The 90,805-nt window shown below is 73.8% G+C and carries 71 protein-coding genes, 1 pseudogene and 1 riboswitch; of the genes and pseudogenes, 25 read left to right on the top strand and 47 right to left on the bottom strand.

All coding sequences use genetic code 11. The features are described from left to right. The first annotated feature begins 420 nt into the window (after window positions 1-420). Complete coding sequence (locus AB0N63_RS31540; RefSeq protein ID WP_365534382.1) at window positions 421-870, top strand: PTS glucose transporter subunit IIA; 450 nt, start codon at window positions 421-423, stop codon at window positions 868-870. Between the two features lie 78 nt (window positions 871-948). Continuing rightward, window positions 949-2,619, top strand: a complete 1,671-nt coding sequence (ptsP, locus tag AB0N63_RS31535; RefSeq protein ID WP_365534380.1) for a phosphoenolpyruvate--protein phosphotransferase — start codon at window positions 949-951, stop codon at window positions 2,617-2,619. Window positions 2,620-2,720: 101 nt separating this feature from the next. Here the strand turns inward: ptsP and AB0N63_RS31530 are convergent, their stop codons facing one another. Then, window positions 2,721-3,614, bottom strand: coding sequence for a hypothetical protein (locus AB0N63_RS31530; RefSeq protein ID WP_365534378.1), 894 nt, complete (start codon window positions 3,612-3,614; stop codon window positions 2,721-2,723). A 216-nt stretch (window positions 3,615-3,830) separates the two neighbouring features. Next, on the bottom strand, window positions 3,831-5,798 hold the full coding sequence (locus tag AB0N63_RS31525) for an acetoacetate--CoA ligase (protein WP_365534376.1): 1,968 nt from the start codon (window positions 5,796-5,798) through the stop codon (window positions 3,831-3,833). A 213-nt stretch (window positions 5,799-6,011) separates the two neighbouring features. Here AB0N63_RS31525 and AB0N63_RS31520 point away from each other — a divergent pair, with 213 nt between their 5' ends. Further along, window positions 6,012-8,381 carry a glycoside hydrolase family 31 protein gene (locus AB0N63_RS31520; RefSeq protein WP_365534374.1) on the top strand — a complete coding sequence of 790 codons (2,370 nt, stop codon included), beginning with the start codon at window positions 6,012-6,014 and terminating at the stop codon, window positions 8,379-8,381. Here AB0N63_RS31520 and AB0N63_RS31515 read toward each other — a convergent pair. After that, window positions 8,372-8,908: an NUDIX domain-containing protein gene (locus AB0N63_RS31515; RefSeq protein ID WP_365534371.1), complete on the bottom strand. Its 537-nt coding sequence runs from the start codon at window positions 8,906-8,908 to the stop codon at window positions 8,372-8,374. The genes AB0N63_RS31520 and AB0N63_RS31515 overlap by 10 nt on opposite strands. 474 nt (window positions 8,909-9,382) lie before the next feature. Between AB0N63_RS31515 and glpK the strand changes: the two genes are divergently transcribed. Next, a complete protein-coding gene (gene glpK, locus AB0N63_RS31510) occupies window positions 9,383-10,903 on the top strand; it encodes a glycerol kinase GlpK (RefSeq protein WP_365534369.1) in 1,521 nt (506 codons plus the stop codon). Window positions 10,904-10,986: 83 nt separating this feature from the next. Here glpK and AB0N63_RS31505 read toward each other — a convergent pair whose 3' ends face one another. The 5 genes and pseudogenes from AB0N63_RS31505 to AB0N63_RS31485 all read right to left on the bottom strand — a co-directional run bounded on the left by AB0N63_RS31505 (window position 10,987) and on the right by AB0N63_RS31485 (window position 18,925). Further along, window positions 10,987-11,595: an ATP/GTP-binding protein gene (locus AB0N63_RS31505; RefSeq protein WP_365534368.1), complete on the bottom strand. Its 609-nt coding sequence runs from the start codon at window positions 11,593-11,595 to the stop codon at window positions 10,987-10,989. Next, window positions 11,576-15,212: pseudogene (locus tag AB0N63_RS31500) on the bottom strand (hydantoinase B/oxoprolinase family protein). The gene AB0N63_RS31505 and the pseudogene AB0N63_RS31500 overlap by 20 nt, the downstream one beginning before the upstream one ends. A gap of 24 nt (window positions 15,213-15,236) precedes the next feature. Further along, window positions 15,237-15,632, bottom strand: coding sequence for a DUF742 domain-containing protein (locus AB0N63_RS31495; protein WP_365534366.1), 396 nt, complete (start codon window positions 15,630-15,632; stop codon window positions 15,237-15,239). Between the two features lie 9 nt (window positions 15,633-15,641). Then, window positions 15,642-16,076 (bottom strand): roadblock/LC7 domain-containing protein, encoded by a 435-nt coding sequence (locus AB0N63_RS31490; RefSeq protein ID WP_365534364.1) that lies wholly within the window; start codon window positions 16,074-16,076, stop codon window positions 15,642-15,644. Then, window positions 16,073-18,925 carry a nitrate- and nitrite sensing domain-containing protein gene (locus tag AB0N63_RS31485; RefSeq protein WP_365534395.1) on the bottom strand — a complete coding sequence of 951 codons (2,853 nt, stop codon included), beginning with the start codon at window positions 18,923-18,925 and terminating at the stop codon, window positions 16,073-16,075. Before AB0N63_RS31485 ends, AB0N63_RS31490 begins: the two co-directional genes overlap by 4 nt. Window positions 18,926-19,346: 421 nt before the next feature. On the opposite strand from AB0N63_RS31485, the gene AB0N63_RS31480 reads away from it, so the two are divergent. Next, window positions 19,347-19,904, top strand: a complete 558-nt coding sequence (locus AB0N63_RS31480) for a hypothetical protein (protein ID WP_365534362.1) — start codon at window positions 19,347-19,349, stop codon at window positions 19,902-19,904. A gap of 272 nt (window positions 19,905-20,176) precedes the next feature. Here AB0N63_RS31480 and AB0N63_RS31475 read toward each other — a convergent pair whose 3' ends face one another. The 4 genes from AB0N63_RS31475 to AB0N63_RS31460 form a co-directional block, all read right to left on the bottom strand. After that, the gene (locus AB0N63_RS31475; RefSeq protein ID WP_365534360.1) at window positions 20,177-24,994 is read right to left on the bottom strand and encodes a hypothetical protein; all 4,818 of its coding nucleotides are present in this window, start codon (window positions 24,992-24,994) and stop codon (window positions 20,177-20,179) included. A gap of 38 nt (window positions 24,995-25,032) precedes the next feature. Further along, the gene (locus tag AB0N63_RS31470) at window positions 25,033-25,923 is read right to left on the bottom strand and encodes a hypothetical protein (RefSeq protein ID WP_365534358.1); all 891 of its coding nucleotides are present in this window, start codon (window positions 25,921-25,923) and stop codon (window positions 25,033-25,035) included. Between the two features lie 284 nt (window positions 25,924-26,207). Next, window positions 26,208-27,737 (bottom strand): hypothetical protein, encoded by a 1,530-nt coding sequence (locus AB0N63_RS31465; RefSeq protein WP_365534357.1) that lies wholly within the window; start codon window positions 27,735-27,737, stop codon window positions 26,208-26,210. 193 nt (window positions 27,738-27,930) lie between these two features. After that, window positions 27,931-28,626, bottom strand: coding sequence for a GntR family transcriptional regulator (locus tag AB0N63_RS31460; RefSeq protein WP_365534354.1), 696 nt, complete (start codon window positions 28,624-28,626; stop codon window positions 27,931-27,933). Window positions 28,627-28,757: 131 nt separating this feature from the next. Between AB0N63_RS31460 and AB0N63_RS31455 the strand changes: the two genes are divergently transcribed. Genes AB0N63_RS31455 through AB0N63_RS31435 form a run of 5 tightly spaced genes read left to right on the top strand, consistent with a single transcriptional unit; the run spans window position 28,758 to window position 33,282 of the window. Continuing rightward, window positions 28,758-30,077 carry an MFS transporter gene (locus AB0N63_RS31455; RefSeq protein WP_365534352.1) on the top strand — a complete coding sequence of 440 codons (1,320 nt, stop codon included), beginning with the start codon at window positions 28,758-28,760 and terminating at the stop codon, window positions 30,075-30,077. Further along, window positions 30,074-30,955 (top strand): putative hydro-lyase, encoded by an 882-nt coding sequence (locus AB0N63_RS31450; protein ID WP_365534349.1) that lies wholly within the window; start codon window positions 30,074-30,076, stop codon window positions 30,953-30,955. The genes AB0N63_RS31455 and AB0N63_RS31450 overlap by 4 nt, the downstream gene beginning before the upstream one ends. Window positions 30,956-30,977: 22 nt before the next feature. Continuing rightward, window positions 30,978-31,736 carry a 5-oxoprolinase subunit PxpA gene (locus AB0N63_RS31445; RefSeq protein WP_365534347.1) on the top strand — a complete coding sequence of 253 codons (759 nt, stop codon included), beginning with the start codon at window positions 30,978-30,980 and terminating at the stop codon, window positions 31,734-31,736. Further along, window positions 31,733-32,395 (top strand): 5-oxoprolinase subunit PxpB, encoded by a 663-nt coding sequence (gene pxpB / locus AB0N63_RS31440; protein ID WP_365534345.1) that lies wholly within the window; start codon window positions 31,733-31,735, stop codon window positions 32,393-32,395. Before AB0N63_RS31445 ends, pxpB begins: the two co-directional genes overlap by 4 nt. Beyond that, window positions 32,392-33,282 (top strand): biotin-dependent carboxyltransferase family protein, encoded by an 891-nt coding sequence (locus AB0N63_RS31435; RefSeq protein WP_365534343.1) that lies wholly within the window; start codon window positions 32,392-32,394, stop codon window positions 33,280-33,282. The genes pxpB and AB0N63_RS31435 overlap by 4 nt, the downstream gene beginning before the upstream one ends. 77 nt (window positions 33,283-33,359) lie before the next feature. Here AB0N63_RS31435 and AB0N63_RS31430 read toward each other — a convergent pair whose 3' ends face one another. Both AB0N63_RS31430 and AB0N63_RS31425 read right to left on the bottom strand, forming a co-directional pair. Next, window positions 33,360-34,778 (bottom strand): HEAT repeat domain-containing protein, encoded by a 1,419-nt coding sequence (locus AB0N63_RS31430; protein ID WP_365534340.1) that lies wholly within the window; start codon window positions 34,776-34,778, stop codon window positions 33,360-33,362. Between the two features lie 335 nt (window positions 34,779-35,113). Then, window positions 35,114-35,506 carry an ankyrin repeat domain-containing protein gene (locus tag AB0N63_RS31425; protein WP_009187542.1) on the bottom strand — a complete coding sequence of 131 codons (393 nt, stop codon included), beginning with the start codon at window positions 35,504-35,506 and terminating at the stop codon, window positions 35,114-35,116. A gap of 368 nt (window positions 35,507-35,874) precedes the next feature. Between AB0N63_RS31425 and AB0N63_RS31420 the strand changes: the two genes are divergently transcribed. Then, window positions 35,875-36,069 carry a hypothetical protein gene (locus AB0N63_RS31420; RefSeq protein ID WP_019983932.1) on the top strand — a complete coding sequence of 65 codons (195 nt, stop codon included), beginning with the start codon at window positions 35,875-35,877 and terminating at the stop codon, window positions 36,067-36,069. A gap of 79 nt (window positions 36,070-36,148) precedes the next feature. Continuing rightward, complete coding sequence (locus tag AB0N63_RS31415) at window positions 36,149-37,807, top strand: ABC transporter ATP-binding protein (protein ID WP_365534338.1); 1,659 nt, start codon at window positions 36,149-36,151, stop codon at window positions 37,805-37,807. A 247-nt stretch (window positions 37,808-38,054) separates the two neighbouring features. Here the strand turns inward: AB0N63_RS31415 and AB0N63_RS31410 are convergent, their stop codons facing one another. Continuing rightward, window positions 38,055-39,554, bottom strand: a complete 1,500-nt coding sequence (locus AB0N63_RS31410; RefSeq protein WP_365534335.1) for a PLP-dependent aminotransferase family protein — start codon at window positions 39,552-39,554, stop codon at window positions 38,055-38,057. A 99-nt stretch (window positions 39,555-39,653) separates the two neighbouring features. Here AB0N63_RS31410 and AB0N63_RS31405 point away from each other — a divergent pair, with 99 nt between their 5' ends. The 4 genes from AB0N63_RS31405 to AB0N63_RS31390 all read left to right on the top strand — a co-directional run bounded on the left by AB0N63_RS31405 (window position 39,654) and on the right by AB0N63_RS31390 (window position 43,137). Next, complete coding sequence (locus tag AB0N63_RS31405) at window positions 39,654-40,316, top strand: hypothetical protein (RefSeq protein WP_365534333.1); 663 nt, start codon at window positions 39,654-39,656, stop codon at window positions 40,314-40,316. Further along, window positions 40,313-41,080 carry a glycerophosphodiester phosphodiesterase gene (locus AB0N63_RS31400; RefSeq protein ID WP_365534331.1) on the top strand — a complete coding sequence of 256 codons (768 nt, stop codon included), beginning with the start codon at window positions 40,313-40,315 and terminating at the stop codon, window positions 41,078-41,080. Before AB0N63_RS31405 ends, AB0N63_RS31400 begins: the two co-directional genes overlap by 4 nt. Window positions 41,081-41,132: 52 nt before the next feature. Continuing rightward, complete coding sequence (locus AB0N63_RS31395; protein ID WP_365534330.1) at window positions 41,133-42,482, top strand: MFS transporter; 1,350 nt, start codon at window positions 41,133-41,135, stop codon at window positions 42,480-42,482. A gap of 280 nt (window positions 42,483-42,762) precedes the next feature. Further along, the gene (locus tag AB0N63_RS31390) at window positions 42,763-43,137 is read left to right on the top strand and encodes an RNA polymerase-binding protein RbpA (protein WP_009187548.1); all 375 of its coding nucleotides are present in this window, start codon (window positions 42,763-42,765) and stop codon (window positions 43,135-43,137) included. A gap of 125 nt (window positions 43,138-43,262) precedes the next feature. On the opposite strand, the gene fxsA is transcribed toward AB0N63_RS31390, so the two are convergent. From fxsA to AB0N63_RS31370, 4 genes are all read right to left on the bottom strand, one after another. Continuing rightward, window positions 43,263-43,826: an FxsA family membrane protein gene (gene fxsA, locus AB0N63_RS31385; protein ID WP_365534328.1), complete on the bottom strand. Its 564-nt coding sequence runs from the start codon at window positions 43,824-43,826 to the stop codon at window positions 43,263-43,265. A gap of 41 nt (window positions 43,827-43,867) precedes the next feature. After that, window positions 43,868-44,677 (bottom strand): polyprenol monophosphomannose synthase, encoded by an 810-nt coding sequence (locus AB0N63_RS31380; RefSeq protein ID WP_365534326.1) that lies wholly within the window; start codon window positions 44,675-44,677, stop codon window positions 43,868-43,870. Between the two features lie 545 nt (window positions 44,678-45,222). Then, the gene (locus AB0N63_RS31375) at window positions 45,223-46,827 is read right to left on the bottom strand and encodes an amidohydrolase (RefSeq protein ID WP_365534324.1); all 1,605 of its coding nucleotides are present in this window, start codon (window positions 46,825-46,827) and stop codon (window positions 45,223-45,225) included. Between the two features lie 113 nt (window positions 46,828-46,940). Then, entirely contained in the window at window positions 46,941-47,381 is a 441-nt protein-coding gene (locus AB0N63_RS31370) for an Lrp/AsnC family transcriptional regulator (protein ID WP_019983923.1), read from the bottom strand. A 269-nt stretch (window positions 47,382-47,650) separates the two neighbouring features. Between AB0N63_RS31370 and AB0N63_RS31365 the strand changes: the two genes are divergently transcribed. After that, entirely contained in the window at window positions 47,651-48,088 is a 438-nt protein-coding gene (locus tag AB0N63_RS31365) for a hypothetical protein (protein ID WP_365534321.1), read from the top strand. A 393-nt stretch (window positions 48,089-48,481) separates the two neighbouring features. Here the strand turns inward: AB0N63_RS31365 and AB0N63_RS31360 are convergent, their stop codons facing one another. From AB0N63_RS31360 to AB0N63_RS31335, 6 genes are all read right to left on the bottom strand, one after another. Beyond that, a complete protein-coding gene (locus AB0N63_RS31360; protein WP_365534318.1) occupies window positions 48,482-49,654 on the bottom strand; it encodes an acyl-CoA dehydrogenase family protein in 1,173 nt (390 codons plus the stop codon). A gap of 745 nt (window positions 49,655-50,399) precedes the next feature. Next, window positions 50,400-51,020, bottom strand: coding sequence for a TetR/AcrR family transcriptional regulator (locus tag AB0N63_RS31355; protein ID WP_365534392.1), 621 nt, complete (start codon window positions 51,018-51,020; stop codon window positions 50,400-50,402). A gap of 141 nt (window positions 51,021-51,161) precedes the next feature. After that, window positions 51,162-51,311 (bottom strand): SCO1431 family membrane protein, encoded by a 150-nt coding sequence (locus AB0N63_RS31350; protein ID WP_019983919.1) that lies wholly within the window; start codon window positions 51,309-51,311, stop codon window positions 51,162-51,164. A gap of 166 nt (window positions 51,312-51,477) precedes the next feature. Beyond that, entirely contained in the window at window positions 51,478-52,875 is a 1,398-nt protein-coding gene (locus tag AB0N63_RS31345) for a peptidase C39 family protein (RefSeq protein WP_365534315.1), read from the bottom strand. Window positions 52,876-53,184: 309 nt separating this feature from the next. Then, window positions 53,185-54,639: an amino acid permease gene (locus AB0N63_RS31340; RefSeq protein WP_365534390.1), complete on the bottom strand. Its 1,455-nt coding sequence runs from the start codon at window positions 54,637-54,639 to the stop codon at window positions 53,185-53,187. Window positions 54,640-54,851: 212 nt separating this feature from the next. After that, window positions 54,852-55,802, bottom strand: coding sequence for a hypothetical protein (locus AB0N63_RS31335; protein WP_365534313.1), 951 nt, complete (start codon window positions 55,800-55,802; stop codon window positions 54,852-54,854). Window positions 55,803-56,056: 254 nt separating this feature from the next. On the opposite strand from AB0N63_RS31335, the gene AB0N63_RS31330 reads away from it, so the two are divergent. Together AB0N63_RS31330 and AB0N63_RS31325 are read left to right on the top strand one after the other, a co-directional pair. After that, the gene (locus AB0N63_RS31330; protein ID WP_365534387.1) at window positions 56,057-56,629 is read left to right on the top strand and encodes a hypothetical protein; all 573 of its coding nucleotides are present in this window, start codon (window positions 56,057-56,059) and stop codon (window positions 56,627-56,629) included. 548 nt (window positions 56,630-57,177) lie between these two features. Beyond that, complete coding sequence (locus tag AB0N63_RS31325) at window positions 57,178-59,049, top strand: AAA family ATPase (protein ID WP_365534311.1); 1,872 nt, start codon at window positions 57,178-57,180, stop codon at window positions 59,047-59,049. A gap of 208 nt (window positions 59,050-59,257) precedes the next feature. Here AB0N63_RS31325 and AB0N63_RS31320 read toward each other — a convergent pair whose 3' ends face one another. From AB0N63_RS31320 to AB0N63_RS31280, 9 genes are all read right to left on the bottom strand, one after another. Continuing rightward, a complete protein-coding gene (locus AB0N63_RS31320; protein ID WP_365534309.1) occupies window positions 59,258-60,346 on the bottom strand; it encodes a hemolysin family protein in 1,089 nt (362 codons plus the stop codon). Then, window positions 60,343-61,689, bottom strand: a complete 1,347-nt coding sequence (locus tag AB0N63_RS31315) for a hemolysin family protein (protein ID WP_365534306.1) — start codon at window positions 61,687-61,689, stop codon at window positions 60,343-60,345. Before AB0N63_RS31315 ends, AB0N63_RS31320 begins: the two co-directional genes overlap by 4 nt. Before the next feature lie 232 nt (window positions 61,690-61,921). Further along, window positions 61,922-62,389, bottom strand: coding sequence for a PH domain-containing protein (locus tag AB0N63_RS31310; protein ID WP_365534304.1), 468 nt, complete (start codon window positions 62,387-62,389; stop codon window positions 61,922-61,924). Between the two features lie 13 nt (window positions 62,390-62,402). Beyond that, the gene (gene hisG, locus AB0N63_RS31305; protein WP_009187564.1) at window positions 62,403-63,251 is read right to left on the bottom strand and encodes an ATP phosphoribosyltransferase; all 849 of its coding nucleotides are present in this window, start codon (window positions 63,249-63,251) and stop codon (window positions 62,403-62,405) included. Between the two features lie 48 nt (window positions 63,252-63,299). Continuing rightward, window positions 63,300-63,572, bottom strand: coding sequence for a phosphoribosyl-ATP diphosphatase (locus AB0N63_RS31300; protein WP_019983911.1), 273 nt, complete (start codon window positions 63,570-63,572; stop codon window positions 63,300-63,302). A 34-nt stretch (window positions 63,573-63,606) separates the two neighbouring features. Beyond that, entirely contained in the window at window positions 63,607-64,092 is a 486-nt protein-coding gene (gene ribH, locus AB0N63_RS31295; protein ID WP_365534303.1) for a 6,7-dimethyl-8-ribityllumazine synthase, read from the bottom strand. A gap of 21 nt (window positions 64,093-64,113) precedes the next feature. Then, entirely contained in the window at window positions 64,114-65,403 is a 1,290-nt protein-coding gene (locus AB0N63_RS31290) for a bifunctional 3,4-dihydroxy-2-butanone-4-phosphate synthase/GTP cyclohydrolase II (RefSeq protein ID WP_365534300.1), read from the bottom strand. After that, complete coding sequence (gene pnuC, locus AB0N63_RS31285) at window positions 65,400-66,044, bottom strand: nicotinamide riboside transporter PnuC (RefSeq protein WP_365534298.1); 645 nt, start codon at window positions 66,042-66,044, stop codon at window positions 65,400-65,402. Before pnuC ends, AB0N63_RS31290 begins: the two co-directional genes overlap by 4 nt. After that, window positions 66,041-66,670, bottom strand: a complete 630-nt coding sequence (locus tag AB0N63_RS31280) for a riboflavin synthase (protein ID WP_365534296.1) — start codon at window positions 66,668-66,670, stop codon at window positions 66,041-66,043. Before AB0N63_RS31280 ends, pnuC begins: the two co-directional genes overlap by 4 nt. A 154-nt stretch (window positions 66,671-66,824) precedes the next feature. After that, a riboswitch (FMN riboswitch) is annotated at window positions 66,825-66,955 on the bottom strand. Window positions 66,956-67,324: 369 nt separating this feature from the next. Here AB0N63_RS31280 and AB0N63_RS31275 point away from each other — a divergent pair. Further along, a complete protein-coding gene (locus tag AB0N63_RS31275) occupies window positions 67,325-68,077 on the top strand; it encodes an NAD(P)H-binding protein (RefSeq protein ID WP_365534294.1) in 753 nt (250 codons plus the stop codon). Between the two features lie 447 nt (window positions 68,078-68,524). On the opposite strand, the gene AB0N63_RS31270 is transcribed toward AB0N63_RS31275, so the two are convergent. Then, entirely contained in the window at window positions 68,525-69,718 is a 1,194-nt protein-coding gene (locus AB0N63_RS31270) for an ROK family transcriptional regulator (RefSeq protein WP_365534292.1), read from the bottom strand. 143 nt (window positions 69,719-69,861) lie between these two features. Here AB0N63_RS31270 and AB0N63_RS31265 point away from each other — a divergent pair, with 143 nt between their 5' ends. Continuing rightward, the gene (locus AB0N63_RS31265) at window positions 69,862-71,073 is read left to right on the top strand and encodes an MFS transporter (protein ID WP_365534289.1); all 1,212 of its coding nucleotides are present in this window, start codon (window positions 69,862-69,864) and stop codon (window positions 71,071-71,073) included. On the opposite strand, the gene AB0N63_RS31260 is transcribed toward AB0N63_RS31265, so the two are convergent. Next, the gene (locus AB0N63_RS31260) at window positions 71,033-71,491 is read right to left on the bottom strand and encodes a thioesterase family protein (protein ID WP_365534287.1); all 459 of its coding nucleotides are present in this window, start codon (window positions 71,489-71,491) and stop codon (window positions 71,033-71,035) included. The genes AB0N63_RS31265 and AB0N63_RS31260 overlap by 41 nt on opposite strands. Window positions 71,492-71,634: 143 nt before the next feature. Here AB0N63_RS31260 and AB0N63_RS31255 point away from each other — a divergent pair, with 143 nt between their 5' ends. From AB0N63_RS31255 to AB0N63_RS31245, 3 genes are all read left to right on the top strand, one after another. Continuing rightward, entirely contained in the window at window positions 71,635-73,017 is a 1,383-nt protein-coding gene (locus tag AB0N63_RS31255; protein ID WP_365534285.1) for a solute carrier family 23 protein, read from the top strand. A gap of 150 nt (window positions 73,018-73,167) precedes the next feature. Next, window positions 73,168-73,863 carry a DUF5995 family protein gene (locus AB0N63_RS31250; RefSeq protein WP_365534282.1) on the top strand — a complete coding sequence of 232 codons (696 nt, stop codon included), beginning with the start codon at window positions 73,168-73,170 and terminating at the stop codon, window positions 73,861-73,863. A 102-nt stretch (window positions 73,864-73,965) separates the two neighbouring features. Next, on the top strand, window positions 73,966-74,895 hold the full coding sequence (locus tag AB0N63_RS31245; RefSeq protein WP_365534280.1) for an LLM class F420-dependent oxidoreductase: 930 nt from the start codon (window positions 73,966-73,968) through the stop codon (window positions 74,893-74,895). A gap of 16 nt (window positions 74,896-74,911) precedes the next feature. Here the strand turns inward: AB0N63_RS31245 and AB0N63_RS31240 are convergent, their stop codons facing one another. The 9 genes from AB0N63_RS31240 to fmt form a co-directional block, all read right to left on the bottom strand. Further along, window positions 74,912-76,609 carry an NAD(P)/FAD-dependent oxidoreductase gene (locus tag AB0N63_RS31240; protein ID WP_365534279.1) on the bottom strand — a complete coding sequence of 566 codons (1,698 nt, stop codon included), beginning with the start codon at window positions 76,607-76,609 and terminating at the stop codon, window positions 74,912-74,914. Between the two features lie 47 nt (window positions 76,610-76,656). Continuing rightward, window positions 76,657-77,445 carry a carbon-nitrogen hydrolase family protein gene (locus tag AB0N63_RS31235; RefSeq protein ID WP_365534278.1) on the bottom strand — a complete coding sequence of 263 codons (789 nt, stop codon included), beginning with the start codon at window positions 77,443-77,445 and terminating at the stop codon, window positions 76,657-76,659. 661 nt (window positions 77,446-78,106) lie between these two features. Further along, on the bottom strand, window positions 78,107-78,559 hold the full coding sequence (locus AB0N63_RS31230; RefSeq protein WP_019983898.1) for an Lrp/AsnC family transcriptional regulator: 453 nt from the start codon (window positions 78,557-78,559) through the stop codon (window positions 78,107-78,109). Between the two features lie 10 nt (window positions 78,560-78,569). Further along, a complete protein-coding gene (locus AB0N63_RS31225; protein ID WP_365534275.1) occupies window positions 78,570-80,042 on the bottom strand; it encodes an amino acid permease in 1,473 nt (490 codons plus the stop codon). A 433-nt stretch (window positions 80,043-80,475) separates the two neighbouring features. Next, the gene (locus tag AB0N63_RS31220) at window positions 80,476-81,927 is read right to left on the bottom strand and encodes a GuaB1 family IMP dehydrogenase-related protein (protein WP_365534273.1); all 1,452 of its coding nucleotides are present in this window, start codon (window positions 81,925-81,927) and stop codon (window positions 80,476-80,478) included. Window positions 81,928-82,225: 298 nt separating this feature from the next. Then, complete coding sequence (locus tag AB0N63_RS31215; RefSeq protein ID WP_365534271.1) at window positions 82,226-83,269, bottom strand: sugar-binding domain-containing protein; 1,044 nt, start codon at window positions 83,267-83,269, stop codon at window positions 82,226-82,228. 78 nt (window positions 83,270-83,347) lie between these two features. Further along, window positions 83,348-84,034, bottom strand: a complete 687-nt coding sequence (rpe, locus tag AB0N63_RS31210; protein WP_365534269.1) for a ribulose-phosphate 3-epimerase — start codon at window positions 84,032-84,034, stop codon at window positions 83,348-83,350. A gap of 479 nt (window positions 84,035-84,513) precedes the next feature. Next, window positions 84,514-85,932, bottom strand: coding sequence for a transcription antitermination factor NusB (locus AB0N63_RS31205; RefSeq protein ID WP_365534267.1), 1,419 nt, complete (start codon window positions 85,930-85,932; stop codon window positions 84,514-84,516). A gap of 222 nt (window positions 85,933-86,154) precedes the next feature. Next, window positions 86,155-87,087, bottom strand: a complete 933-nt coding sequence (gene fmt / locus AB0N63_RS31200) for a methionyl-tRNA formyltransferase (RefSeq protein WP_365534265.1) — start codon at window positions 87,085-87,087, stop codon at window positions 86,155-86,157. Between the two features lie 317 nt (window positions 87,088-87,404). Here fmt and AB0N63_RS31195 point away from each other — a divergent pair, with 317 nt between their 5' ends. Continuing rightward, window positions 87,405-87,944 carry a hypothetical protein gene (locus tag AB0N63_RS31195; RefSeq protein WP_365534262.1) on the top strand — a complete coding sequence of 180 codons (540 nt, stop codon included), beginning with the start codon at window positions 87,405-87,407 and terminating at the stop codon, window positions 87,942-87,944. Between the two features lie 403 nt (window positions 87,945-88,347). On the opposite strand, the gene AB0N63_RS31190 is transcribed toward AB0N63_RS31195, so the two are convergent. Both AB0N63_RS31190 and AB0N63_RS31185 read right to left on the bottom strand, forming a co-directional pair. Next, the gene (locus AB0N63_RS31190; protein ID WP_365534259.1) at window positions 88,348-90,486 is read right to left on the bottom strand and encodes a primosomal protein N'; all 2,139 of its coding nucleotides are present in this window, start codon (window positions 90,484-90,486) and stop codon (window positions 88,348-88,350) included. Between the two features lie 192 nt (window positions 90,487-90,678). After that, on the bottom strand, window positions 90,679-90,805 hold a 127-nt coding region (locus AB0N63_RS31185; RefSeq protein ID WP_365534384.1), incomplete at its 5' end, for a methionine adenosyltransferase domain-containing protein.

Raw genomic sequence — 90,805 nt, 5'->3', positions numbered from 1 at the left:
GGCGTTGACTTTTGGCACGCTGTTGAGTTCTCAAGGAACGGACGCTTCCTTCGTACTCACCCTCTCGGGCTTTCCTCCGGGCGCTTCCCTTCGGTGTTCCAAACTCTACCAGGGTTTTCCGGTCTCTCTGACCACCGTCCCGCGGACATGCGGAAGATGATCCCGAGATAGGATCTGACAAGTTGGATGCCGCCGGGCGGGCACGCTGGTGAGCGTCACTCGTCCCCGACAGGAGCACGACTCTACAGCGCTCCGCCGAGTGGGTGCAAATCCGTTGGAAGGGTGGTCTAGACCACCAACGGGAGCTGTCGTAAGCTCTCGCCCGGAACCGGTACTTACCGTGACATACCCTGCTGCACAGCGCGCCGTCCGGGACAAGCAGTGACGGCTCATCGACTCTCCACCCCTGGGAGGCTTCCCATGACCACCGTGACGTCACCGCTCGCCGGACGCGCCATCGGACTCGCTGCCGTGCCGGACCCGGTCTTCTCCGGTGCCATGGTCGGCCCCGGCACGGCGATCGATCCCGTGCGTGAACCGTCCGAGGTGGTCTCTCCCGTGGACGGGGTCATCGTCTCGCTGCACCCGCACGCCTTCGTCGTCGTCGACGAGCAGGGCCACGGCGTGCTCACCCACCTCGGCATCGACACGGTTCAGCTCAACGGCGAGGGCTTCGAGCTGCTCGTGAACAAGGGCGACACGGTGACGCGCGGCCAGGCCGTGGTGCGCTGGAACCCCGCCGCCGTCGAGGCGGCCGGCAAGTCCCCCGTCTGCCCGGTCGTGGCCCTGGAGGCCACCGCCGAATCGCTCACCGATCTGCGCGACAGCGGCGAGCTGAAGACCGGCGACAGTCTCTTCTCCTGGAAGTGACTCCCCCGCCGTTCCGGATACGGCGACCAGAACAACCACCACAGCGGCCCAGCCGCCGCACTAATGGAGACGGGTGAGATGGAGACAACACTGCGAGGCGTCGGTGTGAGTCACGGGGTGGCCATCGGCGAGGTGCGGCACATGGGCACGGCGGTACTGGAGCCGCCCGCCAAGCAGATACCGGCTGACGACGCGGAGCGCGAACAGGGGCGCGCCCGTCAGGCCGTGGAGGCTGTGGCGGCCGACCTGACCGCGCGCGGCAATCTCGCGGGCGGCGAAGCCCAGGCGGTGCTCGAGGCGCAGGCCCTGATGGCGCTGGACCCCGAACTGATCGCGGACGTGGACCGGCGTATCGCCGTGGGCAGCACCGCCGAGCGCGCGGTCTACGACGCCTTCGCCGCCTACCGGGACCTGCTCGCCGGCGCCGGCGAGTACCTCGCGGGCCGGGTGGCCGACCTGGACGACGTACGCAACCGCATCGTGGCGCGTCTGCTCGGCGTGCCCATGCCGGGTGTGCCGGACAGCGACGAGCCCTACGTCCTGGTCGCCCGGGATCTCGCTCCCGCCGACACGGCGCTGCTGGACCCGCGGCTCGTCCTCGGCTTCGTCACCGAGGAGGGCGGCCCGACGAGCCACAGCGCCATCCTGGCGCGGGCGCTCGGCGTGCCGGCCGTCGTGGCTCTGCCCGGCGCCGGTGAACTGGCCGAGGGCACGGTGATCGCGGTGGACGGCAGCAGCGGCGAGATCTTCGTGAACCCCAGCGCCGAGAAGAAGGCGCAGCTGGAGGCCGCGGCCGCCGAGCGCGAGGCCGCACTGGCCGCCTCGACGGGGCCGGGCGTCACCTCCGACGGGCACAAGGTGCCGCTGCTCGCCAACATCGGCGGCCCCGCCGACGTGGCGGCGGCGGTCGAGGCCGGTGCCGAGGGTGTGGGCCTGTTCCGGACCGAGTTCCTCTTCCTGGACGACGACAAGAAGGCACCCTCGGAGGAGAAGCAGGTCGAGGCGTACCGGCAGGTGCTGGAGGCCTTCCCCGAGGGCCGGGTGGTCGTGCGGGTGCTGGACGCGGGTGCGGACAAACCGCTCGAGTTCCTGACCCCGGCCGACGAGCCGAACCCAGCCCTCGGTGTGCGCGGTCTGCGGACGCTGCTGGACCACCCGGAGGTGCTGCGCACGCAGCTGACGGCGCTCGCGAAGGCTGCCGAGGGGCTGCCGGTGCACCTGGAGGTCATGGCTCCGATGGTGGCGGACCGGGCGGACGCCAAGGCGTTCGCGGACGCCTGCCGTGCGGCGGGGCTGCGGGCGAAGTTCGGCGCGATGGTCGAGATCCCGTCGGCGGCGCTGCGGGCGCGCTCGGTGCTTCAGGAGGCCGAGTTCCTGTCGCTGGGGACCAATGACCTGGCGCAGTACACCTTCGCGGCCGACCGTCAGGTGGGTGCGGTGTCCCGGCTGCAGGACCCGTGGCAGCCCGCGCTGCTCGACCTGGTCGCGATGGCCGCCGACGCGGCCCAGGCCGAGGGCAAGAGCTGTGGTGTCTGTGGCGAGGCCGCCTCCGACCCGCTGCTCGCGTGTGTGCTGACCGGGCTGGGTGTCACCTCCCTGTCCATGGGTGCGGCGTCGCTTCCCTATGTCCGGGCGACTTTGGCGAAGTACACGCTCGCGCAGTGCGAGCGTGCCGCTGCGGCGGCCCGCGCCGCGGACAGCGCCGAAGAGGCGCGGCAGGCGGCTCAGGCGGTGCTGTCGGGCGAGTGATCCGGCCGTCGGCCGTTCTCCGGCCGGCCCGGGAGGGGCGCTTCACCTGCGGGTGGGGCGCCCCTCCTTGTGTTCCGGACCGGTATGGCCCGCGATGGGTTTCAGTGGCGATGCGGGGCTGTCGGTCCTTCGTCGCCGAGGTCGGGCGGCACGCAGTAGTCGACGCCGGATTCCGGGGCGACGAGGTCGCCGGATTCGATGTCGGTGCAGTATGCGTCGAAGACCTCGCCGGCGGTGAGGGGTTGCAGGCCGTCGCCGCGCAGACGCCAGCCGTAGATCCGGTCCGGAAGGCCCGGGGCGATGGTGCGCATGACGAGTCCGCCGGGACTGCGGGTGGCGATGCCGAGGGCGAGGACCGTGGTGAATTCGAGGGCCTCGGCCTCGTCCAGGCTGACGGCTCCGTCGTCCTCGTCGTCCGCGTGGAGGACGGCGGTGAGGGTTTCCGGTGCGGTCGAGGCGCTGCAGACCAGGTGTCGGTCGCCGGGCGGCGCGGTGTCGAGGATGCGGGCGACCAGTTCCGCGGCCCGGGCGAAGGCGGCGCGGCCGATGTCCTCGCCGCAGGAGGTGCAGGGGCCGAGCCGGGACAGCAGGGTGGAGGCGTACTCCCAGGTGGCCTGGCGGACGGCTTCGCCCACGAGGTCGGGGACGATGTCGGCCAGGGGCCTGCCGTCGTAGGGCAGGTTCGGTCCGGTGGCCGCGAGTTCGGCGGTGTAGCGGGTACGGCTCGCCGGGGCGTCGGGGTCGAGGCCGACGTCCGTGCAGTACGCGGCGTATTCCTCGGGGTCGAAGAGGGCGACGGTGGTGTGGCTGCCCTGCGCGGCCCTGGTTTTGAGGAGTTCCTCGACCTGTTGCAGGTAGGTGGTGTGGTCGTCGAAAGTGAAGCTGCGGTAGCGCCGCATGGCGCGGAAGTCCCGTTCGTCGGCGAGCAGGCCGATGGTGCCGGCGATCTCCCGGCGCAGGACGTGCCGCAGGGTGTGGTGGTCGGTGTGCGCCATGTACTTCCCCCGTGTTCGTTCGTCCCCTGTACGCAGGGACCGATCAAAGCTCACTCAGAGTAATCGAGGGCACTGACAACGCGGGGTGAGAGCCGGACGGCGGCGGACGGCGCTGGTCACGGGTGGGGGTGGGGCTGTCCGACGTGGCTGCGGACGGCCCCGGTCCTCGCCGAGTGTGACGGCGGGGCCGGGGCCGCCGGGGCTGACCGGGATGCGTCAGGCGCGCTTGCGGGCCAGGTCCTCGTAGAAGCGCAACATGGCGAGGTCGTCGATGGAGCCGGGGTTGACCGCCTTCTCCAGGGGGGTGCCCTGCAGGAGGCGCTTGACCGGGACCTCGATGCGCTTGCCGGTCAGGGTGTGCGGGATGCCCGGCACCGCGATGATCTCGTCGGGGACGTGACGGGGCGAGAGCTGCTCACGGATGGTGCGCCTGACGCGGTCCAGGAGGGCGTCGTCGAGCACGGCGCCGGGGGCGAGGTGCACGAAGAGGGGCATCCAGTAGCCGCCGTCGGGCTGTTCGACTCCGATGACGAGGGATTCCTTGATCTCCGGCAGCCGTTCGACGGCCTCGTAGATGTCTGCGGATCCCATGCGGACGCCCTGACGGTTCAGGGTGGAGTCGGAACGGCCGTGGATGATCACGGAGCCGCGTGAGGTGAGGGTGATCCAGTCGCCGTGCCGCCAGACGCCGGGGTACATGGCGAAGTAGCTGTCGTGGTAGCGGCTGTCGTCGGGGTCGTTCCAGAAGTGGATCGGCATGGACGGCATGGGGTTGACGACGACCAGCTCGCCGACCTCGTCGGTGAGCGGTGCGCCGCTCGGGTCCCAGGACTGGAGGTCGGTGCCGAGGCAGGGGGCCTGGAGTTCGCCGATGTACACCGGGAGGGTCGGCACGGCGCCGGCGAAGCAGGAGCAGACGTCGGTGCCGCCGCTGACGGAGGCGATCCACACGTCGTCGCCGACCTCGTCGTGCAGCCAGCGGAAGCCGTCGGGCGGGAGCGGCGAGCCCGTGGTGGCGACGCAGCGGACCGAGGAGAGGTCGAAGTCGCGGGCGGGGTGCACCTCCGCCTTGCGGCAGGCCATGACGTACGCGGCGGAGGTGCCGAAGAGGGTGGCTCCGGTGCGTTCGGCGACCCGCCACTGGGCGCCGGTGTCGGGGTGACCCGGGCTGCCGTCGTAGAGGACGATCGTCGTGCCGGTCAGCAGGCCGGAGACGAGGAAGTTCCACATCATCCAGCCGGTCGACGTGTACCAGAAGAAGCGGTCCTGCGGGCCGAGGTCGCAGTGCAGGCCGAGCTGCTTGAGGTGCTCGACGAGGATGCCGCCCTGGGACTGCACGATCGCCTTGGGCAGGCCGGTGGTGCCGGAGGAGTACAGGACCCACAGCGGGTGGTCGAACGGCACCTGCTCGAAGACGGGCGCCACGTCGGCGGAGGTCAGGGCGGACCACTCCAGGGCGCCCTCGGGGGCCGGGGTGCCGAGCAGGGGGATGTGGACGACGCCCCGCAGGGTGGGCAGTTCGCGGCGCAGTTCGGTGACGACGTCGCGGCGGTCGTGCTCCCTGCCGCCGTAGCGGTAACCGTCGACGGTGAACAGGACGACGGGTTCCACCTGCTGGAACCGGTCCAGGACGCTGCGGGCGCCGAAGTCGGGGGCGCAGGAGGTCCACACGCCGCCCACCGCGGCCGTGGCGAGGAGGGCGACGACGGCCTGGGGGACGTTCGGCAGGTAGCCGCTGACGCGGTCGCCGGGGCGTACGCCGAGGGCGCGCAGTTCGGCGGCCAGGGAACCGACCTGGCGGCGCAGTTCGGCCCAGGTCACGGGGCGCGGCTCGTGGGTCTCGTCGAGGTGGAGGAGGGCGGGCTCGTCCGGGCGGGTGTCGGCGGCGCGCAGCGCGTGCTCGGCGTAGTTCAGCCGCGCGCCGGGGAACCACTCGGCGCCGGGCATGGAGCGATCGCCCAGTACGCGCGCGTAGGGGGTGGAGAACCGTACGTCGAACCACTCCGTGACGGCTTTCCAGAAGGTGTCCAGCTGTTCGACGGACCAGTGGTGGAGGGCCGGGTAGCCGCCCTCGGCGGGCGCTCCGTGGTGCTCGGCCGCCCAGGTCTGGAACTCGGTGATCTGTGCGTCGGCGGTCCGCTGCGGGTCGGGCTGCCAGAGCGGCTGGGGGTTCTCGGTCGACATGGGCGGCTCCCGGACTGTGCGCGTCGTGTGCGTCGGTCCGCGCACGTGCTGGGGTGTGCGCGTGACGCGGCTGACACGGACGATGCCATGTGATCGACTTGCGCACCAGGGCTCGCCTCACACGGTGCGTGCCGTGAAGATGTCGTCCGAGCCTGGGTGAACGGCAGTTGAACGACGCCCTCACGGCGATCGGTCGATGGCAGGGTGAGCGGCATGGGAGCTCGTGACCTGGTGCGTTCGGTGAAGGCGGTCGGTTCGGCGGGGGCGGTCCGCACCGTACGCGCCGCCTTGCGCAGACGGCGCGTGGACGCCAAGGGGCTGCCGCCGCGCGGGGCCGAGCGCGCGCGGGTGCCCGGTGCGGTGGTGGACGCGGAGGCGCGGCCCGGGGGCGGCGTTCTGCGTTTCGGCCGGTCGCGGCTGTGGGTCCGGGTCGCCGTGAACGGCGCCGTCTTCTGGGGCTGGGACGGGGCGGGCCCCGAGCCGTCGTACGCGCTCGCCGGGCGTTGTCCGGAGCCGGATCCGCGGGCGGTGCTGGAGCCGGACAAGGACGGCGGCTGGCGGGTGGTGGCGGAGCGGGTCACGGTCGCCGTCTCGCGGCACGGCGCGATCCAGGTGTGCACGCCCGGCGGTGTGCCGCTGCGGCGGGACCTGCCGCCGCGGTGGTGGGAGCCGGTGGGCGGCGGCGCGGCGCGCTGGACGCAGCGCTCGGAGGTGGCGGCCGACGCCCGGTTCTTCGGCCTGGGCGGGCGGGCGCCCGGGCCGCGGCTGCGCGACGGCGCGCACCGGCTGTGGAACACCGATCCCGGTCGCCCGTTCGGCCCCGGTGACGGTCCGCTGTACATCACGATGCCTGTGCAGTGGGTCGTCGCCGACGCGGGCACGCATCTGGTGTTCCACGACAACTCCTTCGACGGCACGGTCACGCTGCGGGAGGGTGTGGAGGGCGCCGGTTCGGGTCATGACCGGGCGGGGACGAGCGAGCTGAGGATGGACGGCGGTCCGCTGCGCTGCTGGGTGGTCGTCGGCACTCCCGCGCGCGTGGCGCAGGTCTGGGCCTCGCTCACCGGGGCGGCGGCGGTGCCGCCCGCGTGGGCGCTCGGCCACCAGCACGCCCGCCGGGGTCTCGGCGACGAGCAGGAGGTGCGGCGGATCGTCGCGGGCTACCACGAGCACGGGTTGCCCCTGGACGCGGTGCACCTGGACGTCGACCACCACGACGCGCACCAGGTGTTCACGGTTGACCAGGACCGTTTCCCGAAGCTGCCGGTGCTGGCCGAGGAGCTGCGCCGGGACGGGATCCGGCTGGTGTCGATCGTCGATCCCGCGGTGCGGGCCGTGCCCGGGAACGCCGTGTTCGAGGCGGGATCGGCCGAGGACGCCTTCGTGCGGGACGCGTCGGGGAGTGTGGTGCGGGGCGTGGCGCGGCCCGGGGAGGTGGTCTTCCCGGACTTCACGCACGCGCGCGTGCGGGAGTGGTGGGGCGGGCTCTACGAGGAGCGGATCGCACAGGGGTTCTCGGGCTTCTGGCACGACATGAACGAGCCGACCTCGTTCGCCGCCTTCGGTGAGACGACGCTCCCCCGCTCGGCACGGCACGCGCTGGAGGGCCGGGGCGGCGACCATCGCGAGGCGCACAACGTGTACGCGCTGTGCATGGCGCGCGCCGGGTACGAGGGGGTGCGCGAACGGGTGCCCGAGGAGCGGCCGTTCGTCTTCTCCCGCTCGGGCTGGGCCGGAATGCAGCGGTACGGCGGTACGTGGTCGGGGCACGTGGCCACCGGCTGGCCGGGGCTGCGGGCTTCGCTGTCACTGGTGCTGGGTCTCGGTCTGTGCGGGGTGCCGTACTCGGGGCCGGACGTCGGCGGGTTCGACGGCTCTCCTTCGCCGGAGCTGTATCTGCGCTGGTTCCAGCTGGCCTCGTACCTGCCGCTGTTCCGGACCCACGCGAGTCTGCGGGCGGGTCGCCGGGAGCCGTGGGAGTTCGGGGCGCACGTGCTGCGGCACGCGCGCGTGGCGCTCGTCGAGCGCCGCCGCCTGCAGCCGTACTTCGTGACGCTGGCGCAGCTGGCCCGGCGCACGGGGGCGCCCTATGTGCGTCCGGTGTGGTGGGGGGCTCCGGAGGACCGTGCGCTGCGCGACTGCGAGGACGCGTTCCTGCTCGGCGATGCCCTGCTGGTGGCTCCGGTGCTCGACGCCGGGGCGGACCGGCGCGGGGTGCGGCTGCCGCGGGGCCGCTGGTACGACACGGCGACGGGGCGGGCGTACGAAGGGCCGGGGCGGGCGGTCGTGGACGCTCCGCTCGCGCGGATACCGGTGTTCGCGCGCGCGGGGGCGGTGATCCCCGTGCGCGGCGATCAGGGCGGGCTGGAGCTGGAGGTGTGGGCGCCGGCCGCGGGGCGTACCGGGGGCGGGCTGGTGGTGCCGGACCCCGGTGACGGCTGGGCGGAGGCGGAGGTGGAGCGCTACACGGTGCGGCTCCAGGACGGGCGGGCGGTGGTGGAGGGTGAGCGGGAGGGCGGTGCCAAGGCGCCCTCCCGGCCGGTGCGCGTGCGGGGGCTTGACGGGGACCGGGGTCAGATGTAGCGGCCCTCGAACCAGGCGCGTGCGGCGATGGTGTGCAGCGGGAAGGCCAGCTCCTCGGGCCTGCGCAGCAGGTGCCAGCCCTCGGTCTCGTCCGTCGCGGCGGACTGCGGCAGGGTGTCGGCCGGGCGTTCGGGGAGCAGGCCGAAGAGCAGCAGGTGGCCGTCGGGCGCGCTCATGGCGTCGATGAGCCGTACGTCGCGGGCGGCCGCGTCGATCCCGGTCTCCTCCTTGAGTTCGCGGACCACGGCGTGCCGCCAGTCCTCCCGGTCGTCGATGTAGCCGCCGGGCAGTGCGGTGCCTCCGCGCGCGGGAGCGATGGTGCGGGTGATCACGACCAGGGCGGTGCCTTTGGTGTCGTACACGGGCTGGAGGGCCACGGCGACCGGCAGCGGGTTGCGGTAGGTCGCCGTCCCGCAGGACGGGCAGGTGCGGGGCCAGCCGGTGACGCCCTCTGCGTAGGGCGCTCCGCAGCTCGAACAGTGCGAGCCTGGTGCGGAGTTGGCGGTCAGGTGCTGATTCTCGGACACGCGCGGACTGTATCCGATGAGACGACAAGCGTCTTGTCGCGGCCGGCTCGGCGACCGTCACCGCCGGGAGCCGGGTCCCGGCGGTGGACGCGGGCGTTGCCGGGGTGACACGGGTTGACGCTGTCGGTGTCCGGCGGAACACTTGACGTGACGGCCGGCGGGTCGCGCGGACGCGGCGCACTCCCGGTGCCTGGCCGCCCGTGCTCGCCGTGCGCGGGCCCTGTTCGCGTCGGGGTGGTCGTGCTCCTGGCCCATCGCGCGCAGATTCATGCGGTTGCGGACAAAATGACATCAGTGAGGGCTTCGGGGGCTCATCGCTCCCGGCCCTCGGCCGTGTCCGCGCACCCAGGGGCACGGCCGTACGACCCGCCGGACCCGCAGCCCGGGCCCGCACACCGTTTCCGCTGATCGGAAGGGCGCTCCCGGGCACCGGCCACGGCGCGGCCCTCCGACCCTCGCCAGCTAGGGGTAGCCATGACGGACAACGCCGAGAAGTACGTGGCCGCAATCGACCAGGGCACCACTTCGAGCCGCTGCATCGTCTTCGACCACAGCGGCTCCATCGTCGCGGTCGACCAGCGCGAGCACCGCCAGATCTTCCCCAAGCCCGGCTGGGTCGAGCACGACGCCACGGAGATCTGGTCCAAGACCCAGGCCGTGGTGGCGGGCGCGACGGCCAAGGCGGGGCTGCGCGCCGACCAGGTCAGCGCCCTCGGCATCACCAATCAGCGCGAGACGACGGTCCTGTGGGACCGTGCGACGGGCAAGCCCGTGCACAACGCGATCGTCTGGCAGGACACCCGCACCGCGGCGCTGTGCGACGAACTGGGCGGCACGGAGGGGCAGGATCGTTTCCGCGAGCAGACCGGCCTACCGCTCGCCAGCTACTTCTCCGGACCGAAAGCGGCGTGGCTGCTGGACCACGTGCCGGGCCTGCGCGACCGCGCCGAGCGTGGGGAGATCGCCTTCGGCACCATCGACTCCTGGCTCATCTGGAACCTGACCGGCGGCACCAACGGCGGCAGGCACGTCACCGACGTCACCAACGCCGGTCGCACCATGCTGATGAACCTGGAGACCCTCCAGTGGGACGAGTCCATCCTCTCCGCGATGAACATCCCGGAGGCGATCCTCCCCGAGATCCGGTCCTCCTCGGAGGTGTACGGCACCGCTGTGGGGCCGCTGGCCGGTGTGCCGGTGGCGTCGGCCCTGGGCGACCAGCAGGCGGCCGTGTTCGGGCAGGCCTGCTACGACATGGGGGACGCCAAGAACACCTACGGCACCGGCAGCTTCCTGTTGCTGAACACCGGCAACCGGCCCGTGCCGTCCAAGAACGGCCTGCTCACCACCATGGGCTACAAGATCGGTGAGGAGGCCCCGGTCTACTGTCTGGAGGGCGCGATCGCGATCACGGGCGCGCTGGTGCAGTGGTTCCGCGACCAGCTCGGCATCATCCGCACCGCCGACGAGATCGAGCCGCTGGCGGCGAGCGTCGCGGACAACGGCGGCGCGTACATCGTGCCCGCCTTCTCCGGCCTGTTCGCACCGTACTGGCGTTCGGACGCCCGGGGCGTGGTCACCGGGCTGACCCGGTACGTCACCAAGGCGCACCTGGCGCGGGCGGTGCTGGAGGCGACCAGCTGGCAGACGCGCGAGGTGGTGGACGCGATGTACCAGGACTCCGGGGTGGAACTGACCACCCTGAAGGTGGACGGCGGCATGACGAAGAACAACCTGCTCATGCAGCACCAGGCGGACGTGCTCGGCGTCCCGGTGATCCGTCCCGAGGTCTCCGAGACCACCTGTCTGGGCGCCGCCTACGCGGCCGGGCTCGCCACCGGGGTGTGGAACGACCTCGACGAGCTGAAGTCGCACTGGAAGAAGGACGCCGAGTGGACGCCGTCCATGGAGCCGGCCGTCCGCGACCGCGAGCACCACAACTGGCGCAAGGCCGTGGAGAAGAGCTTCGGCTGGCTGGAGGACGGCGAGGACTAGGGCGTCCCGTTCGGATCACGCCGGGCTCGTGGGTGCGCCGACGTGCCGTACGCGCGCGTGCCCGCGTGCCGTACGCGCGCGTGTCAGGTGGTGACCGCGCGCCGGCGGCGGCCCGCGGTGTACTTCATCGCGTGCTGCACCAGGCCGACGAGGATCTCCTTGACCGACTCCCGGTCGCGGGCGTCGCACAGCAGCAACGGCACCCCGTCGTCCAGATCGAGGGCCCGGCGGACGTCCTCGGCCGGGTAGCGAGCCGCGTCCTCGAAGCAGTTGACGCCGACGAGGAAGGGGATGTCGCGCCGCTCGAAGTAGTCGATGGCGGCGAAGCAGTCCTCCAGTCGGCGGGTGTCGGCCAGGACGACCGCGCCGAGGGCGCCCTCGGACAGCTCGTCCCACATGAACCAGAACCGCTCCTGACCGGGGGTGCCGAAGAGGTACAGCACCAGGTCCTCGCGCAGGGTGATGCGGCCGAAGTCCATGGCCACGGTGGTGGTGTGCTTGCCCTCCACGCCGCTGACGTCGTCGACCGGACGGCCCGCCTCGGTGAGCACCTCCTCGGTGCGCAGCGGTCTGATCTCGCTGACCGCGCCGACCAGGGTGGTCTTGCCCACGCCGAATCCGCCGGCCACCAGGACCTTGAGCGTGACGGGCTCGACCGGGGGCTTGCCGCGCTCAGTACGCCCGAAGATCATCGTTCACTTCTCCTGCTCGATGGGTCGGGCGGCGGTGGGCCGTAGCCTCCGCCGCCGGGGGTGACGACGACGAGCACGTCGCCGGGGCCGACGTCGGCCGAGCCGCTGGAGCCGAGAGGGACGACCGTGCCGTCGGCGCGTTCCACCCGGGCGGAGCCGAGTGCTCCCGGCCCGCCGCCCGCCATGCCGTACGGCGGGACCCTGCGGTGCTGGGACAGCGTGGAGACGGTCATGGGTTCCAGGAACCGGATGCGGCGCACCGCGCCGTCCCCGCCGGGCCAGCGTCCGGCACCACCGCTGCCGTGCCGGACGGCGAACTCCTCCAGCCGCACGGGCAGCCGCCATTCGAGGACTTCCGGGTCGGTGAGCCGGGAGTTGGTCATGTGGGTCTGCACGACGCTCGCGCCGGGGAAGCCGTCGCCGGCCCCGGAGCCGGAGGCGACGGTCTCGTAGTACTGGTGCCGCTCGTTGCCGAAGGCGACGTTGTTCATCGTCCCGGAGCCTTCCGCCTGCACGCCGAGCGCCGCGTAGAGGGCGCCGGTGACGGCCTGGGAGGTCTCCACGTTGCCCGCGACGACGGCGGCCGGCGGCTCGGGGCTCAGCATCGTGCCGGCCGGGACGACGATCTCCAGGGGGCGCAGACAGCCGTCGTTGAGCGGGATGTCGTCGGCGACCAGGGTGCGGAAGACGTACAGGACGGCGGCGTGGACGACGGAGCGGGGGGCGTTGAAGTTGGTGGGCAGCTGCGGTGAGGTACCGGTGAAGTCGATGACGGCCGACCGTCGCGCGCGGTCGACGGTGATCCGTACGCGGATGACGGCGCCCGAGTCGGTCTCGTAGGCGTACTCCCCGTCGGCCAGGGCGTCGATGACGCGGCGGACGGCCTCTTCGGCGTTGTCCTGGACGTGCCGCATGTAGGCCTGGACGACGTCGAGGCCGAACTCCTCGATCATGTGGCCGACTTCGTCGACGCCCTTCTGGTTGGCGGCGATCTGGGCGCGCAGGTCGGCCAGGTTGGTGTCCGGGGTGCGCGAGGGGTACGGCCCCGAGGTCAGCAGGCGGCGGGTCTCCGCCTCGCGCAGCCGGCCGTCCTCGGCGAGCAGCCAGGTGTCGAAGAGGATGCCCTCCTCGTCGATGGTGCGGCTGCCGGCGGGCATGGAGCCGGGGGCGATGCCGCCGATCTCGGCGTGGTGGCCGCGGGAGGCGACGTAGAACAGAATCCGGTCACCGTGCGTGTCCGCGTGGCCGAAGACCGGGGTGATGACGGTGACGTCGGGCAGGTGCGTGCCGCCGTGGTAAGGGTCGTTGACCGCGTAGGCGTCGCCCGGCCGCATCCCGGCGCCGCGCCGTCGTACGACCTCCTTGACGCCGGCGCCCATGGAGCCCAGGTGGACGGGGATGTGCGGGGCGTTGGCCACGAGGTTTCCGTCCGGGTCGAACAGGGCGCAGGAGAAGTCGAGGCGCTCCTTGATGTTGACCGACTGGGCCGTGGACTGCAGCCGTGCGCCCATCTGCTCGGCGATGGACATGAAGAGGTTGTTGAACACCTCAAGCAGGACCGGGTCGACTTCCGTGTCGAGATCGGAACTCTCCGTAATCGCCGTGCGTTCCACCACCAGATGCCCGCCGTCGGTGGCGGTGGCCCGCCAGCCGTCGTCGACGACGGTCGTCGCGCCGGACTCGGTGATGACCGCCGGGCCGGTGACGGCGCCGCCCGGGGGCAGGTCCTCGCGGTGGTGGAGGGATACGTCGCGCCAGGCGCCACCGGTGTGGAGCCGGACGGTGCGCGGTGCGGCGGGCCGTCCCGCGCGGGCGGGCCGGTACGGGGCGAGGGCGGAGAGATCGGGGGGTTCGGTGAGGCCGGTGGCTTCCACGGAGAGGGCTTCGACGACCACGGGACGGTCGAGGGTGAAGGAGTACGTGTGGCGATGAAGTTCTTCGAAGGCGCGCTTCATGGCGTCGGGCTCGGTGAGTCCGACGGTGAGGGCGGTGTCCGTGCCGTCGTAGCGCAGATGGGCGCGGCGGCTGACGCGGACGCTTTCCCCGGGGACGTCCTCGCCGCGCAGTTCGGCGCGGGCCGCCTCCTCGAGACGGCGGGCCGTCTCGAGGACGCCCGGCATGGCGGCGGGGTGCAGCGGTGCTTCGACGGACTGTTCACGCATGGCCGTGGTGTCGGCGAGGCCGATGCCGAGCGCGGACAGCAGGCCCGCCACGGGCGGGACGAGGACGGTGCGGATGCCGAGCGAGTCGGCGACCATGCAGGCGTGCTGTCCGCCCGCGCCGCCGAAGGTGGTGAGGGCGTAGCGGGTGACGTCGTGGCCCTTCTGCACGGAGATGCGTTTGACGGCGCCCGCGATGCCCGCGACGGCGATCCGCAGGTAGCCCTCGGCGACCTGCTCCGGGGTGCGGTCGTCGCCGGTCTGCTCGCGGATGTCGGAGGCGAGCGCGGTGAACCGGTCGCGGACGAGTTCCCGGTCGAGCGGCTGGTCGCCGTCGGGGCCGAAGACCTCGGGGAAGTGGACCGGCTGGATGCGTCCGAGCATGACGTTGGCGTCGGTGACGGTGAGCGGGCCGCCGCCCCGATAGCAGGCCGGTCCGGGGTCGGCGCCGGCCGAGTCGGGGCCCACCCGGTAGCGGGCGCCGTCGAAGTGCAGGACGGAGCCGCCGCCGGCGGCGACGGTGTGGATGTCGAGCATGGGGGCGCGCAGCCGGACGCCCGCGATCCGGGTGGTGAGGACGCGTTCGTAGGCGCCCGCGTAGTGGGAGACGTCGGTGGAGGTGCCGCCCATGTCGAAGCCGATGACCCGGTCGTACCCGGCGAGGCGGGACATGCGGGCCATGCCGACGATGCCGCCGGCCGGTCCGGAGAGGACCGCGTCCTTGCCGCGGAACCGCCCCGCCTCGGTGAGGCCGCCGTTGGACTGCATGAACATCAGCCGGACGCCGTGCAGGTCGTCGGCGACGTGCCGCACGTAGCGGCGCAGCACGGGCGAGAGGTAGGCGTCCACGACGGCGGTGTCCCCGCGCGGGACGAGTTTCATCAGGGGGCTGACCTCGCTGGAGAGCGAGATCTGCGGGAAGCCGATGCGCGCGGCCAGTTCGCCGACGGCACGTTCGTGGGCGGGGTGCAGGTGGCTGTGCAGGCAGACCACGGCGACGGCGCGGATCCCGTCGTCGTACGCCTTCCGGAGGGGGCCGGCCAGGGCATCCAGATCGGGGGCGCGCAGGACGGTGCCGTCGGCGGCGACGCGCTCGTCCACCTCGATGACACGTTCGTGCAGCAGTTCGGGCAGCTCGATGCGGCGGGCGAAGAGGTGCGGGCGGTTCTGGTAGGCGATGCGCAGGGCGTCGCCGAATCCTCGGGTGATGACGAGGAGGGTGCGCTCTCCGTGGCGCTCCAGCAGCGCGTTGGTGGCCACCGTGGTGCCCATGCGGACGGACTCCACGGGACCCGGGGTTTCGGCGAGGAGTTCGCGGACGCCGGCGACGGCCGCGTCGGCGTAGCGGGCCGGGTTGTCGGACAGGAGCTTGCGGGTGACCAGGCGGCCGTCCGGGCGCCGCGCGACGATGTCGGTGAAGGTGCCGCCCCGATCGACCCAGAACTGCCAGCCCGTCACGTCGCTACTCCGCTTCCACGCCGCTCACAGCGCCCGCAGGCCGTTGATCACGTCGCGCAGAATACTCTCGTCCGGCAGTTCGGCCGGCGGAACCGGACGGCTGACATGGACGTACTCCTCGTCCACGAGGTCGCCGACGAGGACCCGGACCACGCCGACGGGCAGGTCCAGTTCCGCGGCGAGTTCGGCGACCGACTGCGGGGTGTCGCGGCACAGCTCGACGATGTCCACGTGTTCCGGGGACAGCGTGTCGTCCGCCTCGGGGTCGTCGACGTGGGGCTCGGTGACGACGACCGCGATCAGGTCCATGCGGTGCTGGGCCCCGTGGCTGGTACGGCCCCGCGTCATGGCGTACGGGCGGACCACCGGTCCGGCGTCGTCGTCGAACCAGTGGCTTCCTGCCTGACCGTCTGCGCTCATGTCATCCCACTACCCGCCGGAGGGCAGATCGGTGCGCGGAGCCGCCGCCAGATGCACACCGACCCGCTTGACGAGAAGCGTCATCTCGTAGGCGACCTGGCCGACGTCGGAGTCGGCGTCCGACAGGACGGCCAGACAGCTGCCGTCGCCGGCGGCGGTCACGAACAGGAAGGCGCCGTCCAGTTCGACGACCGTCTGCCGGACGTTGCCCGCCTCGAAGTGCCGGCCCACGCCCTTGGCGAGGCTGTGGAAGCCGGAGGCGACGGCGGCGAGGTGCTCGCTGTCCTCCCTGGTCAGGTCCTTGGACACCCCGGTCGGCAGGCCGTCCCCGGAGAGCACGAGGGCCTTGCGGATGCTTCCGACCCGCTCCACGAGGTCGTCGAGGAGCCAGTTGAGCTGCCTCTTGTCGGTCGCGCTGTGGCCGGTGGCCTTCGGTGCGGTCATCGACCGTCCCCCTCTGTCGTTCCTGGTGCTGTACTGCCGTCGCGGGCGTCGTCGCCCGCGGCGTTCTCCTCGCGGCCGCGCTGCCAGCCGCGCTGGAGCGAGGCCATCCGGCTGCGTACCTCGTCGGCGTCGCGCTCGACGGGGTCCGCCCGGTCCTCGGTGCGCCGCTGGGGCGCCCGCTTGAGCTGCGGGGCGATGCTCGCCTGTCGTACGCGGCGGGGCAGCCCTCCGGTATCAGGCTCCGGCGCCACGGAGCCCGCGGAGGGCGCGGCCGGGTCGGTGCCGGCGTCGTCCGTGCGGCCGGCGCCGAGGGCGGGCCGGCGGGTGCGCTGCGGCAGGGCGGGAGGCTGCTCCGTGCCGTCGCCCTGGGACGGGGCCGGGGCGCCGGTCGGCTCGGGGCGGTCCGCCGGGGCGGCGGGCTTCCCCAGGGGGCTCTCGCCGCGGCGGCGGGACGGCAGCGGGGTCAGCGGCTGTCCCTCGGCTCCGGAGCCGCCCTTGCCCTCGTTCCGGTCGCGGCGGGAGCGCTGGTCGGTGACCGGGCGCCCGTGGGAGCTGACCAGCTTGGGCGTCCGGCGCTGGGGCAGCGGCACCAGCCGGTCGCCGTCGCTCTCCTTGTCGCCGCCCGTGCGGGCGGAGGCGTCGCGCAGGCCGGGGTGCTGCCGGTGCCCGGCGAGATCGCGGGGCGTCGTCCCGTCCGACCGCGGCCGGGGCACGGAGCGGCGGGGGCGGAACAGACCGCCGTCGCCGTCCTCGTCGTCCAGGACGTCCGCGAACTCTTCGATGGCGTCCAGGCCGACCGGTGCCTCCAGTTCCACCGGCCCGTCCAGGACCGAGACCGGCAGACCCGGTAGCTGCACGGCCGCCTCCGGGAGGGCGCCGCCGCGGCCGTCGTCCCGCCCGGTGCGCTCCGGGGACCGCTGCCGGTCCAGCCGGAAACCGACGCCGTTGGTGTCGGGTACGTCGTCGGTGAGCAGCGCGTCGGGCAGGAAGACGACCGCGGTGGTGCCGCCGTAGGGGGACGGCTGGAGGCAGACGCGGACGTTCTGCCGCTGGGCGAGCCGGCTGATCACGAACAGTCCGAGCCGGTCGGTGTCGGAGAGTTCGAACTCGGGTGTCTCGGCGAGCCGCAGATTGGCGTCCAGCAGTGCTTCGGCGGACATGCCGAGGCCTCGGTCGTGAATCTCCAGGGTGAAGCCGTTGGCGACGCGTTCGCCGATGACCTGCACGGCGGTGTGCGGCGGGGAGAACACCGTGGCGTTCTCCAGGAGTTCGGCGACCAGGTGCGTGATGTCGGCGACGGCGGGACCGGTCAGGGCCACGCGCGGCAGCCGGCGTACCTCCACGCGCTCGTAGTCCTCGACCTCGGCGACGGCCGCGCGGACGACGTCCATCAGCTGCACGGGTTTGCGCCACTGCCGGGACGGGGCGGCGCCGGAGAGGATCACCAGGCCCTCGGCGTGCCGGCGCATACGGGTGGTCAGGTGGTCGAGGCGGAACAGGTCGGCGAGTTCCTCGGTGTCCTCGGTCCGGCGTTCCATGGTGTCGAGGAGGGTGAGTTGCTTGTGCAGCAGGACCTGGCTGCGGCGGGCGAGGTTGACGAACACCTCGGAGACGCCGGCCCGGAGTTCGGCCTGTTTCACGGCGGCCTCGACGGCGGCGCGTTGCAAGGTGTTGAGGGCCTGGCCGACCTCGCCGATCTCGTTCTTGTCGTATTCGAGGCGGGGCACCTCGGTCTCCACGTCGACCTGTTCGCCGGCTGAGAGGCGGCGCATCACGCTCGGCAGGCGGACGCCGGACGCCTCGTGCGCCTCGGTGCGCAGTTGGCGCAGGTCGCGGATGAGGCCGCGGCCGATGCGCACGGACAGGAAGAGGGAGACGACGACGGCGATCAGACCGAGGACGCCGGTGACGGCGGCCCGCAGGATGACGCTCATCGCGACCGGGCGGACGCGGTCCTGATAGCGGTCGTCGGCCTGGTCGTCGAGGGTGCGCAGACGATCGAGGGCGGCGCCGGCGGCGGCGTCCCAGCTCTGCGCGGTCACCCCCCGGGGCATGCCCGAGCCGGTCGCGGCAGCGGCCTGTTCGGCCGCCCGCAGCGGGGCCGAGGCGGCGTTGCTCCAGAACCGCTGGTAGGGGCCGCGTTCGCCGGCGGGCAGCAGCGGCAGGCTCATGTCGTACAACAGGGTTCGCTCGGCGGCCAGTTCCGAGATGGCGCGGGTCTCGTCACGGGTGAGGGTGCCGACGACCAGCGAGGAGCCGAGCAGCGCGTCCTCACGGGAGAGGAGTTCGCGGGCGCGGGCGAGGTTGACCAGGGCGCGGTACTGCTTGTCCAGGGTGACGTCGTCGACGACGTGGAGGTCGGCGAGCAGCGCGTAGCAGGGGTCGACCAGGCGGTTGTAGAGGTCGAGCGCCTGGGTGCGGTGGAGGGTCCGGTCCTCGACGCCGCGCCGCAGGGAGGACAGGCCGTCGAAAGCGTCCAGCGCCGCGGTCAGCCGTTCCGCGGAGCCGGGGCCCAGGGCGTCGCGGACGTCGGAGTTCCGGGCGTTGCCGCGCAGTTCGGCGACGGCCTCGTCGGTGGCGGTACGGCTGCGGCGCAGCGCGGCGAGGCCGTCGAAGGCGCGCGGGTCGGCGAGGTGGACGAGGGTCTGGCGGCGTTCCTGCTGGAGCGCCCGGACGGCGTCCTCGGCGGGATAGGCGATCTCCTCCACCACGGAGGAGGTGTCGAACATCCGGGTCGCCTGTCGTCCCGTGAGGACGGTGGCGAAAGCCCAGATCGCGGTCAGGGACAGCAGCGGCACGAGAAGCAGCGCCACGATCTTCCGGCGGATGGAATTCCCGCGAAAGCGCATGGCCTCCCCCAGCTCGACCCCCACCGGCCGGGGGTACACCTGTGCGTCAACAAACGGCGCGAGCCTACTACCGACGCACAGGTATCTCGAAGGCACGAACGGAAGCCGAACTTCCGCACCAGCGGCGACAGATGGCGAGTTGTCCGGGCATGGCGGGAGATGGCTGGCCGGAATGCGAAGGTGAGGGGCGCGCTGGTCCGGGCCGGCCGAGCTGTTCCGTTGGCCGATATTTTTCGTCTGCCGGGAATCTTCACCGCGTCCCGCTCGTCCTTACACATGGGGCATGGGGGCGGAACGAGTCACTGGAGCCGCGTCCCGCGCCCGGGCGGCGTAGAACAGCGCAAGCCGGGCAGCCCACTGGGGAGCCGGTTCTTCGGACACCGGGGCGAGCGGTCTGCTGGCGGTGGGGAGTGACACGTTGATGGACACGGTGGAGCGGCGCGAGAGGGCCGCCGGCAGGGGTGGGGCGTGGCCCGCGTCGGACCGGCGGGCGGTGGATCACGACATTCCGGCGGCCAGGACCGGCAGGGATCCCGTACGCGGCGGCGACCGGCCCGCGTACGCGGAGGACCCCGCCGCGCAGCCCGCCTACCGGCCGCTGTGGGTGGAGGAGCCGGCGCGGCGGCGCAGGCTGCCGGACCCCGTGCGCGAGGCGGCGGTGCGGGCGGTGCTGATCATCGCCGTCACGCTGATCCAGGCCGTGGTGGCGTTCCTGTGCACGATGGCCGGGTCCTGGCTGGCCTTCCCGATGGTCATCAGCAGTGTGGCCAGCACGGTGGTCGCCACCTGGGCGGCGCTCGACGTGTGGGTGACCCGCCAGGTGTGGAACCAGCGCAACGGCGTGGTCTCGGCGCCCAACAGCACGGCGCGCGCCCTCAGGCGCGAGCGGCGCCGGGCCCGGCGGGAGGCACGGGCGGCCGAGCGGACGCAGAAGCGAATACGCCGCCGGGGCGGCGCTGGGCAGCTCTCGCACCCCTAGAGCCTCTCGTCTGGGTCATGCCGGGTCGCGAGCCTGGCCGTGGCACCGTTCCCCCAAGCTCTTCGAGCAGGGGACCCCACGCCGCGTCGTCGACGGTCGCCATGGCTCCGCCATGCCGCCCTCCTCCGCCCTGCGACGCTCTTCCACTGCCTGAAACGGCGTGGCAGGCGCACCCCTCACCAGACCCCGCTCCCTGATCCGGCCTGATCCAGACGAAAGACCCGAGGGTCTGTCTGACACCCGTGGAGGCTGTCCCGCTCCCCCCTCCTCGGTCACGGAGCGCTCGGTGCGGGCTTCCTGAACATGCGGGTCGCGGTGATCTCGCTGTGCACGGCCTCGCCGGCCGGGTTCTCCTGCGGCAGACCCGGCCTCAGGTGCTCCTCCACGCTGATGTACTTCAGCCCGGCCCGCAGGTCGGCGTCGTTGCGCAGCCGGATGACCAGCGGGAACTCGGCCAGCGCCGTCGTGTCGAACAGGCCGGTGGTGTAGAGGAGCTGGACCCCGAGCGCGTCGGACACGGCCCGCTGGAGTTCCAGCAGATAGGTGGCGTTGGCGCGGCCGATGGGGTTGTCCAGGAACAGCGTGCCGGCGTGGCGGTGCTTGTCGTGGCCGCGGTCGTTGCTCCGCAGGGCGGCCATGGTGCAGTACAGGGCGATGGCCGCGGTGAGCAGCTGGCCACCGGAGAAGACGTCGCCCATCTGACCGACCGGGACGCGTTCGGCGCGCAGCACCGCGTCCGGCTTGAGGATCTCCACGGCGACGCCCTTCGGCTGGAGCGCGGCGGCCACACCGCGCAGCAGCAGGGACATGCCGTCGCGGCGCAGGTCGGAGTTCTTCTTCACGGCCGCCCGGGTCGCCTCGTCGATGACCTCGCCGAGGCGCTCGGTGAGAGTCGCCTGGTCGGGCTCCTCGAAGCGGATGCGCAGGAACTCCTGCCCGGACCACTCGCCGAGGCCTTCCGGCAGCCGGGACAGGCGCTGGGCGGACCTGAGCGTGGCGAGGGCGGACTCGACCAGGCCGCGCAGCCGGTCCACGATCGAGTCGCGGTTGCGTTCCAGCTGGGCCAGTTCGTCGGTGAGGACGCGCAGCCGGGGCGCGAAGGCCTCGGCCCACTTCTGCGCGTGCTCGGGCAGGGCCGAGGCGGGCAGTTCGCGGATCTGCTGCCGGGCTGGGGTGCGCACCTGCTCGTACCGGGTGGAGTTGGCGTGCCGGACGAGGACGTCGCTCGCCTCGCGTACGGCGGCCTCGGCGGCGGACAGGTCGGCGGCGCAGCCGCGCAGCGACCGGCGGGCCTCGGCGGCGGCCTGCCGGGCCGCCTCGGGGCTGCCCGGGTACGGCTCCGGCGCCTCCTGCTCGTCCTCCGCGGTGTGCTCGCGCAGCAGATCGCGCAGCATGGCGGCGATCTCGTCGAAGCCGCCCGCGGCGTCCTCGGCGGCGCGGTGGGCCTCCAGCAGCTCGGTGTGCGCGTCGCGGGCCTGGGCCAACGCCTCGGTGCGGGAGGCGAGTTCGGCGGTGGCCGTGCGCAGCAGCGCCTGGGCGTGCTCGGCGTCGCGCGGGAGCAGTTCCTCGGGCAGCTCGGTGTGCCTCTCGCCGTCCTCGGGGGCGAGGCGTTCGGCCTCGCCGCGCAGCCGGCCGAGCTGTTCGCTCGCGGAGGACATGCGGGTCTCCAGGAGCTGCACCAGTTCGTCGGCCCGGGCCGCGGCGGCCTGCCGGGAGGGCCCGTCGGAGCCGTCGGGCGACTGGAGGAGCTGTGCGGCGCGGGTGCGGACCTTGTTGCTGAGCCGGTCGAGTTCGGCGCGGGCCGCGCTCTCGTCGCTCTCCGCGCGCGCCTGCTCGGCGCGCAGATCGGCGCCGACGCCGACCTTCTCGTAGACCTGGGAGGCGGCACGGTAGGCCTCGCGCAGGGCGGGCAGGGACGCCTTCAGCTCGTCCCCGTCGGTCTCGGGCAGGTCGTCGGGGGCGCCGGCGATCTCGGAGCGCTCCGCGCGCAGCGCGCGGGCGGTGCGGCGCGCGTCGTCCGCGGCGCGCTGGGCGGCACGCCGGTCCTCGTCGGCGGCGCGGGCGCGGTCCAGGCAGGCCTGGGCGCGGGCCTCCGACTCGGCGGCCTCGTCGGCGAGTTCGCGGAGCCTGGCCTGCCAGCCGGCGCGCTCACGCAGCCGGAAGGCGAGTCCGGCGAGGGCGTCGGCGGCGCGGCGCGCCTTCTGTGCCGCCTCCTGGCGCTCGTCACGCAGTTGCGCCGCCTCGGCGGCGGCCTCCTCGGCCTCCGCGCGTGCGGTGCGGGCCTCGGCCAGTTCGGCCTCGGTCTCCTCGGCGAAGGCGCGGGCCTCGTGGGCGGCGCGGGCCAGTTCGCTCAGGCGTCCGGCGGGGCAGCCGGTGCGCCATGAGGCGAGCCGGGCGGCCAGTTCGCGGTCCTTGCCGAGCCGGGCGGCGAGGCGGCGGATCTCCTCGTCCCGCTCGGTCGCCCGCGCGCGCAGCGCCTGCCGTTCCTCGTCGGCGGCGTGCTCGTCGTGCATGGCCGGGTTCGGGGTGACGAGGAAGATCGCGCCCTCGGTGAGGTCCTCGGCCGGAGTGGGGGCGAGCAGGGCGGCGGCGGTGCCGACGGCCACGGCGGACCGCGGCAGCAGGGCGGCGTCGGCGAGGGCTTCGCGGGCCCGCGCGTGGGTGTCGGGGTCGGTGATGATGACGCCGTCGACGAGTTCGGGGCGGGCGGCCAGCACGCGCGCGTGGTCGGCGGGGTCGACTGCTTGGGCGAGGTAGCGCCAGCCGGGCAGTGCGGGAATGCCGTGCTCGCCGAGGAACTCGACGGTGGCCAGGACGTCCGGCCCGGGCGGGAGCAGTCCCCCGTCGCCCAGCGCGCCGAGGATGCGGGCGTCGTCGGCGGCGGCGGTCCGCAGTTCGAACAGGTGCCGTTCGGCGGAGGAGACGGCGGTGTCGAGGAGTTCGCGCAGTTCGTCGGCGAAGCGGTCCAGGTCCTCCACCGTGAGAGGGCCGTCGGCGAGGGGGCGCGGCGCGCGGCCGGCCGGTGCGGTGCTCGGCCGGCCCGCGGCCGTGGAGTCGTTCCCGGCGTTTTCGGCCGCGGGCACGGCCGCGGCGCCGTCCGCGCGGCCGTGCGGCGTGGCGTCCGCGCCCTCCGCCCGTGCACCCGTCCCCGTCGCCCCGGTGGCCGCTGCCCGCGCGGGGCCGCTCAGCGGGCCCTCGACCGCCGTGCGGGGGCCAGGGACTCCGGCCCGTCCGGCGGGGGCGGCGGCCGGCAGGCTCAGCAGTTCGGCGAGCCGCTCCTCGGCGGCCAGGGCCTTGGCGATGCGGTGCTCGGCCTCGTAGGCCCGCTGTGCCGCGGTCGCCGCGTCGGCCGCGCGGGCGGCGGTGAGTTCGGCGCGGGACTCGGCCGAGGCGGCTCCACGGGCGTTCTCGGTTGCTGTGCGGGACGTCTCGCGGGCTTGGTCCCAGGCGGCGACGGCGGTCTTCTCGGCGTCGCTGGCGGCGAGAGCCGCGCGCGCCGGGTCGGCGTCGGGGGTGCTGTCGTCCAGCCAGCCGGCCCGGACGGCCTCGGCGGTCTCCTGCTCGACCTCCGCCAGCCGCTGGCGCAGATGGCCCGCCTCGCTGCGGGCGCGCTGGGCCTCCGTGGCGGCGGCGGTGGCGTCCCGGTGGGCGGTCTCCCCGGCCTCCTGGAGCTGCGCGGAGCGCTCCTCTCCCTCGTTGGCGAGGGTCTCGGCGCTCTCCGCCGCCGCGTGCAGGGCCCGTACGAGGTCGACGGCGGCCTTGGCGCGGGCGGCGAGCGCGGGCGCGGCGTCCCGTTCGGCCTCCTGGATCGCGGCGGAGACGCGGGCCACGCGGTCCGCGGCGGCGCGGTGGCGCAGTACGGCCTCGGCGGCCTGCCAGGCGGAGTGCAGGGTGCGCGCGTCGGCCAGTTCCCGCTTCTGGGCCGCGGCGGACTTCTCGGCCGCGGCCAGCGCGAGGGAGGCGTGCCGGTAGGCGAGTTCGGCGGCGATCAGGGAGCTGCGCTCGCGGGCGCTCTCGCATTGGGTGACGGTGTGCGCGGCGGCGGTGACCTGCTGGGCGAGGTCGGCGGCCCGGACCCGCTCCCGCACGGCCCGGGCGGACAGCCGGCGTACCAGGGTGCGGGTACGGCGTTCGGCCGCGGCGTGGATGTCGCGCGCGCGGGTTCGGGCCTCGGCCGCCTCGACGATCCGGCCGAGCAGGTCGACCGAGCCGGCGGTGAAGTCGCGTTCGGCGATCAGTTCGGAGCGCCGGCCGAGCTTGTTGCCGAAGCCGCTGACGAGGTCGGCGAGGCCGTCGGTGTCGCGGGTGTCGGTGACGGCGCGCAGCAGCAGGTCGGTGAAGTCGGAGTCCTTCTTCACCGCGAACAGGCCGGCCGCCTCGCCCTCGTCGGCGTTCATCTCGCGCTGGTAGCGGAAGAGTTCGGGGTCGAGGCCGAGGTCGCCGAGGTGTTCGATCCAGCGGTCGTGGATCTCCTCCCAGTGCACCTCCAGGTGCGGGTAGGCCTTGCCGGCCTCGGTGAGGGCGTCACGGAAGCCCTTCATGGTGCGCCGCCGGCCGCGGGCGCCGGAGACTCCCTCGGCGGGCGGGCGTACGGAGGTGGCCTCGGCGACGGGCAGGTTGTCCAGGGCGAGGCCGGGGCCGGGCCGGAAGGAGTACCAGGCCTCGGCGAACTTGCGGGGGTCGTTGGAGACCTGGCGTCCGCGCCACTCGCTGACCTTGCCCACGACCACGCACTCGCCGGTCAGCACGTGCTGCCACTCCAGCGCGACGTGCCCGCAGTCGTCGGCGAGCAGGAACTTGCGCAGCACGCCGGAGCTGGCGCCACCGAGGGTGTTGCGGTGGCCGGGCAGCATCACGGAGAAGATCAGCTTGAGCAGGACCGACTTGCCGCCGCCGTTCTCCAGGAAGAGCACGCCGGCGGGTGCGGGGCGGCGCGGCGGGCCGACCGGCTCCTCCTCGAAGAACTCCGCCTGGGTGGGCGCGGGGTCGGGCACCGGCCGGCCCACGCCCCGCAGGTCAAGCACGGTGTCGGCGTAGCGTGCACCGGCGGGTCCGATGGAGTAGAGGCGGACCCGGGACAGCTCGTACATGGCGGACTCTCGTCAGTCTTCGTGCGGTTCGGCAGGGTTCAGGGCTGGGCGGGCGCGTGGAACGGCAGGCCGGCGTCGGCCACCAGTTCCAGGTCGTCGGTGTCCTCGGCGGGCAGCAGGCTCGGTGTGCCGTCCGTGACGGGGACGATGCCGAGGTCGAGGAGTTCGGCCATGGCGGCGCCGCCCGCCAGGTCGCGCACCTGGAGCTGGTAGCGGGCGGTGGTGCGGTAGGTGCCGCCGCTCTCGTCGCCGGTGCGCTGGAGGAACCCGGAGTCGGTGAGGAACGCCAGGGCCTTGGCGACGATGCCGGTGGTGGAGGCGGCGGGCCGGCGGGCGTCCTTGGTGGCGCCGGTGGCGCTGCGCCTGGCCCAGATCCGCCAGGCGGCCTCCAGGCCGGGCGCGTCGGTGGCCGGGTCGGTGTTCTCGCCCTGCTCCTCCGCGCGTTCCTCCAGGCGGCGGCAGGCCTGGCGGACGAAGGCGTCCACGCCGTTGACGGTGACGCGTCCGATGTAGCCGTCGTCGGCGAGGTCCTCGGGCCGGGGGAAGGCGAGGGCGGCCACCGCGAGGTGGGCGAGGCCGTGCAGGAACCGGTCGCCGGAGTCGGTGGCGGCACGGCGCGCGTAGTCGCCCATGCGGACGGCGAACACCGAGTCCTCGGCGGCGGTCACCGCCATGCCCGCGCGCGCGGACACCTCCAGGACGACCAGCCCGAGGCCGGCGGCCACGGCGTCGGCGAGCCGGGCGAACGCCGGGTCCTCGCGGTGGCGGCGCAGCAGCTCGGCGTACTCCTGGTCGCGGGCGGGCTGCAGTTTGGGCTGCAGCCCGAAGGCGACGAGCCGGGCCGCGTCGGCGGCGTCGGCGGGCGTGACGGCGGCCGACGTGGGCGCGCCGTCGAGGTCCGGCTCACTCCGGTCGACGTGCTCGGTCACGGACACACAACTCCTCGGTCTTGCGGGGGGGGTTCTGGGGGCGGGCGCCCGGGACGGGAGCCGGTGCCTCGGGGCGGGCGCCCCGGAGGCGGTACGGGGCCTGGGTGCGGGCGCCCCCCGGCCGTACGTGGCCTGGGGGCCGAGCCCCGACGGCGGTACGGAGCCCGGGTACAGGCGCCCGAGGCCGTACGGGGTCCGGCAGCGGGCGCCCCGAGAGGGATGCAGGAGCGTCCGATCGCGGGCCGGCGGCGCGCCGCGGCTCCCGGGCGCCGGCGGCGACGTGGTCACGCCGCCTCCGTCCGGTCCGCGGCCATCCCGGCCGCGTCCAGCAGCGCGGTGCCCACGATGAGGTCGGCGCCGCCGAACTCGGGGTCGTCCAGCTCGGTGCCGTCGTCCACGGCGAACAGCAGCTTCTGCTCGCCCTGCCGGTAGGCGGTGCCGACCGGAGGGCTGGCGGCGTGCACGGCCAGCAGGGCGACCAGGTAGGCCAGATCGGAGTCACCGGTCCGGCGCGCCTCGGCCAGCAGCCCGGACAGGCGCCTCGGCGCGTCCGCCGGCAGGTCCAGCAGTTCCATGGCGGTGGCCAGCTGCTCCTCGCTGAACCTGCTGTCGTCCGGTGTGGCGATGAGATCCGGCTCGGGCATCTCCGCGCCGAGGTGCTCGCGCTCCAGGGGCGGGGTCAGCAACAGGTCCACCAGGTCGGCGACCCGCACGGACACGGGCGTGCGCAGGCCGGTGCCGTGCGCGAAGAAGGCGTCCGTGACGCGTCGGGCCTGCTCCAGCGGCAGCGGGAGGGTGGGGGCGAGCAGGTGACCGTAGAGGTCGGTGCCCGAGCTGGTCAGCGGCGTGGCGAAGGCCTGGCGGTCCTGTTCGGCGCGGAACAGGGGGCCGGCCTCCAGCAGCCGGGACTGCAACTGGGTGTGGCGGCGGATGCAGTCCTTGACGATGTCGACGAGTTCGGCGGCGCGCCGTTTGTGCTCGGGCTCCTCGGTCTCGTCGCGGGCCCGGCGGATGTTGGTCAGGATCGCGTTCTCGTGCCGGTAGCGGTCGGCGACGTGGTCCAGGGCCTCCGCGATCATGTCGGGCACGGTGTTGAGCCAGTCCACCGCGCGGACGTTGCGCCGGGTGGCCTCCAGGGCCCGGCGCAGGGTCTCGGAGTACTGCACCGTGCGGTAGCGGGCCTGTTCGGCGGCGAGCTGGGCGTCGGCGAGGCGGCCGCGGTTGATGAGCACCTCGAGCTTGACCTCTGCGGCGATCTGCGCGCTGGTGACATCGGTGTCCAGGGCGCCCACGAGGACGTTGACCGCCTCGTCGGTGGTGCGCAGGTAGACGCTGCCGCCGGGGCCCGGCACCTCCTCGATGAGCTTGAAATCGTAGTCGCGGCGCACATAGGCGCCGTCCGGCCCGAACGTGCCGTACACCGCGCGGAAGCCGCGGTCGACGCTGCCGACGTTGATCAGGTTCTCCAGGACCCAGCGGGCCACCCGCTCGTGCTCGGCGGCCGGCCGGCCGGGGGCCTGGGCGGCGACGCGCGGGATCAGCCGGGCCACTATCTGGTCGTGGTCGGCGCCGGTGTCGAAGTCCATGTTGAGGGTGACCAGGTCGATGCCGGCGAGCGCGATCTCGGCCATGCCGTACACCGAGTACTCGCCCGCGAGGTTCGCCTTGCGGGCGTCTAGGTCGTGCAACGGCGCCGTGCAGGCGAGCGCGCGCAGCCGCCGCGCCAGTCCCTCGTCGGCGGCCGGGCCCGGGGCGGGGCGCGGCCCCGCGCTGAGCTGGGGCGGAACGCTGTCCGTCGATGCAGGCGAAGTCACGGTGCACAGACTAGGTCCTCGGTCTGACAACGACCCAAACGGCGCAGACCCGCCACCCCGCGACGGCCCCGGCCCGCCCGCGGCGGCGCGCCCGGCCGCCCCGGCGCGGGCCGTCGTCGTTCCCGTCCTCCGGGCCGCCCCGTCCCGCCTCGGCCGCCGCCCCGCGGGGCACAGGACGCCGCGGGGCCGCCTCCTACGCCTCCTCGCCCACCCGCCGCCGGTACACCTCGACGACCCGCTCCAGGGAGTCGTCCAGGTAGACCGCGAGCAGGCGCTCCGCCTCGCGCCGCTGCCCGGCCGAAAGCGCCCGCAGGATCTGCTCGTTGCGGTCGAGGTAGGGCTCGTGCAGCCGCCGCGGGTCGTCCACGACGTGGAAGGCGAGGCGGAGTTCGGCGAAGACGCTGCGCATCAGCTCGTCGGTGCGCTCGCTGCCCGCGAGGGCGACCAGTTCGCGGTGGAAGTGGATGTTGGCGGTGCCCAGCCCTTTCCAGTCACCTTCGCGCGCCGAGCACCGGCCCGCGGCGACGGCCTGGGACAGCCCGTCCAACGCGTACGGCGGTTCCCCCAGGCCGCTCACGACGGCGCACTCCACGAGCCGGCGGGTGCGGTAGATGTCCTCGACGTCCTCGACGGCCAGCACCCGCACGAACACCCCGCGGTTCAACTCGTGGACGAGCAGCCGCTCGTGCGTGAGCAGCCGGAACGCCTCGCGCAGCGTGTTGCGGGAGACGCCGAGCGCCCCGCCGATGCTGTCCTCCGACAGCCGGGTGCCGGGCGGGAAGTACCCCTCGGCGATGCGGCTCCTGAGGATGTCGGAGACCCGCTCCGCGGTACTCGTGCGGCCCAGCAGGGCCCGGTCGTCGGCCAGTGGCGTCAGCTGCTCAGCCATGCCCGGAATTCAACCGCAGACAAGAGGGCGAGACAACAGGGGTATTGAAGGATCGTTGAACGATCCTCTACGTTGCTGCCCATCGCACGGCTCGGTCCCAGCACCCTTCCCCTCTCGGTTGCGAGGTGCCCATGAGCACGACCCCTCCACAGAAGGCGCTGACGTCCGGTTCCCGTTCCGGGCCGGGCGGGCGCTCCGCCGACGGCGGCCCGGCCGGCTGGTGGCGGGCCCTGGACCCCCGTGGCCGCCGGGCCTTCGCGGGCGCGTTCGGCGGCTATGCGCTGGACTCCTACGACTACTTCACACTGCCGCTGAGCATGGTGGCCCTGGCCGCGTACTTCGGCCTGGACAGCGGGCAGACGGGACTGTTCACCACCGTCACCCTGGTCGTCTCGGCGGTCGGCGGCGCCGTGGCCGGGGTGGTCGCGGACCGGATCGGCCGGGTCCGCGCGCTGATGATCACGGTGGTCACCTACGCGGTGTTCACGGTCGCCTGCGGATTCGCGCCGACCTACGAGACGCTGCTGGTCTTCCGCGCCCTCCAGGGCCTCGGCTTCGGCGGCGAGTGGGCGGTCGGCGCGATCCTGGTCGCCGAGTACGCGAGCACGCGGCACCGGGGCCGGACGCTCGGCGCGGTGCAGAGTTCCTGGGCGGTCGGCTGGGCGCTGGCGGCGGTCGTCTACACGCTGGTGTTCTCGGTGGCCGGCGACGAGTGGGCCTGGCGCGTGATGTTCTGGACCGGTGCGCTGCCCGCGCTGCTGGTGGTGTGGCTGCGCAGCCGGGTGCACGATGCGCCGCAGGCGATGGCGGTGCGGGAACAGAGCCCGCGGCGCGGCTCGTTCACGGCGCTCTTCCGGCCGGGCACGGCGGCCGAGCCGGGTCTGCTGCGCACCACGGTCTTCGCCTGTCTGCTCTCCACCGGTGTGCAGGGCGGCTACTACACGCTGGCGACCTGGGTGCCCACGTATCTGAAGACGGAGCGCGGGCTGTCGGTCGTCGGGACCGGCGCGTATCTGACGTTTCTCATCTCGGGGGCCTTCGTCGGCTACCTGACCGGGGGTCACCTCACCGACCGGCTGGGCAGGCGGCGCAACATCTGGCTGTTCGCGCTGCTGTCGGCGATCTGCGTGCTGGCGTACGCGCACGTCCCGGGCGGCTCCGGGACCCTGCTGCTGGTACTGGGCTTCCCGCTCGGGTTCTGCATGTCGGCGATCTTCAGCGGCTTCGGCTCGTATCTGAGCGAGCTGTACCCGACGGCGGTGCGCGGCACCGGCCAGGGCTTCACGTACAACACCGGGCGTGCGGTGGGCGCCGTCTTCCCCACCCTGGTGGGCTTCCTGGCCGACAGCTGGGGGGTGGGCGGCGCGCTGGTCTTCGGCGCGATCGGCTACGGCGTCGCGGCCCTGGCGCTGCTGGGGCTGCCGGAGACGCGCGGGAAGGAGCTGGCATGAGTCACACGGACGTGACGGGCGGCCGCCTGCCCGCCGGGGCCGCGCGGGAGCGGTCCGCCTCCCCGGTGCACGACCGCCCCGTAGTGGTCGCCGACGAGCACGCGCGCGCGTGGAGCCCGCGCACGGCCCGGGAACGCTTCCGGGACGGGCTGACGGGGCCGACGGCGGGGGTGGCCGCCGGGCACACGCAGGTGAACCTGATCTCGGTTCCGGCCGACTGGGCGTACGACATGCTGCTGTTCTGCCAGCGCAACCCCAAGCCGTGCCCGGTCCTGGACGTCACGGACGCCGGTTCCGCCACGACGGTGCTCGCCGAGGGCGCGGACCTGCGCACCGATCTGCCGCGCTACCGGGTGTGGCGGCACGGCGAGCTGGTGGCCGAGCCGACCGATGTGCGCGAGCACTGGCGCGACGATCTGGTGACGTTCCTGATCGGGTGCAGCTTCACCTTCGAGTGGGCGCTGGCGTCGGCGGGTGTGCCGATCCGGCACGTGGAGCAGGGCCGCAACGTCCCGATGTACGTGACGGACCGTCAGTGCCGTCCGGCGGGGCGGCTGCACGGCCCCATGGTGGTCTCGATGCGCCCGGTGCCGCCCGCGTACCTGTCGGCGGCGATCCGGGAGAGCGGTCTGCTCCCGGCGGTGCACGGCGGTCCCGTGCACTGCGGCGTGCCCTCCGGGCTCGGCATCGAGGACCTCGGGCGGCCCGACTTCGGCGACCCGGTGGACGCCGAGCCCGGCGACGTTCCGGTGTTCTGGGCCTGCGGGGTGACCCCGCAGGCGGCGGTGATGGCGTCCCGGCCGCCGTTCGCCCTGACCCACGCCCCGGGGCAGATGTTCCTGACCGACGCCCGCGACGAGCAGTACCGCGTGGCCTGAGAGAGACGCGAGCGAGTGAGCCATGACCTCCATCGACCTGAACGCCGACCTCGGTGAGGGCTTCGGCCGCTGGCGGCTGACCGACGACGAGCAGTTGCTGTCCGTCGTGACCAGCGCCAACGTGGCCTGCGGCTTCCACGCCGGGGACGCGGTCACCATGCGGCGGGTGTGCGAACTGGCGGCCGAGCGCGGGGTGCGGATCGGCGCGCAGGTCTCCTACCGGGACCTGGCCGGGTTCGGGCGGCGCGCGATGGACGTGCCGCCCGCCGAACTGGCCGCCGAGGTCGCCTACCAGATCGGCGCCCTCGAGGTCTTCGCGCGGGCGGCGGGCGCGCGTGTGGCGTACGTCAAGCCGCACGGCGCCCTCTACAACCGGGTCGTGCGGGACGAGGAGCAGGCGGCCGCGGTGGTGGAGGGCGTGCTGCTCGCCGACGCCGCGCTGCCGGTGCTGGGGCTGCCGGGTTCCCGGCTGCTGGAGCTGGCGGGAAAGGCCGGACTCCCCTCGGTCACCGAGGCGTTCGCGGACCGCGCCTACACCGGGGAGGGCACGCTCGTGCCGCGCGGCCTGGAGGGCGCGGTGATCACCGATCCGGTGGCCGTGCTGGAGCGTTCGGTGCGTCTGGCCCGCTCCGGGACGGTCGTCTCGCACCGGGGGGAGGTCGTCGGCGTACAGGCGCGTTCGCTGTGCCTGCACGGCGACACGCCGGGCGCGGTGGAGCTGGCCCGGCAGGTGCGCGGGCGCCTGGAGGCGGTGGGCGTGCGGGTGGAGGCCTTCGCGTGAGGGTGCTGCAGGTGGGTCCGGACGCGCTGCTCGTGGAGGTCGCCTCCGGGGACGAGGCCGAGGCCCTGCACGAGGAGCTGCTGCGCCGCCGCTCGGAGGGCTTGCTGGAGGTGGCCGAGATCGTCCCGGCGGCCCGTACGGTCCTGCTCGACGGCCTCGCGGAACCGGACCGGGCGGCCCGCGAACTGGCCGCCGCGACGGTACCGCCGGCGGCCCCGCGCGGGGAGCGGGTCGTGGAGCTGCCGGTGCGCTACGACGGCCCCGATCTGGCCGACGTCGCCGCCCGTTGGGGGGTCGCCGAGGAGGAGGTCGCGCGCGTGCACGCGGCCACCGAGTTCCGGGTCGCCTTCTGCGGGTTCGCCCCCGGCTTCGGCTACCTCACCGGTCTGCCCGAGCGCTGCCACGTGCCGCGCCGGGCCACTCCGCGTACGGCGGTGCCGGCCGGGGCGGTGGCGCTGGCAGGGCCGTACACGGGGGTCTATCCGCGCTCGTCGCCGGGCGGCTGGCAGCTGATCGGCACCACCGACGCGGTGCTGTGGGACCACGCGCGCGTGCCGGCCGCCCTGCTGTCGCCGGGCACTCGGGTGCGCTTCGTTCCCGTGGGCCCGGTGGGGCGGGTGAGCCTGCCGCAACAGGCGGAGCGGGCGGGGGTGCGATGAACGACCGCGCGCTCGTCGTCGTGCGCGCCGGGGCGCTGACCACCGTCCAGGACGAAGGACGTCCCGGCCACGCCCATCTCGGGGTGCCCCGCTCGGGGGCGCTGGACGCGCCGGCCGCCGCCCTGGCCAACCGGCTGGCCGGCAACCCGCGCGGGGCGGCCGTCCTGGAGACCACGCTCGACGGCTGCGCCCTGCGGCCCCGTTCCCCGGTCACCGTGGCGGTCACGGGCGCGCCCTGTCCCGTCCGGCTGGACGGCCGGCCGGCCGCCTGGGGAGCGCCGGTACGGGTCCCGGCGGGGGCGGTGCTGGAGGTGGGCGCGGCGGTCCGCGGGGTACGCGCCTACGTCGCCGTGTCGGGCGGGGTCGCCGTGGCGCCGGTGCTCGGCAGCCGCTCCACCGATCTGCTGTCCGGGCTCGGGCCCGCGCCGCTCACGGACGGCGCGGTGCTCCCGCTGGGACCGCCGGCCGACGTCCACGCGCGCGTGGACGTCGCACCGCAGCCGGGGCCCGCGGCCGAGCTGGTGCTGCGGGTGACCCTCGGGCCGCGCGACGACTGGTTCACCCCGGCGGCGCTGCGGGTCCTCGCCACCCGCCCGTACCGCGTGTCGTCGGCGAGCAACCGCGTCGGGCTACGCACCGAGGGGCCCGCGCTGCAGCGGTCCCGGCCCGGCGAGCTGCCCAGTGAGGGAATGGTCCTGGGCGCGGTGCAGGTGCCGCCCGACGGCCGGCCGCTGGTCTTCCTCGCCGACCATCCGACCACCGGCGGCTACCCGGTGATCGCGGTCGTCCACGCCGCCGATCTCGCCGCCGCGGCCCAGGCGGTCCCGGGCACGCCCGTCCGCTTCGTGCCGGCGCGGCGGCGGGCGGTGGCGGTGCGACGGCGCTGAGGGCCACGTCCGCCGCCGTCGCCCCCGGGCGGCCGCAGCGGGCGCGAAGGCCTCCATGCCGTGGCCGGCCCGGCCGGTCAGACGGTGGGCATGTCCGGGCCGATCCGGCTGCGCACGGCGGTCTGTACCTCCGCCTCCTCGGCCGGGTCGGCGGCGAGCCGGCGCAGTTGGTCGACGACCCGGGTGTCGCCGGTCTCGGCGTGCCGGGCGGCGAGTTCGCGGGTGGTCTCCTCGCAGTCCCACAGGCATTCGACGGCGAACCCCGCGGGGAAGGACGGGTCGGTGGCGGCCAGCGCACGTGCGGCGCGATGGCGCAGATGGGAGGAGGCGGTCTCGCGGTAGATGTGGCGCAGCACGGGTGCCGCGCAGGCGATGCCGAGCCGTCCGGCGCCGTCGACCAGGGTCCACAGGGTGGCGGCGTCGGGGCCCTCGCCCCGGACGGCCTCGCGGAGGGCGGCGAGGACGAGTTCGCGGTCGCGCACCTCGCCGCGGCAGGCCAGCATGCGGCCGGCGGCGGCGCCCAGCGGGTCGGGGCGGCGGGCCCAGCCGCGGGCGCGGTCCACGGCCACCGCACCGCGCATGCGTTCGAAGGCGTCGAGGGCGGCGTCCGCCACGACGGCCGATCCGTCGGACACCGCGGCCTCGATCAGATCCAGGGCGCCGGGATCGTCGCCGTCGGCGAGGTAACGCAGGGCGGTGCAGCGGGCGCCGTCGGCGCCGTGCCGGGCGGCCCGCAGGATCTCGGGCCGGTCCTCGGGTCCGGCGACGGCGCTCAGGCAGCGGGCGGCCGGGACGTGGAGGGCGGCGCCGCGCTCCAGGCCCTGCTGCGCCCAGTCGAACACGGCCTGCACGCTCCAGCCCGGGCGGGGGCCGGTGGGCCTCATCTGCCGCTGCCAGCGGTCGAAGCAGCCGGTCTCGTGGGCGGCGCGCACGCGCCGGGCGATCGACTCGCGCGGGTCCTCGGCCCACAGCCGCCAGGGGCGGGGTTCGAAGGCGTCGCGCACGGCGGCGGCCAGCGAGGCCTCGCCCTCGGCGTCGGTGGCGAAGCGGGCGAGGACCGGGGCGGCCAGCGAGCGCAGTCCGGCGTCGTCGTCGCGCAGCGCCAGCTCGTCCAGCGCCCACGCCCAGTTGGCACCGCCGGCGGCGTATCTGCGCAGCAGGGCGAGGGCGTCGAGCCTGCCGTAGGAGGCAAGGTGGCCGAGGACCGCGAGGGCGAGTCCGGTGCGGGACTCGTCGGTGTCGAGGGCGTCCTCGGGGTCGAAGAGGTGCGCCTCGATCGCGTCCAGCTCGCCGTTCAGGTCGAGGTAGAGGCGGGCGTAGTACAGGGAGCGGTTCTCCACCTGCCAGTCGTGCCGGGGGTCGTGCAGCACACAGTGGTCGAGTGCCGCGAGCGCCTCGGCGCGCGGTGCGGTGAGCGCGTGCAGTGTGCCGTCGCCGCGGCCCCGCTGGAGCAGGCCGAGCAGCGTGCCGCTGGGCGCTATGACCGGATCGAACATGGGAAACAGCCTCACATCAAGCGTCGACGCAACCGGGGAACAGCTACTACCTGGCCACGTGACAACACGTCGGGGCGCCCGCCGTCTCTTGCTTGCTGTAGACCATCGTCCTCTGCCTCTCGTCGGTGGCCCGTACGGACCGCGTCACGGTCCGCGCGGTCCGGCAAGCTCTGCCCGTCCGTCGCGTCCGTGAATCACGACGTCATGATGACCCGGCGTCTGCGCTGCCGCGACCGAAATTTCCGGCGGCCTGGTACCGCCTCCCCCGTTTTGTGTGTCGTGCCTGGTCGGCGGGCCGTTTCAGCAGCTCACGGCGTGCTGGACGACCCTTGGGCTCACTGCTCGCCGAACAGCCGCAGCAGCTCGGTCCGGCCGAACATCCGAGCCGTGTCGAGGGCCGACGGGGTCCCCGCGGACGGGTCGGCGCCGGCCTCCAGCAGGGCCTCGATGACGTCCTGCTCGCCCTTGAAGACCGCTCCGGCGAGGGGTGTCTGGCCCCGGTCGTTGACGCGGTCGGCGTCGGCTCCGCGGGCCAGCAGGGCGCGGACGGCGTCGGCGTGGCCGTGATAGGCGGCGAGCATCAGGAGCGAGTCGCCGCGGTCGTTGGTGAGGTTGGCCGGGACGCCGGCGTCGACGTAGGCGACGAGCGCGTCGGCCGGGCCCTGTCGGGCCAGATCGAAGATCTTGGTCGCCAGCTCCACGACTTCGGGGTCGAGGGCATCACTCATCGGCCGGACCGCCTCTCACTGCGAGCGTTGGGGACTGCTGGGGCACTGCTGGTACCGCACGGGACCTGCGGTGTGCGGCCGGGGACCGCGGGGAGCAAGCGTACGGCCGCGCGAGCGGTGCTCGGCCGAACGGGTGAATCGCCAGGGTACTGGCTGGCGCGGCGCCGCACCCGCGTTGCCGGGAGGCAAAGATCACCGGTGAGCCGGGCGCGCGCAACAGGGCGGGGCGGCCACCACACCCGCCGGCTCGGCCGCGCGAGGGAAAACGGGCGGTTTTCACCCGCTTGCACCTTTTGTCATATGGATACATGCTGTGATCCTGGAAGGACTCAGGGTGACTGTCCCCCTTTCGACACCAGGAGATTCACATGATCCTCTCCATCTCAGGCGTCGTCCTGTTCGGCGTCATCGGTTTCATCTTCTTCCGCAAGGACGGGCTGAAGCCCTCCCACGCGTGCGTGTCGACCCTCTTCGGCTTCTACCTGGCCAGCACGGCCATCGCCCCGAGCATCAGAGCCGGCGGCGAGAGCCTGGCCAGCCTCCTCGGCGGCATGCGGTTCTGACGCCGACCGCCCCGAGGACCGAGGCAGACGCCGTCCAGGGGACACCCCCCACCGACCGTCCGCACCCCAGGAGGCAGCAGTGGCCCGGCGGCCCCTCCCCCGCATTCTGAGCACAGGCGGCGCGCAGCTGGCCCGGAGCCGGGAGCTGGCCCGGACGGCGGCCGACAGCGCCACGGACATCCTCCACCCGCTGATCACCGTCGCCCGGGGGCTGCGCCGGCTCGCCGCGGCCGGCCGGCGCAGATGGGCCGAGACGCCGAAGGACCGGCGCGGGCCGCTGCTGTTCGTGGTGGCCGCCCTGTGCCTGACCGTGGTCGTGGTGCCGTACGGTCCGCTGCTCGCCGCCGTCGCGGTGACGGCGGCGGCGGCGTGGCAGGGCCGGGACCGCGCGCCGGCCGAGCCCGCCGAGGACCCCGACGAGCCGCGCACCCGGCGCCTGACGTCGCTGTACGAGGCCCTGGTCCCGTACTTCTCGGCCGCCGACGACCCGGCCCCGCTGTACGCGCACGGCGGCGCCTGGGAGAAGGCCTTCCCCGGCTACGAGTTCGACGACTCCGGCCGCGTCTGCCATCTGCTGATCCGCTATCCGGCGTACTTCACCGACGGCGAGCCGGAGTCCCGCGCGCGGATCGAGCATCTGCTGACCGCGAAGGCCGGCCGCGGGCGCGAGTACCTGTTCACCTGGGACGAGGAGGCCAACGAGCTGACGGTCACCGCGCTGGCCCCGCTGCCCACCGGCGTCCCCGCCCAGCGGTTCGTCACCGCTCCGGGTGAGACCGTGCTCGGCTTCACCGACCCCAGCGAGGTGCAGCGCACCCTGCCCCTCGCCTACGGCGCCGAGCAGCGCGACGTGCCACCGGTCGTCTGGCGCACCGGGCCGCGCTCCACCGAACCGCATCTGCTGGCGCTGGGGCAGCCCGGCAGCGGCACCTCCACGCTGCTGCGTTCCATCGCGTTGCAGGCGCTCCAGTACGGCGACGTGGTGATCGTCGACGGCGGCGGGACCGGCGAGTACGCCTGTCTGGTGGGCCGGGACGGGGTCCTCGCGGTGGAGTGCGGGCTCTCCGGGGCGCTGGCCAGCCTGGAGTGGGCGGCGACCGAGACCGAGCGCCGGCTGATCGCCGTCAACCGCGCCCGGCAGGCGGGGCAGGCGCCGCCGGACGACACCCGGCGGCCGTTGTGGCTGCTGCTGGACCGGCCGACCTCCTTCACTCACCTGGCCTCCGCGGACGGGCGCAAGGACCCGCAGGCGCTGTTGCAGGTGCCCCTGCGGCACGGCCGCGCGGTGAACGTGACGGTCGTGGTGGCCGAGCAGTTCGACAGCGCGGACGCGCTCGGGGAGGCGCTGCGGCAGCACACGCGCGCGCGGGTGGTGCTCGGGCCGGCGACGGCGGAGCAGCTCAAGGCGGTGCTGGGGGCGCCGCCGCACACCACTCCGCTGCCGGCCGTTCCGCCCGGGCGGGGGTACGCGCGGCTGGGGAACGGGACGGTGCACCGGCTTCAGGTGCCGGCGACGCCCGATCCGTACGACGACTCGATCAGCGGGGCGCTGCGGCGGGCCGTGGAGGAACTGTTGCCGCCGAAGACGACGCCGGCGGACGGGGAGACGGTGCCGGAACCCGCTCCCGTGGGCAGCGCGGCCTCCCGGGCGGAGGTGGAGGCCGCGGGGGCGGAGGCTGTGGCCGAGGCGGAGGAAGCGGTGGCGGAGGCGGCGAAGGCGGTGGGGGAGGCTTCCTGAGGGAGGCGGGGCCGGGGGCGGGGTGAGGGGGCTGCGTCACTCGAGGGTGCGCGGAGGTGGGGTGCCGCGGAGGTGGGGTGCTGGGCGGGAAGCGCTCGCCTCGCTTCGAAGGTGCACCTGGGCACGGCGGGGCGGGTGGGTCGACTCGTCCCGCGTGACGGGGCGCCGCCGCGCTCACCCGTGCCGCCCGGGGGCGCCTCCCAGGCCCTTGAGGCACTGAGGCAGGCACGACTGGCCGCCGCTCGGCTCATGCCACGAAGGTTCTCGGGGAGTTGCCGTTCATGGGGGTGCCTGTGTGCACCAGATGGGCCGCCGCGGCCAGGCGGGTGGCCGCTTCTTCCGCCACCGCTCCGGCGACGGTGAACGGGAGCCGGACGTAGCCCTCGAAGGCGCCGTCGACGCCGAAGCGGGGGCCGGACGGCACCCGTACGCCCACCCGCTCGCCCGCCTCCGCGATGCGGGAGCCCGAGAGCCCGCCGGTGCGCACCCACAGCGTCAGGCCGCCCTGCGGCGCCTCGAACTCCCAGGTGGGCAGCTCTCGCCGGACGGCCGTGATCAGCGCGTCCCGGTTGTCGCGGGCCTGACGCCGGCGCAGCTCGACCGCCTGCTCCCAGCCGCCCGTGCTGAACAGCCAGTTCACGGCGAGCTGCTCCAGCACGGGGGTGCCCAGGTCGGCGTAGGCGCGGGCGGCGACCAGGCTGCGGATCACGTCGGGGGCGGCCCGGACCCAGCCGATGCGCATCCCGGCCCAGAAGGCCTTGCTGGCGGAGCCGACGGTGATCACCGTGGAGCCCGCCGGGTCGAAGCCGCAGACCCGCCGCGGCATCTCCAGGCCCGGTTCCAGGTACAGCTCGCTCATCGTCTCGTCCACGACGAGCACCGTCCCGGCCGACCGCGCCGCCTCCACCAGACGGCGGCGCTGGTCCTCGTCGGCGAGCGCGCCCGTGGGGTTGTGGAAGTCGGCCACGACGTAGGCGATCCGGGGTGCGGCCTCCCGCAGCACCTGGCGCCAGCGGTCCAGGTCCCAGCCGGTGAGCCCCTCGGCCATCGCCACCGGCACCAGCCGGGCGCCCGCCTCCCGCATCAGCTGGAGGATGTTGGCGTAGGACGGCGACTCGACGGCGATGCGCTCGCCCCTGCCGCCGAAGAGGTGGCAGATGGCGTCGATCGCGCCCATGGCTCCCGTCGTCACCATGATCTGCTCGGGCATGGTGGGGATCCCGCGCGCGGTGTACCGCTCGGCGATCATCGACCGCAGCGCGGGCAGCCCGGCCGGGTAGTCGCCGTGGGTGTGGGCGTAGGGCGGCAGTTCCTCCAGCGCGCCCTGCACGGCGCGGGTGAGCCACGGCTCGGGGGCGGGCAGCGCGGCGGTGCCGAGGTCGATCATCGAGCCCAGCGCTTCCGGCGGCAGGGGTTCGAGCCCCCGGGCGGGCAGCGGGTTGCCCGCCGGGACGGCGGTCCAGCTGCCCGCCCCACGCCGGGACTCCAGGAAGCCCTCGGTGCGCAGCGCCTCGTAGGCGGCGGCGACCGTGGTGCGGCTGACGGACAGGGACAGGGCGAGTTCGCGCTCGGCGGGCAGCCTGGCGGCCACCGGGACGCGGCCCTCCAGGACCAGCAGGCGGATGCCGTCGGCGAGCGCCCGGTAGGCGGGCGGGCGGCGGGCGCCGGGGCCGGCCGGGCGCTCCTGCTGGGAGTTGAGCAGCCGGGCGAGTTGCGCGGCACCCATCGCCGAAGTCCACTGCGCCATGCGTACCAGTCCACCTTTCCCGAATTGGCCATGGATGGCTTTCGTTCTCAAGCCACAGAGTGTCACGCACCGAGCCACTTCCACCACCAGGGGGACATCTTGTCCACACGGGACCGCCTCGACCGCCCAGGACGGCGGCTGATCCAGCTCTACGCCGGCCTCGTGCTGTACGGCGTCAGTTCGGGCCTCCTCGTCGAGGCGGGGCTCGGTCTGGAGCCGTGGAACGTGCTGCACCAGGGGCTGGCCGAGCTGACCGGTCTGACGATCGGGGTGGTGTCGATCGTCGTGGGCGCCGTGGTGCTGCTGCTGTGGATACCGCTGCGGCAGCGGCCCGGCCTCGGCACGGTCTCCAACGTCTTCCTGGTCGGCGTGGCGATGGACGGCACGCTCGCCGTGCTGCCGGGAGCGCACACGCTGACCGTCCGCGTCCCGCTGCTGCTGACGGGCGTCCTGCTGAACGGCGCGGCCACCGGTCTGTACATCGCCGCCCGGCTGGGTCCGGGGCCGCGGGACGGGCTGATGACCGGGCTGCACCGGCGCACCGGCCGCTCGGTGCGGCTGATGCGGACGGTCGTGGAGGTGACGGTGGTCGCCACCGGGTTCGCCCTCGGCGGCACGATCGGCGTGGGCACCCTTCTGTACGCGCTGGCGATCGGCCCGCTGGCGCAGTTCTTCCTGCGGCTGTTCGCCGTTCCGGCGGCGGGCGCGGGCCGCCCGACCGTTGCCGCGACGTCACCCGAAGGGGTGATACTGCGTCCGTGACCACGCTCGTGCGCCATCCGTATCTCGACCATCCGGGGCCCATCCCGTTCGCCCATCGCGGCGGTGCCGCCGACGGGCTGGAGAACACCGTGGTGCAGTTCCGGCGGGCGGTCGCGCTCGGCTACCGGTACATCGAGACCGATGTGCACGCCACGGCCGACGGGCGGCTGGTCGCCTTCCACGACGCGACCCTGGACCGGGTGACCGACGGCACGGGCCGGATCGCCGACCTGCCGTGGGCGGAGGTCGCGCACGCGCGCGTGGCGGGCCGCGAGCCGGTGCCGCTCTTCGAGGAGTTGCTGGAGACCTTCCCCGAGGTGCGCTGGAACGTCGACGTGAAGGCGGAGCCGGCGCTGCACCCGCTGTTGGAGACGATCGAGCGCATGGACGCCTGGTCGCGGGTGTGCGTGGGCTCCTTCTCCGAGGCGCGGGTGGTGCGGGCCCAGCGGCTGGCCGGCTCGCGTCTCGCGACGTCGTACGGCACGCGTGGGGTGCTGGGGCTGCGGCTGCGCTCCTGGGGGGTGCCTGCGGCGCTGCGGCGGTCGGCGGTCGCCGCGCAGGTGCCGGTGGCGCAGTCCGGCGTCCCGGTGGCCGACCGGCTGTTCGTCCGCGCGGCCCACGCGCTGGGTCTCCAGGTGCACGTGTGGACGATCAACGAACCGGAGCGGATGCACCGGCTCCTGGACCTCGGCGTCGATGGCATCATGACCGATCACATCGACACGCTGCGCGAGGTCATGCGGGAGCGGGGCGTCTGGTTCTGAGGCGCCCGCCCGAGGGGCGCGCGGCACCGGAAGCGGGGAAGCGAGGGCACGGGTGGGCATCGGCACCGTGCGGGCACAGGCCGGCGACGACGCCGCCGAGCGGCGGCGCGAGCAGCACGGCTGGTACTTCTACGACTGGGCGTGCTCCGTCTACTCGACCAGTGTGCTCACCGTCTTCCTCGGCCCCTATCTCACCTCGGTCGCGCGGGCGGCGGCGGACCCGGACGGGTTCGTGCATCCGCTGGGGGTCCCGGTGCGGGCCGGGTCGTTCTTCGCCTACTGCGTGTCGGCGTCCGTGATCGCGGCGATCGTGGTGATGCCGGTGGCGGGCGCGGCGGCCGACCGCACGGGCCGCCGCAAGCCGCTGCTGGCGGCGGCCGCCTACACGGGGGCCGCCGCCACCACGGGGCTGTTCTTCCTGGACGGGCACCGCTACCTGCTGGGCGGTCTCCTGCTGATCGTCGCGAACGCGTCGGTGGCCGTCTCGATGGTCCTCTACAACTCCTACCTGCCGCAGATCGCGCCGCCCGAGGAGCGCGACGCGGTGTCCTCGCGGGGCTGGGCCTTCGGCTACGCGGCCGGGTCGCTGGTGCTGGTGGCGAACCTGGTCCTGTTCACCGCGCACGACTCCTTCGGCGTCTCGGAGGCGACGGCGGTGCGGATCTGCCTGGCCTCGGCGGGTCTGTGGTGGGGTGTCTTCACCCTCGTGCCGCTGCGGCGGCTGCGCGACCGCCGGTCGCCGCCCGCCGCCGTGCCGCGGGCACGGGGGTGGCGGCAGCTGGCGGCCACCGTGCGGGACATGCGCGACCGGCCGCTCACCCTGGCCTTCCTGCTGGCGTACCTGGTCTACAACGACGGCATCCAGACGGTGATCTCCCAGGCCTCCGTGTACGGCTCGGAGGAGCTGGGCCTCGGCCAGTCCACACTGATCACGGCAGTGCTGATGGTGCAGGTGCTGGCGGTGGCGGGCGCCCTCGGGATGGGGCGGCTGGCGCGGACGTACGGGGCGAAGCGGACGATCCTCGGGTCGCTGATCGCCTGGACGGCGACCCTGGCGGCCGGGTTCTTCCTGCCGGCCCGGGCGCCCGTGTGGTTCTTCGTGCTGGCGGCCGGGATCGGGCTGGTCCTCGGCGGCAGCCAGGCGCTGTCCCGGTCGCTGTTCTCGCATCTCGTCCCGCCCGGCAAGGAAGCCGAGTACTTCTCCGCGTACGAGATGAGCGACCGCGGCATGAGCTGGCTGGGGCCGCTGCTGTTCGGGGTGACGTACCAGCTCACCGGCAGCTACCGGGACGCGATCGTCTCGCTGGTGGCGTTCTTCGTCACCGGCTTCGTCCTGCTGGCGCGGGTGCCGGTGGGGCGGGCGATCCGGGACGCGGGCAATCCGGTTCCGGACCGGATTTAGCACTCGCGGGGAAAGGGCTGTAGTGTACGCGTTTGGCCTGCCAGGCGTACCGTTACTGCGCGTCAAAGATGCCGAAACGCTGGGTGACATCTCGTTGCAGATGTGACAAACCGGGCGCCGGTGGGTACTGCACTGGTTGACAAGGCTGCGGCTACGACGGCGACACAATGACCCGGAACGGGACATCGGAACGGGAATCTTTACCGCCGACCGGACGTTGACCGGATGACGACGACAGCGACACCTGTCCTGTGGGCGACAAGCCCGGGAGGCACGATTCATGAGTGAGCGAGCTCTTCGCGGCACGCGCCTCGTGGTGACCAGCTACGAGACGGACCGCGGTATCGACTTGGCTCCGCGCCAGGCCGTGGAGTACGCATGCGAGAAGGGGCACCGGTTCGAGATGCCCTTCTCGGTCGAGGCGGAGATCCCGCCGGAGTGGGAGTGCAAGGTCTGCGGGGCCCCGGCACTCCTGGTGGATGGCGACGGTCCGGAGGAGAAGAAGGCCAAGCCGGCGCGTACGCACTGGGACATGCTGATGGAGCGGCGTACCCGCGAGGAGCTCGAAGAGGTCCTCGAGGAGCGTCTGGCCGTACTGCGGTCGGGCGCGATGAACATCGCCGTTCATCCTCGGGACAGCCGCAAGAGCGCGTAGTCCCCGTGGGGGCGCGGCCTGGGCCGCGATGCTCCCGAGAACCCGGAACGGGCGTCGTACGAGATCCCTCTCGTACGACGCCCGTTCCGTTTCGTCCGCGGCGGCACGGCGGACGGCCGGCCGCGTCAGCGGGTCAGCGGCGGGCGCTGTTCGCGGGACGCGCCGCCCGGCCGCTCGTCGTCCCGGATCACCTCGCCCTGGACGACCTTGCCGTCGGGGCGGTGGATGCGAACCCGCTGGAAGGCGTCGCCGAGGGTGCCGGGCGCGGCGGCGCGGAGCCTGCGCTCCACCGTGCGCTCCGTGAGGCGGCTGACGGACCGCTGGACGGGCGGGAGCAGCAGGAGGAGTCCGGCGACGTCCGAGAGCATGCCGGGGATGATCAGCAGCAGGCCGCCCAGCATCATCAGGCCGTTGCCCCCGCGGCGCGCCGAGGGGGCGTCGCCGCGCTGGAGGGCTTCGTTGAGGTTCTGGAAGGCGCGGCGGCCGGCCCGCTTGATGACCACGGCGCCGAGCACGATCCCGGCGAGCAGCAGCAGGAACACCGTGAAGCCGCCCGCCGCGCCCGCGACCAGGGTCAGCAGCCAGATCTCCAGCACCAGCCACGCCGCGAGGCCCAGCGGCAGATACCTGCGCAGCCGGGAACGCCGTGGCCGGACGGAGGAGGGAGAGGTCGGAGCGCCTGTCGTCATGCTTCCAGTGTGCCTGGGAGCTGCTCAGTGCCGGATAAGGGCTAGGCCCGTTCGTCCTCGGGCTTGGCGGCGCGGCCGGTGAGCTTGGTCACCCGCTCCCCCACGCCCCAGGTGGTGACCCGCCACAGCGCCTCGACGAGGATGTCGCGGCTCATCTTGGAGTCGCCCAGCTCGCGCTCCACGAAGGTGATGGGGACCTCGACCACGTGGTAGCCGGCCTTCACGGCGCGGCGGGCCAGGTCGACCTGGAAGCAGTAGCCCTGCGAGGCGACCTCGTCCAGGCCCAGGCCCTCCAGGGTCCCCCGGCGGAAGGCGCGGTAGCCGCCGGTGATGTCCCGCAGCGGCAGGTCCAGGGCCAGACGCGAGTACAGGCTGCCGCCGCGGGAGATGAACTCGCGGCCCTTCGGCCAGTTCACCACGCGCCCGCCGGGCACCCAGCGGGAGCCGAGCACCAGGTCGGCGCCCTTGAGGGCGGTCAGCAGCCGGGGCAGTTCCTCGGGCTGGTGGGAGCCGTCGGCGTCCATCTCGACCAGCACGCCGTAGTCGCGCTCCAGGCCCCAGCGGAAGCCCGCGAGGTAGGCGGCGCCGAGTCCTTCCTTGCCCTTGCGGTGCAGCACGTGCACCTGCTCGTCCTCGGCGGCCAGCTCGTCGGCGAGCTTGCCGGTGCCGTCGGGGCTGTTGTCGTCGGCCACGAGGACATGTGCCTCGGGGACGGCCTCGCGCACCCGGCCCACGATCGTCTTGATGTTCTCCGCCTCGTTGTAGGTCGGAATGATCACCAACGCCGTGCCGAGCGGACCGAACCGCCTCTCCTGGGCTCCCGCCGCGGGGGTGCCGTCGCCGTGGTTCACTACTGCCCCTTCATGTCCGTACGCAGAGGTCCACCATAGTGGCCGCGGCCTGGGGGGATGCGACACGACGTGCGTACTGTGACGCAACCGCCGGGAAGCCTCCCGGAGAGCGCCCGGGCGGGTGTGCCGCGGGTGCCGTCGTGCAGCGGATGGGGGCCCGACGCCCTTCGGGCCGACCTGGGACCCGCTGGCTGCGGATCGGCCTGAAGCCGTTGTCTACTGAGCGACCGGGCCCCACCCGGGTCACACCCTGCCGACCGTCCGGAACGTGCCCCCGCCGACGCGGTCGCTGAGCCTGGCTGCCAGCGACGGTGACCCGGTGCGGCACACCGTCCCTGACCCAGCGGCGCTGCGACGCGGGTGCGGACGTCCCGCGGCCGGGCGTCCGGTGGTGGACCCGGCAGAACCTACCGGCCCCGCGCCGCCGCCTGTCAAACAGGCCACCGGGCCGTCCCGGCGGCCCCGCCGCCCCGCCGACGCCCGTGGACACGCAGGTCGTGCGACGGGAAACGGGGTGCCGGTCGCGGTCGCACGGGGTCAGGAGATCACTCGCCCGGCCGTACGAAGACGGTCCGGCCGCCCACCACGGTCCGCAGACAGACGGGCAGGTCACGGCCCGGGCCGAGGTCGGGCAGGCCGGGCGTGCCTGAGCGCGGGTCGGTCGACCAGCGCGCCACCCGGTCGTCGGGGGCCTGGACGACGAGTTCGCCGGTGCGCCACACGGCGTAGTCGGCGGGCGCGCCGGGCACCAGGACGCCCGCGTCGTCCCGGCCGACGGCCCGCCAGCCGCCGCGGGTGTGCGCGGTGAAGGCGGCGCGGACGGAGATCCGGTGCTCGGGGGTGCGGTGGAAGGCGGCGGCCCGGACGGCGCCCCACGGGTCGAGCGGGGTGACGGGGCTGTCGGAGCCGAAGGCGAGCGGGACGCCGGCGCGCAGCAGCGCCGCGAAGGGGTTGAGCGTACGGGCCCGCTCGACGCCCAGGCGCTGCGCGTACATGCCGTCCTCGCCGCCCCACAGCGCGTCGAAGGCGGGCTGCACGGAGGCGGTGAGGCCCAGCTCGGCGAAGGCGGCGACGGTGTCCGCGGTGAGCATCTCGGCGTGCTCGACGCGGTGCCGGGCGGCGCGGACGCGGGCCAGGCCGACCTTCTCGGCGGCGGCGCGCACCCCCTCGACCACGGCGGTGACGGCGGCGTCGCCGATGGCGTGGAAACCGGCCTGCAGGCCCGCCTCGGTGCAGGCGACGACATGGGCGGCGACGGCGGCGGCGTCCAGGTAGGCGGTGCCGGTGTGGTCCGCGTCGGCGTACGGCGTGTGCAGGCAGGCGGTGTGCGAGCCGATGGAGCCGTCGGCGAACAGGTCGCCGGCGGCGCCCACCGCGCCCAGCTCGCGCGCCTTGTCGACGTCCTGCTCGGCCCAGTAGCCGACGACGCGGGGGCCCGGTTCCGCGGCGGCGAGGCGCAGCAGGCCGGTGAAGTCGTCCTCCGAGGAGATGTCCGGCCCGCCGCACTCGTGTACGGAGCCGACCCCCAGGGACGCCGCGCGGGCGAGCGCGGCGCGCTGCGCCTCGGTGCGCTGCGCGGCCGTGACGGCGCCGAACGCGGCGGCGCGCACGGCGTGGTGCGCGGCGCCCGTCAGCGGGCCGTCGGCGGTGCCGAGGTCGCCGGGCGCCAGGTCGAGCAGGGCGGTGCTGACGACCGCGGAATGGACGTCGATCCGGCTGAGGTAGAGCGGGCGGCCGCCGGTGGCCTCGTCCAGTTCGGCACGTGTCGGGGGGCGGCCGCCGGGCCAGCGGGCGGCGTCCCAGCCGTGGCCGAGCAGGACGCGGTCGTCCGGGCGGGCGGCGGCGAACTCCCGCACCCGGGCGAGGGCCGCCTCCAGGGAGGGGGCGCCGGACAGGTCGAGTCCGGTGAGGGCGAGGCCGGTGGCGGTGGTGTGCACATGGGCGTCGGTGAACGCCGGGGTGACCAGGGCTCCGTCCAGGTCGATCACCTCGTCCACCCCGTCGGCGAACGCGTCGGCCGCGCCCTCCGAGCCGACCCAGGCGACGTGCCCCGCCTCGACGACCATCGCGGTGGCGAACGGGTCGGCGGGGCTGTGGACCTCGCCGCGGCGGAGAAGGACGGTCTGCGGTTCGGCGGTGCGCTCACTCATGCCCACCAGTCTCGCGCGTGCGCCCGCGAGGCCCGCACGCAGGTCGCCCACGCGGGCGCGGAGGGCCGCGGCGGGCGACGCGACGGGGGCGGGCGCCGTGGGCCCGGGGGCCGTCAGATGCGGGGCGGGCGGGACTCGTACGGCGTGGAGAGGACCACCGTCGTGCGGGTCGAGACGCCGGCCAGGGAGCGGACCCGGGCCAGCAGCTCCTCCAGTTCGTGCGGGGTGGCCACACGCACCTTGAGGATGTAGTTCTCGTCGCCGGCCACGCTGTGGCACGCCTCGATCTCCGGGACGCCCGCGAGCCGGTCCGCGATGTCGTCGGGGGCGCTGGGGTCGAAGGGTTTGACCGAGATGAAGGCGGTCATGGGCAGCCCCACGGCCTCGGGGTCGACGACCGCGGCGTAGCCGCGGATGACGCCACGCTGCTCCAGCCGCCGCACCCGCTGGTGCACGGCAGACGTGGACAGGCCCGTGGCCTTGCCCAGGTCGGTGTAGCTCATCCGCCCGTCCTTGACGAGCAGCTGCACGATCTGTCGGTCCAGCTCCTCCATGGCGCAAGAACCTACAGTGCCGTTGATCTCCTCGGATACCTCGGCGGCGCAGGTCATGCCCGCGCGCGCCGGGGCGGGCGGCGGCGGGCCGGTGCGCGCGGGGGGACAAAACAGTCGCGTCGGGCACGCGCAGGCGTCATGTGACCAACACCACATCCCAGTGGCGCGCTCCGTGATGTTCTCGTGATTACCTCAGAGACCGGACGGGAAGTGCTTGCTGTGGTCGAGGCCGCAGTGCCTTCACGGCCCAGCCTTAGGGGGAGAAACCCATGCAGAGTCTCAAGCGCCCTGGTCGATCCGCGCCCAGGCGGCAGCAGCCGAATGTCGAGTCCCAGCCGGAGGGCGTCGAACCCGACGACTTCGACGGTGAGGAACTCGACGCCTACGACACCTTCGAGATGTACCGGGTGATCTGCCCGGACTGTGCGCAGCCCATCGCCCTGCTGGCGGACGAGGAAGTCCTGCCCGAGCACGCGCTGTGCGCCTCGCCGTGGAACCCGTTCGGGCTCACGGTCTGCCCCGGCACGGGCCGCGGCGCCGGTGACGCCCGGCCCGCCGACGAGTCGGTGGAGCCCCAGGAGCAGGACGCCGCCCTGCTGTTGACGCTCCCCCAGGGGCTCGACTGGCGGACGCAGCCCTTCTCGCACGTCGGCGGCCCGGGCTCTCGCCCGATGCGCGTGCCGACGATGGGCCGCGACGCCGCCTGACGGCCGCCCGCGGCACCCGTACCCGCCCCGCCCGCACCACGGCACCCGTATGCCGCCGTGGTGCGGCGCGATCGCCGTGCCTGGGGCCGGCTGACCGTCCGCCGCCGGTCACGGGGACGGACGCCGCTGAACTGACGCCCGATTCCGGGGCCCGGTGACCTGTCCGTACGGCTCCGCGTTGCCCCAGCATGACCTCCATCGAGCCGGCGGGCGGGCGCTGGCGTCGCGTCCTGGTGCCGCCGCCGACGGTGCCGGTCCCGGCGGCGGCGACCGCGGACCCGCCGATCTACCGTGAGCTGGTGCGCCTCTGGAGCGACCGGGGCCGCACCCTGCCGGGGCGCCACGACCCGGAGTGGGTCCGGCTCGCGGCGCCGCTGCGAGCGCCGGCGCAGTTCAGCGGGTCTCGGGACCCGCGACGTGACGGGCGATGACCATGCGCTGGATCTGGTTGGTGCCCTCGACGATCTGGAGCACCTTGGCCTCCCGCATGTAGCGCTCGGCCGGGAAGTCGGCGGTGTAGCCGTAGCCGCCGAGGATCTGGACGGCGTCGACGGTCGCCTTCATCGCCGTGTCCGTGCAGAACAGCTTGGCCATGGCGGCCTCCCGCGCGAACGGCCGGCCGGCGTCACGCAGGCGCGCCGCCGTCAGGTACAGCGCGCGTCCCGCCTCGATCTGGGTCGCCATGTCGGCGAGCATGAAGCGCAGCCCCTGGAAGTCGGCGATCGGCCGGCCGAACTGCCGCCGCTCGGTGGCGTAGGCCGTCGCCTCGTCGAGGGCGGCCTGGGCGACGCCGATCGCGCAGGCCGCGATGCCGAGGCGGCCGGAGTCGAGCGCGGACAGGGCGATGGCGAAGCCCTGACCCTCCTCGCCGATGCGCCGGTCGTCGCCGACCCGTACGCCGTCGAGGTGGATCTGCGCGGTGGGCGAGCCCTTGAGGCCCATCTTCTTCTCGGGCGCCGCGGCGGTCAGTCCCTCGGCGTCGCCTGGGACCAGGAAGGCGGTGATCCCCCGGGGGCCCTCGCCGCCGGTACGGGCCATCACCGTGTAGAAGTCGGCGATGCCGCCGTGGGTGATCCAGGACTTGGCGCCGGTGATCACCCAGTCGTCGCCGTCGCGCACGGCCTTGGTGCGCAGCGAGGCGGCGTCGGAGCCGGAGGCGGGCTCGGAGAGGGCGTACGCGCCGAGCAGGCCGCCGCCCAGCATCGCGGGCAGGTGTTCCACCTGCTGCGCCTTGGTGCCGTAGGTGGCGAGGGCGTAGGAGGCGAGGGTGTGCACGCTGAGACCGAGGCCCACGGTGAGGCGGGCCGCGGCCAGTTCCTCCAGGACCTGGAGGTAGACCTCGTAGGGCTGGTCGCCGCCGCCGTACTCGGAGTCGTAGGGCAGGCCGAGCAGTCCGGAGCGGGACAGGAGAGTGAAGACCTCACGCGGGAAGCGTCCGGCGTCCTCCTCCTCGGCCGCCTTCGGGGCGATCTCCTGGTGCGCGATGTCGCGGACGAGTGAGATCAGGTCCCGGGCCTCTTCCGTGGGCAGTTGCCGGTCCACCGGCTGCGGGGCGCGGTCGGGCATGGCGACGCTCTCCTCCCTGTCGGGCACTGGCGGACAGCGCCTTCTTGGGGCGGCTCCGCCGGATGTTGCTCGGCCCGCTCGATGCTCGCCCTCCCGGGTCTCGGAAGCGGCTGACCAGCGGCTGTGCGCTGTGAGTATGCCCGATCGCAGGCACGGAGTCACCGGTTAACGAGCGCTTACTTCAAGAAAGATTAGCCGCCTTTTCCCGGGGTCGCACGGGAGCCGGGAGAGCGCCCGATCCGGCCGCTTCCGTCCCCACCTGCCGGACGCCGTGGGGAACGACGCCCGGCAGGGCGCGCTACGGCGATCCCGGCGGGCCGCCCGCCCGAACCCGCGCCGTGTCCGGGCGGGACTGGGCCGGGCGGCGGCCTAGCTCTCGGGGTCCGGACGCCCCTCGGGGCAGGTCGCCACCCCGGTCGTCCCGGCAGTCCGGGTGGCCGGGGCCGGAAGGCCGGGGGCCCGGGTCGGCTGAGGGGCGGGCGCGGGACCGGTGCAGACCGGGGCTCGGGGTGGCCGGTGCAGCCGGTCGCGGTCGCCTGGCAGCGGGCCGTCAGCCGTCGCTCGTGCCCGCGAAGCCGAGCGACCGCCCGAGTCGGCAGGCAGGACGGGGGCGGACGGCAAGACGGGCGGGCGTGTGGCAGCACGTCCCAGCGGACGGCGGGGGTTCCAGCGGGCCGCGGCGTGGCCGGCCCCGGGGCATGCGCTCCCGGCGGCTCATGGGCCGGCCGGGGCGGCGGGCCGCGGGTCAGACGTCCCGGCGGGCCGGAGGCGGGGCCGGGTGGGTGGGGTCCAGTTCCTCGACGGCGCGCAGGGCGCCGCCGAGGGTCTTGACCAGGAGGTCGCGCATCGTGTCGCGGGACAGTTCGGGGCGGGCGATCCAGTCCAGGGTGGCGCCCTCGACGCCGCACACCCACGCGATCAGGCCCATGCGGGCCGTCGCCGTGACGGCGGTGCGCCCGTAGGCGCCCTCGGCGATGGTCGCGACGATCGCCTCGCGCACGCCGTCGCGGACTGCCTGCACCTCGGTGTCGAAGCCGACGCCGCCGCTGACGATGGTGCGGTAGGCGGCCTGGTTGTGCTCGGCGTAGCGCAGGTAGCCGTCGATGGTGCGGTGCACCCGCTCCACGGCCGGCAGTTCCTGGCCGCTCGCCGCGAAGGTCACCAGTTCGGCGACCGAGTCCTCGATGATCGCGAGGTAGTAGCCGCGCTTGGAGCGGAAGTAGTAGTAGATCAGCCCCTTGGCGACCTGGGCCTGCCGGGCGATGTCGTCCATGGACAGGGCGTCGTAGGACGTGTCGGCGAACAACCGCCGCCCGACGGCTATGAGTTCGGCGCGGCGGGTCGCGGACCGCTGGGTGCCGCGCACCCGGCCGGGGGCCGGTGCGGGCCGGGGAGAGCCGAGCGTGCGGGGAGGGGCGGTCTCGCGCTGCTGACTCGTCTTCAATTCGGCCCCGGTCTCCCACTGCGGTCGGACCACCGCAGTATGGCAGGTCCGGGATGGGTCAGGTCACAGCAGACCGAGCTGGGTGACGAGCATCGCGATCACCACGACGAGGGTCCAGCCGAGGACGTGCTCCAGGATCTTCGGGCCGTCGTCGTCCTGGGGGCCGCCGGTGCGGACGCGGGGCGGGGCGGCGGTGGCCGAGTGCGCGGTCATGGTCTCTCACAGGGTTTCGACGTGCTGCCGGGACTCCCCCGCCGCGGAACGTCTCCCCTCGCCCCGCCGTCCACCTTGCCACTCCTCCGGGCGCCGGCGGCCGAGAGCTTGCTCACAGGCCGGTCCCGGGGGCCGGCCCGCACCGGGCCGCGCGCCGCCGGTCCGGTCAGCGCACGCCCACCGCCGCCAGCGCCCGGACCTGCTGGGGCGTGGGGAACGCCGGGAAGTACAGGTAGCAGACACCGCCGCTGCCCGAGGCGACCCGGCCCGAGGCGTTGTAGCGCTTGGTGCGCAGCCAGATGTTCTCGAACTCACGGCGGGCGTACACGCGCCGTACCGCGTCGTCGCTCGGCGAGGCCGGGTCGTTGGCGATCACGTCGCCGTCCGCCGTGAAGCCGATGACCGTCATCAGATGACCCGAGGTGCCGTACCCGGCGCCGGTCAGCTCCGTCTTCAGGAACGACTGCGAGGTGACGGCCGGGATCCCGGCCGCGACCAGCGTCTCCAGGTCGGTGAGCGAGCCGAGCCGGGTGACCACGCCCTGGAGGTCCTTGAAGGTCGCCGCGTAGGCCGCGTTGAAGGGCCAGTTGCCGCAGCCGGTGTACTGGTGGTCGTAGGTGGAGCGGGCCGCGTGGCAGACCTGCGGGTCGGCGTAGGACGGGTCCACCCAGGAGAGCTGCTCGAAGGTCAGCTTGCCGCCCCAGTACTCGATGATCATCTGCGAGGAGGTAGGGCTGCACCAGGCCTCGCCGCCGTTGTCGTACTGGGGGTACTGGCCGGCGTGGATCTCCTGCGAGTAGCGCGGCACGGCCAGTTCCCGGGCCGGGCCGGCGGGCGCGGTGGCCGGGACGGTGAAGCGGTCGGGGACGTCCGAGCCCATGGCGCCGACCCGCCGGACCAGGGGGGTGAGCCGGGTGCCGGGGCGCCGGTAGAGGGTCAGGCGCAGCCGGTACGCGGCCAGCCGGAGCCCGGAGGCCGGGTCGTCGATCGCGAGGGTGTCCGTCCAGACGGTGCTGCGGCCGTCGCTCTGGTCGTCCACGGAGGTCCGCTTGATGTCCTGGTCCCCGGCGGCCCAGCGGCCCATCACGTACCAGGGGGTGTCCGTGCCGTCGGAGTAGGTACCGCGCAGTTCGACCTGGAGCCAGGTGCCGGCCGGGGTGTCCGCGTTCCAGGAGGCGATCGCCTCGGTGGCCGGGACGGGCAGCCGGTGCAGAGGACCGGTCCAGGTGGCGTACTCCCAGCGGGCGGTGGCGCCCGTGTGCGGGTCGGTGTAGTCGGTGCTGCCCGCCGGGGCGGCGATCTCCAGGGCGGGGCGCGCGCCGGCCAGCGCTCGGGTGCCCCGGAAAGCTCCCTCGTGCCAGTCGGCGTACGTCGTCCAGGCGCGGTAGTCGACCGGGCGGGTCGGGTCGTGCCGGCCGTGGTGGGCCGGGGCGGTGGGGCCGCGGTGGGCGTCCGCGGCGGCGGCCGGGGCGGCGGCGCCGGCGGCGAGCGTGGGGCCTGCGACGGCGGCGGCCACCGCGGCGGTCAGCACGGTTCTGCGGGACGGCTGTTCGGATCTGCTCATGGGTGGGGAACCCCCGGGTGTCCGAGTCGGGGCGGATGGGCGGTCCGTGCACGGCGCTGCGCCCACTATGGCCGCGGCGGCCCGCTCCTGCCAGCACTACGGCGCACGCCACGCCCACCAATATTGGTCTCGACCACTGGCGTGACCAGCGGATGTGTCCGGCTGTGTCCCCGCCCGGCCGCCCCGTCCCCGGTCCGTGGCCGGGGACGGAGACCGGGGACGGGGCGGCCGGTCCGAGCTTGGGGGACCAGGGCAGTCCCGGCCGGAACGGTGCTGTCCGGACGCTCTCCCGGCCCCGGCCTCGGGGCCTCAGATGAGGTCCATCGCCGCGACCTCGTCCGGGCGGCCGTAGCTCACCGGTCCCTGGAAGCGGCGGCGGGCGGTGGCGAACCACCAGACGGTGGCCACCAGCAGGACGACGGCGAGGGCGATGGGCGCGTAGTTGAAGGAGTCGACGGTCAGCGGCGCGGCCTGCGGCAGCATGAACAGCACGCTGCTCAGCGCGATCCAGGTGACCGCGACCACGCCGACCGGCCGGCCCCAGCGCCCGAGGTTCCACGGGCCCGGCCGGAACTCGTCGCCGAGCCGCAGCCTCAGCAGGATCGGGACGGCGTAGGCGAGGAAGAGCCCGACGACGTTGACGCTGACGATGGCGGTGAACGCCGTGTGCGACCACCAGCCGGGCAGGACCAGGGCGAGCGAGCAGGCCACCGCGAGCCAGACCGCCTTGACCGGGGTGCGGGTGTGCGGGGAGACCGAGTGCCACCAGCGGGAACCGGGCATGGCGCCGTCCCGGGAGAAGGCGAAGATCTGCCGGGTGTTGCTGGTGAGGTTGGCCAGGCCGCAGAAGAGCATCGCACCGATGACGATCAGCAGGAGCGCCTTGGCGGTGGCCTGGCCGAGGGCGTCGATGAGGATCTGGACGGGGGGCGCGTCCGCGCTCGCCTGCCGGTCGTAGTCGCCGATGCCGGTGACGAGGGCGAGCATGAGGACCAGTCCGGTGAGCGCGGACCAGCCGATGGCGCGGGTGATGCCCTTGGGTGCGTTGACGGTGGCGCGGACCGTTTCCTCGGACATGTGGAAGCTGCCGTCGAAGCCGGTGAAAGTCCAGCTGGTGACCAGCAGTCCGAGCATGCCGCCGTAAAGGCCGCTGGTGAAACCGGTGTTGTTCGCGAAATGCGTGACGAAGGAGACCGGCCGGTGCTGGTCGGGCACGGCGACGAGGGTGGTCACGATCACCACCAGCCCGATCAGCAGCCACCACACGGAGATCCGGTTGAGCACGGCGACGAGTTGGACGGCGCGGGTGTTGGCCAGGCCCTGGAGCACGATGATCAGAGCGGTGATCAGCACCGTCTGGTGTGCGGTGGGCCGGTACGAGGACCACTGGAGGGCGAGGAACGCCTGGATGAAGGTGGCCGCGGCGTAGCCGGTGGCGGCGGTGCCGCCGATCTGGCCGACGAAGTTGAGCCAGCCGGTGAACCAGGACCAGGCTCCCTTGTGCCGCTTGGCGAGTTTCCCGGCGGAGAAATAGAGCGCGCCGCTCGTCGGATAGGCGGAGGCGACTTCCGCCATGGCCGCGCCGACGAACAGCACCATCACGGAGACGCCTATCCAGCCGAACACGAGGACGCGCGGGCCGCCCGCGTTCATTCCGAATCCGAAGGACGAGAAAATGCCGGACAAGACATTGATGATGGTGAAGGAGATCGCGAAATTGTCGAAGGCCTTGAAACGCCGGGTGAGTTTCCTCGGATAGCCCATGGCGTGCAGGGTGGCGTCGTCGTCGAGCGGGTTCACCTCCGCCCCGCCGCGGGCCCGGTGGGTTCCGGTGCTCCTGACACGCTGGGCCGTTCTGCGTGGTGACACGGCGGGGCCTTCCTCTCGGTGAGTGGCTGGTTCGGGTGGGGTCTCCCCGGCGGGCGGCACCGGCGCCGGGCGGTCTCGAGGACTCGGGGACCCGGGGGCTCAGGGGCTCAGGGGGGCACCGGCAGACCGCAGGCGCGCCGGGCCCGGGAGAGTTGCTCGACGGGGTCGCCGAAGACGCTCCACGGCATGCGGGAGGCGTAGGGGCCCATGGCGGTGAGGGCCGCCCGGGCCTCTGGTTCGCGCCGGGACATGACCAGGGCGTGGGCGAGGTAGGCCAGGTCGAGCACCGGGGTGAAGCGGTATCCGGCCACGGTCGGCAGCCAGTCGCGGTGGACGGCGAGGGCCGTGGAGCGCCACTGCGGCTGCTCCCAGACCCGGTCGGCCAGCAGTCGCGCGGGGTCGAAGCTCTCCACCAGGGCGACCAGCGGCAGCAGCCGCAGCGCGGAGTCGGTGGGCGCGCGCTGCGCCAGGAAGGCGGCGACGTCCCAGGCCGCGTTGACCGAACCGCCGTGGCGGGCGAAGAAGAAGGCGAGGAAGCGGTGGTGGGCCTCGCGGTGCCAGGGGTCGAGGGACAGGACGTGCGCGAACAGCCGCCAGGGTCCCGGCGGCGCCGTGAGCAGGCCGCGCGGGGCCGGGTCGCGCAGCCGGTGCAGCCGGGCCATGGCCAGCTTGGCGACCCAGGGCGTGGGGTCCGCGGGGTCGGCCGCCGAGGCCCGGTCGCAGGCCGACAGCGCTATCCGCTCCAGTGGTTCGGCCCGGTCGTCGCGGGCGTCTGCGGCGCGAAGCGCCCGGAGCACCGCGACTCTCGCCCACAGCAGAGCGGCCTCGGGCACGGGCTCCTCGGCCAGCCAGCGTTCGGCGAGGTCGGAGTCGGCGGCCTCGGAGGCCAGCACCAGGGAGCGGTGGGCGCGCAGGGCGTGGTCGCCGCGGGTCTCGGCGAGGGCGGTCCGCGCGCGGGCCCAGCGGCCGGCCCGGACGTCGACGCAGACGCTCGCGAGCGTCCGGTCGTCCGCCGCCGGATGCCAGACGTACTGCCCTTCGAACAACCCGGCGGCCATCTTCCCCCGTCCGTTCCCGTACGGCACCTCATGGTTGCACCACCGGCACTTTACTCAGCACGGGGCACAGCCGGAACGCGAATTCCGACATGTTCACCGCCGGATCGGCGTGATTCCGGTGTGGTTTGACGGGCGCTCACATGATGGTTCAATCCACCACTATTTCGGGGCGGGACACGGTCGGGCGGGCGCGGCCCCTAGAATGTTCCGGCGATATATGCCAGCAGCCTCGCCCACGCACTCCGGGAACCGTCATCCGCGCCCTCGCCGCTCAGCTCCGCCGCCTTCCGCCGTCCTGCGGCCCGGTCCGTCTGGTGGGCGTCGACGGGCACGCGGGCTCCGGGAAGTCCACGTTCGCCAGGCGCCTGGCCGCGGCCCTGGGCGGCGCCCCGGTGCTGCACCTGGACGACATCGCCAGCCACGAGGAGCTGTTCGCCTGGGACGGGCGGCTGCTGACCGAGGTGATCGAGCCGTTGGCGCGCGGGGCCGCCGCGCACTACTCCCTCTACGACTGGCGCGCCCGGCGCTTCTCGCCGCCCCGCGTGCTGGCGCCCGCGCCCGTGATCCTGGTCGAGGGCGTCGGCGCCGGCCGCCGGGCGCTGCGGCCGTACCTGGCCCGGCTGCTGTGGATGGACCTGCCCCGCGAGGAGTCCTGGGCGCGGGGCCGGGCGCGGGACGGCGAGGAGCAGCGGGAGTTCTGGACCGGATGGACGGCGGCGGAGCGGCGGCACTTCGCGGCCGACCCGTCCCGGCCGTTCGCCGACCTCCTGGTGCGGCAGCTGGAGTCGGGGTACGAGGTGGCGCCGGGACCGGCCGCGGACCTCTGATCGCAGGCCTCTGGTCCGGCCGCGCGACCGGGAACCCGAACCGGTCTCCGACCCCGTCGCGCCCCCTGGACCGGACCAGGAAATGACGCACGGTGACGGATCATCGGCAGTGTGCTGAACTTGTGAAGATCCCCGCCGGGGAACTCGACGCAGTGCTCCAACTCCGCTTGACCCGGGGGCCGTACAGGTCTTACGTTCTCAATGTGCGGTCATCGAGGACCGCCCGCTGACGCGAAGCCCCCGGTTGTTCCCCCGTGACCGGGGGCTTCGTTCTGCCCGGGAGCCGGTCCGCGAGCGCCGCGCGGGGCCACGTGATCACCGTGGGTGACCGTCCGGGGCGCGCGGCCGCGCTCCCACCTCGTCGAACGCCCCCTGCGGCACCCTACGGCGGGTGCCGCCCCCACGGGTACGATGCCCTCGGTGCGACCTTCGAGCGGCTGCTTCGCGCACCTGCAACTCCGGTCCGCGGCACAGCGGTTCGACCAGAGGCAGCCGCCGGGCGACGGTCCGGCGGCGAACCTACGGGGGCACGGTTTGTGGGGGACGTGATGGACTTCGGCACGCAGGGCACGAAGGCCCCGGCCGACCTCGCCTGGCTGCGAGGCGTGGACGCCTACACCATGGGCGCCTATCCGCAGGCGGAGGAGGAGTTCCGGGCCGCGGTGCGGATGGACCCCGGCATGGCCGACGGCTGGCTCGGGCTGCACGCGCTGCGCGTCGACACGACGACCGCGCTGCTGAGGATGTTCCGGCACCGCGACCGCTTCGGCGAGCAGCGCTCCCGGCACCGCCGCAGCCTCAACTCCTGGTACTGGCTGGGCTGGTGGGTGCAGCCGGTGCTGGAGAGCCCGCGCGATCTGCTGCTCGCCCACGCCTCGCACTGGCTGGACGGGAGGCATGTGCCCGAGCTGGACCGGGCGCTGGCCGGCCTGCCGCCCGTGGACACCGACCCCCAGGTCCGGTTCCTGCACGCCTGCCGCGCCTATCTGGTCAAGGACTGGGAACAGCTCGTGCGGCACACCGACCCTCTGGTGGACGATCCGATGCTCGGCATCGAGGCAGGGCTGTTCGGCGGGATGGCCCGGGTGCGGCTGGAGATGTTCGGTCAGGCCGAACCACTGCTCGCGGCCGCGCTGATGCGGTGCCGCAGCGAGCAGCCGCAGCGCAAGGAGCTGCGGTACTGGCTGGCCAGGGCGCACGAGGGCACCGGCCGCAGCGCCGCGGCCCTGCCGCTGTACCGGGCGGTGCACCGGGTGGACCCGGCCTTCATGGACACCTCGGCGCGGCTGGCGGCGATAGCCGAGGGCGACGGGTACGACGACGCGGCCGACCTCGCGGCGATCACGCTCTCCGGGGCCGGCGGCCAGGACACCGCCGACGGACCGGATCTGCTGGACCCGGTCTTCGGGGCCGAGGGCCGCGATCTGCGGCTCGGCGGCGAACCCGAGCCGCCGCCCGCCGCCGCGTTCCCGCCGGTGGCCGATCCGGCGGTGCGCGAACGGGCCGCCTCCGCCGCCGGGCCGCCGCCGAGCGGTCCGACCGATCCGGCGCTGCTGGAGCAGGCGCTCGCCGAGCTGGAGCGGATGGTCGGGCTGGAGCCGGTGAAGCGGCAGGTCAAGGCGCTGTCCGCACAGCTCAACATGGCTCGGCTGCGGGCCGGGCAGGGGCTGCCGGTGCAGCCGCCGAAGCGGCACTTCGTCTTCTCCGGCCCGTCGGGGACCGGCAAGACCACGGTCGCCCGCATCCTGGGCCGGGTCTTCTACGCGCTCGGGCTGCTCGGCGGCGACCACCTGGTGGAGGCGCAGCGCGCCGACCTGGTCGGCGAGTACCTGGGGCAGACGGCGGTGAAGGCCAACGAGCTGATCGACTCGGCGATCGGCGGGGTCCTCTTCGTGGACGAGGCGTACTCGCTGTCCAACTCCGGGTACGGCAAGGGCGACGCCTACGGCGACGAGGCGCTGCAGGTGCTGCTCAAGCGGGCCGAGGACAACCGCGACCACCTGGTGGTGATCCTGGCCGGCTATCCGGAGGGGATGGACCGGCTGCTGGCCGCCAACCCCGGGCTGTCGTCCCGCTTCACCACCCGGGTGGACTTCCCGTCGTACCGGCCGCTGGAACTCACCGAGATCGGCAGGGTGCTCGCCGCGGAGAACGGCGACGTGTGGGACGACGAGGCACTGGACGAGCTGCGCTCGATCGCCGGGCACGTGGTCGACCAGGACTGGATCGACGAGCTGGGCAACGGACGGTTCCTGCGGACGCTGTACGAGAAGAGCTGCGCCTACCGCGACCTCAGGCTGTCGGCGTACCCCGGCGAGCTGTCCCGGGACGATCTGGCGACCCTGCGGCTGCCGGATCTGATGCAGGCCTACGGCGAGGTGCTGTCGGGGCGGGGGCCGCAGGACCCGTCGGCACTGTGACGGACCCCGCGGCCCCGGCCGATACGCCGGCTGGGGCGTGGTTCGAAGGGAGCGCCGTCCGCCCGAAGGGCGGGACCCGCGGTGTCCGGTCAGCGCATCGCAGGGCGGAGGGGCGTCCGCGTACTGGGCGTACGCGGACGACCTCGACAAGGCGGCGAGGCGCCGCGCCGGACGCCGTGGGCCGGACGGGGCGTTCGAACACACGCCCCTAGGTGGCCAGGACCTTCTCCTCCGGTTCCCCGCTGCCCCTCGGCTCGGTCAGCCGGATCTCGGTGGCGATGCGGTGGGCGGGGTCGCGGACCTCGCCGACGAGGAGTTCCAGCACGTCCTCCAGGGCCACCACGCCGAGCACCCGGCCGGAGGCGTCCGCGACCTGCGCCAGATGGGTGGCGGCGCGGCGCATGACCGTCAGGGCGTCGTCCAGCGGGAGCTCGGACCTCAGCGTCGGCATCGGACGCCATATCCGCTGCGGTACGGCCCGCTCGGAGTCTTCGGCGTCGAGGACGTCCTTGACGTGCAGGAAGCCCATGAAGGAACCGTTCCGCGCGGCGACCGGGAAGCGGGAGTAGCCGGTGCGGGCGGTCAGCGCGACGATCTCCCCGGGGGTGACCGACGGCGGGACCGTCACCAGCTTCTCGCGGGGCAGCAGCACGTCCAGGACCGGGCGGGAGCCCAGTTCCAGCGCGTCCTCCAGCCGCTCCTGCTCCTCCGGGTCCAGCAGACCGGCCTGCCCGGAGTCCTCCACCAGCCGGCCGAGCTGGACGCTGGTGAAGACGGCCTCCACCTCGTCCTTGGGCTCGACGCGGAAGATCCGCAGGATGCCCTGCGCGCAGGCGCCGAGCGCCACCGTGACGGGCTTGCACAGGCGGGCGAAGGCGACCAGCCCCGGGGCGAGCCACAGCGCGGCCTTCTCGGGGGCGGCCATCGCCAGGTTCTTCGGCACCATCTCGCCGATGACGAGGTGGAAGAAGACCACGGCGGCGAGCGCGACGGCGTAGCCGAGGGGGTGGATCAGGCCGTGCGGCAGCCGCATCCAGGTGAACACCGGTTCGAGCAGATGCGCGACCGTGGGTTCGGCGACGGCGCCGAGCGTCAGCGAGCAGACGGTGATGCCGAACTGCGCGGCGGCCATCATCTGCGGCAGCCGCTCCAGGCCGTGCAGCACCTGGCGGGCGCGGGCGGTGCCGAGCGGTTCGATCTGGCTGCGGCGGACGGAGACGAGCGCGAACTCGGCGCCGACGAAGAAGCCGTTGACGAGCACGAGCAGCGCGGCGAAGACCAGTTGGAGCACGCTCATCGGGCGGCCTCCGTCCCGGTCGCGACGGCCTCCGCCGGGCGGCCGGTCCGCACCAGACGGACCCGCTCGGCGCGGTAGTGGCCCACCTCGCGCACGGACAGCCGCCAGCCGGGCAGCTCCGCGCGGTCGCCGGGGGCCGGGATCCGGCCGAGGAGATCGGCGACCAGGCCGGCGACCGTCTCGTAGGGGCCCTCGGGGGTCTCCAGGCCGATGCGCCTCAGCAGGTCGACGCGGCAGCCGCCGTCGACGTCCCAGGCGGGCCGACCGTCCTCGGGCGGGGCGGGCGCCAGTTCGGGCACGTCCTTGGCGTCGTGCTCGTCGCGCACCTCGCCGACGAGTTCCTCGACGATGTCCTCCAGGGTGACGACGCCGGCCGTGCCGCCGTACTCGTCCACGACGACGGCTATCGGCTGCTCGTTGCGCAGCTGCGCGAGCAGCGGCTGCACGGGCAGGGTCTCGGGGACCAGCAGCGCCGGGCGGGCGATCCGGCCGACGGGCGTGCGCAGCCGTTCCTGCGCCGGGACGGCGAGGGCGTCCTTGAGGTGGACCATGCCGACGATCTCGTCGATCTTCTCCTGGTAGACGGGGAAGCGCGACAGACCGGTGGCGCGGGTGAGGTTGACCACGTCCTCGGCGGTCGCCGAGACCTGGAGGGCGCTGACCTTCACACGCGGCGTCATCACGTGCTGCGCGGTCAGGTCGCCCAGGGACAGGGTGCGCACGAACAGGTCGGCCGTGTCCTGTTCGAGGGCGCCGGCCCGTGCGGAGTGGCGGGCCAGCGAGACCAGCTCGCCGGGGGTGCGGGCGGAGGCCAGCTCCTCGGCGGGTTCGACGCCGAGGGCGCGCACCAGCCGGTTGGCCACCGTGTTCAGCGCGGAGATGACCGGGCGGAACAGGCGGGAGAACAGGTGCTGCGGGCCGGCGACGAAGCGCGCGACCTGGAGCGGCCTGGACACGGCCCAGTTCTTGGGCACCAGTTCGCCGATCACCATCTGCACCGCCGAGGCGAGCAGCATGCCGATGAGCACGGCGGCCCCGGGCACGACGCCCTCGGGCACGCCGACAGCGGTGAAGGGGCCGCGCAGCAGCGCGGCGAGCGCGGGCTCGGCGAGCATGCCGACGACCAGGGAGGTGATGGTGATGCCGAGCTGGGTGCCGGAGAGCTGGAAGGACAGCTCGCCGAGCGACTCGACGACCGTGCGGGCCCTCTTGTCGCCGTCGGCGGCGGCCTTCTCGGCGTCCGCGCGTTCGACGGTCACCAGTCCGAATTCGGCGGCGACGAAGAAGCCGTTGGCCAGGATGAGCAGGAAAGCCGCTGCGAGGAGCAGCAGGGGGATGGTCATGATGCCGCCGCCTCCGCGCGCGCGGGGACCGCGGTGTCGCGGTGCGCGCTATGTCGGCAGGGGGCGGCGCAGGTACTGCAGGACGATCCGTCCATCGCCGGAGGGAGTCACTCCTCGGGTAGCAGGAGCCCCTGGCACCGGGTGGGGCTCAGGGGCGGAGACGCAGCGAAAACGTCTCCGCCACCAGATTAGTCAAGATGCGGCCGGATGCGTCAGGTCGGACGTCACCCGGTCAGCCCTGGGATGTGCCCGGAGACCGCTCGGGGTCGTGGAGGGAGCGGGCCTCCACGAGGGCACGCAGGGCGCGGGCGTCGGCGATCGCGCGCTGCTTCGCGATGCCGGGCTGGATGCCGAGCGCGGGCAGGCTGGTGCCGTCGCTGAGGTTGAGGAACACCCACGGGTCACCCGGACGCAGGTTCACCTGGAGGATTTCCGGCCATTCCAGGCGGCGCCGGCTGGCGATGTTGACGACGGTGACGCCGGAGTCGTCGGCGACGACCTTGGGCCGGGAGAGCATCAGCAGTACGCCGAACAGCAGCGCGCCGGTGAAGACGAAGCTGATGCGCTCGCCGGGTGTGAGGGGCTCCAGCAGGACCGCCACGGCCGTGATCACCGCGAAGATCGCGATGCCGGCCGTGAGCAACACCACACGGGTGGTCGCGGGACGGAAGGTGACGGGAAGCTCGGGCAGGTCGGACATCTCTGGGCGCCCCTCAGAGACGGCAGGCGTGGATGGCCGTGGTCAGGATGGCCCGGGCGCCGATGGCGTACAGGTCGTCCATGATCCGCTGGGCCTCCTTGGCCGGGACCATGGCGCGCACGGCGACCCAGCCCTCGTTGTGCAGCGGGGACACGGTCGGGGACTCCAGACCCGGGGTCAGCGCGACGGCCTTCTCCAGCTGTTCGACCCGGCAGTCGTAGTCCATCATCACGTAGGTTCGCGCCACCAGGACGCCCTGGAGGCGGCGCAGGAACTGCTGCACCTTGGGGTCCTCGGCGTCCGCGCCGGTGCGGCGGATCACGATGGCCTCGGAGTGCATGATCGGCTCGCCGAAGACCTCGAGGCCCGCGTTGCGCAGGCTGGTGCCGGTCTCCACCACGTCGGCGATGACCTCGGCGACGCCGAGTTCGATCGCGGTCTCCACGGCGCCGTCCAGGTGGACGACGGAGGCGTCGATACCGCTGTCGGCGAGGTGCCCGGCGACGATGCCCTCGTAGGAGGTGGCGACCGTCTTGCCCTTGAGGTCCTCGATGCCGCTCGCGGCGCCGGGCTTGGCGGCGAAGCGGAAGGTGGAGCGGGCGAAGCCGAGCGGGAGGATCTCCTCGGCGCCGGCGCCGGAGTCCACGAGCAGGTCACGGCCGGTGATGCCGATGTCGAGCCGGCCGGAGGAGACGTAGATCGCGATGTCGCGGGGGCGGAGGTAGAAGAACTCGACCTCGTTGGTCGGGTCGACGATCCGCAGCTCCTTGGACTCGCGGCGCTGCTGGTAGCCGGCCTCATGCAGCATGTCCGCCGCAGGGCCGGAGAGTGAACCCTTGTTGGGGACGGCGATGCGCAGCATGAGGTCGGCTTCCTTCGTTCGGGTGTACGGGGTGGGGGCGCTGGTGTCTCAGAGGTGGGCGTAGACGTCGTCGAGGGAGATGCCGCGGGCGACCATCATCACCTGGACGTGGTACAGCAGCTGCGAGATCTCCTCGGCGGCCGCCTCCTTGCCCTCGTACTCGGCGGCCATCCAGACCTCGGCGGCCTCTTCGACGACCTTCTTGCCGATGGCGTGGACTCCCTTGCCGACCAGCTCGGCGGTGCGGGAGGTGGCGGGATCGCCCTGGGCGGCCTTGTGCTGGAGCTCGGTGAAGAGCTCCTCGAACGTCTTCTTGGACATGGTGTCCCCCACCCTAGCCGTTGTCGGGTGCGACTCACCGCCAGGGTTCGGATACTGAACGGAGCGTGGCCGCGGTCGCCACCGCCGCGGTGACCGCCTCGTGGCCCTTGTCCTCGGTGGAGCCCTCCAGGCCGGCCCGGTCCAGGGCCTGTTCCTCGGTGTCGCAGGTGAGCACGCCGAAGCCGACCGGGACGCCGGTGTCGACCGACACCTGGGTCAGGCCCTGGGTGACGCCCTGGCAGACGTAGTCGAAGTGCGGCGTGCCGCCGCGGACGACCACGCCGAGGGCGACGATCGCGTCGTAGCCGCGGCCGGCGAGCACCTTGGCCACCACCGGCAGTTCGAAGCTGCCGGGGACCCTCAGGAGGGTCGGCTCGTCGATGCCGAGTTCGTGCAGGGCGCGCAGCGCGCCGTCCACCAGTCCGTCCATCACTTTCTCGTGCCACTGCGCCGCGATGACGGCGACCCTGAGGTCGCCGACGTTGCGGACGGACAGTTCCGGTGCACCCTTGCCGCTCACGTGTCTCCTCGTTCCTGGTGCTTACTGGTTGCCGCAGGTGGACACGGCGGGCGTGTCCAGCCAGGGCAGGTCGTGACCCATCCGGTCCCGCTTGGTGCGCAGGTAGCGGAGGTTGTGCTCGCCGGCCTGGACGGGCATCGGCTCGCGGCCGGTGACCTCGATGCCGTGGCGCAGCAACGCGTCGCTCTTGTCGGGGTTGTTGGTCATCAGGCGGACGGCGCGCACCCCGAGGTCCTTGAGGATCTGCGCGCCGGCGCCGTAGTCGCGGGCGTCGGCGGGCAGGCCGAGTTCGAGGTTCGCGTCGAGCGTGTCGCGGCCACGCTCCTGGAGTTCGTAGGCGCGCAGCTTGGACATCAGTCCGATGCCGCGTCCCTCGTGGCCGCGCAGATAGACGACCACGCCGCGGCCCTCCTGCTGGATGCGGTCCAGGGAGGCGTCCAGTTGGGGGCCGCAGTCACAACGCAGGGAGCCGAAGACGTCGCCGGTCAGGCACTCGGAGTGGACCCGGACCAGGACGTCCTCGCCGTCGCCGATCTCGCCGTGGACGAGGGCGACGTGCTCGACACCGTCGACGGTGGAGCGGTAGCCGTACGCGGTGAACGTGCCGTGCGCGGTGGGCAGGCGGACCTCGGCCTCGCGGCGGACGGTGGGCTCGCTGCTCCTGCGGTAGGCGATCAGGTCCTCGATGGAGATGATCGTCAGGCCGTGCTTGCGGGCGAAGACGACCAGCTCGGGCAGGCGCAGCATCCGGCCGTCCTCGCCGGCGATCTCCACGATGGCGCCGGCCGGGCGCAGCCCCGCGAGCCGAGCCAGGTCGACGGCTGCCTCGGTGTGGCCGTCGCGGACGAGCACGCCGCCGCTGCGGGCGCGCAACGGGAAGACGTGGCCGGGGCGGACCAGGTCGGTGGGCTCGGCCGTGCCGCTCGCCAGCAGTTGGAGGGTGGTGGCGCGGTCGGCGGCGGAGATGCCGGTGGTGACGCCGTGCGCGGCGGAGGCGTCGACGGAGACCGTGAAGGCGGTCTTCATCGACTCGGTGTTCTGCTCCACCATCTGCGGGAGCCGGAGCCGGTCCAGTTCCTCGCCCTCCATGGGGGCGCAGATCAGGCCGCGGCACTCGCTCATCATGAACGCGACGATCTCGGGGGTCGCCTTCTCGGCGGCGATGACGAGGTCGCCCTCGTTCTCCCGGTCCTCGTCGTCGACGACCACGACCGGGCGGCCGGCGGCGATGTCCGCGACGGCCCGCTCGATCGGGTCGAGCGCGAAGTCCTCGACGTCGTCGGAGGTGTAGAGGATGGGTGCCGCGGTCATGCGGTCGCTCCTTCCGGGACGGGCTGCGCGGCTCGGCGCGAGCGCAGCCACCAGTCGCGCATGCCCCACAGGACGAGCGCGCCGTAGATGACGTAGACGAAGCCGGAGAAGGCGAAGCCGTTGGCGAAGTTGAGCGGGACGCCGACGGCGTCGACGAGCAGCCAGGCGAACCAGAACTCGACCATGCCGCGGGCCTGGGCGTACATGGCGACGATGGTGCCGACGAAGATGTAGGCGTCCGGCCAGGGGTCCCAGGACAGGGACGGGTAGGCCTTGAAGAGGGCGGCGACGGCGAGGGTGCCGACGGCGGCGGCGCCGAGCAGCACGGCGCGTTCGCGCCAGGTGGCGAAGCGTACGGCGATGTGGCCGTCCTCGCCCCGGCCCTTGCCGCGGTTCCACTGCCACCAGCCGTAGACCGCGACGACCATGACGACGATCTGCTTGCCGGCGCTGCCGGAGAGGTGGGCGGTGGAGAAGGCGGCGAAGAGGATCAGGCCGGACAGGAACTGGGTGGGCCAGCTCCATATGGAGCGCCGCCAGCCGAACGCCAGACCGATCAGGCCGATCACGTTGCCGATCATGTCGGACCATTTGATCTGCTGGCCGAGGAGGGTGAAGGCCTCGGAGTTGAGCCAGTTCACTCGCCGGCCTCCCGCGCTTCGTCACCGGTCCGCCGTGCGCGGTCGCCGAGCAGGCGCTCGACGTACTTGGCGACGACGTCCACTTCGAGGTTGACCGGGTCGCCGGACTTCTTGAGGCCGAGCGTGGTCAGGGCGAGGGTGGTGGGGATGAGGCTGACCGTGAAGTGGTCGGCGCCGGCCTCGACCACGGTGAGGCTGATGCCGTCGACCGTGATGGAGCCCTTCTCCACGACGTAGCGCGCCAGGTCGGCCGGCAGCGAGATCTTCACGATCTCCCAGTGCTCGGAGGCGGTGCGCTCCAGGATCGTGCCGGTGCCGTCGACGTGGCCCTGGACGATGTGGCCGCCGAGGCGGGCGCCCACGGCGGTGGGGCGTTCGAGGTTGACCCGGGAGCCGACGGCGAGGACGCCGAGACTGGAGCGTTTGAGGGTCTCGGCCATGACGTCGGCGGTGAACTCGTCGCCCTCGTGCTCGACGACGGTGAGACAGACCCCGTTCACGGCGATGGAGTCGCCGTGCTGCGCGCCCTGGGTCACGACGGGGCCGCGAAGCCGGAAGCGGGCGGCGTCGCCGAGGTTCTCGACGGCGGTGACCTCACCCAGCTCTTCGACGATTCCGGTGAACACTTCCCGGGTCCTCCTGCCTCTTCGGGCACGGACTCCGGGGCTGTCGATGACGACAGAGAACACGGACGACAAGCACTCGGGGCGACGCCGGACGGGGCCTCGCCGGTGAGGGCGAGCCCGAGGACGGCGGCGCGCACAGGTGCATGCTCGCCCGCCGCGCACTGCCTCCCATCCGGACTTTAACCGTCGGTCCAGGAATTTCACCTGGTCAACCGGCCGCTGGAAGCGACCGGGTCGCGGACTGTAACCGCCGGTTCGGACTTTCACCGACCCCGGAGTGCGCTGCTACTGGTACAGCCCCAGTGTGCCACGGACGCAAGGCGTCGATCCGGACGATCGGTGTGGGCTCGCTCACAGAGCGCAGCTCCGTGAGGGGCCGACGCTCCAGGGCCGCACGACGGCTGAAGAGGTCCGGCGGCGGGCAAGGGCCGTCGTCACCGCCGCCGGACCGGCCTGTGCGGAAGTCAGACCCTAAAAGGACTAGACCAGCTGGGTCAACAGGTCCGTACCGGCCGGAAGTCGCAGCCCCCTGCCGCGGGCCGGGGCGCGGGTGCGGGTGCGGGTGCGGACCACCGTGAAGGGGGCCAAGCTGTAGCTTCGTGCGCCGCGGATCTTCCCGCGGGGGGACGCCGATGTACGGAGGGACGGAACAGCATGAGCACGATCCTGGTGACCGGCGGCACCGGAACGCTCGGCCGCCTCGTCGCCGAGCGGCTGCGCGCCGACGGGCACGAGGTACGGGTGCTCAGCCGGCACAGCCGTCCCTACGCCGTCGACCTGCGTGAGGGCGGACCGGCGCTGGCCGAGGCCGTGGCCGGCGTGGACACGGTCGTGCACTGCGCGAGTTCGCCGCGGGGCGACGAGGAGGCGGCCGGCCATCTGATCGCCGCGGCGCGCAAGGCCGGGGTCGCCCATCTCGTCCACATCTCCATCGTGGGCGTCGACCGGGTGCCGTGCGGCTACTACCAGACGAAGCACGCGGTGGAGCGGCTGGTCGTGGAGTCGGGACTGGGCTGGACGCTGCTGCGCGCCACGCAGTTCCACGACCTGCTGGTGGACGTCTTCGAGCGGCTGGCCAGGGCGCCGGTCATGCTGCTCCCGGCCGCGGTGGGCGACCAGCCGGTGGACGTGGCCGAGGTCGCCGAGCGGCTGGCGGAACTGGCGGTGGGGGCGCCCGCGGGCCGGGTCCCCGACCTGGGCGGCCCCGAGGTGCGCTCGCTGGAGTCCCTCGCCCGCGCCTATCTGCGGGCCGTCGGCCGGCGCCGCCCGATCCTCAACCTGCCGCTCCCGGGCCGGGCGTACCGGGCCTTCCGCGAGGGCGGGCACCTCGCTCCGCGCCGGACGGTGGGCAAGCGGACGTTCGAGGAGTATCTGACGACGCGTTTCGGGCCGGCGCTGGAGAACTAGGGTCTCTCGTTCGGATCGTGCCGGGCTCGCGGGCCCTGGCGCCGCTCCCCCAAGCTCATCGAGCGGGGGACCCCCACGCCGCGTCGTCGTCGGTCGCCATGACGCCCTCCTCCGCCTCGCGAGGCTCCTCCACTGCCTGAACAGCGCGGAAGGCTCCCCCTCACCGGCCCCCGCTCCCTGATCCGGCCTGATCCGAACGAAAGACCCGAGGGGCGCCCCGGTCTGCGTGCCGGGGTGCGGGAGGGCTCGGGTCGCGGCCTGATCGGGCGGCGGCGCCGGGCACCGGAGCCTTTCGCGGTCGGGAGCACGAGGACCGGGGGCCGGGGCCGGGCGCCGGTCGCCGGTCGCCGCCGGGTGATGCCCCGCGCTGACGGCGACGGCGTGCCCGCGGGCTCCGGGCGGCCTGTTCGGCCCGGCGGACGGCGTGCCCGCGCCGGCTCCGTCCGTCTATCCGCCCCGACGGCCCCCGCCGTCCCGGCCCGGCGGGGCGAAGAGTTCGTCCTGGGCGCGGTCCCGTGCCGTGATCAGCGCCCCGCGCAGCACCGCGCCGCCGCCGAGCGCGCCCGGCCGCACCTCCAGGGGCAGCGGCGACAGCCGCTGGACGCGGTCGGCGACCCGCCCGGCGAGCGCCTCGCCGCCGGCCTGGCCGACCTCGCCGCCGAGGACCACGCACCCGGGATCCAGAACGGCGACGACGGAGGCGGCGCCGAGGGCGACGCGGTCGGCGAGGTCGTCCAGGAAGGACGCGGCCCGATCGGTGTCCGCGGCGGCCGCCCGGCGGACCAGCTCCGCCGCCGGCGCGCCCGTCAGCCCGTGCGCGCGGGCGAGTGCGGTGACCGCGGCCGCGCCGGCCAGGGAGTGGAAGCCGCCCGTGCAGTCGGTGGCCGAGGGCAGGCCCCCGGTGCCCGGCACCGGCAGGAAGCCGATCTCGCCGGTGCCGCCGGAGGCGCCGCGGCGCAGCGCGCCGTCCAGGACGACGGCCGCGCCGGTGCCGTGGCCGAGCCAGAGCAGGACGAAGGTCTCGCGCCCCCGGGCGGCGCCGTCGCGCTGCTCGGCCAGCGCGGCGAGGTTGGTCTCGTTCTCCACGATGACGGCCGCCCGCGGCAGCCGTTCCTGGAGGTCCGCGACCAGGCGGCGGTGCCACTCGGGCAGGCCCGTGGAGTCGCGCAGTTCACCGGTGACCGGGTCGATCAGTCCGGGCGCGCCGATGGCGACGGTGTGCAGCCGCTCCACCCCGCCCTCCTTGGCCGCCCGCTCCACCAGCGTGACCGACTGCTCCACCGCGACCCCGGTGCCGGTGTCGCCGCCGATGGGCGCGGAGGCCTCGGCCAGTTCCCGGCCCAGCAGATCGGTGACGGTGACGGTCACGCTCTCGGTGCGCACGTCGAGGGCGGCCAGGTGGGCGCGGTCGGCGACGATGCCGTACAGGCGTGCGTTCGGGCCGCGCCGCTGCTCTCCGGACTCCCCCACCACGGTGATCAGCCCGGAGACGCTCAGGCGCTCCACGAGGTCGGCGACGGTCGGCCGGGACAGGCCGGTGAGCTGCTTCAGCTGTCCTGCCGTCAACGGTCCTTCCTGCTGCAGCAGGCGCAGGGCGAGCCGGTCGTTGATGGCCCGGGCGGTGCTCGGGGATGCGGGCATGCCGGGAATCCTCCCAGATCGGCGGGCCGCGCCGGGCGGCCGCAATTCCCCTATCCATCAGGAAGGGTCCCTGATAATTTACCTCGCGTTCAGCACGCCGGCCGTCTCCCCGGAGCGGCCCAGCGTCCAGGAGGGGCCGGAGAATGACAGCAGTGGTCTACGAACAGCGCGAGGTGCGGCGCGCCCGGTACGCCGTGGCGGCCGTGTTCGCCGTGCACGGCGCCGTCACCGGATCGTTCGCGACCCGGGTGCCGTGGATCCAGGACCACGCCTCGGTCAGCGCCGGTCAGCTGGGGCTCGCGCTGGCGTTCCCCGCGCTCGGCGCGTCCCTCGCGATGCCGCTGGCGGGCCGGGTCAGCCACCGGTTCGGCGCCCGCGCCGCGCTGCGCGGCCTGCTCGCCCTGTGGACGCTGTCGCTGGTCCTGCCCGCCCTCTCCCCCAACCTGCCCACGCTCTGCCTGGCCCTGTTCGTCTACGGCGCCTCGGCGGGGATGTCGGACGTCGCGATGAACGCGCTCGGCGTGGAGGTGGAGAACCGGCTCGGCCGCTCGATCATGTCCGGGCTGCACGGCATGTGGAGCGCGGGCGCCCTGATCGGCTCGGCGGCCGGCACGCTGGCCGCGCACCTGGGTGCGGACGCCCGCCTCCACCACGTCCTGGCGGCCGGGGTGCTGAGCCTGCTCGGGCAGGTGGCCTGCTCCTGGGTGCTGGACCTCCAGCCGGCCGAGGACGAGGAGCCGCCGCCGCGGTTCGCGCTGCCGCCCAAGTCGGCTCTGCTGATCGGCGCGATCGGGTTCTGCGCGGTGTTCGCGGAGGGCGCGAGCCTGGACTGGTCCGCGGTGTACCTGCGCCAGCAGCTGGACACCTCGGCGGGACTGGCCGCGGCCTGCACCACGGGCTTCACCCTCACCATGGCCGTCGCCCGGATCGTGGGCGACCGGGTGGTGGACCGGTTCGGGTCGGTGCGCACGGTGCGCTCCGGCGGCGTGCTGGCCGTGGCCGGCGGGCTGCTGGTGGTCCTGGCGGGCCATCCGGCGGTGGCGATGACCGGGTTCGCGCTGATGGGGCTCGGCATCGCGGTGGTCGTACCGCTGTGCTTCGCGGCGGCCGGGCGCAGCGGCCCGAACCCCAGTCAGGCCATCGCGGGCGTGGCGACCATCACGTACACCTCCGGCCTGGTGGCGCCGAGCGCGATCGGCGGGCTGGCCGAGGCGACCAGCCTGGTGGTGTCGTTCGGGCTGGTGACCGTGCTGGCGTGCGGGCTCGCCGCCTTCGCGGGGGTGCTGCGGGCGGGCGACCGTGACCGCCCGAAGGTCAGTCCGCCGGCCGCAGCAGTTCCCGGCCCGCGATCCTGAACCGCTCGCTCCAGGGGGCGGGGCGCAGCGTCCCGGAGTCCAGCCGGACCAGCACGCGGGCGCCGTGCGCGTACGTCACCGCGCCGTCGGCCGAGCAGAACCGGAAGCCGTACGTCAGCCCCGTGGTGCCGAGCCGTTCCAGCCACAGGTGGACGGCGTACTCACCGGGGCGGGTCACCGGGGCGTCGTAGGTGATGCGCAGTTCCTTGACCGCGTTGCAGGCGTCCCCGGCGGCGGCCCAGTCGCCCTCGAAGCGGAAGCCGTGCCCGCTCCACAGTTCGGACCAGGCGCGCTCGACCAGCAGCGGATAGCGCGCGTTGTGCAGCAGGCCGAGCGCGTCCAGGTCGTCGAAGTGCACGTCGACGGGGATCAGCCTGCCGTACGTCAGGGCGGGGGCGGCGGGGGCTTCGACGGTCACGGCGGTGCTCCTGAGGTGCGGTGGGCGGTCGTACGCGACCCATCCTAAGCGGTCGCTCAGCGGGGCTTTCGAACGGAGCATCGCCCGGTACCCCCGACAATGGTTTTCGGACACCTCACGTACAGAGAAAGCGAAACCCCACCATGGACCTCGGCGTGCGCTGGAAACTGCACGGTGACGGGCGCACGCCCGCACCCGGAGCGGTGGTCCGGCCCGACGAACGGCTCTCCTGGCCCCGCACGGTCGGGCTCGGCGCCCAGCACGTCGTGGCCATGTTCGGCGCCTCCTTCGTGGCCCCCGTGCTCATGGGCCTCGACCCCAACCTCGCGATCATGATGTCCGGCGTCGCGACGGTGATCTTCCTGCTCGCCACCCGCGGCCGGGTCCCCAGCTATCTGGGGTGCTCGCTGTCGTTCGTGGGCGTCGCCGCGGTGATCCGGGCGCAGGGCGGCACGAGCGCGACCGTGACCGGTGCGGTGTTCGTCGTCGGCGCGGTGCTGTTCCTGATCGGGCTCGCCGTCCAGCGGTTCGGGGCGCGGATCATCCACGCCGCGATGCCGCCGGTGGTCACCGGCGCGGTGGTGATGCTGATCGGGTTCAACCTCGCCCCGGTCACCGCCTCCACCTACTGGCCGCAGGACCAGTGGACGGCGCTGCTGGTGATGCTGTTCACCGGGCTGGCCGTCGTCTGCCTGCGCGGCTTCTGGTCGCGCATCGCGATCTTCCTGGGCCTGGTCTTCGGGTACGCGTTGTCCTGGGCGCTCGACCGGATCTTCGGCAAGGTCCACTCCGTGGACGGGTCCGGCAAGCTCACCGACCACTGGCGACTGGACCTCTCCGGGGTCGGCAAGGCGGACTGGATCGGGCTGCCGACCTTCCACGGGCCGGCCTTCCACTGGTCGGCGATCCTGGTGGCGCTGCCCGTCGTCATCGCGCTGGTCGCGGAGAACGCCGGACATGTGAAGGCGGTCGGCGAGATGACCGGCGACCCGCTGGACGACAAGCTCGGCACGGCCATCTCGGCGGACGGCGTCGCCTCGATGCTCTCCACCGCCGTGGGCGGGCCGCCCAACACCACGTACTCCGAGAACATCGGAGTGATGGCCGCCACGCGCGTCTACTCCACCGCCGCGTACTGGGCCGCCGCCGGCTTCGCGCTGCTGTTCGGGCTGTGCCCGAAGTTCGGCGCGGTCGTCGCCGCGATCCCCGGCGGCGTCCTCGGGGGCATCACCGTCATCCTGTACGGCATGATCGGCCTGCTCGGCGCGCAGATCTGGCTCAACGCCAAGGTGGACCTGCGCAATCCGCTGAACCTGGTGCCGGCCGCCGCGGGCATCATCATCGGCGTCGGCAACGTCAGCATGAAGTTCACCGGCACCTTCTCGCTGAGCGGCATCGCGCTCGGCACGATCGTCGTGATCACCGGCTACCACGCGCTGCGCGCCTTCGCGCCCGCGCACCTCAAGAAGCAGGAGCCGCTGCTGGACGAGGGGACGTCGTCGTACGGCGCGGAGGGGCGGGCCTGACAGCGGTCCGCCGGCCACCCGCCCGCCGACCCGGTCACGTGAGGGGCCGGTCGGCCGGGCGGGGGCCGGGCGGCCGCGGATTCGCCCGTTCCGGGGAAGCGGCGGGGCCGTCGGGCGTCCGGGCGCGGCGGGGCTGGGAGGCTGCCCCCCATGGGGCAATCGGTACGACTCACCCGCCGCCCGGAGACCGTGGACGCGGTCCTCGCGCGGATGCGCGCGCTGGCCGACGCACTGCCGGAGCGGGACGGGATCGCGGTCTTCAACCGGGTCTACCTCGCCGTCACCGAGGCCGTCGGCCACCGTCTGGCCGCGGGGCGGTTCGCGGACCCGCGCGCCGCCGCCACGCTGGACGTGCGGTTCGCCGAGCGGTACCTCGCCGCCGTGGACGCGGCGGCCGACGGCCGGCGCCCACCCGCCTGCTGGCGCCCGCTGTTCCAGTTCCGCCGCCACCCCGGCGTACGCCCGCTGCAGTTCGCGCTGGCCGGCGTCAACGCGCACATCGGCCACGACCTCGCCCTCGCCGTCGTGGACGCCTGCGCCACCCTGGAGTGCGAACCGGCGGCCCTGGAGGGCGACTTCGACCGCGTCGGCGACCTCCTGGCCGCGCTGGAGGAACGGGTCCGCGAGGAGTTGATGCCGGGCCCCGACCTGCTTCAGATCGCCGATCCGCTCACGCATCTGCTGGGCGCCTGGAGCCTGGAGCGGGCCCGCGAGGCCGCCTGGTCGACCGCGCGGGCGCTGTGGGCGCTGCGGCGGCTGCCGGACGTGGCCGAGGAGTTCACCGAGCGGCTGGACGCGGCGGTCGGCTTCGCCGGGCGCATGATGCTCACCCCGCTGCCGCGCTGACCTTGCGCACCCGCCGGGGAACCAGGCCGGGCACCCCGGAACCCCGCGCGATCACTGTACGTTGACCGGTGGACACCGACGATCACGAAGGAGCACACCGGCATGGCGACACGGCTGGGACTGGGTCTCCCGCAGAACCGTCAGTACGACCTCGGCAAGGACGTGCCCGAGGTGGCCCGCGCCGCCGAGCGCATCGGCTACGACAGCCTCTGGGTGTACGAGCGCGCCCTGTTCCCCGAGCCCGCCACCCAGGGCCTCTACGGCATCGAGGGCCTGCCCTGGCCCGACGCGTACCGGCATGTCGCCGACCCGCTCGTCACACTCACCCTGGCCGCCGCGGCCACCGAGCGGGTGGGCCTCGGCAGCAGCGTGCTCGTCGCTCCGCTGCACCAGCCCTTCCAGCTCGCCAGGTCCCTCGCCTCGCTGGACGCGGCCAGCGGCGGCCGGGTGCTGGCCGGCTTCGGCACCGGCTGGTCCCTGGACGAGTACGCGGCCTCGGGCGTCAGGCCGATCAAGGAGCGCGGCCGGGTGCTGGACGAGGTGATCGACGTCTGCCGCGCGGTGTGGGGCCCGGACCCGGTGCGCTACAGGGGGGAGATCACCACGATCGACTCGGCCGTGGTCGGCCCCAAGCCCGCCCGGCCCATCCCGATCCTGCTGGCCGCCGGCACCGGCAAGGCGCGCGAGCGGCTGGTGGAGCACGCCGACGGCTGGCTGCCGACCGCCTCCGGCGTGGAGCAGGTCGCCGACCAGTGGCACGCGCTCCAGGACCTGGCCGCCGAGCGCGGCAGGCAGCAGCCGATCAGCACCGTGCTCCGGGTCAACGCCCGCTACTCGGCCAAGGCCCACGAGGGCGACGGCCGGCAGCCCTTCCACGGCGACGCCGAGCAGATCGTGGCGGACGTCCTGCCCTACGCGGAGCTCGGCCTGGAGGAGATCCTGATCGATCTCCAGAGCACGACGCGCGACGCCGGGGAGCTGACGGACGTCGCCGCCGAGGTGTACGCGACGGCGCGGGCGGCCGGAGTGTGACCGCCCGCGACCGGCGTCAGTCCTCGGGGAGTTCGACGGGTGCGATCTCGTCGTAGACGTCGCCCGGGCCGGGGTTGGTGGCGTCGGTGCTGCCGCCGAAGTGGTGCATCACGCCCCACACCGCGTTCAGCGCGGTCTGGACGGCGCCCTCGGCCCAGCCCGCCGTCCAGGAGATGTCGTCGCCGGCCAGGAAGATGCCCCGTTTGTCCTCGGGCAGCCGGTCCTGCATGAAGTGCGTGAACAGACGCCGCTGGTAGCGGTAGTGGCCGGGCAGGTTGGCCTTGAACGCGCCCATGAAGTAGGGCTCGTTCTCCCAGGACACCGTCACCGGGTTGCCGATGATGTGCTTCCTGATGTCGACCTTCGGATAGATCTCGCCGAGCGACTTCAGCATGACCTCCATCCGCTCGTTCGCGGACAGCGGCAGCCACTTGAGGCTGTCGTCGCACCAGGTGTAGGAAAGGCAGATGACGGCGGGCCTGTCCGGCCCGTCGTCCAGCAGGTACGTGCCGCGGGTCATCCGGTCCGTCAGCGTCATCGACATGACGTCCCGGCCGGTCTCCTCGTCCTTGTCCAGCCAGAACGGCCGGTCCACGGGGACGAACAGCTTGCTGGACTCCATGTAGTGGGTGCGCTCGATCGCCGTCCAGTGGTCGATCGGGAACAGCCCGTCGTCGCACTGGATCTTGGACAGCAGCATCCAGGACTGCGCGGTGAAGATCGCCGCCCGGTAGGTGCGGATGTCACCACTCGCGTCCGTCACGGTGATGCGGTTGCCCGCGGTGCGGTGCAGCCGGGTCACGGCCGGACGCGGCTCGCCGTCCACGTGCAGCGACTTCAGCGAGGTGCCGTAGGGCCAGTGGACGATCTTCTCCGGCTCGCGCTCCCACAGGCGCAGCGGCAGCTGCTGGGAGCCGCCGACGATGCCGCGGTGGTGGTCGTCGGCCTCGGTGTAGACGACGCGCAGGATCTCCAGGATGGAGTTGGGGAAGTCGGTGTCCCAGCCGCCGGTGCCGAAGCCGACCTGGCCGAAGATCTCGCGGTGCCGGAAGGACTTGAACGCCTCGGAGTCGCACAGGAAGCCGTAGAAGGTCTGGTTGTCGAGCTTCTCGACCAGCTTCGCCCAGATCTCGCGGATGCGCGGCACGTCCCGCTCGCGCATGGCGCGGTTCATGTCGGAGAAGTCGGCGCCCTCCTCCAGGCAGCGGTTCCAGGCGTCGGCGACGTCCCGGTAGACCTGCGGCAGGTCGTCGATCGTCTCGGCGTAGTGCGACTCGCCCTTGAGGTCCACGACGGTCGACGGGGTGGTCTCGGCCAGCGGGTTGGGGAAGGGGCGGGTGGTGAGGCCGACCAGGTCGATGTAGTGCTGGAGGGCGGTGGAGGACGGCGGGAAGCGCATCGCGCCCATCTCCGCGGTCAGCGACTCGTCGCAGCCCTCGAAGCCGACCGTGCGCAGCCGGCCGCCGATGCGGTCCGCCTCGTAGACGACGGGCTTCAGGCCCATCTTCATCAGCTCGTAGGCGGCGACGATGCCGGACAGGCCACCGCCGATGATCGCGACCTCGGCGCCGAGTTCGGTCGCGGGTACCTGGCCGAGGCCGGCCGGGTGGGCGAGGAAGTCGTCGTAGGCGTAGGGGAAGTCCGGGCCGAACATGGTGATCGGCGGCTGCTGCTCGTCGGCGTGCTCGACGGCGTTGGGCACCGTGGACGTCATGGGGTGCGGACTCCTTGCGCAGGAAGAACGGGGTGCGGGCTGGGGGTTCAGACGAGGGACCCGTACAGGCCGGGGCGGCGGTCCGTGAGGTACGGGTTGGCCTCGCGGGAGGCGGCCAGGAAGGCCGGGTCCGCGTCGGCGAGGATCAGCTCCTCGTCGCGTCCGGCGCGGGCGCGGGCGACGCCGTCGGGGCCGGCGAGCGCGGAGAGCCCGGTGAACTCGAACTCGCCCTCCCGGCCGGCGCGGTTGGCGTACGCGACGTACATCTGGTTCTCGAAGGCGCGCACCGGTACGACGGATTCGGCGACGAACTGGTACGGGTGCATCAACGCCGTCGGGACGAGGAGGAGGTCGGTGCCGGCCAGGGCGTGGCCGCGCACGTTCTCCGGGAACTCCACGTCGTAGCAGATCAGCAGGCCCACGGTCAGACCGTTCAGCTCGGCCTGGACGACCGGCTGCCCGCCCGGGGTGAAGTGGTCGCGCTCGAAGCCGCCGAAGAGGTGGGTCTTGCGGTGGTTGGCGAGGCGGGCGCCGTCGGCGGAGATCAGCTGGGCGGAGTTGAAGACGGCCTCGCCGGCGCGCTCGGGGTAGCCGTAGGCGACCGCGAGGCCGTGCCGCGTCGCCAGTTCGGCGACCGCGTCGGCGGCCTCACCGTCTGCGGGTTCGGCGAGGCGGGCGATGTCGTCGCCGATGGCGTAGCCGGTGAGGAACATCTCGGGGGCGAGGAGGAGGGCTGCGCCCGCGGCGGCGGCGCGGGTGGCGGCGTCGTCGAGGACCTTGAGGTTCTCGACGACGGAGCCGGGGCGGCCGGAGCTCTGGAGCAGGGCGGTGCGCATGGATTCCTCACGGTGAGGGGTCTTCTCGGGGGGCGGTTAGACGGTACGGGTGGGTGGATGGGGGGTACAAGCGGTCGGCGTTGCGTGGGAGTGGGGGGTTTGTTGCGTGGGATGGGGGGTGTACGGCGATTCGTTGCGTGTCGTGGGTTCGGTGTGCGGGCACGGGGTGCGGCGTGGGCCTTGCCCTTCACCCGCCCGACCCGGTCGCGTGAAGGGTCACCCTCCCGGGGCCTCGCCCCCGACCCCGGCGGGAGCCGCGTCCGCCGGCCCCCGCGGTGGGCTGCGCCACCTCGCACCCCTGCCCTGAGCGCGCGGCACACTCCCGCCTTCGCGCGGCGCACTCCCCACCGTGGGGCGCACCACGCACCCCTGCCGTGGGCGGGCATCACGCGCCTCCGCCGTGGGCCCACCGCGCCCCCTGCTGCGGGCCCACGGCTCCCTCTGGCCATGGGCCGGGTGGCGTCGCCGCGCGTCGGCGCCGCTCGGCCCGGCCGAGAGCGCGGGGCCCTCGGCGGCGTCCGGACGTCCGTGCGGGGCGGCGGGGCCGGACGCCGTCGCGCGTCCTGCCCCGCCGGTCATGTCTCCGCTCCGGGGCCGGGAACAGGTCCGCCCCCGGAGCGGCCCGTGGCCGTCCGGGGGCGGGTGTCCTGCCCTCAGAGCGTCATGTCGGGGAGCCCGACGAGTAGCGGCGCAGGAGGGGGGACAGGACCAGTACCGACTTCGTGCGTTCCACGAACGGCTCGCCCGCGATGCGTTCGAGGACGCGCTCGAAGTGGCGCATGTCCGCGGCGAAGACCTGGGCGATCGCGTCCGCGTCGCCGGTGACGGTGGACGCGGACACGACCTCCTGGTAGCGCTCCAGGCCCCGCTGGATGGTCTCCGGCGAGGTGTTGCGCCGGCAGTGGATCTCGACGTACCCCTCGGTCTCCCAGCCGAGCGCCGCCGGGTCGACCCGGACGGTGAAGCCGGTGATGGCTCCGGTGGCCCGCAGCCTGTCCACGCGCCGTTTCACGGCCGGGGCGGACAGGCCGACGAGCTGCCCGATGTCCGCGTAGGAGCGGCGGGCGTCCTCGGCGAGGGCGTGCACGATGCGTTCGTCGAGATCGTTCAGCACAGTGGGTGGATCACTTCTCGGATGGTGTGGCCAGTCGGGAGCGGCGGAAGCCGTACCCGAAGTAGAACACGAGCCCGACCGCCATCCAGATTCCGAAGACCACCCAGGTGACGGCGGACAGGCTGCCCATCATCCACACGCACAGGACGAAGCCCACGGCCGGCAGCAGCGGGGACAGCGGCACGCGGAAGCTGCGGCGCATACCGGGACGGGTCCGGCGCAGCACGACGACGGCCACGTTGACTAGGGCGAAGGCGAAGAGGGTGCCGATGCTGGTGGCGTCGGCGAGCTGGCCGAGCGGGACGGCGGCGGCCAGGACGCCGCAGAACAGGGACACGATCACCGTGTTGGCGCGCGGCGCGCCGGTCTTCGGGTGGACGCGGGAGAAGACCCTGGGCACCAGGCCGTCGCGGGACATCGCGAACAGGATGCGGGTCTGGCCGTACAGGACGGTCAGGACGACGCTGGCGATGGCGACGACCGCGCACGCGGCCAGCAGGGTGCCCCAGAAGGTCTGGCCGGTGACCTCGCGCATGATCTGGGCGAGGGCCGCCTCCGAGCCGGTGAACTGCCGCCAGGGCTTGGCGCCCACGGCGACGGCGGCGACCAGCACGTACAGCGCGGTCACGATGACCAGCGACAGCATGATCGCGCGGGGCAGGTCGCGCTGCGCGTCCTTGGCCTCCTCGCCGGCGGTGGAGGCGGCGTCGAAGCCGATGTAGGAGAAGAACAGGGTCGCGCCCGCCGCGCTGACGCCGCTCATGCCGAGCGGCATGAAGTGGGCGTAGTTGCCGGAGCGGAAGCCCTGGACACCGATCGCGCAGAACAGCACCAGCGAGGCGATCTTCACGCAGACCATGACGGTGTTGGCGCGCGCGGACTCCTTGGCGCCGCCCATCAGGAAGACCATCGCCAGCAGGACGACGATCAGCGCGGGCAGGTTGAAGACGCCGCCGTCGCCGGGCGGCTCGGACAGGGCGGCCGGGATGGTGACGCCGATGGTTCCCTTGAGCAGCTCGTTGAGGTACTCGCCCCAGCCGACGGCCACGGCGGCCACGGACACGCCGTACTCCAGCAGCAGGCACCAGCCGCACACCCAGGCGATCAGCTCGCCCATCGTTGCGTACGCGTACGAGTAGGAGGACCCGGAGACGGGGATCGTGCCGGCCAGCTCGGCGTACGAGAGGGCGGAGAACAGCGCGGTCAGGCCGGCGATCACGAAGGAGAGCGTGACGGCCGGGCCGGCCTTGGGCACGGCCTGGCCGAGGACCACGAAGATGCCGGTGCCGAGGGTGGCGCCGATGCTGATCATGGTGAGCTGCCACAGCCCGAGGGACCGCCTGAGGGTCCCGCCCTCGCCCTGACCCCCCTCGGCGACCAGGCGTTCCACGGGCTTGCGCCGCATCAGGCGCGCACCGGCGGACGGGGGGACGGGGGTGGTGCGGTCGTGCGGCGGTGCGCTGGGGGCGCCTTGGTCGAGCACGCGCGGCTCCTTTGTCGCTGCGGGTCTTCAGCGGCGGGGACCGGCGGCGCCCCGTCCCGCGGGGACCCACCGAGCGGGGTCCCTGCCGCGCCACGTACAGCGCAGACCCTACGAGGCGGGGCGTCGCGGTCGTAATGCAGCAACCTTGCGCGTCTCCGCAAGATCGTTGCGTTCCTCGCCGCTGGGCGGGTGTTCGTTGCGCGGGTGCTTTCGACCGTTGCGGGCGGGACGTACGGGGGTGTGCCGGGGCGTCCCTTTCGGCTCGGTGGGGGCGGGGCTCGGCGGGGGCGGGGCCGCGGGTGCGGTGGCGGGCCCCCGGCCGGCGGCCGGGAACGCGGTACGGCCCCCGCTCCGCCCCGTGGCCGGGGAGGCGAGGGCCGCACGGCGTGCCCCCACGGCGCCTGCCGTGGGGGCACCGCGGGAAGGATTCCGCTCAGCTCCAGCTGGCGTGCAGGGGCTTGCCCTCGGCGTAGCCCGCCGCGCTCTGGATGCCGACGATGGCCTTGTCGGCGAACTCCTCCAGGGAGGCGGCGCCGGCGTAGGTGCAGGAGGAGCGGACGCCCGCGATGATCGAGTCGATCAGGTCCTCGACGCCCGGGCGGGCCGGGTCGAGGAACATCCGGGAGGTGGAGATGCCCTCCTCGAACAGCGCCTTGCGGGCGCGGTCGTAGGCCGACTCCTCCGAGGTGCGGTTGGCGACGGCGCGCGCGGAGGCCATGCCGAAGGACTCCTTGTAGAGGCGGCCGCTGGCGTCCTGCTGGAGGTCGCCCGGGGACTCGTAGGTGCCGGCGAACCAGGAGCCGATCATCACGTTGGACGCGCCGGCGGCCAGCGCCATGGCCACGTCGCGCGGGTGGCGGACGCCGCCGTCGGCCCATACGTGCTTGCCGTACTTCTTCGCCTCGGCCGCGCACTCCAGCACGGCGGAGAACTGCGGCCGGCCCACCCCGGTCATCATGCGCGTGGTGCACATGGCGCCGGGGCCGACGCCGACCTTGATGATGTCCGCGCCGGCGTCGACCAGGTCCTTGACGCCCTCGGCGGAGACGATGTTCCCGGCGACGATCGGCACCTGCGGGTCGAGGCCGCGGACCAGCTGGACCGCGCTGATCATCGACTCCTGGTGGCCGTGCGCGGTGTCGATGACGAGGGTGTCCACGCCCGCGTCGAGGAGCTGCTTGGCCTTGCCGGCCACATCGCCGTTGATGCCGACGGCGGCGGCGATGCGCAGCCCGCCCTTGTCGTCGGTGGCGGGGGTGTAGAGCGTGGCGCGCAGGGCGCCCCTGCGGGTGAGGATGCCCGCCAGACGGCCGTCCTTGTCGACGGCGGGGGCGTAGCGCCGGTTGTGCTGGTCGAGGGTGTTGAAGGCCTCGCGGGGGTCGATGTCCGCGTCCAGGAGCAGCAGGTCCTTGCTCATGACCACTTCGAGCTGGGTGAAGCGGTCGACGCCGGTGAGGTCCCGGTCGGTGACGACGCCTACGGGCCGCTGCTCATCGTCGACGACCACGCCGGCGTTGTGCGCCCGCTTGGGCAGCAGGGCGAGGGCGTCGGCGACGGTCTGGTGCGGGGCCAGCACGATGGGCGTGTCGAGGACGTGGTGGCGGCTCTTGACCCAGGAGACCACGTCGGTGACGACGTCGATCGGGATGTCCTGCGGGATGACCACCAGTCCGCCGCGGCGGGCCACGGTCTCGGCCATGCGGCGACCGGCGATCGCGGTCATGTTGGCGACGACCAGCGGGATGGTGGTGCCCGTGCCGTCCGGGGAGCTGAGGTCCACGCCCTGACGCGAGCCGACCGCGCTGCGGCTCGGCACCATGAAGACGTCGTCGTACGTCAGGTCGTACGGGGGCTGGATGTCGTTGAGGAAACGCACGTGCTGCACATCCCAGTCGATCAGAGGTGACCCCCTGGCAGGTCTGCCAGGGGGAAAGAGCACGTACTTCATTGTCCCATGTCCGGGGCGCCGCAGGCCCCCGACGAAACATCCAGGCCGGTCAGGGGCGGGTTGGGAGGAACCTCCAACGGCGGGACGGGGCGTGTCGGACGCCCGGACGGGCACGGACGAGAAGCGGCCGTGGCGGAGTCCGCGGAGGCGGCCGTAGCGGGATGCGCTCACCCCGCCACGGCCGCCCCTCGGGAACCGTTTCCGCGCTTCCCGGGCCCCGTCCGGGTCCGATTCCTCAGACCCCGTCCGGGTCCGCCCGGTTCAGGGCGGGCTTCGGGGTGGTCCCGGCCGTCATCAGGTAGTCGGCGGCCGAGGTGTCCGTGACCAGGCTGGTGACCAGCCCGGAGCGCAGCACCGCGTCGATCGCGGGCGCCTTGCGCTGCCCGCCCGCTATCGCGACGACCTCGGGGATACGGCGGAGCTGGTCCGCCTTGACGGTGATGCACCGCTCCCCCAGGTCCCGGCCGATCCGGCGCCCCTCGACATCGAACAGGTGCGCGGACATTTCGGCGGCGACGCCGAGCGAGGCGTAGTGGGCGCGCTCCTCGTCGCTGAGCATGTCGTGCACCGTGGAGATGCCCGGCTCCCAGGAGCCGATGGACACGCAGGCGACGGTGACCTTGTCGAAGTACTCGAAGGCCCGTGCGATCCCGGTCTGGTTGCGCAGCGCCGCGGCGGTGGCCGCGTCCGGCAGCAGCATCGGGGCGTAGATGGGGTGGGCGTCGCCGCCGGACACCTGTGCGGCGCGGCGGACGGCCTCGACCGAACCGCGTTCGGCGGTGCCGGCGTCGTACACGCCGGTCAGCTGCACCACCGTGCACGGGGGCAACCGGTCCAGGGCCGCCGCCATGTGGATGGTGGAGCGGCCCCACGCCAGACCCAGTACGTCCCCCTCGTTGACGAGTTCGCCGAGCAGGTCGGCGGCGACCTCACCGAGGTTCTCCGGGTCGGGGGTCTCCTCGGCGTCGGCCGGGGACTCGACGACGACGGCGTGCCTGAGGCCGTAGCGGGCGCGGAGCGCGTCGGAGCGCTCGGCGTCCAGCTCGGCCGGCACACGGATCTCGATGCGCACGAGATCCCGTTCGAGAGCGGTCTCCAGGACCCGGGCCACCTTGAAGCGGCTGACGCCGAACTCCTCGGCGATCTGGATCTTCGACTTCCCCTCGAGGTAGAAACGGCGGGCCATGGCCGCCGCCTGCACCAGCTCAGCGGGTCCCATCCGCACTGCTGACCGGCCCGCCGACATACCCGACACGGCGATCTCCTCACTGCTGTTCACACTCTGGATTCGCCGTTCATCCTTGCAGATCCGGCGCGCAGGATCAGCCCTGATGAGAGCCGTTCACGTAGCTGACGCTCAGTGGTCGCACGCCCACGATGCGGTGGCGGTCGCCGCGTCCGCCTGTGCGCGCAGCGCGCGGACCGCTTCGGCGGGGTCGTCGGCGCCGTAGACCGCCGAGCCGGCGACGAAGACGTCGGCGCCGGCCTCGGCGCACCGCTCGATGGTGGAGGCGGAGACTCCGCCGTCCACCTGCAGCCACAACGGGAGACCGTGCTTGGCGATCAGCTCCCTGGTCCGGCGGATCTTGGGCAGCATGATGTCGAGGAACGCCTGGCCGCCGAAGCCGGGCTCCACGGTCATGACCAGCAGCATGTCGAGTTCGGGGAGCAGGTCCTCGAAGGGCTCGATGGGCGTGGCGGGCTTGAGCGCCATGGAGGCGCGGGCGCCCTTCGCGCGGATCTCCCGGGCCAGGCGCACCGGCGCGGCGGCGGCTTCGACGTGGAAGGTGACCGAGGAGGCACCGGCCTCGACGTACTGCGGCGCCCACCGGTCGGGGTCCTCGATCATCAGGTGGCAGTCCAGCGGGGTGTCCGTCGCCCGGGCCAGCGACTCCACCACGGGGACGCCGAGCGTGAGGTTCGGGACGAAGTGGTTGTCCATGACGTCGACGTGGAGCCAGTCGGCCCCCTCGACCGCCTTCGCCTCGTCGGCGAGTCGGGCGAAGTCTGCGGACAGGATGCTCGGGTTGATCTGCGCGGCCATGCCCCAAGCGTGCCATGCCGGGACGCGGTCCCTCGCGCCGGTCCCCGCCCGGCGGCGTCGGCCGGCTGCCGGGAGCAGCCGGGGAGCCCCGAGGAGCGGCGGCTTGCCGCCCCTCGGGGGTACCGGCTCGCGGGACCGCCGGCCGGGGGCGAGGGGGCGGATGACGGGGCCGCCGCCGACGGGTGAGGCCGGGGGCGGGGCCAGGGCCGCCGATGAAGCCCCCGCGCGGCCCGGGCCGGCGGGCGGCTGACGGGGGCTTCATCGGCGGGCCGCAGTCCGCCGTCGGCCGACCGCGGATCGGGCAGGCCCGGCGCGCCCCCTTCCGGCCCGGGCCGCGAGGGGGCTTCGCCGACAGGGGGGTGCGCCGTCGGCGGACGGCGGATCGGGCAGGCCCGCGCCCCCCGTCCCGGCCCGTGGCCGCGCGGGCGCGGTCGGGCCGGAGGACAGGCGTCGGAGGCAGAGGCCGGTGCGGGGGGGGGTCAGCCGGTGCGGCGCAGGAGGGCCAGGTACATCGCGTCGGTGCCGTGCAGGTGGGGCCAGAGCTGGACGTCGGGGCCGTCGCCGAGGGCCGGGACGCCGGGGAGCAGCGGCCGGGCGTCGATCGGCTCGGCGTCGGGGAACTGCTTGAGCAGGTCGGCGACGACCGCCCTGGTCTCGGCGAGGTGCGGCGAGCAGGTGGCGTAGCCGACCACGCCGCCGACGCGTACCGACTCCAGCGCGGTGCGCAGCAGGCCGCGCTGGAGCGGGGCGAAGCCGTCCAGGTCCTCCGGGCGCCGCCGCCACCGCGCCTCGGGGCGGCGGCGCAGGGCCCCCAGGCCGGTGCACGGCACGTCGACGAGGACCCGGTCGAAGCTGCCGGGCCGCCACGGCGGGCGGGTCCCGTCGGCGGCGATCACCTGGTACGGCCCGGGATTGCCGTCGAGGGCGCGGGCCACCAGACCGGCGCGGTGCGGCTGCTTCTCGGAGGCGAGCAGGACGGCGCCGCGCTCGGCGGCGAGCGCCGCGAGCAGGGCCGCCTTGCCGCCGGGCCCGGCGCAGCCGTCGAGCCACTTCTCGTCGGGGCCGTCCAGGGGCGCGTTGGCCAGGGCGAGGGCGACGAGCTGGCTGCCCTCGTCCTGGACGCCTGCCCGGCCCTCCCGTACGGCGGTCACGGCGCCCGGTTCGCCGCCCTCGGTCAGCCGTACCGCGTACGGCGACCAGCGGCCCGGCACCGCCGCCTCCTCTCCGAGGAGTTCGTCCGGGGTGGCGCGGCCCGGCCGGGCGACGAGGGTCACCTCGGGCCGCTCGTTGTCGGCCTCCAGCAGGTCCTCGATCCCGGCGCGGCCGCCGCCGAGGGAGTCCCACAGGGCGGAGACGACCCAGCGCGGGTGCGAGTGGACGACGGCGAGGTGGTCCTCGGGGTCGTCGTCGTAGGGCGGGGCGACCTTCTCCAGCCAGCCGTCGAGGTCGTGCTGCGCGACCTTGCGCAGCACCGCGTTGACGAACTTGGCCCGCCCGTCGCCGAGCACGACCCTGGCCAGCTCCACGGTGGCGGAGACGGCGGCGTGGGTCGGGATGCGGGTGCCGAGCAGCTGGTGCGCGCCGAGGCTGAGCACGTCCAGGACGGGCGGGTCGACCTCCCGGAGCGGCCGGTCCACGCAGGCGGCGATGACAGCGTCGTAGGTCCCCTGGCGGCGCAGCGTGCCGTAGACCAGCTCGGTGGCGAGCGCGGCGTCCCGTGCGTCGAAGTCGCCCTTCTCCCGGGCCTTGCGCAGCAGCGGCGGCAGCACGAGGTTGGCGTACGCGTCCCGTTCGTCCACCGCGCGCAGCGCGTCGAAGGCGAGGATGCGGACGGGGTCCTTCAGCGGCCGGCGGTAGGGCTTGGCGGCCCTGCGGGGCCGACGGGAGGTGTCGCTCACGAAAAAGGTGCTCCGGATGTGTGGGTTGCGGTGCGCTGCGCTGAGACGCGCGGTACATCCAGCCTACGTCCCGCGGGGGACCGTCCGGCCCCTGGTCCGGCCCGTTCGGGACGACCGTTCCGAGTTCCCCGACCGGCCCGCTCCCGCCCGGACCAGCCGCCCGCGCCCACGGGACCGGCCGGTCCCCCCGCTGCGCCGACGCACCCGTTCCCCGCTCGGCCCTCAGCCCCCCAGCACCTCGCCGTCCGCGATCCGCACGCCCCGCGCCCAGTCCGCCGCCCGCATCGGCTTCTTCCCCTGCGCCTGCACCCACAGCAGCTCGACGGCGTACGAGCCGGTGCCTGCGTGGACGCTGTTCTTGCCGACGGCGAGCGCGCCCGGGGCGAGGTCGGTGCGCGCGGGCACGGGGGCGACCTGGATCAGCTTGAGCCGCTCACCCCGGAACGTGGTCCACGCCCCGGGCGCCGGGGTGCACCCGCGCACCACCCGGTCGACGCGCAGCGCGGGCGCCCTCCAGTCGACCCGCGCGTCCTCCACGGTGATCTTCGGTGCGAGGGTGACGCCCTCGGCGGGCTGCGGAACGGCCTTCAGGGTGCCGTCCTCGATGCCGTCCATCGTCGCGGCCAGCAGCCCCGCGCCGGCCAGGGCGAGCCGGGTGAGCAGGTCGCCGCTGGTGTCGGTGGGCCGGATCTCCTCGGTGATCGTGCCGTAGACCGGGCCGGAGTCCAGTCCCTCCTCGATGAGGAAGGTGGAGGCGCCGGTGATCTCGTCGCCCGCCATGAGGCTGTGCTGCACGGGCGCGGCGCCGCGCCAGGCGGGCAGCAGCGAGAAGTGAAGGTTGACCCAGCCGTGCCGGGGAATGTCCAGGGCGGTGCGGGGCAGCAGGGCGCCGTAGGCGACGACGGGGCAGCAGTCCGGGGCGATCTCCTTCAGCCGCTCCTGGAACTCGGGGTCGCGCGGCTTGGCCGGCTTGAGCACCTCGATGCCGGCCTCCTCCGCCCGTTCGGCGACCGGGCTCGCGACCAGCCGACGCCCGCGCCCGGCCGGTGCGTCGGGGCGGGTGACGACGGCGGCGACCTCGTGCCGGCCGGAGGCGATCAGGGCGTCCAGGGCGGGAACGGCGACCTCGGGGGTACCGGCGAAGACGAGCTTCATGGGCGGGTGCGGGCCTCTCGGTCGGGGCGGGAACGCGGGAGCGCACCAGTCTATGACCATGGACGGGAAGCCGCCGAAGGCGAGCTACGACGGCGTACGCCCCCCTCGCCCGGGGGTGCGCCCCCGTCGGTGGGCGTGCGCAGGACAAGGCGGGCGTGCGCCATGTCGCCCGGCATCCTTCGGGGGCGTACGCATATGCCCTTACGCCCCCACACCGTGACCAGCGGCCCGAAAAGGCGTTGGTCAAGACAGAGTTGACCACAGCGGGCCGCTCGCGCGGCCCGGTTCCTTTCAACGCCGGTTCGAGAGGCTTGTTCATGGCCGACCACGCAACCCACGACGCCCAGGCCCGGGCCAGCCTGCACTTGCTGGTGCGGGACATCGAGCGGGTCCGCCGGCAGGTGGACGCACTGCGCACCCTCACCGCCCAGTTGGGCAACGTCTACCGCCCGCGCCGCTCCGGCCCCTCCACGGGCTTCGTCGTCTACGGACGCGCCCCCGCCCCGACCGTCCGCCTCGCGCAGGAACTGCGGGACAGCGTCGAGACCCTGGTCACGGCAGCCGTGGACTTCGACCGCTCGCTCGGCTTCTCGTGGGACGCCGTGGGCTCGGCCCTCGGCGTCACCAAGCAGGCGGTGCACCGGCGCTACGGCGCGCGCCGCGCCGCCGCGCAGACGGCGGAGGCCGAGCGGGCCGCGGAGCCCGCGGGCAGCCGTGCGGTCAACGTCGGCACCGCCCTGCCCGCCGTGCCGACGGTCCCCGCCGCCCGCTCCATGCCGACCCAGCCGACGGCCGGTAGCCCGTCCCTGCGCGAGGACGTCAGGCCGACGGCCTTCCCGGGCCCCCGCAACGGCTGACCCCGCCGGTTCCCCCACCACGCCGCCCTCCCCGCCGTATCCGGGAGGGCGCGGGTGTGTCCGGGCCGACCTTCGGGTGTGTCCGGCCCGGCCCGCGGGCGCGTCCGGGCCTCGGCGCGGAGGGTGTCCGAGCCGCCCCGCGCATCACGCGCCCAGGCCCCCGCCCCCACTCCGCCAAGCTCTCCGCCACCGGACCAGCCCGCCTCGCCGCAGCCCTCCGCCACCGGAGCACCCCGCCTCCGGGCCCTCCCCGCCCCCTCGGACGGCCCTCGCCCGCACCGCACTCCGGCCGCGCGGGACCGGTCACCCGGCCCGGCGCCCGAACCTGCCGCCCGGCCCGTCGAGGCCGCCGGGAGGCGGCCTCGACGGCCAAAGCCGCAACCGCTGCCAGGCCGGGAACCCGTCACCCGATGTCCGGCGGATCGATCCGCACCCACACCCCGTCCGCACTCCCCCGCGCCGTCCGGGCCGCCTGCGCGGCCTTCAGCGCGGCGGCCAGCGCGGCGCCGCTGCCCGTCGGCACCCGGACCAGCGCCCGGTCCCACTGCTCTCCGGGCGGCGGCGCGCCCGTCCTCCGCGGCCGGCCCGGCGGCGTGACCGGCAGCGGCACCGGCCCCAGCACCTCCGCCTCCCCCGGCAGATCGGCCGTACGCAGGAACTCCGCGACCGCCTCCGGCGGACCGGTCACGGACGCCATCCGGGACACCGGCGGAAACCCCAGCTCGGCGCGCTCGGCCAGTTCCCGCACCGCGTGACCCACCGGGTCCCAGCGCACCAGGGCCTGAACGGGCCGCAGCGTCGGCTCGGCCACGACGACCACCGTGCCGCCCGCCTCCTGCGGCCGGACGAGCGCGGCGGCGGCGATCCAGCGGCGCAGCGCGTCCTCGCCGGCCCTGAGGTCGGGGCGGCCCAGCATGGCCCAGCCGTCCAGGAGCAGCGCCGCCGCGTACCCGCCCTCGGCGACCGGTTCGGCGCCCGGGGTGCTCACGACCAGCGCGGGGGCGCCCGGCACCGTGTCCAGCACATGCTCGCGCCCGGAGGTGCGCACCGGCACGGCGGGGAAGGCACGCCCCAGTTCCTCGGCGGTCCGCCGGGCGCCGACGACCTGCGCGCGCAGCCGGAAGGCGCCGCACTCCGGGCAGTGCCAGCCGCTCTCCTCGCGCCCGCACCACTCGCAGCGCAGCACTCCGCCGTCCTGCCCCTGCAAAGGTCCCGAGCAGTGCCGGCAGCGGGCGGGCGCCCGGCACTGGGCGCAGGCCAGCCGGGGGGCGTAGCCGCGCCGGGGCACCTGCACCAGCACGGGGCCGTGCCGCAGCCCGTCCCGGGCCGTCTGCCAGGCGAGGGAGGGCAGTCGGGCGGCACGGGCGGCCTCGTCGCGGGCGAGGTCGCGGTCGCCGACGGTGCGCACCAGCGGCGCCGCCCGCCGGATCTGGTCGCGTGCCGCCACCAGGGGGCGCGCCCAGCCGGTATCGACGAGCTGTGCGGCCTCCACGGTGCAGCTGCGGCTGCCGAGCAGGAAGCCGCACCTGTCCTGCGCGGCGCGCAGCAGCAGTACCTCGCGGGCGTGCGGCTGCGGTGCGTGCGGCTCGCTGTGGTTGTCGTCGCCGTCGTCCCAGAGGGCGACCAGTCCGAGGTCGCGCACCGGCGCGAACATGGCGGCGCGGGTCCCGACGACGGCCCGCACGGAGCCCCGGCTCACCGCGAGCCACTGCCGGTAACGCTTCTCGGGTCCGGCGTCGGCGGTGAGCAGCGCGTGCCGGCCCTCGCCGAGGAGGGCGGTGAGCGCGGTGTCGACGCGGGCGGCGGTGCGGCCGTCGGGCACCACGACGAGGGCGCCCCGCCCGGAGGCGAGGGCGGCGGCGACGGCGCGGGCGAGTTCCTCGCTCCACCCGGGGCCGGGCAGCGCGTTCCACACGGCGCGCGGCGAGCCCCCCGCGGCAAGCGACTCGATGAAGGCGGGGCCCTGCTCGTAGCGCGACCAGGAGCCCGCGGCGGGCGCCGGGGGCGGGGGAAGCGGGGCGGGCGAGGGACGCTGCTCGGCGCGGGCGTTGCGGGGGGGCACGGCCAGTTGCAGTACGTCGGCGAGGCTGCCCGCGTACCGGTCGGCGACGGCCCGGGCCAGTCCCAGCAGCTCGGGGCCGAGCACCGGCTCGGGTGACACCACCTGGGCGAGCGCGGCGAGCGGCCCGGAGTAGTCGGACTCGGCCCGGCGCTCGATCAGGAACCCGTCGATCAGCCCGCCGCCCTCGCGGCGCCCCTGTCGGACCCGGTGCCGGCCGGCCCCGAACCGCACCCTCACCCGCACCCCGGGCTGCGCGTCCGCGTCCAGCTCGGCGGGAACGGCGTAGTCGAAGTACCGGTCGAGGTGGAGCACGCCCTTGTCGACCAGGACCCGGGCCACCGGCAACTGTCCGGCCAGCTCGGCCCCGCGCCAGGTCCGCGGCTTGGCGCGGGGCGTCTTCGCCTGGCGCACGCTCTCCCGGATGAGCGCGAGCTGCTCCGGCGGCGCCCCACCGTCCCCCTGCCCGTTCTCGCTGCTCACGCTTGCATTCTTACCAAACCCCACTGACAACCGACGCCCGCCGGGGCCGCCCGCCAAACCCGCACGGTGCCCGGCCCGCCGGGACCACGGGGCACACGGTCCGCACCGGGACGTACGCACCGGTCCGCACCGGGAACAGCCGAGGCCCGGCTCCCTCAGGGGAGCCGGGCCTCGGGCCAGTCCGAGCGGGGCCTACAGTCCCGCCGCCTCCCGCAGTGCGTCCACCCGGTCGGTGCGCTCCCAGGTGAAGTCGGGCAGCTCGCGGCCGAAGTGGCCGTACGCGGCGGTCTGGGCGTAGATCGGGCGGAGCAGGTCGAGG

Source organism: Streptomyces sp. NPDC093260 (genome assembly GCF_040683715.1).
Taxonomy (GTDB): Bacteria; Actinomycetota; Actinomycetes; order Streptomycetales; family Streptomycetaceae; genus Streptomyces; species Streptomyces sennicomposti.
Note: the sequence above shows the minus strand (reverse complement) of the source record. Positions and strands in the feature narration are given on the sequence as shown.

Coding starts and splice junctions, on each gene's coding strand:
- AB0N63_RS31270 (WP_365534292.1), bottom strand. CDS start 69,718: ATGCCCGCATCCCCGAGCACCGCCCGGGCCATCAACGACCGGCTCGCC.
- AB0N63_RS31480 (WP_365534362.1), top strand. CDS start 19,347: ATGGACACGGTGGAGCGGCGCGAGAGGGCCGCCGGCAGGGGTGGGGCG.
- AB0N63_RS31195 (WP_365534262.1), top strand. CDS start 87,405: ATGGCCGACCACGCAACCCACGACGCCCAGGCCCGGGCCAGCCTGCAC.
- AB0N63_RS31520 (WP_365534374.1), top strand. CDS start 6,012: ATGGGAGCTCGTGACCTGGTGCGTTCGGTGAAGGCGGTCGGTTCGGCG.
- AB0N63_RS31350 (WP_019983919.1), bottom strand. CDS start 51,311: ATGACCGCGCACTCGGCCACCGCCGCCCCGCCCCGCGTCCGCACCGGC.
- hisG (WP_009187564.1), bottom strand. CDS start 63,251: ATGCTGCGCATCGCCGTCCCCAACAAGGGTTCACTCTCCGGCCCTGCG.
- fmt (WP_365534265.1), bottom strand. CDS start 87,087: ATGAAGCTCGTCTTCGCCGGTACCCCCGAGGTCGCCGTTCCCGCCCTG.
- AB0N63_RS31315 (WP_365534306.1), bottom strand. CDS start 61,689: ATGACCATCCCCCTGCTGCTCCTCGCAGCGGCTTTCCTGCTCATCCTG.
- AB0N63_RS31365 (WP_365534321.1), top strand. CDS start 47,651: ATGCAGAGTCTCAAGCGCCCTGGTCGATCCGCGCCCAGGCGGCAGCAG.
- AB0N63_RS31240 (WP_365534279.1), bottom strand. CDS start 76,609: ATGACGTCCACGGTGCCCAACGCCGTCGAGCACGCCGACGAGCAGCAG.
- AB0N63_RS31485 (WP_365534395.1), bottom strand. CDS start 18,925: ATGCGCTTTCGCGGGAATTCCATCCGCCGGAAGATCGTGGCGCTGCTT.
- AB0N63_RS31290 (WP_365534300.1), bottom strand. CDS start 65,403: ATGACCGCGGCACCCATCCTCTACACCTCCGACGACGTCGAGGACTTC.
- AB0N63_RS31265 (WP_365534289.1), top strand. CDS start 69,862: ATGACAGCAGTGGTCTACGAACAGCGCGAGGTGCGGCGCGCCCGGTAC.
- AB0N63_RS31235 (WP_365534278.1), bottom strand. CDS start 77,445: ATGCGCACCGCCCTGCTCCAGAGCTCCGGCCGCCCCGGCTCCGTCGTC.
- AB0N63_RS31420 (WP_019983932.1), top strand. CDS start 35,875: ATGATCCTCTCCATCTCAGGCGTCGTCCTGTTCGGCGTCATCGGTTTC.
- AB0N63_RS31250 (WP_365534282.1), top strand. CDS start 73,168: ATGGGGCAATCGGTACGACTCACCCGCCGCCCGGAGACCGTGGACGCG.
- AB0N63_RS31300 (WP_019983911.1), bottom strand. CDS start 63,572: ATGTCCAAGAAGACGTTCGAGGAGCTCTTCACCGAGCTCCAGCACAAG.
- AB0N63_RS31245 (WP_365534280.1), top strand. CDS start 73,966: ATGGCGACACGGCTGGGACTGGGTCTCCCGCAGAACCGTCAGTACGAC.
- AB0N63_RS31345 (WP_365534315.1), bottom strand. CDS start 52,875: ATGAGCAGATCCGAACAGCCGTCCCGCAGAACCGTGCTGACCGCCGCG.
- AB0N63_RS31360 (WP_365534318.1), bottom strand. CDS start 49,654: ATGCCCGACCGCGCCCCGCAGCCGGTGGACCGGCAACTGCCCACGGAA.
- AB0N63_RS31490 (WP_365534364.1), bottom strand. CDS start 16,076: ATGACCGCACCGAAGGCCACCGGCCACAGCGCGACCGACAAGAGGCAG.
- AB0N63_RS31340 (WP_365534390.1), bottom strand. CDS start 54,639: ATGGGCTATCCGAGGAAACTCACCCGGCGTTTCAAGGCCTTCGACAAT.
- AB0N63_RS31255 (WP_365534285.1), top strand. CDS start 71,635: ATGGACCTCGGCGTGCGCTGGAAACTGCACGGTGACGGGCGCACGCCC.
- AB0N63_RS31390 (WP_009187548.1), top strand. CDS start 42,763: ATGAGTGAGCGAGCTCTTCGCGGCACGCGCCTCGTGGTGACCAGCTAC.
- AB0N63_RS31455 (WP_365534352.1), top strand. CDS start 28,758: ATGAGCACGACCCCTCCACAGAAGGCGCTGACGTCCGGTTCCCGTTCC.
- AB0N63_RS31320 (WP_365534309.1), bottom strand. CDS start 60,346: ATGAGCGTGCTCCAACTGGTCTTCGCCGCGCTGCTCGTGCTCGTCAAC.
- AB0N63_RS31495 (WP_365534366.1), bottom strand. CDS start 15,632: ATGAGCGCAGACGGTCAGGCAGGAAGCCACTGGTTCGACGACGACGCC.
- AB0N63_RS31410 (WP_365534335.1), bottom strand. CDS start 39,554: ATGGCGCAGTGGACTTCGGCGATGGGTGCCGCGCAACTCGCCCGGCTG.
- ptsP (WP_365534380.1), top strand. CDS start 949: ATGGAGACAACACTGCGAGGCGTCGGTGTGAGTCACGGGGTGGCCATC.
- AB0N63_RS31275 (WP_365534294.1), top strand. CDS start 67,325: ATGAGCACGATCCTGGTGACCGGCGGCACCGGAACGCTCGGCCGCCTC.
- AB0N63_RS31325 (WP_365534311.1), top strand. CDS start 57,178: ATGGACTTCGGCACGCAGGGCACGAAGGCCCCGGCCGACCTCGCCTGG.
- AB0N63_RS31425 (WP_009187542.1), bottom strand. CDS start 35,506: ATGAGTGATGCCCTCGACCCCGAAGTCGTGGAGCTGGCGACCAAGATC.
- AB0N63_RS31335 (WP_365534313.1), bottom strand. CDS start 55,802: ATGGCCGCCGGGTTGTTCGAAGGGCAGTACGTCTGGCATCCGGCGGCG.
- AB0N63_RS31310 (WP_365534304.1), bottom strand. CDS start 62,389: ATGTCCGACCTGCCCGAGCTTCCCGTCACCTTCCGTCCCGCGACCACC.
- AB0N63_RS31445 (WP_365534347.1), top strand. CDS start 30,978: ATGACCTCCATCGACCTGAACGCCGACCTCGGTGAGGGCTTCGGCCGC.
- rpe (WP_365534269.1), bottom strand. CDS start 84,034: ATGGCCGCGCAGATCAACCCGAGCATCCTGTCCGCAGACTTCGCCCGA.
- AB0N63_RS31375 (WP_365534324.1), bottom strand. CDS start 46,827: ATGAGTGAGCGCACCGCCGAACCGCAGACCGTCCTTCTCCGCCGCGGC.
- AB0N63_RS31435 (WP_365534343.1), top strand. CDS start 32,392: ATGAACGACCGCGCGCTCGTCGTCGTGCGCGCCGGGGCGCTGACCACC.
- AB0N63_RS31540 (WP_365534382.1), top strand. CDS start 421: ATGACCACCGTGACGTCACCGCTCGCCGGACGCGCCATCGGACTCGCT.
- AB0N63_RS31525 (WP_365534376.1), bottom strand. CDS start 5,798: ATGTCGACCGAGAACCCCCAGCCGCTCTGGCAGCCCGACCCGCAGCGG.
- AB0N63_RS31450 (WP_365534349.1), top strand. CDS start 30,074: ATGAGTCACACGGACGTGACGGGCGGCCGCCTGCCCGCCGGGGCCGCG.
- AB0N63_RS31530 (WP_365534378.1), bottom strand. CDS start 3,614: ATGGCGCACACCGACCACCACACCCTGCGGCACGTCCTGCGCCGGGAG.
- fxsA (WP_365534328.1), bottom strand. CDS start 43,826: ATGACGACAGGCGCTCCGACCTCTCCCTCCTCCGTCCGGCCACGGCGT.
- AB0N63_RS31430 (WP_365534340.1), bottom strand. CDS start 34,778: ATGTTCGATCCGGTCATAGCGCCCAGCGGCACGCTGCTCGGCCTGCTC.
- AB0N63_RS31370 (WP_019983923.1), bottom strand. CDS start 47,381: ATGGAGGAGCTGGACCGACAGATCGTGCAGCTGCTCGTCAAGGACGGG.
- AB0N63_RS31460 (WP_365534354.1), bottom strand. CDS start 28,626: ATGGCTGAGCAGCTGACGCCACTGGCCGACGACCGGGCCCTGCTGGGC.
- AB0N63_RS31505 (WP_365534368.1), bottom strand. CDS start 11,595: ATGATCTTCGGGCGTACTGAGCGCGGCAAGCCCCCGGTCGAGCCCGTC.
- AB0N63_RS31475 (WP_365534360.1), bottom strand. CDS start 24,994: ATGTACGAGCTGTCCCGGGTCCGCCTCTACTCCATCGGACCCGCCGGT.
- glpK (WP_365534369.1), top strand. CDS start 9,383: ATGACGGACAACGCCGAGAAGTACGTGGCCGCAATCGACCAGGGCACC.